At 43.6% G+C, this 108,466-nt stretch carries 95 protein-coding genes, 1 tRNA gene, 3 pseudogenes and 2 riboswitches; of the genes and pseudogenes, 19 read left to right on the top strand and 80 right to left on the bottom strand.

Annotated features, from left to right (window positions below; translation table 11 throughout):
* On the bottom strand, positions 1–56 hold a 56-nt coding region (locus AB5618_RS13010), incomplete at its 3' end, for a DUF6783 domain-containing protein (protein WP_368366829.1).
* On the opposite strand from AB5618_RS13010, the gene AB5618_RS13005 reads away from it, so the two are divergent.
* Positions 42–149 carry a DUF6783 domain-containing protein gene (locus AB5618_RS13005; protein WP_368366828.1) on the top strand — a complete coding sequence of 36 codons (108 nt, stop codon included), beginning with the start codon at positions 42–44 and terminating at the stop codon, positions 147–149. The genes AB5618_RS13010 and AB5618_RS13005 overlap by 15 nt on opposite strands.
* A gap of 56 nt (positions 150–205) precedes the next feature.
* Here AB5618_RS13005 and AB5618_RS13000 read toward each other — a convergent pair whose 3' ends face one another.
* The 5 genes from AB5618_RS13000 to ftsH all read right to left on the bottom strand — a co-directional run bounded on the left by AB5618_RS13000 (position 206) and on the right by ftsH (position 6,773).
* Positions 206–1,003: an MBL fold metallo-hydrolase gene (locus AB5618_RS13000; RefSeq protein WP_118580030.1), complete on the bottom strand. Its 798-nt coding sequence runs from the start codon at positions 1,001–1,003 to the stop codon at positions 206–208.
* Positions 990–1,589, bottom strand: coding sequence for a dephospho-CoA kinase (gene coaE / locus AB5618_RS12995; protein WP_195409274.1), 600 nt, complete (start codon positions 1,587–1,589; stop codon positions 990–992). Before coaE ends, AB5618_RS13000 begins: the two co-directional genes overlap by 14 nt.
* Positions 1,590–1,681: 92 nt before the next feature.
* Positions 1,682–4,321 carry a DNA polymerase I gene (gene polA, locus AB5618_RS12990; protein WP_368366826.1) on the bottom strand — a complete coding sequence of 880 codons (2,640 nt, stop codon included), beginning with the start codon at positions 4,319–4,321 and terminating at the stop codon, positions 1,682–1,684.
* A 23-nt stretch (positions 4,322–4,344) separates the two neighbouring features.
* Positions 4,345–4,683: an anti-sigma factor gene (locus AB5618_RS12985; RefSeq protein ID WP_173718131.1), complete on the bottom strand. Its 339-nt coding sequence runs from the start codon at positions 4,681–4,683 to the stop codon at positions 4,345–4,347.
* A gap of 230 nt (positions 4,684–4,913) precedes the next feature.
* Positions 4,914–6,773 carry an ATP-dependent zinc metalloprotease FtsH gene (ftsH, locus tag AB5618_RS12980; RefSeq protein WP_215661079.1) on the bottom strand — a complete coding sequence of 620 codons (1,860 nt, stop codon included), beginning with the start codon at positions 6,771–6,773 and terminating at the stop codon, positions 4,914–4,916.
* A gap of 148 nt (positions 6,774–6,921) precedes the next feature.
* Between ftsH and AB5618_RS12975 the strand changes: the two genes are divergently transcribed.
* Positions 6,922–7,004: transfer RNA gene (locus AB5618_RS12975), tRNA-Leu, on the top strand.
* Between the two features lie 277 nt (positions 7,005–7,281).
* Here AB5618_RS12975 and AB5618_RS12970 read toward each other — a convergent pair.
* The 4 genes from AB5618_RS12970 to AB5618_RS12955 form a co-directional block, all read right to left on the bottom strand.
* The gene (locus AB5618_RS12970) at positions 7,282–8,568 is read right to left on the bottom strand and encodes a diaminopimelate decarboxylase (RefSeq protein WP_173769726.1); all 1,287 of its coding nucleotides are present in this window, start codon (positions 8,566–8,568) and stop codon (positions 7,282–7,284) included.
* An 88-nt stretch (positions 8,569–8,656) separates the two neighbouring features.
* Positions 8,657–10,090 carry a pyruvate kinase gene (gene pyk / locus AB5618_RS12965; protein ID WP_148462834.1) on the bottom strand — a complete coding sequence of 478 codons (1,434 nt, stop codon included), beginning with the start codon at positions 10,088–10,090 and terminating at the stop codon, positions 8,657–8,659.
* Between the two features lie 98 nt (positions 10,091–10,188).
* Complete coding sequence (locus AB5618_RS12960) at positions 10,189–11,046, bottom strand: rhomboid family intramembrane serine protease (protein WP_148462835.1); 858 nt, start codon at positions 11,044–11,046, stop codon at positions 10,189–10,191.
* 13 nt (positions 11,047–11,059) lie between these two features.
* Positions 11,060–12,001 carry a magnesium transporter CorA family protein gene (locus AB5618_RS12955; RefSeq protein ID WP_148462836.1) on the bottom strand — a complete coding sequence of 314 codons (942 nt, stop codon included), beginning with the start codon at positions 11,999–12,001 and terminating at the stop codon, positions 11,060–11,062.
* A 263-nt stretch (positions 12,002–12,264) separates the two neighbouring features.
* On the opposite strand from AB5618_RS12955, the gene aroC reads away from it, so the two are divergent.
* The 3 genes from aroC (at position 12,265) to AB5618_RS12940 (ending at position 16,948) form a co-directional block, all read left to right on the top strand.
* The gene (gene aroC, locus AB5618_RS12950; RefSeq protein ID WP_173735324.1) at positions 12,265–13,356 is read left to right on the top strand and encodes a chorismate synthase; all 1,092 of its coding nucleotides are present in this window, start codon (positions 12,265–12,267) and stop codon (positions 13,354–13,356) included.
* Between the two features lie 101 nt (positions 13,357–13,457).
* A complete protein-coding gene (locus tag AB5618_RS12945) occupies positions 13,458–15,470 on the top strand; it encodes a nitrogenase component 1 (protein ID WP_368366825.1) in 2,013 nt (670 codons plus the stop codon).
* Between the two features lie 116 nt (positions 15,471–15,586).
* Complete coding sequence (locus AB5618_RS12940; RefSeq protein WP_173772430.1) at positions 15,587–16,948, top strand: nitrogenase component 1; 1,362 nt, start codon at positions 15,587–15,589, stop codon at positions 16,946–16,948.
* A 66-nt stretch (positions 16,949–17,014) separates the two neighbouring features.
* Here AB5618_RS12940 and AB5618_RS12935 read toward each other — a convergent pair whose 3' ends face one another.
* From AB5618_RS12935 to xerA, 20 genes are all read right to left on the bottom strand, one after another.
* Positions 17,015–17,971, bottom strand: a complete 957-nt coding sequence (locus AB5618_RS12935) for an ABC transporter ATP-binding protein (protein WP_173774241.1) — start codon at positions 17,969–17,971, stop codon at positions 17,015–17,017.
* Positions 17,961–18,755, bottom strand: coding sequence for an ABC transporter ATP-binding protein (locus AB5618_RS12930; RefSeq protein WP_118579997.1), 795 nt, complete (start codon positions 18,753–18,755; stop codon positions 17,961–17,963). The genes AB5618_RS12935 and AB5618_RS12930 overlap by 11 nt, the downstream gene beginning before the upstream one ends.
* 2 nt (positions 18,756–18,757) lie before the next feature.
* Positions 18,758–20,287, bottom strand: coding sequence for an ABC transporter substrate-binding protein (locus tag AB5618_RS12925; protein WP_173774240.1), 1,530 nt, complete (start codon positions 20,285–20,287; stop codon positions 18,758–18,760).
* 69 nt (positions 20,288–20,356) lie between these two features.
* The gene (gene nikC / locus AB5618_RS12920) at positions 20,357–21,178 is read right to left on the bottom strand and encodes a nickel transporter permease (protein WP_118579994.1); all 822 of its coding nucleotides are present in this window, start codon (positions 21,176–21,178) and stop codon (positions 20,357–20,359) included.
* The gene (nikB, locus tag AB5618_RS12915) at positions 21,168–22,115 is read right to left on the bottom strand and encodes a nickel ABC transporter permease (protein ID WP_368366824.1); all 948 of its coding nucleotides are present in this window, start codon (positions 22,113–22,115) and stop codon (positions 21,168–21,170) included. Before nikB ends, nikC begins: the two co-directional genes overlap by 11 nt.
* A gap of 4 nt (positions 22,116–22,119) precedes the next feature.
* Complete coding sequence (locus AB5618_RS12910; protein WP_118579988.1) at positions 22,120–22,845, bottom strand: class I SAM-dependent methyltransferase; 726 nt, start codon at positions 22,843–22,845, stop codon at positions 22,120–22,122.
* A 145-nt stretch (positions 22,846–22,990) separates the two neighbouring features.
* Positions 22,991–23,189: riboswitch (cobalamin riboswitch) on the bottom strand.
* A gap of 61 nt (positions 23,190–23,250) precedes the next feature.
* Entirely contained in the window at positions 23,251–24,339 is a 1,089-nt protein-coding gene (locus tag AB5618_RS12905; protein ID WP_368366823.1) for a lactonase family protein, read from the bottom strand.
* 223 nt (positions 24,340–24,562) lie between these two features.
* Positions 24,563–25,834 (bottom strand): glutamate-1-semialdehyde 2,1-aminomutase, encoded by a 1,272-nt coding sequence (hemL, locus tag AB5618_RS12900; protein WP_368366822.1) that lies wholly within the window; start codon positions 25,832–25,834, stop codon positions 24,563–24,565.
* A complete protein-coding gene (gene hemB / locus AB5618_RS12895; protein ID WP_148462844.1) occupies positions 25,834–26,817 on the bottom strand; it encodes a porphobilinogen synthase in 984 nt (327 codons plus the stop codon). The genes hemL and hemB overlap by 1 nt, the downstream gene beginning before the upstream one ends.
* Positions 26,808–29,246, bottom strand: a complete 2,439-nt coding sequence (cobA, locus tag AB5618_RS12890) for a uroporphyrinogen-III C-methyltransferase (RefSeq protein WP_368366821.1) — start codon at positions 29,244–29,246, stop codon at positions 26,808–26,810. Before cobA ends, hemB begins: the two co-directional genes overlap by 10 nt.
* Positions 29,239–29,724, bottom strand: coding sequence for a bifunctional precorrin-2 dehydrogenase/sirohydrochlorin ferrochelatase (locus AB5618_RS12885; protein ID WP_148462846.1), 486 nt, complete (start codon positions 29,722–29,724; stop codon positions 29,239–29,241). The genes cobA and AB5618_RS12885 overlap by 8 nt, the downstream gene beginning before the upstream one ends.
* The gene (gene hemA, locus AB5618_RS12880) at positions 29,714–30,943 is read right to left on the bottom strand and encodes a glutamyl-tRNA reductase (protein ID WP_195409284.1); all 1,230 of its coding nucleotides are present in this window, start codon (positions 30,941–30,943) and stop codon (positions 29,714–29,716) included. The genes AB5618_RS12885 and hemA overlap by 11 nt, the downstream gene beginning before the upstream one ends.
* 167 nt (positions 30,944–31,110) lie before the next feature.
* On the bottom strand, positions 31,111–31,449 hold the full coding sequence (locus AB5618_RS12875) for a CGGC domain-containing protein (protein WP_368366827.1): 339 nt from the start codon (positions 31,447–31,449) through the stop codon (positions 31,111–31,113).
* Between the two features lie 14 nt (positions 31,450–31,463).
* Entirely contained in the window at positions 31,464–32,252 is a 789-nt protein-coding gene (locus AB5618_RS12870) for a sirohydrochlorin cobaltochelatase (RefSeq protein ID WP_368366820.1), read from the bottom strand.
* Between the two features lie 22 nt (positions 32,253–32,274).
* On the bottom strand, positions 32,275–33,048 hold the full coding sequence (locus AB5618_RS12865; protein ID WP_019161065.1) for an ABC transporter ATP-binding protein: 774 nt from the start codon (positions 33,046–33,048) through the stop codon (positions 32,275–32,277).
* A complete protein-coding gene (locus AB5618_RS12860) occupies positions 33,045–34,130 on the bottom strand; it encodes an iron ABC transporter permease (RefSeq protein ID WP_173716563.1) in 1,086 nt (361 codons plus the stop codon). Before AB5618_RS12860 ends, AB5618_RS12865 begins: the two co-directional genes overlap by 4 nt.
* A gap of 1 nt (position 34,131) precedes the next feature.
* Complete coding sequence (locus AB5618_RS12855; protein WP_368366819.1) at positions 34,132–35,124, bottom strand: ABC transporter substrate-binding protein; 993 nt, start codon at positions 35,122–35,124, stop codon at positions 34,132–34,134.
* 117 nt (positions 35,125–35,241) lie between these two features.
* A riboswitch (cobalamin riboswitch) is annotated at positions 35,242–35,439 on the bottom strand.
* A gap of 105 nt (positions 35,440–35,544) precedes the next feature.
* The gene (locus tag AB5618_RS12850; protein WP_195409288.1) at positions 35,545–38,673 is read right to left on the bottom strand and encodes a type I restriction endonuclease subunit R; all 3,129 of its coding nucleotides are present in this window, start codon (positions 38,671–38,673) and stop codon (positions 35,545–35,547) included.
* A gap of 56 nt (positions 38,674–38,729) precedes the next feature.
* On the bottom strand, positions 38,730–39,857 hold the full coding sequence (locus AB5618_RS12845; RefSeq protein WP_173716566.1) for a restriction endonuclease subunit S: 1,128 nt from the start codon (positions 39,855–39,857) through the stop codon (positions 38,730–38,732).
* A 15-nt stretch (positions 39,858–39,872) separates the two neighbouring features.
* On the bottom strand, positions 39,873–40,859 hold the full coding sequence (xerA, locus tag AB5618_RS12840) for a site-specific tyrosine recombinase/integron integrase (RefSeq protein ID WP_148462853.1): 987 nt from the start codon (positions 40,857–40,859) through the stop codon (positions 39,873–39,875).
* A gap of 72 nt (positions 40,860–40,931) precedes the next feature.
* Between xerA and AB5618_RS12835 the strand changes: the two genes are divergently transcribed.
* Positions 40,932–41,618, top strand: a complete 687-nt coding sequence (locus tag AB5618_RS12835; protein ID WP_173716567.1) for a restriction endonuclease subunit S — start codon at positions 40,932–40,934, stop codon at positions 41,616–41,618.
* Here the strand turns inward: AB5618_RS12835 and AB5618_RS12830 are convergent.
* The gene (locus tag AB5618_RS12830) at positions 41,615–42,163 is read right to left on the bottom strand and encodes a restriction endonuclease subunit S (protein ID WP_368366818.1); all 549 of its coding nucleotides are present in this window, start codon (positions 42,161–42,163) and stop codon (positions 41,615–41,617) included. The genes AB5618_RS12835 and AB5618_RS12830 overlap by 4 nt on opposite strands.
* Positions 42,153–43,661: a class I SAM-dependent DNA methyltransferase gene (locus AB5618_RS12825; protein ID WP_270431542.1), complete on the bottom strand. Its 1,509-nt coding sequence runs from the start codon at positions 43,659–43,661 to the stop codon at positions 42,153–42,155. Before AB5618_RS12825 ends, AB5618_RS12830 begins: the two co-directional genes overlap by 11 nt.
* 873 nt (positions 43,662–44,534) lie before the next feature.
* On the opposite strand from AB5618_RS12825, the gene AB5618_RS12820 reads away from it, so the two are divergent.
* Together AB5618_RS12820 and AB5618_RS12815 are read left to right on the top strand one after the other, a co-directional pair.
* A complete protein-coding gene (locus tag AB5618_RS12820) occupies positions 44,535–45,437 on the top strand; it encodes an Abi family protein (protein WP_195699730.1) in 903 nt (300 codons plus the stop codon).
* Positions 45,438–45,932: 495 nt separating this feature from the next.
* Entirely contained in the window at positions 45,933–46,703 is a 771-nt protein-coding gene (locus tag AB5618_RS12815; protein ID WP_368366817.1) for an inositol monophosphatase, read from the top strand.
* A gap of 225 nt (positions 46,704–46,928) precedes the next feature.
* Here the strand turns inward: AB5618_RS12815 and AB5618_RS12810 are convergent, their stop codons facing one another.
* The gene (locus AB5618_RS12810) at positions 46,929–47,570 is read right to left on the bottom strand and encodes a TIGR04100 family radical SAM protein (protein WP_173718114.1); all 642 of its coding nucleotides are present in this window, start codon (positions 47,568–47,570) and stop codon (positions 46,929–46,931) included.
* A 151-nt stretch (positions 47,571–47,721) separates the two neighbouring features.
* Positions 47,722–48,693, bottom strand: a complete 972-nt coding sequence (locus AB5618_RS12805; RefSeq protein WP_368366816.1) for a bifunctional hydroxymethylpyrimidine kinase/phosphomethylpyrimidine kinase — start codon at positions 48,691–48,693, stop codon at positions 47,722–47,724.
* Between the two features lie 109 nt (positions 48,694–48,802).
* On the opposite strand from AB5618_RS12805, the gene AB5618_RS12800 reads away from it, so the two are divergent.
* Positions 48,803–50,131 (top strand): PLP-dependent aminotransferase family protein, encoded by a 1,329-nt coding sequence (locus AB5618_RS12800; RefSeq protein ID WP_227200782.1) that lies wholly within the window; start codon positions 48,803–48,805, stop codon positions 50,129–50,131.
* 148 nt (positions 50,132–50,279) lie between these two features.
* Here AB5618_RS12800 and AB5618_RS12795 read toward each other — a convergent pair whose 3' ends face one another.
* The 12 genes from AB5618_RS12795 to AB5618_RS12740 all read right to left on the bottom strand — a co-directional run bounded on the left by AB5618_RS12795 (position 50,280) and on the right by AB5618_RS12740 (position 64,600).
* Complete coding sequence (locus AB5618_RS12795) at positions 50,280–50,921, bottom strand: precorrin-8X methylmutase (protein WP_195478507.1); 642 nt, start codon at positions 50,919–50,921, stop codon at positions 50,280–50,282.
* The gene (locus AB5618_RS12790; protein WP_173716576.1) at positions 50,918–52,432 is read right to left on the bottom strand and encodes a cobyric acid synthase; all 1,515 of its coding nucleotides are present in this window, start codon (positions 52,430–52,432) and stop codon (positions 50,918–50,920) included. The genes AB5618_RS12795 and AB5618_RS12790 overlap by 4 nt, the downstream gene beginning before the upstream one ends.
* A gap of 47 nt (positions 52,433–52,479) precedes the next feature.
* Positions 52,480–53,532 carry a histidinol-phosphate transaminase gene (locus AB5618_RS12785; protein WP_368366815.1) on the bottom strand — a complete coding sequence of 351 codons (1,053 nt, stop codon included), beginning with the start codon at positions 53,530–53,532 and terminating at the stop codon, positions 52,480–52,482.
* A gap of 99 nt (positions 53,533–53,631) precedes the next feature.
* Complete coding sequence (cbiB, locus tag AB5618_RS12780) at positions 53,632–54,597, bottom strand: adenosylcobinamide-phosphate synthase CbiB (RefSeq protein ID WP_368366814.1); 966 nt, start codon at positions 54,595–54,597, stop codon at positions 53,632–53,634.
* A complete protein-coding gene (locus AB5618_RS12775; protein ID WP_368366813.1) occupies positions 54,594–56,096 on the bottom strand; it encodes a cobyrinate a,c-diamide synthase in 1,503 nt (500 codons plus the stop codon). Before AB5618_RS12775 ends, cbiB begins: the two co-directional genes overlap by 4 nt.
* Positions 56,097–56,160: 64 nt before the next feature.
* Positions 56,161–58,206 carry a precorrin-6A reductase gene (gene cobK / locus AB5618_RS12770; protein ID WP_368366812.1) on the bottom strand — a complete coding sequence of 682 codons (2,046 nt, stop codon included), beginning with the start codon at positions 58,204–58,206 and terminating at the stop codon, positions 56,161–56,163.
* On the bottom strand, positions 58,199–58,939 hold the full coding sequence (gene cobJ / locus AB5618_RS12765) for a precorrin-3B C(17)-methyltransferase (RefSeq protein WP_368366811.1): 741 nt from the start codon (positions 58,937–58,939) through the stop codon (positions 58,199–58,201). The genes cobK and cobJ overlap by 8 nt, the downstream gene beginning before the upstream one ends.
* On the bottom strand, positions 58,932–60,038 hold the full coding sequence (locus AB5618_RS12760) for a cobalt-precorrin 5A hydrolase (protein WP_244095569.1): 1,107 nt from the start codon (positions 60,036–60,038) through the stop codon (positions 58,932–58,934). Before AB5618_RS12760 ends, cobJ begins: the two co-directional genes overlap by 8 nt.
* A gap of 46 nt (positions 60,039–60,084) precedes the next feature.
* On the bottom strand, positions 60,085–60,843 hold the full coding sequence (gene cobM, locus AB5618_RS12755) for a precorrin-4 C(11)-methyltransferase (RefSeq protein WP_118579928.1): 759 nt from the start codon (positions 60,841–60,843) through the stop codon (positions 60,085–60,087).
* Positions 60,844–60,950: 107 nt separating this feature from the next.
* Positions 60,951–61,634, bottom strand: a complete 684-nt coding sequence (gene cobI / locus AB5618_RS12750; RefSeq protein ID WP_368366810.1) for a precorrin-2 C(20)-methyltransferase — start codon at positions 61,632–61,634, stop codon at positions 60,951–60,953.
* A gap of 142 nt (positions 61,635–61,776) precedes the next feature.
* Positions 61,777–62,952, bottom strand: a complete 1,176-nt coding sequence (gene cbiD / locus AB5618_RS12745) for a cobalt-precorrin-5B (C(1))-methyltransferase CbiD (RefSeq protein WP_368366809.1) — start codon at positions 62,950–62,952, stop codon at positions 61,777–61,779.
* Between the two features lie 304 nt (positions 62,953–63,256).
* The gene (locus AB5618_RS12740) at positions 63,257–64,600 is read right to left on the bottom strand and encodes an MATE family efflux transporter (protein WP_295260785.1); all 1,344 of its coding nucleotides are present in this window, start codon (positions 64,598–64,600) and stop codon (positions 63,257–63,259) included.
* Positions 64,601–64,793: 193 nt separating this feature from the next.
* Between AB5618_RS12740 and AB5618_RS12735 the strand changes: the two genes are divergently transcribed.
* On the top strand, positions 64,794–65,684 hold the full coding sequence (locus AB5618_RS12735) for an RluA family pseudouridine synthase (RefSeq protein ID WP_173716585.1): 891 nt from the start codon (positions 64,794–64,796) through the stop codon (positions 65,682–65,684).
* A gap of 82 nt (positions 65,685–65,766) precedes the next feature.
* Here the strand turns inward: AB5618_RS12735 and AB5618_RS12730 are convergent, their stop codons facing one another.
* The 3 genes from AB5618_RS12730 to coaBC form a co-directional block, all read right to left on the bottom strand.
* On the bottom strand, positions 65,767–66,540 hold the full coding sequence (locus AB5618_RS12730) for a type III pantothenate kinase (protein WP_173716586.1): 774 nt from the start codon (positions 66,538–66,540) through the stop codon (positions 65,767–65,769).
* A 93-nt stretch (positions 66,541–66,633) separates the two neighbouring features.
* Positions 66,634–67,284 (bottom strand): ECF transporter S component, encoded by a 651-nt coding sequence (locus AB5618_RS12725; protein ID WP_173716587.1) that lies wholly within the window; start codon positions 67,282–67,284, stop codon positions 66,634–66,636.
* 228 nt (positions 67,285–67,512) lie between these two features.
* On the bottom strand, positions 67,513–68,712 hold the full coding sequence (gene coaBC / locus AB5618_RS12720) for a bifunctional phosphopantothenoylcysteine decarboxylase/phosphopantothenate--cysteine ligase CoaBC (RefSeq protein ID WP_173716588.1): 1,200 nt from the start codon (positions 68,710–68,712) through the stop codon (positions 67,513–67,515).
* A gap of 322 nt (positions 68,713–69,034) precedes the next feature.
* Between coaBC and AB5618_RS12715 the strand changes: the two genes are divergently transcribed.
* Complete coding sequence (locus tag AB5618_RS12715; protein WP_179962554.1) at positions 69,035–69,595, top strand: class I SAM-dependent methyltransferase; 561 nt, start codon at positions 69,035–69,037, stop codon at positions 69,593–69,595.
* Positions 69,596–69,720: 125 nt separating this feature from the next.
* Here the strand turns inward: AB5618_RS12715 and AB5618_RS12710 are convergent, their stop codons facing one another.
* Positions 69,721–70,521, bottom strand: coding sequence for a peptidylprolyl isomerase (locus AB5618_RS12710; protein WP_173771985.1), 801 nt, complete (start codon positions 70,519–70,521; stop codon positions 69,721–69,723).
* Between the two features lie 166 nt (positions 70,522–70,687).
* Between AB5618_RS12710 and AB5618_RS12705 the strand changes: the two genes are divergently transcribed.
* On the top strand, positions 70,688–71,167 hold the full coding sequence (locus AB5618_RS12705) for an S-ribosylhomocysteine lyase (RefSeq protein WP_173769671.1): 480 nt from the start codon (positions 70,688–70,690) through the stop codon (positions 71,165–71,167).
* Positions 71,168–71,318: 151 nt separating this feature from the next.
* Here AB5618_RS12705 and AB5618_RS12700 read toward each other — a convergent pair whose 3' ends face one another.
* The 4 genes from AB5618_RS12700 to AB5618_RS12685 form a co-directional block, all read right to left on the bottom strand.
* Positions 71,319–71,816, bottom strand: a complete 498-nt coding sequence (locus tag AB5618_RS12700; RefSeq protein ID WP_173716590.1) for an SH3 domain-containing protein — start codon at positions 71,814–71,816, stop codon at positions 71,319–71,321.
* Between the two features lie 163 nt (positions 71,817–71,979).
* On the bottom strand, positions 71,980–74,046 hold the full coding sequence (locus AB5618_RS12695) for a hypothetical protein (protein WP_173771984.1): 2,067 nt from the start codon (positions 74,044–74,046) through the stop codon (positions 71,980–71,982).
* Between the two features lie 25 nt (positions 74,047–74,071).
* Positions 74,072–74,446: a response regulator gene (locus AB5618_RS12690; protein ID WP_173771983.1), complete on the bottom strand. Its 375-nt coding sequence runs from the start codon at positions 74,444–74,446 to the stop codon at positions 74,072–74,074.
* A gap of 327 nt (positions 74,447–74,773) precedes the next feature.
* Complete coding sequence (locus AB5618_RS12685; protein WP_173771982.1) at positions 74,774–75,823, bottom strand: XdhC/CoxI family protein; 1,050 nt, start codon at positions 75,821–75,823, stop codon at positions 74,774–74,776.
* Positions 75,824–76,141: 318 nt separating this feature from the next.
* Between AB5618_RS12685 and AB5618_RS12680 the strand changes: the two genes are divergently transcribed.
* Positions 76,142–77,347, top strand: a complete 1,206-nt coding sequence (locus tag AB5618_RS12680) for a cation:dicarboxylase symporter family transporter (protein WP_173771981.1) — start codon at positions 76,142–76,144, stop codon at positions 77,345–77,347.
* On the opposite strand, the gene hydA is transcribed toward AB5618_RS12680, so the two are convergent.
* On the bottom strand, positions 77,344–78,723 hold the full coding sequence (gene hydA / locus AB5618_RS12675) for a dihydropyrimidinase (protein ID WP_195391945.1): 1,380 nt from the start codon (positions 78,721–78,723) through the stop codon (positions 77,344–77,346). The two genes, AB5618_RS12680 and hydA, sit on opposite strands and share 4 nt — an antisense overlap.
* A gap of 544 nt (positions 78,724–79,267) precedes the next feature.
* Between hydA and AB5618_RS12670 the strand changes: the two genes are divergently transcribed.
* Positions 79,268–79,906 (top strand): transcriptional regulator, encoded by a 639-nt coding sequence (locus tag AB5618_RS12670; protein ID WP_148463365.1) that lies wholly within the window; start codon positions 79,268–79,270, stop codon positions 79,904–79,906.
* Between the two features lie 213 nt (positions 79,907–80,119).
* Here the strand turns inward: AB5618_RS12670 and AB5618_RS12665 are convergent, their stop codons facing one another.
* The 3 genes and pseudogenes from AB5618_RS12665 to AB5618_RS12655 form a co-directional block, all read right to left on the bottom strand.
* On the bottom strand, positions 80,120–80,311 hold the full coding sequence (locus AB5618_RS12665) for a hypothetical protein (protein ID WP_118583384.1): 192 nt from the start codon (positions 80,309–80,311) through the stop codon (positions 80,120–80,122).
* A 4-nt stretch (positions 80,312–80,315) separates the two neighbouring features.
* Complete coding sequence (locus AB5618_RS12660; RefSeq protein ID WP_368366808.1) at positions 80,316–81,563, bottom strand: DUF1015 domain-containing protein; 1,248 nt, start codon at positions 81,561–81,563, stop codon at positions 80,316–80,318.
* Positions 81,541–81,624 (bottom strand): annotated as a pseudogene (locus tag AB5618_RS12655) (DUF6783 domain-containing protein); the annotation flags it as partial. The pseudogene AB5618_RS12655 and the gene AB5618_RS12660, both read right to left, overlap by 23 nt.
* Positions 81,625–81,862: 238 nt before the next feature.
* Between AB5618_RS12655 and dpaL the strand changes: the two are divergent.
* The 4 genes from dpaL (at position 81,863) to arcC (ending at position 87,239) form a co-directional block, all read left to right on the top strand.
* Positions 81,863–83,092, top strand: coding sequence for a diaminopropionate ammonia-lyase (gene dpaL / locus AB5618_RS12650; protein ID WP_368366807.1), 1,230 nt, complete (start codon positions 81,863–81,865; stop codon positions 83,090–83,092).
* Between the two features lie 50 nt (positions 83,093–83,142).
* Complete coding sequence (locus AB5618_RS12645) at positions 83,143–84,453, top strand: YgeY family selenium metabolism-linked hydrolase (RefSeq protein ID WP_368366806.1); 1,311 nt, start codon at positions 83,143–83,145, stop codon at positions 84,451–84,453.
* A 356-nt stretch (positions 84,454–84,809) separates the two neighbouring features.
* Entirely contained in the window at positions 84,810–86,003 is a 1,194-nt protein-coding gene (gene ygeW / locus AB5618_RS12640; RefSeq protein ID WP_118583376.1) for a knotted carbamoyltransferase YgeW, read from the top strand.
* A gap of 288 nt (positions 86,004–86,291) precedes the next feature.
* A complete protein-coding gene (arcC, locus tag AB5618_RS12635; protein WP_179988296.1) occupies positions 86,292–87,239 on the top strand; it encodes a carbamate kinase in 948 nt (315 codons plus the stop codon).
* 122 nt (positions 87,240–87,361) lie between these two features.
* Here arcC and AB5618_RS12630 read toward each other — a convergent pair whose 3' ends face one another.
* The 17 genes and pseudogenes from AB5618_RS12630 to AB5618_RS12550 all read right to left on the bottom strand — a co-directional run.
* On the bottom strand, positions 87,362–87,649 hold the full coding sequence (locus AB5618_RS12630; RefSeq protein WP_148463361.1) for a BMC domain-containing protein: 288 nt from the start codon (positions 87,647–87,649) through the stop codon (positions 87,362–87,364).
* Between the two features lie 23 nt (positions 87,650–87,672).
* Positions 87,673–87,972, bottom strand: a complete 300-nt coding sequence (locus AB5618_RS12625) for a BMC domain-containing protein (protein WP_118583374.1) — start codon at positions 87,970–87,972, stop codon at positions 87,673–87,675.
* Positions 87,973–88,289: 317 nt separating this feature from the next.
* Positions 88,290–89,000 (bottom strand): NTP transferase domain-containing protein, encoded by a 711-nt coding sequence (locus AB5618_RS12620; protein WP_148463360.1) that lies wholly within the window; start codon positions 88,998–89,000, stop codon positions 88,290–88,292.
* Entirely contained in the window at positions 88,997–89,722 is a 726-nt protein-coding gene (gene yqeC, locus AB5618_RS12615; RefSeq protein WP_148463359.1) for a selenium cofactor biosynthesis protein YqeC, read from the bottom strand. The genes AB5618_RS12620 and yqeC overlap by 4 nt, the downstream gene beginning before the upstream one ends.
* A 148-nt stretch (positions 89,723–89,870) precedes the next feature.
* The gene (gene yqeB / locus AB5618_RS12610; protein WP_148463358.1) at positions 89,871–90,692 is read right to left on the bottom strand and encodes a selenium-dependent molybdenum cofactor biosynthesis protein YqeB; all 822 of its coding nucleotides are present in this window, start codon (positions 90,690–90,692) and stop codon (positions 89,871–89,873) included.
* 375 nt (positions 90,693–91,067) lie between these two features.
* Positions 91,068–91,559, bottom strand: coding sequence for a xanthine dehydrogenase subunit XdhC (xdhC, locus tag AB5618_RS12605; RefSeq protein WP_148463357.1), 492 nt, complete (start codon positions 91,557–91,559; stop codon positions 91,068–91,070).
* The gene (xdhB, locus tag AB5618_RS12600; RefSeq protein ID WP_148463356.1) at positions 91,556–92,542 is read right to left on the bottom strand and encodes a xanthine dehydrogenase subunit XdhB; all 987 of its coding nucleotides are present in this window, start codon (positions 92,540–92,542) and stop codon (positions 91,556–91,558) included. Before xdhB ends, xdhC begins: the two co-directional genes overlap by 4 nt.
* 17 nt (positions 92,543–92,559) lie before the next feature.
* Complete coding sequence (gene xdhA, locus AB5618_RS12595; RefSeq protein WP_173716600.1) at positions 92,560–94,833, bottom strand: xanthine dehydrogenase subunit XdhA; 2,274 nt, start codon at positions 94,831–94,833, stop codon at positions 92,560–92,562.
* Between the two features lie 230 nt (positions 94,834–95,063).
* Positions 95,064–95,216, bottom strand: a complete 153-nt coding sequence (locus tag AB5618_RS12590; RefSeq protein ID WP_368366805.1) for a DUF6783 domain-containing protein — start codon at positions 95,214–95,216, stop codon at positions 95,064–95,066.
* A gap of 10 nt (positions 95,217–95,226) precedes the next feature.
* Entirely contained in the window at positions 95,227–95,718 is a 492-nt protein-coding gene (locus AB5618_RS12585; protein WP_187565904.1) for a 4Fe-4S binding protein, read from the bottom strand.
* 3 nt (positions 95,719–95,721) lie between these two features.
* Complete coding sequence (xdh, locus tag AB5618_RS12580) at positions 95,722–98,304, bottom strand: selenium-dependent xanthine dehydrogenase (protein ID WP_227201059.1); 2,583 nt, start codon at positions 98,302–98,304, stop codon at positions 95,722–95,724.
* 220 nt (positions 98,305–98,524) lie between these two features.
* Positions 98,525–101,524 (bottom strand): putative selenate reductase subunit YgfK, encoded by a 3,000-nt coding sequence (gene ygfK, locus AB5618_RS12575; RefSeq protein ID WP_368366804.1) that lies wholly within the window; start codon positions 101,522–101,524, stop codon positions 98,525–98,527.
* 2 nt (positions 101,525–101,526) lie between these two features.
* Complete coding sequence (gene ssnA, locus AB5618_RS12570; protein ID WP_173718088.1) at positions 101,527–102,864, bottom strand: putative aminohydrolase SsnA; 1,338 nt, start codon at positions 102,862–102,864, stop codon at positions 101,527–101,529.
* Positions 102,865–102,912: 48 nt separating this feature from the next.
* Complete coding sequence (locus AB5618_RS12565) at positions 102,913–103,137, bottom strand: DUF6783 domain-containing protein (RefSeq protein WP_368366803.1); 225 nt, start codon at positions 103,135–103,137, stop codon at positions 102,913–102,915.
* Between the two features lie 108 nt (positions 103,138–103,245).
* Positions 103,246–103,839 (bottom strand): histidine phosphatase family protein, encoded by a 594-nt coding sequence (locus AB5618_RS12560; RefSeq protein ID WP_173716604.1) that lies wholly within the window; start codon positions 103,837–103,839, stop codon positions 103,246–103,248.
* Positions 103,832–104,212, bottom strand: coding sequence for a bifunctional adenosylcobinamide kinase/adenosylcobinamide-phosphate guanylyltransferase (locus AB5618_RS12555; RefSeq protein ID WP_148463350.1), 381 nt, complete (start codon positions 104,210–104,212; stop codon positions 103,832–103,834). Before AB5618_RS12555 ends, AB5618_RS12560 begins: the two co-directional genes overlap by 8 nt.
* Positions 104,148–104,335: pseudogene (locus AB5618_RS12550) on the bottom strand (DUF6783 domain-containing protein); the annotation flags it as partial. The gene AB5618_RS12555 and the pseudogene AB5618_RS12550, both read right to left, overlap by 65 nt.
* Between AB5618_RS12550 and AB5618_RS12545 the strand changes: the two are divergent.
* Positions 104,318–104,365 (top strand): annotated as a pseudogene (locus tag AB5618_RS12545) (DUF6783 domain-containing protein); the annotation flags it as partial. The pseudogenes AB5618_RS12550 and AB5618_RS12545 overlap by 18 nt on opposite strands.
* Before the next feature lie 36 nt (positions 104,366–104,401).
* On the opposite strand, the gene cobS reads toward AB5618_RS12545, so the two are convergent.
* Genes cobS through AB5618_RS12520 form a run of 5 tightly spaced genes read right to left on the bottom strand, consistent with a single transcriptional unit; the run spans position 104,402 to position 108,108 of the window.
* Positions 104,402–105,166: an adenosylcobinamide-GDP ribazoletransferase gene (gene cobS, locus AB5618_RS12540; protein WP_330590186.1), complete on the bottom strand. Its 765-nt coding sequence runs from the start codon at positions 105,164–105,166 to the stop codon at positions 104,402–104,404.
* Entirely contained in the window at positions 105,153–105,695 is a 543-nt protein-coding gene (locus tag AB5618_RS12535; protein WP_148463349.1) for a bifunctional adenosylcobinamide kinase/adenosylcobinamide-phosphate guanylyltransferase, read from the bottom strand. Before AB5618_RS12535 ends, cobS begins: the two co-directional genes overlap by 14 nt.
* Before the next feature lies 1 nt (position 105,696).
* Complete coding sequence (cobT, locus tag AB5618_RS12530) at positions 105,697–106,749, bottom strand: nicotinate-nucleotide--dimethylbenzimidazole phosphoribosyltransferase (RefSeq protein ID WP_173771962.1); 1,053 nt, start codon at positions 106,747–106,749, stop codon at positions 105,697–105,699.
* Positions 106,746–107,162: a GtrA family protein gene (locus tag AB5618_RS12525; RefSeq protein WP_173771960.1), complete on the bottom strand. Its 417-nt coding sequence runs from the start codon at positions 107,160–107,162 to the stop codon at positions 106,746–106,748. Before AB5618_RS12525 ends, cobT begins: the two co-directional genes overlap by 4 nt.
* Complete coding sequence (locus AB5618_RS12520) at positions 107,146–108,108, bottom strand: glycosyltransferase family 2 protein (RefSeq protein ID WP_118583340.1); 963 nt, start codon at positions 108,106–108,108, stop codon at positions 107,146–107,148. The genes AB5618_RS12525 and AB5618_RS12520 overlap by 17 nt, the downstream gene beginning before the upstream one ends.
* Between the last annotated feature and the right edge of the window lie 358 nt (positions 108,109–108,466).

Raw genomic sequence — 108,466 nt, 5'->3', positions numbered from 1 at the left:
TTTGTCTGGATTCGGTTGCCGTAGCGGGCTACGACAACCGAATCCGGGCAAAATATACCGCAAAGTGGGGCGTGCAGATTGCGGGAATGATTTTTCAAACAGGCTCTAGGGAAAATACAGCTTTCATCGTTGCATTTCTAACGCCATAATTTCTCCTGCTTTGTATATAAAAACTGAACTTATATTCCAAATATAGTTTTCTCTTCTACAATACAACCACATCTGAAATACTGTCCCGTTTCGCAACCTGAATCTGAAAATCTTTTGATCTATATGGATTATCTCCAAGGGTTACCTCTGAGCAAACGGTCTCATAGGCAAGCGCCTCATAGTTGTTTTCTTTACTTAAATGTCCAAGAAAAACAGCCTTCATGTCATCATGTAAAAGCCTGCAAAGCAGCTTTCCTGCATTTTCATTGGAAAGATGTCCCCGATCTCCCAGGATACGCTGTTTCAGATAATAGGGATAACTTCCCACCTGAAGCATACGGATATCATGATTTGCCTCCAGCAAAAGAGCATCCAGATTTTGTAAATTATCTACTATGTAATCGTTATATTTTCCAAGGTCTGTGGCGATCCCAACTGCCTTGTCTTCACACTCAACCCGGTATCCTACCGGCTGTGCCGCGTCATGTGGAATGGAAAAAGGATGAATAGTCAGATCCCTGATATGAAAATCCTGATCCTCCACAATCTCATGAAAAGTGTCTTCCGGAAGGTTCTTCATATTCTTCATTCTGCTGATCGCATCTGCAGTTCCACCTGTAGTATAAACCGGAATGTGGTATCTGCGTGCCATCACTCCCAGACCGCTGATATGATCAGAATGCTCATGAGTGACCAGAATCGCGTCAATGTCCCTGCCAGTAAGCTCCAGCTGGTTCAGTCCCTGCTCGATCCTTTTGCCGCTTATTCCTGTATCTACAAGAACATGGGTCTCTTCTGATCCCACATAAATACAGTTTCCGCTGCTTCCACTGGCAATGCTACAAAGTCTCATTTCTTCTTACTCCTTCATCTATCTGCTTCCAGGTTTTTTCCACATTTCCGTTATTTTCTACAACAAAATCTGTATGGGCTCGAAAATATTCTTCGCTGGCCTGATTTCCGATAATTCCAAGAGATTTCTCTCTGGTATAGCCTCGATTTTTCATCAGGCGCTGAATGCGGATTTCCTCATCTGTATGGACATACCATACTTCATCACAAAAATCCTGATAATGTTCTTCCAGAAAAAGTGCAGCTTCCACAACGCATAGCTTCCGGCCCTCCTTCTTCTGTTCCTCCAGGCTTTTCAGGATATATCTTTTTACAGCCGGATGAATTATCCCATTTAGACGGCTCAAAAAATCCGGTTGCTCAAATACTACATCGGAAACCCTCTTCCGGTCAATAGTTTTATCGTTTTTTATCACATCTTTCCCAAACAGATCGATCACTGGCTGATAACATTCCTGTCCCGGAGCCATCACAATATGTCCCACTTCGTCAGCCTGTATAACAAAAGCATTATATTTTTCCTCAAGATAAGCAAGCACCGTGCTCTTTCCGGCACCAACTCCTCCTGTAATACCAATTGTCTTCATTTGTCCTATTCCTTACTGCTTCGATTTCACCTGGTAATTATGAGGTACAAACTATTTTCTTCCTCAATCTTATTCCAGACATAGCTCTGCTTCTACTTTGCCTCGTACCAGTTATTCCCCTGATGCATATCTACTTCCAGCTCCACTGCCAAATTGGCTGCACCCTTCATTTCCTCTTCCAGAATTCTTGATACCTGAGGGATTTCATCTTTCCAGGTCTCGATCAGCAATTCATCGTGGACCTGAAGCACCAGTCTAGATCTCAGTTTCTCATCCAAAAGACGTTTATACACACGATTCATGGCAATTTTGATTATATCTGCAGCAGTTCCCTGAATTGGCGAGTTCATGGCAACACGCTCGCCAAAGGATCTCTGCATAAAATTGCTGGATTTCAGTTCCGGAACCGGTCTTCTTCTGCCAAACATAGTGGAAACATAGCCTTTTTCTTTTCCCTGCTCCACAAGTCCATCCAGAAATCCCTTTATGCTTGGATAGGTCTCAAAATATTTCTGGATATAAGCGGCAGCCTCTTTTCTTGTAATACTAAGATCCTGGCTAAGACCAAAAGAGCTGATGCCATATACAATGCCAAAATTCACCGCCTTGGCATTTCGTCTTTGCAGAGGAGTGACCTCCTCAAGCGGAATATGGAAGACCTGAGACGCTGTCAGTCGATGAATATCTTCCGCCTCTCTGTAAGCCTTGATCAGCTTCTCATCCCCGGACATGTGAGCAAGAACACGCAGCTCAATCTGTGAGTAATCAGCATCCAGGAAGACAAATCCAGCTTCCGGTACAAACACTTTGCGGATCAGTCTTCCAAGTTCCATGCGGACCGGAATATTCTGAAGGTTTGGCTCTGTACTGCTGATTCTGCCAGTGGCAGTTATGGTCTGGTTAAAAGTGGAATGGATCCTTCCATCCTTCTCGATCACGGCTCCAAGGCCGTCTGCATAAGTGGATTTCAACTTTGTAAGCTGACGATATTCCAAAATATCATTTACGATTGGATTCTCTGATGCCAGTTTCTCTAATATATCTGCGGATGTAGAGTAGCCGGTCTTCGTTTTCTTTCCTCCTGGAATCGCCATTTTTTCAAAAAGGATCACACCCAGCTGTTTCGGAGAATTGATATTAAATTCTTCTCCTGCCTGCTGCCAGATCAGCTTTTCCAGTTCATGAATGCGGACAGTCAGCTTTTCACCATAATTTTTCAATTCTTCTCCTTTTACTTCGATTCCCCATTTTTCCATGGAATCTAATGTAAATACAAGAGGAAGTTCAATCTCTGTATATACCTTCCACATACCTGTTTCCTGAAGCTTCGCTTTCAGGGGGGCTCTGGTGGCAAAAGCGGTATACGCCGTATAACATGCCAGATGTTCCAGTTCCGGCATATCCTCCTCCCAGGCCTTTTTCAGGGATATTTTTCCCAGAAGCTCTTCTTTTCCCGGAAGAAGCTTCCCATCCAGATAATCTTTTGCAAGCTCTTCATAAGTATAAGTACTTTTCAAAGGATTCAGAAGATAAGCTGCAATGCCACAGTCAAATACGTTTGCATCGGGTGTTAGATCAGCACGCTTGAGCATGGTTTTTACGTCCATGGAACAAACTGTGGTAGACTTTCCCAGTCTCCCGATCTTATCACTTAAATAAGCTGCTGTTACCATTCCCTCCACAGGAACATAATACATTTCATTTTCCCCTAATGCCAGACCAGCTCCATAGACACCTTCTTTATCCCAGAGAAGCGCTATTCCCACAGCTTCTGCCTGTCCCGCTTTTTCAAAAAGTGCCTCACAGCCCTCCAGATCATTGCAGATGAAAAAATCCTGTTCTATTGTATTTTCATTCACTTCAGCCGGATCAAATTTCATCAGAAAATTCCGAAAATCCAATTTTCTGCATAGCTCGTAGGCTTCCTTTGTAAAAATATTTCCTAACTGGAATTTCTCCTGTTCAAATTCTATGGGGCTGTTTGTACAAATAGTTGCAAGCTCCTTACTCAGCTGGGCCATCTGGTAATTTTCCCTCAAAGATTCTCTGGCCCGCTTTTGTGAAATCTCTTCCACATGGGAAAAAGCATTTTCTATGGAGCCATATTCTGCAAGCAGCCTGGTGGCTGTCTTCTCTCCGACACCTGGAATTCCAGGAATATTGTCGGCAGCATCACCCATAAGAGCCTTTAATTCTATAACCTGGGCAGGAGTAACCAGATACCGCTCCTGCACCTGGTCTTCCTTATAGTCTTCTATAACAGTCTGCCCTTTTGCAGTCCTTGGCAGACGGATCATGGTTTTCTTAGTCGCCAGCTGTAAAAGATCACGGTCACCGGAAAGAATGATTACATCCATACCTTTTTCTTCACCTTTTTTCGCCAGCGTACCAAGAATATCGTCTGCTTCAAAGCCTGCAAGGGAAACTGTGGCGATTTCCATCTTTTCAAGCATCTCTTTCAAGAGCGGAATCTGTTCCTTTAGTTCCTGAGGCATGGGCTTACGTGTACCTTTGTATTCTGGGTATTTCGCATGGCGAAAAGTCGGCTCACTTCTGTCAAATGCCACTGCCAGATATTCCGGTTTCTCTTCTCCCAGCACTTTAAACAGGATATTTAAAAAGCCATAGACAGCACCTGTATGCAGACCTTCTGAATTAGTCAGATCCGGAAGTCCGTAAAATGCCCTGTTTAAAATACTGTGACCATCTATCAGTAAAATTTTCTCACACATATAAGCCTCCTGTACCGTGTTTCCTATAATACCTGCATAATAATATAAATCAAAAATCCACCCAGTCCGGCAATCAACGCGCAGAATCCCATTCCACTCAGCGCGCGGCGGAATCTCATCTTCAGTATATAATGCTTGGATCTACGAATATCTTCTTCCAGAAGCTCCCGGAGATCCAATGTGGAATCTCTGCTCTCCTCATCCAGCTGCTGCATGGCAGCATGAACAATAAAATAAGTTTCCAGCTCGTCGTAACAGGACGGACAATTCTCCACATGTTCCAGAAAATCCTCCAGTTCATCTACAGATAAATCATGCTCAATGTATCGGTTTACCATACTCTCTGCTGTCTGACAATTCATGGAAACACTCCTCCCTTTTGCTGCCCATATTTGTTATTATATCCGAATCTCCCGCAAAACACAAGAGACAGCAGATGTTTGACCAGATACTCTTTAAGCAGACAAGGGAAATAACCAAAATCTGTTCAAAGGACATCTGATCTTTTTCTGCTGTCCCTTATTTTATATATCCGGCAATGCGGTTCTCTTTATTGCCGCAGAATCCAGTCAAATAATACAAAAATTCTTTTTTACTCTGCACTGGCCGTAAGAGACTTCGGCGGATCATTTAAAATCTTCATAAATTCCTCGCCTGTGATTGTTTCATGCTCATACAGATATTTTGCCAGTTCATGAAGCTTGTCAATATTATCCTCAAGAATCTTATAGGCCTTCTCATGCTGTCTTCGTACCAGCTCTACTACCTTTTTATCCAGAAGTGTCTGTGTTTCAAAGGAGCAGCTAAGACTTGAATCACCGCCCAGATACTGATTGTTCATACTTTCCATCGCAACCATATCGAACTCATTGCTCATGCCATAGCGTGAAATCATGCCTCTGGCAATTTTGGTAGCCTGCTCGATATCATTCGACGCGCCAGTTGTAATACTGTGGAAAATCAGTTCTTCAGCAGCACGTCCCCCAGTAAATGTAGCAATCTTATTCTCCAGTTCTTCCTTTGACATCAGGAAGTGCTCCTGCTCATCCACCTGCATGGTGTATCCAAGAGCGCCTGAGGTACGGGGAATAATGGTAATCTTATGAACCGGAGCAGAATCCGTCTGTTTCGCCGCCACAAGTGCATGTCCCACCTCATGATAGGATACGATCAGCTTCTCCTTATTGGAAAGCACCCGGTTTTTCTTCTGGTAACCAGCGATAACTACCTCAATACTCTCCTCAAAATCAGCCTGCGTAGCAAACTTCCTACCGTCACGGACAGCACGAAGAGCTGCCTCATTTACAATATTGGCAAGCTCTGCACCGGAAGCGCCGGCTGCTGCCTTGGCAATTTCATCGAAACGGACACTGTCTGCGATTTTGATCTTTCTGGCATGGACTTTCAGGATTTCCTCACGTCCTTTCAGATCCGGAAGTTCTACCGGAATACGTCTGTCAAAACGACCTGGACGCAGAAGGGCCGGATCCAGGGAATCCGGACGGTTGGTAGCAGCCAGGATCACAACTCCCTTGGAGCCGTCAAATCCATCCATCTCTGTAAGCAGCTGGTTTAATGTCTGCTCACGTTCATCGTTTCCACCTGTGAAGCTTCCGCTGTCACGTTTCTTACCAATGGTATCAATCTCATCAATAAATACAATACAAGGTGCCTTCTCATTTGCCTGTTTAAACAGATCACGAACCTTGGCAGCACCCATGCCCACAAACATTTCCACAAATTCCGAACCGGAAATAGAGAAAAACGGTACTTCTGCTTCTCCTGCAACTGCCTTGGCGAGCAATGTCTTACCTGTACCAGGAGGTCCTACAAGAAGGGCGCCTTTGGGCATAGATGCTCCAATCTCCGTGTATTTCTGTGGATTGTGAAGATAATCTACAATTTCCGTAAGAAGCTCTTTTGCCTCGTCCTCACCTGCCACATCTGTAAATTTAATTCCTGTAGAAGACTTCACATATACTTTGGCATTGCTTTTTCCAAAGGACATTGCTCCGCCAGGGCCTCCGCCCATAGAGCTCATCATCTTTTTACTCAGCCATCTCCCAAGGAAAACAAAGATTACGATTGGAATCACATATCCGATCACCAGACTGAGAAAGATGGACTGCTTCTGAGGCTCCACTGCTTCCATACTGGTTCCGGCTTCATAAAGGCGGCTTACAAGGTCTGGATCATCCATACGTACAGTCTTGCACACCACGTCCTCGCCGTTCTTTCTGACTACATAATAGATATAATCGTCCTGCACCTCTGCCTTGGATACATTTCCACGCTCTACATTGCTGAGGAATGTACTATAGTCGGTCTTCTCCACAGAGCGTTCCTGCATGGCAGGAATGGCAAATATGTTCAGGAAAAGGATCACCCCAACCGCTATCAGTGCAAAAATGTACAATGGCCGGTTCTCTGGTTTTTTATGGTCAATATTCATTGGCATTTCCTCCATTTTCTGTCAACTGTTAAATACTTTAGCATTTCCATGTATGAATATCAATATTCTGCCTCAAAAATTTATAAACTTTTCATAATTTCATCTTTACTTTATTTTTATAATGTGCTATTATATCAATTGTTCAACCGCCGGCATGTCGGAATGGCAGACGAGGCAGACTCAAAATCTGTTGTAGGCAACTACGTGTGGGTTCAAGTCCCACTGCCGGCACTTTTTCATATTTCATATGTTATATAAATCCTGTCAAATCCTTGATTTTACGGGATTTTTTATTGTTCAGAATTTCAAAAAATGGCAAGGGTTGTCAAAAATCTGCCCCGCATTTACCTCGCGGGTTCATACTTTTGATCATCTATCCCAAACTGTTCCAAAGAAATTTTTTCTATATAGCAAAAGAGGATCCGCCAGCATCTCAGCGGTTCCTCTTTTCATTTACACAGTCTGCAAGCCAAACGCATCAAACTGTTTTTATCTTACTCATAAGTAATTACGCCCGGTCTTCATCCTCCAGCATTTTCTCATAAATCGGGAAGCAGTCGAAAGTTGCAAAGTAATCTCTTGGAGTCTCGGCGCGACGGATCATATCGAAGCTTCCATCTTCGTGAAGAAGGATCTCCGCAGATTTCAATTTGCCATTGTAATTATATCCCATGGAAAAACCATGTGCGCCAGTATCATGAATCACCAGATAATCTCCCATATCAATCTTCGGAAGATAACGGTCAATTGCAAACTTATCATTATTCTCGCAAAGAGATCCTGTGATATCATACAGGTGATCGCAAACCTGATCCTCTTTTCCAAGAACAGTAATATGATGATAAGCACCGTACATAGCCGGCCGCATAAGGTTTACTGCGCAGGAGTCCACACCGATATACTCTTTGTGAGTGTGCTTCTCATGAATCGCTTTTGTTACCAGGCAGCCATAAGGTCCCATCATGAATCGTCCAAGCTCTGTATAAATAGCTACATCTCCCATTCCTTCCGGAACCAGAACTTCTTCATATACCTTGCGTACACCTTCTCCAATTGCACGAATATCGTTTGGAGTCTGCTCCGGGCGATAAGGAATACCAATACCACCGGAAAGATTGATGAATTTAATATGCGCCCCAGTCTCCTTCTGAAGCTTCACAGCAAGTTCAAACATAACCTTCGCAAGCATCGGGTAGTAATCGTTCGTCACTGTATTGCTGGCAAGAAATGCATGAATTCCAAATTCCCTGGTGCCTTTACTCTTCAGGATGCGGAATGCATCAAAAATCTGCTCTGTAGTCATGCCATATTTGGCATCCCCAGGATTATCCATAATATCATTGCTGATCTTGAACACTCCACCAGGATTATAACGGCAGCTAATGATCTCCGGAATCTTTCCAACAGCTTTCTCTACACTCTCAATATGAGTGATGTCATCAAGATTGATAATTCCACCGATCTCATCTGCATATTTAAACTCTTTATCCGGAGTGTCATTAGAGGAAAACATAATGTCTCCCTTCTTGCATCCGATAGCTTTGGAAAGCATCAGTTCTGTCATGGATGAGCAGTCACATCCGCAGCCATATTCCTGCAGAATCTTGATCAGAAACGGGTTCGGGGTTGCCTTTACTGCAAAAAACTCCTTAAAGCCCTTGTTCCATGCAAAAGCTTCCTTTAAAGCCTGTGCATTTTCCCGGATGCCCTTCTCATCATAAAGATGAAATGGGGTAGGATATTTTCCGGCAATTTCCTGTACCTTCTCCAGTGTTACAAAAGGTGTCTTTTTCATAATAGTTTCTCCTCGTTTGTAAAATACAGCACTCGCTGCTCTTAAAAAGTAATTTTTCTATTGCAACAAATCAGATCATGTGACAGCTTTATTTGGCTTCAATCACATGCAGCATATTTGTTACAGCACCTTCCCGGGTCATATTGGTAGCAGGATCTCCAACCGTAAATACGATCAGGTCTCCTTTCTTTGCGAGCCGCTTTCTGCGGACAACGCTCATGGCCTGGGAAATAATGTGCTCTGTAGAATCCTTCTCGTATCCTTTCAGCGGTGTAACGCCCCATACAAGCTGAAGTCTATGCAGAATCGTATCATTGGGAGTGACAGCATAAATAGGAGCTTCCGGCCGGAAATTGGAAATCAGTCTGGCTGTTCTTCCTCCAAAGGTAGGAGTCACAATGGCCTTGGCCTTCAGATCTCTTGCAGTCTGCACTGCAGCCAGTCCCACAGCACTGGACACTCTGCTCTCACCACACATATTGCGGTTATGGGTATAATCCTCATAATTCAGGTGAGGCTCTGTGGTCTGTGCAATCTCCACCATCATCTTCAGTGCTTCCAGCGGATATTTACCAGCTGCAGTTTCACCGGAAAGCATGATCGCATCTGTACCGTCGTAAATAGCATTGGCAACGTCTGCCACCTCAGCTCTTGTAGGACGTGGATTACGGATCATGGAATCCAGCATCTGGGTAGCAGTAATAACCGGAACATAGTTCTCATTGCACTTGCGGATGATCATTTTCTGGATATAAGGAACCTCACTTGGAGGAATCTCCACGCCAAGATCGCCTCTGGCAACCATAATACCATCTGCGGCCTTGATGATCTCATCAATATTTTCAACACCTTCGGCATTCTCGATTTTGGCAATGATTCCAATATCATGTCCGCCATTTTCATCTAAAAGCTGACGGATTTCTTTAATCGCTTTTGCGTCACGTACAAAAGAAGCTGCAATATAATCAAACTCCTGTGTAATTCCAAACAGAATATCCTCTTTGTCCTGCTCTGTAATTCCCGGAAGCTTCACTTTCACATAAGGGACGTTGATTCCTTTGCGCTCTCCAAGCTCGCCGCCGTTTAAGACACGACAGACAATATCCCCATTCTTAATATTCTCAATCTCCAGTTCGATCAGACCATCATCAATCAGGATTTTACCGCCTTTTTTCACATCTTTGTAAAGATTTTCATATGTGATGGCGACTCTGGTCTCATCTCCCTCTATATCACCGGTAGTAAGTGTAAATTCGCTTCCAGCCTCCAATGTAATCTTCTTATGATCCTTAAGAAGCTTGGTACGGATCTCCGGTCCCTTTGTATCAAGAAGCAGGGCAACCGGAATATTCAGTTCTTCCCGTAGGTTTTTGACCATGTCTACTCTTCCCCTGTGTTCTTCATGAGAACCATGGGAAAAATTAAAACGTGCAATATCCATTCCGGCACGCATCATAGCTCTTAAAGTATTTTTCTTACTGGATGCTGGTCCCATAGTACAGATAATTTTTGTTCTCTTCATAAGCAGTCTTTCCCTCTGTCTTTTCAGTCATTTGCTGGCTGCTGCCCACATCGTTCACAGCAGCCATGCAATGTTACCGGTTAACAATTACATTAATTTCATTTCACATGTGTATGTGTAAAAAGATGGTCCTGGCAATACTCATAATTTCCATTGCATCTGGAACAAAAACGAAATTCCAGATTAGGATCATCAAGCTCAGTACGTCCGCAAATCGCGCATTTGTGCTTGGTCACACTGCCGCTGCCTGATTTCATACGTCCCTGGGGTTCCATTGCTCTGCGGAATTCATTTCTTCTGTGGACCTCCTTCGGGTTATACCGGCTGAAATCCTTTGTTCCAAAGTAAAAAATAATGAAATTCAACAGAGAAGCCACAATCGGGATCACCAAATACCATGCACCTGCCATAATGTACTGAATCATTTCATATACAACGATCACCACATAAAAAATTGCCATCCACTTCATCTTCACCGGAATGATAAACATAAGCAGAACCTGCATATCCGGATAACACATTGCATATGCAAGGAATGTGGACAGACTGATATAGTAAGTAGAAAATACGTTTCCTACCAGAACATTTCCTCCGAGAAGGAAATACAGAATGAACGCTCCCAAAATTGTAAATATCACGCCCGAAAGAATATACAACGTATATTTAAAAGTTCCAATCGTCCGCTCCAGAGAAGTTCCAATTGGATAATAAAAGAACAGAACTGCAATTGCAAACCATAATACTCCGGAAGTGCTCGGTGGATACAGTACCCAGGTCACTAGTCTCCATACCTGTCCCCGCAGAATATACGCTGGTTCCAGGCTCAGCCAGTTCAGTATGCCTGGATTCACGATCATCAGTGCATAACCGATCACATAGCATACAATCATGTAAATTGTGAGATTGGGAATACCAAATCTTCCAAATTTTCGTTCCAGCTTATCAATAAATTTCATGTAATCCTCCTATTCAGAAAAATTTCTTCTTGGACAGAATCACAGCTGCCACAATACTCACCAGTATGGACAGCAATATCACCACTAAAAATCCCCATTTGTCAGCAGAAAACGGCATTCCCGAAGGGCTCAGGTTCATTCCATATGCACTGAACACAATAGTGGGAATACTCATTACAATCGTGATAACGGACAAAACCTTCATAACCACATTCAGGTTATTGGAAATAACCGAGGCAAAAGTCCCCATCATGCTGCTTAAGATACCGCTGTATATATTGGCCATCTCGATTGCCTGTTTATTCTCAATGATAACATCTTCCAGAAGATCCGTATCCTCCGGGTACTGCTTAATGCTCTCTACCTTCAGAAGCTTCTCCAGTACTACCTCGTTCGACCGAAGAGATGTAGTAAAATAAACCAGGGATTTCTCCAGTTCCAACAGTTCCATTAGTTCCTGATTACGGGTGGACATGTGGAGCTTCTCCTCCACCTGTTCACTTTTCTTATCTATAATACGCAGATAATGCAGGTACATAGTGGCATTGCGGTACAGGATCTGCAAAATGAATCTGGTTTTCATATAGGTAAAGAAATTACGTACTCTTCCCTCCATAAACCGGGTAAGCACCTGGGTATCCTCCAGACATACGGTAAAAATCATCTTCTTGGTAACAATAATACCAAGAGGGATAGTGCCATACCAGTCCTTGTCATTGCGTTCCTCGATCATAGGAACATCTACCAGGATCAGTGTATAATTATCTTCCACTTCAATACGAGAACGCTCTTCCTCATCCAGAGGAGCGCGAAGATCATCTACTTCGATTCCGAATCTTTCGGACATCTCAAAGATCTCAGTTGCAGTGGGATTGGTCATTGCAATCCAGCAATCCTCCTGTGGTTCCTGAATCTCATGGATCGCACCCTCTATTGTCTTAAAAATCCTTACCACAAGCTGCACTCCTTCCAATCTCTTGCTTCTGTATAAAAACCAGCTGTCCCACTTTTCTGTCAGACAGGGCTCCTATCCTCAAAAATACACGCTTAATTATAATTTCTACAGGAAATTTTGTCAATTCTAATAGATTCGGTTTACAAATTTTTTGCATTTCGCTATAATGTCTTTAACATCACATTCATACTTTAATTCGGCACAGCAGTTTTCCCTCCACAACTGGCGATTGCTGCAGTCCGAAGAAGAAAGGATTTATGCCTATGAGTCAGTCAACATTTGGAAAAAAATTTACAGTAACTACCTGGGGAGAGTCCCACGGCAAGGCACTGGGCACCGTTGTAGATGGCGTTCCAGCAGGACTTTTCCTTACGGAGGCAGATATACAGACTTATCTGGACAGAAGGAAGCCTGGCCAAAGCCGTTACACCACTGCCCGAAATGAAGGAGATGAAGTCGAAATCCTTTCCGGAATCTTTGAGGGACAGACCACTGGCACCCCCATTTCCATGATCGTGCGGAACAAAGACCAGCGTTCCCGGGATTACGGAAATATCGCGCAGACCTATCGCCCTGGACATGCAGATTTTGGTTTTGACAGTAAATATGGTTTTCGCGACTACAGAGGCGGCGGACGTTCCTCTGGACGTGAGACCATCGGCCGAGTTGCCGCCGGAGCCATTGCAGCCAGGATTCTGAAAGAACTTGGTATTACCCTGCAGGCCTACACCAGTTCCATCGGACCAGTCTCATGCCAAAGCTACCACCCTGAAATAATACCGGAAAACTCTTTCTATATGCCAGATATGGTTGCCGCAGAAAAAGCAGCCAAGTATCTGGAGAAATGCATGAAAGAGGAGGACAGTGCAGGCGGTGTTGTCGAGTGCCGTATAAGCGGCGTTCCTGCTGGCATTGGAGATCCTGTATTTGGAAAACTAGATGCAGCTTTTGCCCAGGCACTGATGTCTATTGGCGCCGTAAAAGCAGTGGAAATCGGCGATGGTGTAAAGGTTTCCACCATGAAGGGTTCCGAAAACAATGATGGCTTCCACATGGAAAATGGCAGAATTGTAAAGACCACCAACCACTCTGGAGGCATTTTAGGCGGAATCAGTGACGGCGGTGAAATTCTCCTCCGCGCCCACATCAAACCAACCCCATCCATTGCACAGCCTCAGCAGACTGTTACCACTACCGGCGAGAACACCTCCATCGAAATCAAAGGCCGCCATGATCCGGTAATCGTCCCCCGTGCCGTTGTAGTAGTAGAATCCATGGCCGCCATCACACTGGTAGATGCTATGTTTTCTAATATGAGCGCACGGATGGATTATGTGAAGGATTTTTATCTGTAGATTACGAAAAAAACGTCGTTAAAAATTTTTCCAGCAAGTAATAACAGTCTCCAATGCCATTATCAAAGGTAATTTGGAATTTCATAATGAGGAGGACCAATATGCAAATTGCAGTTTATGGAAAGGGAGGGATTGGGAAATCCACAATAAGTGCGAATCTGACCGCAGCCTTAGCAGTCTGCAACAGTAAAGTACTTCAAATAGGATGTGATCCCAAGCACGACTCAACCCGTCTTCTACACCATGGGCAAAAAATCACAACTATCCTCGATTATCTTCTAAACACTCCTGAAGATGAACAAAACCTGGCAGATGTATTAATACCAGGTTTTCTTGACACTGGTTGCATAGAAGCAGGCGGTCCCAGACCAGGAATGGGCTGTGCAGGCCGGGGAATTCTGACTGCATTTGATTTTTTAAACAAATACCACGCCATAGAAAAATATGACCAGGTCATATATGATGTATTAGGAGATGTTGTCTGTGGCGGTTTTGCGGTTCCTGTCCGCAAACAATATGCCGATGCAGTAGTTCTTGTAACAAGTGGGGAATCTATGTCTATTTATGCTGCAAATAACATTCTGTGCGGAATAAAGAATCTTAATCCCCAGGGCAGACAGATTGCCGGGATCATCTATAACAGCCGCGGAGTCGGTGATGATCGCAAATATGTAGAAGACTTTACCAATGCTGTCAATCTTCCAATTCTTGCAGAAATTCCCAGAAGTAATCTTTTTACCCAGGCAGAAAAAGAAGCAATGACTCTGGTTGAAAAATCCCCCAAAAGTGCCGAAGCTAATATTTTTCTGGAGCTTGCACAAAAATTACAAACGCAGCCTGTTCTTTATGCCGCTGCCCCTTTATCTGAAGAGCAGATGGAGCTTTTTATGCGTGGGGAAAGACTATCCCACACTACCACTACAATTTCCAAACATACATCTGCTCCCGTGATTACTGCTGTTCCCGCACAACCTTCTGCCACGAAAAAGAGAGCTTTATCTGATCCTTTTAGCAGAGTTCCGCTATATGGCTGTGCTTATCGTGGTGCTATCGATCTGGCGGTTCATATCAAAGATGCCGCAATTCTCGGACATGCTCCCAAAAGCTGCACCTGGTATGCCATTAACGGTTTTACCAGCTACGGACGAAGAGGATTGTATGAACGCGGAATCCTTTACCCAGCCTTTGTTCCAAGACAGTTTGAGAATACTGATATCACCATAAACGAAGCCGTATACGGTGGTGTAGAACAGACACGGCGTAAAGCTTTTCAAATGGTGAAACGCGGAATCCGCAATATTATCACTGTCACTTCCTGTATTCCAGGCATGAGTGGCGATGACCTGGTTCCACTTCAAAAAGAATTAAAAAGTCTTGGTGTCGATATGTATATTATTCATACTGACGGAATCGAAGCCGGTGACTATAACGAAGGAATGGCACTTTGCTACAAAACGCTTGCTCTTCAAGCTGTTGATCCGAACGTAAAGCCAGAACCTGATTGCATCAATCTTGTCTATGAACATACAATTTCTTCTCAGACAGATCGTACTTTTATGAATCTGCAGGAAATATTTAAAAGAATAGGAATCCGAATCAACTGTCGCTTTATCTGCGCAGAATCAATGGAGAACATCCATAATTTTTTAAAAGCGCCTTATTCGATCATGGCACGCTATGATAAACTAGGACATGAACTGCAAAAAATATTTGAAGAAAAATATGGTTGCCGTTTTCTTTGCAACGAGCTTCCCAGGGGATTTTCCCAAACAGCCTCCTGGCTTCGCAAAATAGGAAAACTTTATGGAAAAGAAAAAGAAACAGAACAGGTAATTTTAGAAAACCGCATTCAATACACCCAAACTATTAACAACCTCAAACTTTTGTATAAAGGGAAAAAAGTGATTTTATTCTTAAAGAACAATAGCATTGATTGGATTCTTGAATTGGCTCATGATCTGGATTTGGATGTATTGGATTCTATCCTTATCGGAAGTAAAGAAGACAGCGTTGCAGATTGGAAGCATCAATTCTCAGCGGACTGGGAAAATGCACAAAATACATTATTTACTTCTATTGCAAAACAATTTTATGGGACAGACTTTCATACTTGATGAAATCTGCACCGTAAATCTTGCACGGGATATCAGCACAGGTTTCTTTACTGGAACAGATTGTGCTGCAAAATGGATCCGTTTATTTGAAAACACTTTGGAAGGACGATGGAAAAATGACAAATCATTATTTGAGAAACGCTGTCCCTGATCACATTGCGGGTGTTATCTCTGCATGCGAAGGGATCCAAAACAACCTGGTTCTCCTAAATGGTCCTATTGGCTGTAAAACCTACTATACCTTTAGTGGTGTTGATTCTTTGATTCGAAGATCCAATCTATGGACTCTTGGTGATGAGCTTCGACTGGAAGATGCTATGGATGACCGGTTGCTTCGCAGCCAGTTTTGCATCGGCAGTCCTCGCATACCAGCTACCAATCTCCGCTATTCTGATTACATTTTCGGGACCGCCGAACAACTTCATCGCGCATTAAACGATCTGTTTTCAGAAAGAAGTTATGACTTATTCACAGTAATCCAGACTCCCGGTACTTCTCTCCTCGGCGAAGCACTGGAGCCGGAACTGGATGCCATCAGCAAAGAATTTGGAATTCCACACCTTTTTATCGAATCCCCTGGCTTATCAGAAAATTCTATGATCGGATACGACGAAGCAACCGTTCGCCTGATGGAATTGTTATGTGATAAACCTTGCACCAATAAAAAAGCCTCCAAAATTCCATCTATTAACCTTTTTGGTTTTGATGCACATGAGAAATTCCCGGAAGGCGGTTTAAAGGAAATCACCAAATTACTGAAGCTTTGCGGAATCTCTGTTCATGTAGCAGCTGGTATGAATTGTCCCATAACTGATTTTCGTACAATTGCTCAGGCAGACGCCAATATTATACTCTGCCCGGAGCGTTGTAAAAAAACAGCCGAATATCTCCGCAGCCATTTTCCCATACCAGTTTACGAGACCGGAGGAATGCCAATCGGTTTTGACCTCACCGAAGAATTTGTCCGGGGGATTTCCTCTTTGCTCGGAACAAATTGTGAACCTGCATTAGATTATATTGAAGAAAGCCGTTCGCGCGCTTTCTATTTCATTGCACATAATATGGGAAATAAAGGCTTCCCAAAGGATCTTCGCTATGCCGCAGAAGGCGAACCATCCGTTCTAAGAGGATATGTGGATTATCTTTCCGGTTATTTAGGCATTAAGCCCAAAGTCATCCATCCACTTTATTTACAATGCCACACGGAAAATCTGATTCAGGAAAAGCTTCATGAGCTTCATTGTGAAGACGCACTGGAACAGGATATTGCCTCTGTAAATAATGTTATCCTTCTTGCTGGTGCAAACACAATCGTAGAATTGAACACTTACAGCGACAACATTTTTGGCATTGAAACTGCCAATCCAGGTTCCGGATATATCCATGTCATTCCCAAAACTTACGTTGGATGTACAGGTGCTCTATATCTTCTGGAACAAATCTTAAATGGTACAAAACTGCTTCGAGCATGGAATTAACTTTATTCCACCTCAAAAAAGCTGCCTGGCATCTACCAGACAGCTTTTACTGCTCAGAGCAGTATTTTATTTCATAAATTGAAAACAGGCAACCTTATGTCCTGGCTCAATCTCCTGCAAAAGAGGCAGTTCTTCTTTACATTTCTCCCTGCACCAGTTGCAGCGCCCGGCAAAAGCACAGCCCTTTTGCACTTCAAGAGGACTTGGAGGCTCTCCCTTTGCAGCTGCAATTTTCTCATTCTGATCGCAATATACATCAAAAACAGAACCAAGCAGCATTTTCGTATATGGATGTACTGCTTTTGCAGCAAGCGTCTCACTCTCCAGAATTTCCACAATTCTTCCCAGATACATAACTGCGATTCTCTGACTTACACTCCTTACCAGTGCCAGGTCATGCCCAATAAACAGACAGCTGATCTGCTTTTCTTCCACCAGCTTTACCAGCAGCTTCGCAATCTGGTTCTGTATGGAAACATCCAGTGCACCTGTCGCTTCATCACAGATCAGTAGTTTAGGCTGAATAGAAATGGCCCTGGCAATAGCCACACGCTGCAGCTGACCACCCGAAAGCTCATGTGGATAACGATTCACAAAATCTTCCGGAAGACCTACTTCCAGAAGCAGTTTGCGCGCTTCCTTAAGACCATTTTCTTTACTGATCCCATCAAAGTTTCTCCTGGATTCCATAAGATAAGTGCCAACTTTCATTCTTGGACTGAATGAACTTAAAGGATCCTGGAAAACCATCTGAATGTTTCGGCGGAAACGTCTTTTTTCACTGCCCTTCAGGTTCATGTAAGCTTCCCCTTCCAGCAGTACTTCTCCACCCGAAACAGGTATGATACCGGCAATCATTCTCGCCACTGTACTTTTCCCGCATCCACTTTCACCCACAATCCCCAGGCATTCACCTTTTTTGAGGGAAAAACTAACATCACTTACTGCATATAATTTTTCTTTTTTCACTGGAAATGTCTTATTCAGATTTTTAATTTCCAGGAGAATCGTATCATTTTGCAAATCGTTTTCCCTCCAGCCTTGGCACTGCCGCCAGAAGTTTTTTGGTATATTCGTGCTTCGGATGAAAGATCACATCATCTCTTTTTCCAAATTCCACCAGCTCACCCTTGCACATCACACCGATCTTATCTGAAATGTAAGAAGCAACTCCCATGTTATGTGTCACAAGAATAATTGCAGTTTCATACTGCTCCCGAAGCTTCTTCATTTCTCGTACCACTTCTGCCTGAATTGTCACATCCAATGCAGAAGTAGGCTCATCTGCAAGAAGAAGTCTTGGTCTTGCAGTCATTGACATTGCAATTCCAACACGCTGTTTCATCCCGCCGGAAAGCTCAAAAGGATAAGATACCATTACACGTTCCGGATCTGTCAGATGCATTTTTGCCAGCATTTCTTTTTCCAGTGACCGACAGTCAGCCTTTGCCATTTTCCTGTGCGCCAGAATAGATTCCCGATATTGAGACTCTACAATCCGTATGGGATCCAATGATGCTCCAACATCCTGAAAGATCATTGCAATTTCCGTTCCCCGGAGCTTTTGTAAAGACGTCTCATCTAATTCCAAAATATTTTTTCCCTGAAATAAGATTTTCCCCTCTGTCACTGTCCCGCCAGGAGGTAAAATTCCGAGAATAGCACGAATTAAAGTTGTTTTTCCACTTCCACTTTCACCTACGATACTGACGATTTCCTGCTCTCCTACAGAAAGAGAAACATGCTCTACTGCCGCTTCCTGCTCCTGATAGCGAATCGTACAGTTCTCAATATTCAGAATATCCATAATTATTCAGCTAATGTCCACTTGTTTGTTACAAGATAATAGTCAATTGGGAATACTGTTACATTCTCAAGTTTACTGTTTACAAGAGTCACGTTATCATTTGCATACATCCAGATTGCCGGGGCATCATCTGCCAGGATCTGCTGGGCTTCTACAAATGCGCTTACACGGTCCTCCTGAGTAAATGCAGCATCCAGTTTATCCAGAACAGACTGGAATTCATCACTGTGATATCCGCTGTAATTGTCACTTCCTCCATCAGACCAGCGGTTCATAAGATATTTCTGACCATCACCAGCATTTACAGTCTGCCAGTTTGGAGATACCAGCATATCGAAATCACCAGAAGCACGTTTGTCACTTACATTCTCCAGCATTTCAATCTGTACATCAACTCCGATCTGCTTCCACATATCCTGTAAAGTCTCACTTACTGCTGTTGAAGAACCATTGGCAATAGAAATTGTAAGGGACAGATTCTCTCCATCCTTATCCACAATTCCATCTCCGTCAGAATCGCTGTAGCCTGCTGCCTCAAGGCATTCTTTTGCCTTATCCAGATCATAAACCTGTCCGTTTACATCTTCAGAATCGTATCCTACAGATGGCGGGAATGCTGTGCTGATTGGAGAAGAATAACCATTTCCTGCTACCTGTGCTACAACATCACGATCTACTGCATAGGACAGTGCAAGACGAAGGTTCTTATCAGAAAGGGGATTTCCCTCGCGGCAGTTTAATTCGAAATCATTCTCTCTTGTTCCGGTTACTTTTACAATGTTTATATCGTCATTATTTTCCACACGATTAAGAGCTGTTGCATCCGGTCCCTGTGCAAGGTCAATATCTCCGGAAAGCATTGCATCTACCTTTGTATCACTTCCGATATTCTTTACAGTAATGCTCTTGATTTCCGGTGCTCCATCCCAGTAGTTCTCATTTGCCACAAGCTCAATCTTCTCTTCAGATACATACTCAGACACTGCATAAGGTCCTGTACAGATTGGCATAGTATCATAATTGCTTGTATCAGCTGTGGTGTCTACAATAACTGTCATCGGCTCTGTAAGCTGTGAAACAAAAGCACTGTATGCACCATCTGTAGTAAATACTACATTCTCTCCATCTACTTCGATGTTTGCAATTTTAAGATCTCCTCCACGAGAGTTATTATCAATAGATCTCTGGATAGAATCCTTTACGATCTCTGGTGTCAGCTCGGTACCATTGCTGAATTTTACTCCCTGGCGGATATGAAAACGATAAGTTGTATCATCAACCTGCTCCCACTCATCAGCTAACTGTCCTACAATTTCCATATTTTCATTTACAGTCACAAGAGTTTCTCCTACACCACAGCGTGTAAGATTCCATCCGCACCAGTCTGTTGCAGGATCCATGCCTTCGATGTAGGTGAAAAGTGCCAGATTAATGTGACTGTCATTTTCGGCTGCAAATGTAGTAACACCGCTTCCTATTACGCTGCATGCCATAATTCCTGCAAACAATAAAGATACTAACCGTTTTCTCATTTTTTATTTCTCCTCCTGTTGTTAAACTATAATCTATGTTCAACTCTTTATTTTAAAGAGTAAACATTCTTAATTTTTTCTTTTCGGATTCATCAGATCCTGAATACTGTCTCCAAGTAAATTAAATATGATTACATTTATTAAAATAACAATACCAGGTGCCATAAGCATCCAGGGTGCCGAATACATATAGTCTTTTCCCTCAGACAGCATATATCCCCACTCCGGTGTAGGTGGCTGGGAACCAAGCCCCAGCAGGGAAAGACCTGCAATGGTCAAAAGTTTACTTCCAATATCCTGCGTAATATTTACTAACAGCGAAGGCATGACATTTGGAATAATATAACCTGTCATAATCCGGAAATTATTAGCGCCTCCCAGTCTTGCCTGCTCTATATATGTATTATTTTTTATGGAAAGCACTAATGACCGGCTAATTCTTGCATAATAAGTCCATCCTGTTATGGTCATTGCCAAAATCAGATTTGGAAGTCCTGTACCAAGAAAGCTTACAAGTGCAATTGTAAAAATGGAACCAGGAAAGGCCATCAGCATGTCAGATAAACGCATTAAAACAGCATCAAAAGCGCCTCCCCAGAAGCCTGCTATTGTCCCGATAAGAATTCCTACAACGGAAATAATCGCTGTCACAACAAATGCGATCAAAAGTGATGTTTTTCCTCCGTAAAGAATTCTCGAAAATATATCCCTTCCCATCTGATCAGTTCCCATGAGATACTGTTTGCATGGCGCTTTCAGAAGGTCTGTATAGTGTGTTTCCAACGGATCATAAGGTGCAAATTTTCCCGCGAACAATGCAAATAATAAGAAAAGCACTGCAAATGCCATTATAATCACAAAACGAATCCATAATTTTTTCTTACTCTTCATGTTGCAGGGCTCCTCTTCTAATTCTTGGATCAAGCCACTGGTAAGATATATCTACCAAAAGATTCACCAGTACATAAATACATCCCATCCACATAACATATCCCTGGATCAGCTGGTAATCTCTGCCGGAAATCGCAGCCACTGCTGCGCTGCCGATTCCATTCCAGCTAAAGACCGTTTCAACGATCATTGTTCCACCAAGTAATCCTCCAAATGACATGCCGAGCATTGTCACTACAGTAAGCAGGGAATTTGGCAGCACATGAAAGAAAATTGTACGAAACCTTCCAATTCCCCTTGCTTGACAGCCATTTATATATTCCTCATTCATCTGCTCGACCATTACCGCCCTGATCCGTCTTATGTAGTACGCACTCATGCTTAACGAAAGTGTTACAGACGGCATGATCAGACTTTTAAAAGAATCTGATCCCCCCACAGGCAGCCAGTGCACCTTAACTGCAAAAAAATAGATCATCATCATACCAACCCAGAAGCTAGGCAGTGAAATTCCAATAAAAGACATAAACCGAATAATATAATCAGCCTTTTTATCCTTATATACTGCTGATAAAATTCCTAACGGAAAAGAAATTAATATCATCAGAATAAACGATGCAACTGCCAGTTTAACCGTATTGGGGAGTTTTCTTCCTAATACCTGGGAAACGGGCTGTGCATATTTTACCGACATTCCGAAATCGCCATGTAACGCACCCTTCAGCCAGTTCACATACTGCTCTCCAAAAGATTTGTCTAATCCGTATTTTTCTTCAATCTTTGCGATTACCTCCCGGTCATGACCTGCACCCATAGATTCTGCCAGCTGTTCAGCTGGATTTGACGGCAAAATATATGTAAGTCCAAAGGTCATCAGAGACAGCCCAAACAAAATAATCACAAGTGAAATCAGTCGTTTTATAATCTCTCTTTTCACTTTTTCAGCCTTTCTGTGCTACAATACAAAAACTCATCGGTAAAGGGCTGCCAGCTATTTCCACCTGTATTTTATGAAATCCTGTTTCTACAAGTTTATTAAAATCCCAGGCAGGTCGATCTACCTGACTCATTGGCAATTTCTTTGCAATTTCATCCATAATGGAAAAATCTACATTTTCTTTATTATGTCGCGCATGGCACCCTTGTTCTTCTTTTTCATGTCCCCGCTGAAACTCATCATAGGCTTTCTGATACTTATCACTAAAAAAACGGCGATAATAATTTCCATCTTCCAGAATTAGAATTCCATCTTTTTTTAGAACCCTGTACGCTTCCTCATAAGCTTTATCTGCATGCTCCAGGTTCCAGAATACGTTTCTTGATACCACTGCGTCGAAGGAATTATCAGCAAATTCTAAGCTTTGCACATCCATCTGATGAAGTTCTGCTTTAAGTCCTTCTGTCTCCAGATTTCTTCTGACTTCTTCCAGCATTTTTGTGCTATAATCTACCGCAGTCACCTGAAATCCCATCGAAGCAAGCAAAGTGGTAAAAAAGCCAGCGCCACACCCATCATCTAATACATGGCATCCCGTTTTAAGAGAATTTTTGAAAATATTTTCCCATCTCTCTCCAGGTTCTGTTTTTCTTTCTTCCATACTGGCATCTGAAAATCCTCCAGCTCTCATATCCCAATATGACTGAATATTCTTTAACAATTCTGCCATTTGTGTTTATCCTTTCCAATAGCATAAACTTCTGCCAAATCAGGGAATTCATGTAATAAAAGCGTGAAAAAGCCGCTGCTAACGCAGCGGCTTAATGACATAATAATCCTGTTATATAAAACCAACCCCTATACCGTGCCCCGCAGCAAAAGTTCTTCATTCTGGCCGGTATTCTGGCTCCAGTGTCATCATAATGCTTTCCCTTCCCGATAAAAATTCAGTGGTTTCGAAAGCTTACTCAACTGTTACAGCTACGGCATAGCACAGGATTTTCACCTGTTTCCCGTTTGACCTGCTAGAATTTATTTTAATTTCCACCAGGCACCAAAATGGTCGTTTTATTCAATTCTCAACACAACATCGCAAAGTATAATACAGCATTTCCTGTTTGTCAATCAGAATTTATCAGGCCTCTATATCCTCAATATCCTCTCCATCCGGTACCGGCCAGATATTGATACAGTTCGGAGTCTCGATCTTACGCGGCTTGCCTTTCATCATAATGATGTTCTTCTCATAGTCAACCTTGAAGGTGGTAATGCTGTTGCTGGAATGGTTGGCAACGGCAATGTGCTGGTTATCCGGGAAGATTACGAGGTCTTTCGGATAGTCACCACTTACCGGAAGGACAAACTTACGCTCCAGAAGTCCTGTCTCAGCGTCTACTTCAAACATACCAACTGTATTCTCACCGGCTGTGGTACAGAACAGATGCTTTCCGTCTGGTGCAAGTGCAAGTCCGGATGCTGCATTGTGAGATACATTTCCATCCTCCTTCTTCGCCAGGGTAGAAACGCTCTGAAGCAGTTCAAATTCTGGAACATCTCCATTTCCGTTATAGCTATAAACCTTAATCTCATTGCTCAGCTCAAAAAGCACATATGCGAAACGTCCATCTGCACTGAAACGGATAATACGCGGTCCACTCTCTCTCGGGCATCTTACAATATCCACCAGCTCCAGCTTATCTGTCCGCTTATTGATACAGTAGACCTTGATCTGGTCAATTCCATTATCTACTGCGCAGAGATATTTATTATCCGGAGTAGGACGTACACAGTTTACATGAGGACGGAAGTTACGCTCTGCAACACTTCCAAGACCAGTGTGGAAAACACCGTCCATAACACTTCCAAGACGTCCATCCTTATGAGTGTGTACAACGGTTACCTTTCCATCATGATAACCTGCTACGTAAAGATATTTGCCATCTACGTCTGTAGCAAGGAAACAGCCTCTCATGCCATCAATATCCACGCTGTTGATACGTGCCAAATCGCCATTATGATCACGCTTGAATACCGCAACACCCTCATCCTCGATAGAATAAAGGTATTTTCCATTCTTGGATACTGCGGTATAAGACGCATTACTAACTTCCACTTCACTTCTCTCTGTGAGAGTACCTTCTTCCAGGTTCACGTCATAAACCTGAATTCCCTTGCTGGTTCCGTGAGTATAGGTTCCTACATAAGCCACATATTTCTTACCCATTTGTCTAGCCTCCTACAGTCTCTTTCTGGAAACCGTCCGTTCACGCTGTTCTTCCGATCTTTTTTACAGCGTAGCGGGTCACTGTGCAGCTCTGAATATTACTGCATTCTCTATATCAGTAAATCCTCTGCCACGGTTCATTTATTACAGCCGCATTTTATTACAGCAACTCGTATTCTGGTTTCTTTTATGTAATTGTGTCTAAATTATACCACACACATTTTCAAAGAACAAGCTTTACTGCATCCAGAGTTTCCATAATAATTTCATCTGTATGAGCCGCTGACAGGAACATGGCTTCAAACTGGGACGGAGCCATATGAATTCCCATATTCAGCATTTTTTTGAAATATTCTGCAAATGCCACTGTGTCAGAAGATTTTGCAGAAACATAATCTACAACAGGCTGTCCCGTAAAGAACAGGCTTCCAAGAGAGCCCACATGATTCATCTGGTAATTCAGACCTTTTTCTTTCACGATTTTTCCCATTCCACCGTAGAGAAGCTCTCCCTTTTTCTCCAGTTCCGTGTAAATTTCCTGATGGTCATACAAATATTTCAGCTGGGTAAGCCCGGCAGCCATAGCTACCGGATTTCCGCTTAAAGTACCTGCCTGATATACTTTTCCTGCCGGAGCAACCAATTCCATCACATCTCTTCTTCCGCCATATGCACCTACCGGCATTCCGGCACCAATGATTTTTCCATAAGTAACCAGATCCGGTGTTACACCAAAATACTGTGCTGCGCCGCCAAATGCAAGTCGGAATCCGGTAATCACCTCATCAAAAATAAGAAGGGCATGGTATTGGTCGCAAAGAGCGCGAAGTCCCTGCAGAAATCCTTCCCTTGGCGGAACTACACCCATGTTGGCTCCAACTGCTTCCACGATCACTGCTGCCACCTGGCCATCTGCCTGCTGAAAAAGAGTCTCCACACTGCCAAGATCGTTGTAAGCTGCCAGCATAGTATCCTCTGTACAGCCTTTTGGAACACCGGCACTGTCCGGCACACCACTTGTCATCACACCGGAACCTGCGCTTACCAGCATGGCATCACTGTGTCCATGATAGCAGCCTGCAAATTTGATGATCTTATTTTTCCCCGTATAACCTCTTGCCACACGGATTGCACTCATAACAGCCTCTGTACCAGAATTGACCATTCGGATCATATCCACATGCGAGATTCTGTCACAGATAAATTCAGCCATTTCCACTTCAATCTCTGTAGCGCATCCAAAACTCAGGCCTTTTTCACATGCCTTCAGAACGCTTTCCCGTATTGCAGGAAAATTGTGTCCCAGGATCATTGGTCCCCAGGAATCTATGTAATCAATATAACGATTGCCATCTACATCATAAATATAGCAGCCATCTGCACGTTCAATAAATCTCGGTGCTTCTCCAATAGCGCCATATGCACGCACCGGACTGTTTACACCGCCAGGGATTCTTTTTACCGCTCTCTCAAAAAGCTTCTCAGACTTTGTCATTATCCGATTCTCCCTTCCTCCATCATTTTTGCAATTTCTTCTGCAAAATAGGTGATATAAATCTGTGCACCTGCACGATAAGCTCCCACCGCCATTTCTCCAACGATCCGCTCTTCATCGATCCAGCCCATCTTTGCTGCAGCCTTCACCATGGCATACTCACCGCTTACACTATAGGCAGCTACCGGAACATTCACAGCCTTGGAGATCTCAGATACCATATCAAGATAGGACATGGCAGGCTTCACCATAATAATATCAGCGCCTTCTTCAATATCCATAAGAGCTTCTTTCATTCCCTCTCTTCTGTTGTGGAAATCCATCTGATAGCTCTTGCGGTCTCCAAAAGCAGGAGCACTTCCGGCTGCATCGCGGAATGGACCATAGAACGCAGAAGCATATTTCACCGCATAAGACATGATCGGAATATTGGTATAACCGCCCAGATCCAGTTCTTTACGGATAGCAGCCACACGCCCGTCCATCATATCGGAAGGAGCGATCATATCAGAGCCAGCCTGCGCATGAGACAGAGCTGTTTTTGCCAGAAGCTCCAATGTCTTGTCATTGTCAACATCATGGCCGCAAAGAACGCCGCAGTGACCGTGGGAAGTATATTCACACATGCACACATCTGTCACATAATACATCTCTGGAAATCTGCTCTTTGCTTCCCGAAGTGCCTTCTGTACAATACCATCCTGAGCGTAAGCGCCGCTTCCGACTTCATCCTTATGATCCGGGATTCCAAAAAGCATAATGCTGTTTACTCCTGCTTTTTCCAACTGCTCCAGCTTATAGGGAAGACGGTCCAGGCTGTAACGGTACTGCCCTTCCATGGAAGGGATCTCTTCCTGGATTCCATTTCCTTCCATTACAAACAGCGGATAGATAAGAGAAGATTTGTCCATTCTGGTCTCTCTCACCATTTTACGCAAATTCGCACCGCCCCTTAATCTTCTAGGTCTCTTAATCAGTTCCATTTTTCTTCTCTCCTCTTCAGTGTCTCAACCAGTTCGATCAGACTGTCGATGGTTGCTTTTTCTGACATATATGTCTGCATTCCATAAGAATCCGCCGCTGCACGAGTCTGTTTTCCAATGCATGCAGCACGAACCCTGGAATAATCAAGTCCTTTGGTGCTCTCCACAAAGCCTTTCACTGTGGAAGCACTGGTAAATACAGCCAGGTCAATAGTGCCCTCTTCAAATTTTTTCTTCTCATTAATAAGAGGACTGCTTACATATCCAGTCTCATAGGTCGGAACATCATCCACCTGTGCACCTGTTTTTTTCAGTTCTTCTGCCAGTTCCTTGTTTCCAAGGGAGGCTCTTGGAATCAGAATCTTTTCTGTTCCATTTAAAAGAGCGCCAAGCTCTTTTCCAAGGGTATTTCCATCATAAACAGAAGGCATGAAATCCGGATAGATTCCTCTTTCCAGAAATTTCTTCTTTGTGCCCTCACCGATCACCGCGATTTTTGCATTTCCAAGAGAACGCAGGTCGATCTTCTTTTTCTCCATTTGCCTGAAGAAAACTTCCACGCCTGCAGGACTTGTAAATACCAGCCAGTCATAGCTGCGGATATGAGAAAAGGCCTGGTACAGTCTGCTCTGATCCTCCAGAGGGATAATACTGATGGATGGAAGTTCCAGTACTTCTGCACCTTTCTCCCGAAGAAGGGCCGCAGTTCTGGAAATATTCTCCTTTGGCCGGGTGACAAGGATCTTCCAGCCTGCCAGAGGTAATTTCTCATACCAGGCAAAATCATCTGCCAGAGTGCAGACCTTTCCTACCACAATAATGGCCGGTGTCTGGATCTTCGCCTGATCAGCCGCAGCTTTCAGGGTACCAACAGTAGCTACCACTCGTTTCTGGCCTGCTGTGGTTCCTTTGGACAAAACAGCGGCAGGCATATCCGGTTCCATACCAGCTTTCATAAGGCCATTGCAGATATCCTCCATGGCAGTGATTCCCATAAGAAAAACAAGAGTTCCCTTTGTATGCACCAGTGCCCCAAAATCAATGTCGTACTCCATACCCTTGCGTTTATGTCCGGTGATAACATGGACAGAGGAACAGAAATCCCGGTGTGTCACAGGAATCCCATTGTATGCAGGTACGGAAATCGGGGAGGTCACACCAGGAACTATTTCATAAGGAATACCCTCCTTTGTAAGAAGCTCCAGTTCCTCTCCTCCTCGTCCAAAAAGGAAAGGATCGCCGCCTTTCAGGCGTACTACCCGGTTGCCCTTTTTTGCCTCATCCGCAAGAACCTGGTTGATCTTCTCCTGGGACATGGTATGGTGGCCGGCTCGTTTTCCCACGTTAATCAATTTTGCAGAAGCAGGAATTCTGGTCAGGATTCCCTGTCCTACCAGGCTGTCATAAACAACCACATCTGCCTGTTCCAGCACCTGGGCACCTTTCATTGTAAAAAGTCCCACATCTCCAGGGCCAGCTCCCACCAGCCAGACTTTTCCCGGTTCTTTTTTGTTGTCTTCCTGCAAGCCGGACTCTTTGTATTCCACTTTGCAGCGCTCCTGCAGTTCTTTTGCAAGAGAAGTTCCCAGTTTTTCTGCATCTGAAGGATTTCCGGTTTTATATCCTTTCAGGTAATGTCCGGTTTCTTCCTCGTAATAAAGGCCGGTAAGTTTCAACTGACCATCTTTGATTTCTCCATAGGCTGCCACAGGAGAAGTACAGCCTCCGTTTAAATATTTCACAAAGGCACGCTCCGCTGCTGCCGCCTGGTGTGCCTGCAGATCGTCATATCCTTCCAGATATTCATAATCCAGCCCTTTTCTTCCCTGGACAGCCAGGATTCCCTGACCTGCTGCCGGAACCATTTCTTCTGTATCAAAATACCGGCTGATTCTTTTTTCAAGTCCCAGACGCTTCAACCCTGCGGCTGCAAGAACTAACCCAGCATAATCTCCGTTATCCAGCTTCTCCAGTCTTGTCTGAAGATTTCCACGAATGCTTTTCACATTCATATCCGGATAAATTTCTTTCAGCTGCAGTTTTCTTCGAAGACTGGAACATCCGATGGGTTTGGATGGATCCAAAGTATAGCAGCCTTCTGGAAGAACCAGTACATCCCTTGCATCTTCACGTCTGGAAAAAGCAAGTATGGGAAGTTCCTCTGAGATTTCCATTGGCATATCTTTCAGACTATGAACCGACAACTGGCTTCTTCCTTCCAGAAGCGCCCGGTCCAGTTCTTTTACAAACAGACCTTTTCCTCCGATTTTATCAAGCGTACGGTCCAGAATTTTGTCACCTGTGGTCTTCATGGTAAGAATTTCCACATCTGTTTCCGGGTGCTTGCAGACAATATAGTCCCTCACCATCTGGCTTTGCAGTACGGCAAGCTTGCTTTCCCTGCTTCCGATCACAACTTTTTTATTCATAACTATCCTCATCTTTTTCCAGTTCTTCCAGAAGTGCCTGCATTTTTTCTCTTACTGCCTTAGCCTTTTTGTGATTGACACCGCTGGCCGTGATTCCCACTACAATATCATCCTTCAGACAAATTCCGGGAAAGTAAAAATCGCACAAATTCTTATCACTTGCAACATTTACATAAATTCCCTCTTCTTTACAGATACGGTAAATTTCCTCATTTAACTCACTGTTATTCGTAACAGCCAGCACCATATAAGCCATAGAGAAATCTGATTTTTTCACAGGGCGGGGCTGGATCTGAATTTTTCCCAGCTTGCCCAGTTCCCAGAGATCTGCTGTCATCTTCGGCGCAATTACTGTAATATTCCTGGTAAATAATAATAATGCTTTCACTCTTCTTGTGGCAATGGTTCCCCCACCCACTACCACAATGTTCTTATCCGATAGATCCACATACAGTGGGAAATAGCGCTTATTTTTCATATGTTTTCTCCAATCCTGCTACACATTCCAGAAATGCTTTCTCATTCACACTGTCTCTCAATGCAAACAGCATTTTATTTATAACCTTCCCCATTGCAGTATCCACTGCATTTATCAACTTCTCTTTTTCCTGCTCATCCATCTGTGTGTTTTTCAATGGCTTCATGATCCGCAGGTTAAAGTCATTCACTGCATTCTCTTTGATTTCCTGAATTCTTGGTATCAGTTCCTTACCATCTAACCATTTAAAAAATTCATCCATCTGATCTCTCACGATCAGTCCTGCCGCCTCAAGATTTTCCTGAAGCTCATCCGGAGTTTCTTCCATGCGGAAGCTATCCATATCAAACAAGGTTATCCCTTCGAATTTTCCAACCTCCGGTTCAATATCCCTTGGAACTGCCAGATCAATGAGAACAATACTTTTTTCCAGTTCCAGATTTTCAAACAGTTCCTCACGCAAAGTAAAATTCGGACTTGCCGTAGCACTGACTACAAGATCACACTTAGGCAGATAGTCCATTCTTTCGCCATAATTAATTCGTTTACATCCAAATGGAATATTCACCATTCCGCTGCGATACTGACGCACGGTTACAGTCACATCTGCACCGGCTTCCATAAGAGCCTGGGCTGCAACCTTTCCCATTTCCCCATTTCCGATCACCATGCAGACCTTATCCTGTACGCAATAGCCCTGTCTGTCAAGCATTTCTATCGCCTGATGGATCACAGACGGATTTCCATGAGAAAATGGCACCTCAGTTTTAATCTTTTTTCCTGCTGTTACAGCCATTCGGAAAAGCACTTCAAGGGCTCCATCTGTTGTAAAATGCTCTCTGGCAATTCCCAGTGCATCTTTTACCTGAGTAAGAATCTGATCTTCTCCAAGTATCTGGGATTTCAGACCTGATGCAAGGTAAAACAGATGTTCCACAGCAGCATGGCCTTCACGCTTTGTAAAATATATCTCGTACTGATCATCATTAATGTTTTTCAGTTTACAAAGCTCTTTGTATAAAGAAAGCTCTGCCGTATCATCTACACTTGCCCATACCTCCAGGCGATTGCATGTAGAAAGAATAATACAGCCGTCTATTCCCGGCTGTTCCTTTAATTTTTCCATAGCCTCCCCTGCATTTTTTCTGGTAAATGCAAACAAGGCTCGTATATCTACGGGAGCCATACTATGGTCTATTCCAATCATAGAAATACTCATCTTATGTAATTCTCCTTAAATATCATTTTCTGCCACCGCTCATTTTACTAATTCCTGCGTATATTGTCAATAAAGCCAGGCAAAACACAGCAATAAAAAAGCTTCCAGACAGACTATTTTCCACAATCTGCCTGGAAGTTTCCCCTATACGATTTCTCTATCCTGTTTCAGGATTCTCTGTGAGTTCCTCTTACCACCTGGATTCCCCTGGATTCTATCATCTCACAGATTTTGGCAATTCGTGGGCACTCTTTTTTCTCCCTGTCCAGACGACAGGCTCCCACATGCATCACCTTAATTTCTTCGCTGACCAGCCTGTCTATTTTTTCCAGAATTCCCTCATCTACATCCGGTTCTTTGGGGTTTGCACTTTTGCATCCATTACAGGTCATCATTGCTCCCAGAAGTGTGTCCGGAGAATATCCATCAAAAAAGTCACTGCGATTCTGAAAGGCCTTCAGGCATCCCACTCTGGCACATACATTATTGGAGTGAAGGCAGGTCAGTGTCCCAATTTAAATCATACCGCTTCCCTCGCATGTTCCACAAAGAGTTTTCGAATACTTTCATATTCCCCCAGTCCTTTCAGAACTGTCTGCACTTCATAACCAGCTTTGCTGATGATATTTTTCCAGGAGTCTTCTTCCTCTCCTGCCATGTCATTTTTCGCATGGTCACCAGCAACGATCATAAACGGTGCGATTACCACTTTTTTTACCCTGCATTTTCCAAGCTGTTTCAGGACCTGGTCAATTTCAGGATAACCTTCCACAGTTCCTACGATCACATTTTCATATCCCATATCCTCGAACCTGTAATCCAGTGCGGCATAAACGGCATTTGCGTAGTGCTCGGTTCCATGCCCCATAAGCACAAGTGCCGTCTCCTTATCTTTAATTACAGGGAACTCATCTGCAATCGCTTTCACCACATACTTATTGTCTTCTTCTGTTGTAAGCAGAGGAGCTCCGAATTTCACAGATTGGAAATGATCCGCACACGCCAGAACATCCTTTTTCATAAGGTCATTTTCCACACCGTTCATTACATGCGTAGGCTGGACGATCACCTCTGTGATTCCATCTGTTCTCATACGCTCCATTGCTTCTGTCACATTGTCATAGTGAATATGATCTCTCTTTGCAATTCTGGCAAGGATCATCTTGCTTGTCCATGCGCGATAAACTTTACAATCTGTAAAAGCAGCTCCAATTTCTTTTTCAATTGCATCAATGGTCACTGCTCTGGTGTCCTCGTGACTGGTGCCAAAGCTGACTACAAGGATCCCTTTTTTTGCTGTATCGCTCATTCAGATTTCCTCCACTTTTCCTTTATTTTTTCACATGCAAAGGATGGTATGTAACATTCAGCATGCCGTATTCATCCTTTTTTACAGTTGCATCTACTTCATATAACATATGTATAAAATCTTCTGTAATGACTTCTTCCGGAGTTCCGCAAGCCACCAGACGACCGTTCTTCATGGCATAGATCCGGTCGCAGTATGCTGCTGCAATATTCAGATCATGCAAAGCACCGATCACAGTGACCCCAAGACTTTTTACAATATCCAGAAGCTGGAGCTGGTATTTGATGTCAAGATGGTTGGTAGGCTCATCCAAGATCAGACAGTCAGTTTTCTGCGCCAGAGCTCTTGCCAGAATGATTCGCTGCTGCTCACCGCCAGACAGACTGGAAAAAACACGGTGCCGATAGGGAAGCATTCCCACTTTTTCCAGACACTCTTCCACGATCTTATAATCCTCGGCATTATCCCGTTCCATGGTTTTCTTATGAGGAGCCCTTCCCATCATTACAATTTCCTGTACGGAAAATTCAAAATTATAGTAATTGTGCTGGGACACCACTGCCAGTGCTTTTGCAGAATCCTTTACCTTATATTCGTTCAGCGGTTTTCCATCCAGCATGATCACGCCGGTATCTGGCTTAAGTACACGGTAAATACATTTCAGCAATGTACTTTTTCCACTTCCGTTTGGTCCTATAATTCCTACAAATTCCTTTTCCTTTATGGCTGCGTCAATTCCCTTAAGAATCTCATTTCCGCCAAGCTCCACATGGATATCAGAAGCTGTCAGTTTCATGATTTCTCACCTCCGAATCCATAAGATCTGCGTACCAGCAGATAAATAAAGCAAGGTGCTCCGATCATGGATACCAGGATTCCGATTGGGACTTCACTCTTGGGAATAATGATCCTGGAAGCAACATCTGCCCAGATCAAGAAAATGGAACCGCTAAGTGCTGACAGTGGAAGCATTTTCTTGTGATCGGTTCCAAAGAACATTCGTACCACATGAGGAATAATGAGTCCTACAAATCCAATGATACCTGCGGAATATACCACAAAACCGATCAACAGTGCTGTCACTACAAGATACACCTGACGATATCTGTGCAGGTCAGTTCCTAATGTGATGGATACCTCATCTCCAAGCAGCATCATATTGAGAATACGGCTCTGGGTGCAGAAAAACAGGGTTGCTATAAAAACGCAGGGAATAATCACAGCCAGATTTTCCCATTTCGCGCCTGCCAGACTTCCCATCAGCCAGAAAGTAACTGTCTGGATTCCATCTCTGTCGCCCGCAATATAGACAACAAAGTTTGAAAATGCACTGCACACACTTCCAAGTGCTGTACCTGCAAGCAGAAGTCGGACCGAATTTGCCCGGCCTCCTATATTTGCAGTGATCTGTACCAGTACAGAAATAAGGAAAGCTCCGATAAATGCGCAGATTCCAATAGAGTTGGAGCCAAATACGGCTCCAACTCCAAGAAAGATTGCCACTGTTGCACCAAGAGATGCACCAGAGGAAATACCCAGAATATACGGATCTGCAATCGGATTTTTCACAATGGCCTGCATTACCACACCTGCAACTGCCAGACCCATGCCAACGGCTGTTGCAAGAAGAATACGGGGAAGGCGGATAAACCACACAATATCAGACATGGCTCCTACACCATAAACCTCCGGATCCCCGATTCCAAACACTTTATACAAAATTACACTATACACATCTTTCACAGAAAGATCTACAGAACCAATGGTAACTGCAGTCAGAATGGATATCACCAGAAGCACAGTCAGTAATATCACCGCCAGCACATAGATCGGCTTTCCATGAAAAATTCCATTTTTAAAATCCGGTTTTCTTTTCATTTTATTCGTACAGATCCGGATATAATGCTTTTGCAAATGTCATAATTCCATCATAGGTTCTGACACCGCTGCAGTATACCTCGTTCAGGTTTACAGAGAATACTTTGTTGTTCTTAACTGCAGAAAGGCTCGCATATGCAGGGTTATCTGTAATATCAGCGATTGCCTCATCAGCTGTCATAAATCCATCATAGTTGATCATGAATAATACATCCGGATCAGCTGCAATCAGATCCTCTGCACCAACGTTTTCAGAGTTCTCTGCACCAAGCTTCAGCTCTGCACCAAGTGTCTCCGGAATATTTCCGCCAAGTGTCTCTGTTCCATATACACGGAAGGAATCTCCCTCATCCTCAAGAACGGCTACGGATAACGGGTCTGTTCCTTCCACATGCTCTTTTACTTTATCAATCTCACCCTTCATCTGATCAACGATTTCCTCTGCCTTGTCTTCGCAATCAAAGATCTTGCCAAGGTTCAGGATATCCTCATATTCGTCTTCAATTGTACGTGGGAACTCAGAAGCCGGTCCCTTTGCAGAACTGTTCAGGGACATGTATGTATTTACATCTCTCTCCTGCCAGAAGCTTACATCAGAAAGCCAGTCATCACTGAAAGAAGAATACCATGCCGCAATAAAATCAGGCTCCATTGCAACAACTTCCTCTTTGGATGGCTTGGTATCCATATACTGAATCTTGTCAAATTCATCTTTTAAATCCTCACGCACATCACCGTCCAGGCCGCAGGCTGCTACGATCTTATCACCGAGACCAAGTGCCAGAAGCTCTTCTACGTTAGAGTTTGCATAGGCAAATACTTTCTCCGGAGCTTTCTCAAAAGTCATTTCAACTGGCTCATTCTCGTAATTGTAGGTTGTGATCGTTACGGGATAATGGCTGTCTCCATCCTCCGCAAATACAGTTGTTCCCATTCCCAGGCTGAGAATTCCTGCCAGACATAACATTCCTGCTGCTGTTTTCATGTTTTTCATGCTTTTTCTCCTCACTTTTTCTTTTGAATTTCTGTTTTTAAAAGAAAAAAAGTCCGCTTCCATGAAAAGCGGGCATCACAAAAAAACATGATACGAAAGACAGCACTTTACACGGAAGTTTCTTTCTATGAACCAAGCAGGTTTCCTGGCTTACAGCTTAAATCCCCATTCCCTTCTCACATAAAAATGCAATGGATATGAATGTGGCATAACTGAATACAGTGACCGGATCGTTCAGGATTCTCACCTGATTCCCTCTTCTGAAAATAGTATAAATTTTATATATTTTTCAGCACTTGGCACATTTATTCTTTTAAGCATTGCTATTATAACTTGCCTCTTAAATAAAGTAAAGATATTTCTTTAACAATGTTTTTGATTTTGAATATAATATAGGCATCCCCTTACTTACTTATACATCTATTTCCCATACGGTGCCGTGTCTTCAGCAACCATACCCAATTCCGTTTTCGGAGAATAGGTATACACCTTGCTATTCTCAGCGTAATTCTCCATATCATTATTATCTGTCCATAGCTCACACTGTGTCATCACGGTCTGCACTGCATCATCCATTCCTTCCGGCGGATAGCGATGCTTTTTGAGCAACCGCTTAATCATCATACGCATTTTCGCTCTGGCAGAATCCCGTTTCTGCCAATCTATTGTTCTGTTCTTACGCAGTGTATCTGCCAGTTCCTTTGTAATGGCAATCAGTTCTTCGTTTTCATAGAAATCCTTAATGGCCTCCGGCTTTGTCAGCGCATCATAAAATGCCAGTTCATCAGCAGTCAGTCCAAGCTTGTCTCCCTCTTTATGAGCTGTCGCAATCTGTTTTGCCAGATTCAGCAATTCTTCAATAACCTGTTCATTGGTCAACATTCCATTCAAATACGTATTCATAGCACGCTGTATAATTTCACTGAATTTCTGCGATTTTACCACATTTGTATGACGGTAAATCTGCACCTGTTCCGCAATCAGCCTTTTTAACAGCTCTACAGCAAGGTTTTTCTCCTTCATTTTAGAGATTTCCTCAAGGAACTTTGGATCAAAGAGCGAAAATTCCTGATTTATATCTGAGAAAAGGTTAATGACGCCTTCGCTCTGAACACTGGCTTTCAGAAGCTCGTTAATGCGAGCATTCATTTCTGGCAGAGAAATTTTCTTCCCCTCTCCCTGATTCATCAATCTTGTAACAAGCACACGAACGGATTCAAAGAATGCCGCTTCCACACGCAGCTCTTTTTCTACCAGAGAGGAACACAGCGACAATGCTTGCCTGAGCAGCAATGCCTCTTTCAGGAAATTCTCTCGTTCCTGTTCTTTATTCACAGCGACAATAAAGTTGACCGCACCGCTGATTGCCTTGGAACGCTCCAAATCCGTACCTGTCATAAACTTGGAATAATCATAACCGTGGAACAAATCCCGACAGATAGACAGTTTCTCAAGGAACTTCGGATATGCAACCTTGGCAACATCGGTATCACCGTAATTCTTCCTATCGCGAGTAGTGTAGTCATTCATTGCCTGCTTCAATGCAGAAGCAATGCCAACATAATCGACAATCAGACCGCCTTCCTTATCTCCAAATACACGGTTTACTCTGGCAATAGCCTGCATCAGATTATACCCCTGCATCGGCTTGTACACATACATGGTTGCAAGAGATGGCACATCAAATCCTGTAAGCCACATATCCACGACAATGGCAATCTTCAGCGGACTATCATTATCCTTAAACTCCTTTGCCAGCTCATCCTTATGGTGTTTATTGCCGATGATTTTATTCCATTCTTCTGGATCTTTGTTACTACCTGTCATAACAACAGCAACTTTATCCGTCCATCCGGGACGAAGTTGCAAGATACGCTCATATATCTTCATGGCAATAGGGCGTGAGTATGCTACGATCATTGCCTTACCTGTGAGCAGATTCGCACGATAATTTTCATAATGATTCAAAATATCGTCCACAAGGGAGTTGATAGTTTTCTCATTGCCAAGAATGGCTTCCATCTTCCCCAGTTCTTTTTTGCTCCTTTCGATAACCTCTGAATCAGCATTTTTTGCCATAATGTCATATTCTTGGTCAATGAGCTTCAAAGTCTGCTCATCCAGTTTCAGCTTGATAACACGGCTTTCATAATATACCGGACGGGTAGCACCATCCTCAACCGCCTGTGTCATGTCATAAATATCTATGTAGTCACCGAACACTTCACGAGTGTTGCGGTCTTTCATAGAAATCGGCGTTCCGGTGAAGCCAATAAATGTAGCATTCGGCAGTGCATTTCGGATAATGCGGGCAGAACCGATCTTAATTTCGCCTGTTTTCGCATCGACCTTTTCCTTTAGACCGTACTGTCCACGGTGAGCTTCATCTGCCATAACCACAATATTTCTGCGTTCGGAAAGACAATCAAAGGATTCCTCAAATTTTTGCATCGTAGTAAAAATAATACCATTTGCTTTTCTACCGTCCAGAAGTTCTTTCAAATGCGCTCGGCTTTCTGCATGAACAGGCTCCTGACGCAGAAAATCCTTACACTTGGCAAACTGTCCGTATAGTTGATCGTCTAAGTCGTTACGGTCTGTGATAACTACAATGGTCGGACTGTCCAGAGCATCTTGAAGACGATGAGCATAAAATACCATCGACAGCGATTTACCGCTGCCTTGTGTATGCCAGAATACACCACCCTTGCCGTCCGTCTCCGTTGCGTGTTTCGTGGAAAGTACTGCCTTATTGACAGCAAAATACTGGTGATAACCTGCTAATATCTTGAACTGTTTGGTTCCTTCATTGGAGAAACAGATAAAGTTCTTGATAATATCCAGTAAACGTTCTTTTTCAAAAATACCCTCAAAAAATGTATCGAACTGAGCATACTGTGTATTTTCATAGCCGCCGTCCTTCGTTTTCCATTCCATGAAGCGATCTTCGCCAGAAGTGATTGTACCAGCTTTCGATGTCATAAGGTCACTCATAACACAGATACAGTTATAAATAAACATGGAAGGAATCTCATGCATATAGTTGCGAATCTGTGTGTATGCTTCGGATGCATCCGTTTCCTCACGAGAGGGAGATTTCAGTTCCACCAGGACTACCGGCATACCATTCAAAAATAGCAGTACGTCAGGGCGTTTGGTGCTGTTCTCAATAAATGTCCACTGGTTCGCCACAATAAAGGAGTTGTTGTCCGGATTCTTGTAATCAACAAGATATACCAAGCCGGAGCGTTCCTCACCCTTGACAAAATAACGCACTTCTACACCGTGCTGAATGTAATCCATAAAAAGAGCGTTTTTCTGCACAATTTCCGCATTTTCAAAATTTCTCAGCTTATACAAAGCATCGTGAATTGCGTCCTCCGGCATATCCGGATTCAAACGATGCAGTGTTTCGTCTAATTTATCTTCATACAGGGGGCTTTTGAAGTCCCGCTCCAAATCAGGAGCATAGACATGCCGATACCCCATATTCTGAAATAGCTCTATAACAGAATTTTCATAGTCTGCTTCGGTATAAAAGCCAGCCATAGGTTAATCACTCCTTTTTTCGTTACATTTTTCGTGGTAAACAAGAATTTAGCGGCTTAAAGATCGATGTCAGAGACATCAAGCTCGCCGGGCATAAGTTTTGGCAGAAGTGCATCACGAGTATTGGCAAGAATCTTGGATTCTTTTGTGTTTTCCTGCATTGCACTATACATTGGCGAAACTATATTCTCAAACTTTTCTAATGTTTTTTCGTCAGGAATATATAGTTGCATTGCGTTAAGAATATTGGTTGTCATGCTCGGTACAGCAGAGCCAGCATTCAGTGAAGCCAGATCTTTGCTTTTTACAAAATGGTATACAAATTTTGCAATATTAGGACGCAGCATCTCGGTATAGAACATGGTGTCTACCGACCAGAACGCTTCATTGACATACATGACATTGTTAAGAGTTCCTTTACGGGGAATTAGAACAGATTCGCCAGTATAGAGAGGCTTTTCTACATATCGCATTATTCCGCCTGATCCATATACTGGATAGTTTCCGTCAGCCAGTTTTTTATGATCTTTTCCATACTTAACTGAGATTAAGTCAGACAGCTGCCCTGTGCTCCAACTTTCTTGTCGGTGCTCAATAAACATACGGCTGTAAATTGCCTGAGCTTGTTGCTCTAAATTCTTGTTTAACTTCTCATTTGTTTTTCTTTTTTTATCCAAAACTGCAATAATTGATACTATACGGTCTTGTATGCACCGTTCTGGCAAGTCTATCTCTATTTTCGACAAAATGCCTTGATTTAAGGATGCCATTGTCGTTCCATGTGAGCACATGCTTATCATGAAAGCTTTATGCTTAGGCGTAAGAAAATAATATGATAAATATCGTGGATTGATTTTGTTTGTTTTTACTCTTAATCTGATACAATCTGATCCCTGCATCCATCCCGCTTCATTTGCTCCTATGTAGGCATGACGATCAACAGCCCCCTTTCTTCCAAATACAATATCTCCCTCTTTAAGTATGTGCATAGATAACCGTTCAAGTGTCTTCTCACCAACATAATCTACTTTTGTTGTTACAACTGTTGAATATCCTAAATTTTTCACATTTAGAACTGGAGTTCCACTTTCAACATATTCTGCCGCTTTTAGTTGGGTGCCAAATGGTCCTGTTTTTATTTCAATTTCTCCATTCTTAACAAGTTCCTCTAATTCAATAATCACAATACCTTTTCTCCTCTAGCCTATATATTTCTTATGAGCCAACTTAACATTGCTCTGCTTAACCATTGCATACTGTAAGGTCGTATCTATTCTTTTATGTCCCAAGAGTTTCTGTAACTGCTCAATAGGCATTCCTTTGTCAATTGCCATCGTTGCAAGCGTCCTTCGGAACTTATGCGGATGAACTTTGGGAATATCCAGCTGTTTTCCCATTTCACGCAGGCGGGATTCTATGCCGCCGATCTTGATTCTCTCATGCGGAGAACGCAGAGTAACAAACAATGCCGGATTATCATCCATTCTGCTATCAATGTAGTTTTGCAGATGAATCTTCGTCCGAGCATCAAAGTATACAATGCGTTCCTTATCGCCTTTACCGAAAACGACACATTCACGCTCATTAAAATTGATGTCCGCTTTATTCAGCAAAACCATTTCACCGATACGCATTCCGGTAGAGGCCAGCATATCAATCATTGCCAAATCACGAAGTTCTGTGCAGTTGTCGCGCATTTTTTCCAAGTCCTCATCTGTGTAGGTTTCTTTGATGTTGGTTGCCGTTTTCACCTTATGGATGCGGCGAACAGGGCTTTTCAAAATATAGTCCTCATCCTCCAACCAAGAGAAAAAACTGGACAGAATTCTGCGGATATTATCTATCGTCACACGGCTGGACTGGTTCTTGCTCTGATAATCCGTCAGATAGGAACGCAAATCCTCCGTCTGTATATGGCGAATACCTTTATCTGTCGAAGCTACCATCATTTCAATGGTTGTGCGGTAATATTTCAGCGTTTTCTCTGAACAGCCTTCAATTCGTTTTGCCGAAACAAAAGCGTCTATCAGCTTTTGGTTATCGTTCATATCTTTCTTTTCTGTCTGTGCTGTAATTTCACAGCCAAACAGTGTGTTTTCAAGCACTTTTTGCAACTGCTGCATTTGTGCGTTGTCGAGGTGTGGCAGCATTTGCTGCACCACCTCTGAAATAATCTGTTGTTTCATAGGTCATTCTCCTTCAAATTTATTTTCCAGAGAACGACTCAACGGCAGTTCCATTGGCTTTAGCTCCTGCCGTTGGTAGGAGTATTTAGGTTAAACAAGAATTTAGAGCAGCAAGCAGAAGCTCTTTTTCACTCATTATTTGTTGAAAATGCTAATCCAACATGGAAAGATGGTATGCTTTCGGACCTTGGAACTGTTGTTGCAGGTGGAACCCCATCCAAAACAAAGCCAGAATATTACTCCGAGCAAGGCATAGCATGGATCACTCCAAAGGATTTATCTCTTAATAAGTCAAAATTTATCTCTCACGGTGAAATTGATATTTCAGAATTAGGATTTTACAAGAGCAGTGCAACCAAAATGCCAACCGGAACAGTTCTGTTTAGTTCCAGAGCACCTATTGGATACATTGCCATTGCTGCCAATGAAATAACAACTAATCAGGGATTCAAATCGGTAGTTCCAAATGAAAATGTTGGTACATCCTTTATGTATTATCTTCTGAAATTTTTATTGCCGACCATCGAGGGGATGGCTTCGGGTTCAACTTTTAAGGAAATATCAGGTGCAGGTATGAAATCTGTCCCTGTTGTAATTCCTGATAACGAAACTATCGAAAAGTTCAATGCCTTTTGCACTCCAATTTTCCAACAGCAGGAAGTGCTTGAAGCAGAAAACTCACGACTTTCTGATATCAGAGATGCATTGTTACCTATGTTGATGTCTGGCGAATTGGATGTCTCAGACATTAACCTTTAAGTCGCTAAATTCTTGTTTATCTTTTTATTTAACTCAATTTTATCGTCTATCATCCATAGAATACTGGCGATCTTATTCTGTGCATCCAGAGATGGGACTCTTATTGGAATCTCTCCCATAAATTTCGTATTAATAGATGGCATCGTTGCACCGGTAGCAATATTACGAACAAACTGTTTTGTTTTTTCCAATAAAAAGAAATAATACAAATATTCTGGATTCAATTTTTCACAAGGTCGTACTCTAAGGCATCGCCCCGAAAACATCCATCCTTCATATTCTGCACTAACATATGAGCAACGATCAACTGATCCTACGCGGCTGAAAACAATATCTCCTGTTTTCAGTACGTATTTTTCTAGCCTTTCTTTATCCTTGTCTGAAACACAAGGAAGATTTTGTTCTGTAAACTTTCTGCTTCCGAGATGTTCTACTGTAACGATAGGCGTTCCATGAACTACGTAATCCTCCTTGTGTAGTTGGCTACCGAATGGTCCTGTCTGAATTGCTGCAAGTTCAGATAATTTTATTGTATCAAATTTCATACCCAATCGCCCCCAGCTTCTTTCTGATTTCATCCTCCAGTTCATGGGATTTTGCGAACATCTCCGACAACTCAGAAGTCAGACGATTCATTTTATCCTCAAACGGTTCTCCGTCATCTTCCGGTTCTTCAATGCCGACGTATCGTCCAGGAGTCAGAATATAATCCTGCTTTGCAATGTCCACAAGTGTTGCCTCCCTGCAGAATCCCTGAACATCTTCCAATGTGCCATTCTGAAATGCTTCAAAGGTATCTGCAAGTTTCTGAATATCTTCATCTGTAAAATCACGATGTTTACGGTCAACCATATGTCCCATCTTGCGGGCATCAATGAACAGCGTTTTGCCGGGCTGTTTCTTACCTTTTGTAATGAACCACAGAGTAACAGGAATTGTCACGCTATAAAAAAGCTGGGTAGGCATTGCGATAATGCCTTCAATCAGATCATCCTCGATGATTTTCTTTCGGATTTCACCTTCGCCGCTGCTCTGCGTAGACAACGCACCATTCGCCAGTACCAGACCGATTTTCCCATTCGGAGCAAGGTGATGAATCATATGTTGAATCCATGCGTAGTTGGCATTACCTGCAGGCGGCAGACCGTATTTCCAACGCTTGTCTTCTTTCAGTTTTTCCTGTCCCCACGGATGATAATTGAATGGGGGATTAGCGAGAATAAAGTCTGCTTTCAGTGTCGGATGCAAGTCACTTGTAAATGTATCCGCATTGTATGGTCCCAGATCAGCATCAATACCTCGGATTGCCATATTCATTTTCGCCATCTTCCAAGTATCCGGGTTTGCTTCCTGCCCATACACTGAAATTGCTCCACGCTTATGACCATGTGCTTCAATGAACTTTTCACTCTGTACAAACATACCGCCGGAACCGCAGCAGCAATCGTACACTCGGCAGTTATCAAACGGACGCAGAATGGAAACCAGAGTTTTTACCACGCTGGACGGTGTATAAAATTCACCGCCGCCAACACCTTCTTTTTCTGCAAACTGTGCAATACAGTATTCATAAGTACGACCGAGCAAGTCTTCACTTGCAGTCGTATCGCTCATGTCGATGTTATTTGTAAAAATATCTACCACATCACCCAAGATTCGCTTATCTAAGTCTGGACTCGCATAATTCTTCGGCAGTACATTTTTCAGCTTTTTGTTTTCTGCTTCAATGGCTCTCATTGCATTATCAATGATTGTGCCGATTTCCGGTGTGTGTGCCTTGGATGCAATGTTGCTCCAGCGAGCTTCCTCCGGAACGAAAAATACATTGTCCATCTCGTAAGCATCACGGTCATCCTCGAAACCGTCACCTTCTGCTATAAGTTCCTGATACCGTTTATCAAACGCAGCAGAAATGTACCGCAGGAAAATCAATCCAATAATAACCTTTCTATATTCCGCCGCCGGGATATGCCCCCACAATACACAAGCTGCATCCCACAACTGTTTTTCAAAGCCAATGTTGGCATTTGTTTTACCCGCCATTTGTTTTCCTCCATCTATTGATTGATGATTGTTATTTTTATAAATCAGTCGTATTTTCTTCCAGTGCTGATAGTCGGAAGCGTTTCAAATTGGTCAGACTGTGTCTGACTAATTGGGGTATTTTCATAAGCAAGGTAGAATTTTCACATCTACATCAGATTTGTTGAGGAAAATCACTTTCCAAATAAGCCTGTTAAATATATAGAAAGATTTCTTTTCAGCTCTACATTCGTTTCCATCTGTTTATTTATCTTCTTTTCTGCATCTTCAGAAATACCCCATGAATATCCTACTTTTTAGCATCGGGAACTCCCTCTGTCGAACACAGTGTTTGAATTTTTCATGTTAAATTGCTCTCTAAGTAGGACACAAATAATCAAATTTATCATACGCTAAAGTGCAAATAAAATCAATCTGTGTAGCAAAAGATTTTTGCAGTTTACCGCAGAAAACTGAATATCCAAGACAACTTCTACTTTCTGCAGTGTTTCCACCATATCAATCTGCTCCTTATTCAGATATGACCAGATGGTTTTTCTCTTTTCAATACCGTTGACAAGCCTGAACTACTTTGCCGACATTCCAATCTCAATGCGTTTTAGCATATCGCACTCATTGCTTTAAGTCCGGATGTAGGCTCAGTGATTTTTGCAATATTCTGCAAAGTAACTCTGACTTTAAGAGCCAATATTTAATCTTTTTTTAATTCGCATTCTATATAGTAGTCCCAAAAATATCTTAGCAAACCTATCTCAAAGTATTGACAGATTGGTTCGTTCCAAGTAAAATATGTGTAACAGAACCCGCCACGCTTAGTCTTGTTTCGGCAAGAATGCGCAACCCGGCGGGACTTTTTATATCCAGAGGTGAGCCATGTATACATATCCTAAGAATTTTTTATCCATTACACAATTAATTCAGAAACTCAAAGACACTGGAATGACTATCGATTCGAATGACACCGCTGAAATAGCGTTAACAACAATTGGATATTACCGTTTAAAAGGTTATAGTTTTCATCTTATTGATCCTTCCACCAAAAAGTACATAGAAGGAACATCCTTATCAAATATTTTAAGACTGTACCGCTTTGATTCAGAGCTGTCAGACCTGCTGTTTAGCTATTTATCACAAATTGAAGTTGCATTAAAGTCACAACTTGTCAATGCATTCCAGATTACTCACGATGCACTTGTTTTAAATGATCCTTCCGTATTTAAAGATAAAAAAACATTCTGGAAGAATCAGAGCACCATTGCATCTGAAATCAGCCGTTCCAATGATGTTTTTATAGAACATAACTTTGATAATCACGATGGAGCCATTCCTATATGGGCTGCTGTCGAGGTTATGTCTTTCGGCACTATATCAAAAACTATTAAAAATATGAAAACCGGCAGCAACACTGCTTTTTCTGAGCTGATTAAAAATTATAAGTTTAAAAACAGCAATGGACGTGATATCAATCCATCAAAAGATATGTTTACATCCTGGATTCAGGCTGTTTCCATCATGAGAAATATTTGTGCTCACAACAGCCGTATTTATAATCGCAGCATCAGTACAAGACCACAGCTTATTTATTCAGATGTCATCCATCCGCATCCTCGGTACAATGGGCTATATCAGATTATGCTTTCAATGAAATATCTTCGTCCAACCGAAGATTCGTGGACGGCTTTTATAACTGATTTCAAACAGCTTCTGAATAACTATTCTGATGTATGTGATATTCGCAGACTTAATTTCCCATCCGATTGGGAAAGCCACTTTTAATGCAATTCATAGTTTTCAGATATCCGCATATACTATAAATGATAGAACCAATCCAGCCTCTCTTCGATGCTCAAATCGATTGGACATTCAGGAGAGACATTTCGTCTCTCCATTTTTATTTAGTCCTTTTTATAAAATTTGTACTTCTCAGTTTCATTTTTTCTTATATCTTCTTCCCATAGCAGATTATGTAGCTATCGGCATACTTAACCAACGATAGACAACTAGTTACTGTTCACTCCGTTCACAGTAACACGCTTCGCGATGCACAGAAATCATGCTTTGCATGATTTCGCGCCGCAACTCTCGGGTTTTCTGTGAACTTTGTTCACAAAAAACACCTCGCGGAATGTTACCAGTGAACAGTAACAACAACTATTCTTCGTTTTTTACAGCTTAATTTTTCATTTGCCCTTTCTTTCCGTTTATGGTAAATTTTCTCTAGACCATACAAATTGTTGAAATTTTTTGACATACGTTAGGAGGTATATTGATATGAATAAGGAAAACCAAGCCAAAATCATAGAGTTGGTAAAACAAGCCAAGCCCTTGATTCTCCAAGAAATGACCCACGAAAAGGTTACCGAAAAAGGGGCTGCCGATTACGTTACCAACGTAGATGTTGCCGTACAAAATTACCTGAAGGAAGCCCTTGAAAAAGAATTTCCTGAAATCCGGTTGATTGCCGAAGAGAAAGAGAACCTTGGACTGAATTCCCGGAAATCTTACTGGATTCTGGATCCCATTGACGGAACCACCAATTTAATCCGGGATTATCATTTAAGCGCAGTTTCTCTGGGGCTTTATGAAAATGGGGAAATCACTTTCGGAGTGGTCTATAATCCCTTTACAGAGGAACTCTTCTACGGTGCCAAAGGAGAAGGTGCCTATCTGAACGGAACTCCTATCCATGTGTCCAACCAGCCGGAATTCAAAGATGCTGTAGTGTCTTTCGGCTCCTCTCCTTATGAAAAAAACAGGGCAAAGGAACTGTTCCCGGTATTTTACAATATTTTTATGAACTGTGCAGATTTCAGGCGCACCGGCTCTGCTGCCCTTGACCTTTGCTATGTAGCCTGCGGCAGACAGCACGCTTATCTGGAACAAAATCTGAAGCCCTGGGATTACAGCGGGGCTACCGTTATTTTAAGAGAAGCTGGCGGTGTCATCACGGACTGGGAAAATAAAGAGCCACCTTATCTTGAGAATTCGGATATACTGGCCTGTGTACCCCAGTTCCGGGAAATTTTGCGACGCCTAATATAAAACAGGTCTGGCATGTAAAGCGGACATTCCAGGTCCGCTTCGCTACTTGCTTATCTGCGTTCAAATGCTTTGCAAATGCAAAAAAATAACCTACAGATATCAAAAGACACCAATGCAGATTTTTCCATTTTTCATAAAATCTCATAGATAAATCCAGCGCACATTTGAAAGTGTCTCCAACTGATTTTATGATGCATCTGCATTGATGTCTTTTTTTCCTCAATTTTATTCCGCCGTATACTCCCGTACTCTCAGCGGAATTCCAAGCTTCTCTGCCACTTTACGGCTTTTCTCAACGTTTTCTTCCCCGATACAGTCTACAACCGTGAATTTCACATTTTCTGTATATTTTTTGCAATCCTGCGCAAATTTCAGCATGGCATCAAAGGCTTTCTCGCCGTAAGCCGGGCGTACCACTTCGTTGTAGGACTTGGCATCTGGCATATTTAAACTGATGGAAACAATATCAACTGCCTGACAGACCTCTTTCGCTATAGAGCGCTTATTGATCAGATCTCCAAGACCGTTGGTGTTCAGACGAAGCTTGATTCCCGGACAGGGCTTCCCATCGCGGTCCAAATGTGCCGGATATTTGCTTCTCATATACTCACTGACGGCGATCAGCTTATCCAGCGCCATAGTCGGCTCTCCATAGCCACAGAAAACCGCTTCCTTGTATCCTGAAAAATCAAAAGCATCAATTGCTTTATAAATCTCCTCCATTGTGGGTTCCTTGTCAAACCATAAAGTTTTTGCCTCTCCTACCGAATTCCCATTGTTGCGGATGCAAAAGGTACAGTTGCAAGGACACTTATTTGTCAGATTAAAATATACCTCATCATTATAACAATATACGATATCTGCCATTATTACACTCTCCTTCTCATCTATATTGCGGTTCGCAGACATTACTTTGCGGCACTATAACTTTCTTTTCCGAAATCATTCGCTATCTCAAAGCACCTTGCGTAACATTGCCAGTGGATATTATCCTTTTACAGCAATTGTTATTCTCTTATCAACTTTTACATAATTCCCCAAGATACGCCTCGAAGCAGACTCCGTCATTCCGGTCTGTTCCTTCCTGTACCGTCTGGGCAATTGCCTTGGACAGAAAATTCACCGCCAGTTCTACGCAGTGCATCATGGACATCTCTTTCACCAGACCGGCACTAAGCACCGAGGCAAACAGGTCTCCTGTTCCAGAATAACTGCCGCCTATTTTTGGGGCAAAACACCAGGACAAATGACCATTTTCCACCACAAGGTTTCCCATCTGCGGCAGACTTGTTTCCTTTGAATTTGGTTTTCCTGCCAGATTTTCTGTCTGCTCAGAAGTTCTACTTAACTTCTGAGTTGAAATTACAGATACCTCTTGAAGAACTGCCAAAACATTCCTCTTGGATTCCACGCCTGTAATCACAGCTGCCTGTAAGCCATATTCTTTTTTCAGCTGCTCCCCAATCTTTCCGATCTGTTCCAGCCTTTTCCTTCCATCCAGTTCCAAAAGGCTGGCATATCTTTTTTCCATCCCTTCTTTCCCATATAAAAGAAGCAGAGCTTCCGTAAGATTGGGCGTAATCACATGGGCGTTTCCCACCAGCTGAAGCATCTTTTCCCGCAGACCTTCTGTATAAATTCCATAAGCCCTGCCATTGTCTCCCATAACCGGATCCACCAGCACCATTGTGTTCTCCGTTCGGAATCTTTGAAAAAAATCCAGAATCTTATCTGCCTGTTCTTCGTCAGCCAGAAAGCCCGTATAAATTCCATCAGGGGAAAACTTCCGTTTCTCCCATTCTGTCATGATCTGTTCCATGTGCTCTGTATAATCATCACAGTAATAGGAAGGATAACCAGTCTGGTTGCTGAGTACTGCTGTTGGCAGCGGTACCGCCTGCACACCCATCACCGAGATCACCGGAATTGCCGCTGTCAGGGAACATTTTCCAAGCCCTGACAGATCCTGGATTACCGCTATTTTTTTCAAATATATCACTCCTGATTTTTATTGTAAATTTTTCGTTTATATTATAAAATATCACCTAAGTGTATGTACAGAAATATCCAAATTCAACTTTTTTAGAGGGGACAGTTTTATGTTAGACATTGAAAAAAATCAGAACCGCACTACGCATCTTTATATGGAAGTTTACGAATACTACCGCAAACTGATCCTGGATGGGAAAATGGCCCCCGGAAGCAAAATGCCTTCTCTTCGCAAGTGCTCCCAGGAGCTGAAGCTTTCCCGGACTACTATTGAAACTGCCTATCTTCAGCTTGCCGCAGACGGCTACATTATGGCAAAAGCCCAAAGCGGCTACTATGTCACAGAAATTGCCTCCCACCAGCATATAAACAACCAGCCGGGTACTCACAAAGAAACTCATTACCGCTATGACCTGGCATCTTCAGGTGTGGATAAAGAAAGCTTTCGTTTTGACCTGTGGAGCCGCTACATGAAAAGCGCCCTCCGGCAGAATGAACGCATGCTGACCTACGGCGAACCCCAGGGGGAGGCGGATTTCCGGGAAACTTTGTCAGATTATATCCGTGAGAGGCGAAACATTCTTTGTTCTCCGGATGACATTGTAGTAGGTGCCAGTTTCCAAAGCCTGCTGCAGATTCTCTGTCCTCTTATCCATGAAGTATATCCGGAATTTCACCGGGTATCCTTTCCAACCCCTTCTTTTGTTCACGGAAGCACAGTTTTCGGAGACTATGGATATGAGATCTGTTACCGGGACAAAGACTGTGATGTGGTCTATGTTTCCCCTGCACACATGACAAAGTGGGGCGAGATCATGCCGGTAAAGCGCCGTCTGGAGCTTTTGAAATATGCAGATGAACGCCATCATCTGGTAATCGAAGATGATTTCGAAAACGAATTTGTCTATTTCCAGAAGCCTACCCCCTCCCTTTTCGGACTTTCCGGAGGACAGGGCGTAGTTTACATCGGTTCATTTTCCAGATTGCTGCTGCCTTCTATCCGTATCAGCTTTATGATCCTGCCTCCTGAGCTTCTCAATGCTTATAAAAAGAAAGCCGGATTTTACAACCAGACCGCTTCCAAGGCAGAACAGATTGCCCTGTGTCAATTTATCCGGGACGGTCATCTTGCTGCACAGACCAGAAAGCTGAAACGACTTTATTCTTCCAAATTAAAACAGCTTCGCAGCTCAGTCCGTCAGGTATTTGGCAGTGGCTGTCAGATTCAGGTGGGCGCAGCCGGTACCAGTCTGGCTCTTACTTTGCCTTATGAAAAAAGCGGGGATGAATTAAAAAAACAGGCCTCTGAAAAAAGCCTGCATTTACAAATTTTAAAAGAAAGTGAAAAAGATGTGACGGTACTTATGTCCTGCTCTTCCATGCCAGTACAGGATTTCATCCCGGCCTGCGAACTGCTAAAGTCTGTAGTTTTAGATTAAACGGATATGTCGCCTATTCAGCAACATCACCATATATGAAAGTCAGCTGTTCTGCGCCTATGGCGCTCCCACAGCTGCCGTCCGGGACTTTTATAGTAAAAGCAGCGTATACTTTGCCATTTGCCACAGACAGAGTATACGCTGTTTTTTATCCCCGGTTGTTGTCAATCATATACAGCAGGGCATTACAGATGCACGCTGCGATATTTGATCCGCCCTTACGTCCACGGGCTACAATGTACGGTACATTTGTATGCATGATCAGTTCCTTGGACTGCACCACATTCACAAACCCCACAGGCACACCGATGATCAGCTTGGGATCCAGCTTTTTCTCCTCGATCAGCTCATAAAGCCGAACCAGTGCTGTAGGTGCATTTCCAATAGCAAAGATCAGCTTTTTATCCAATCCGGCCGCCTTGTCCATGCTGGCTGTGGCACGGGTTGAACCATTTTCTTTCGCAATCTTCGCCACATCCTCATCTGACATAAAACAGTAAACCTCACCGCCATACCTTGCAAGAGCGCGCTTGTTGATTCCCGCTTTTGCCATCTGGGTGTCGGTTACAATACAGGCGCCATCTTTAATTGCCTGAATCGCTTTTTCCACTGCGTTTTCGGAAAAGCAAAGATTTTTCGCATAATCGAAATCAGCGCTTGTATGAATACATCTCTTTACCACCAGCTCTGTTCCCGGAATCAGAGGGGTATCGCCAAGCTCCTCTGTGATGATCTCAAAGCTTCTTTTCTCTATGTCCATTGGTTTTACATTTTCCAGTTCTACTTTCATATTTGTACCCCCTCTTCCAGGATTTCATATATCTTCTTCATATCCAGATGTTTCCGGAGCTCTGCTGCCAGAATATCATACTGGGTTTCCTTAAACGCCTGGAAATCCATACCAGTCATTCCAGATACATCCAAACCTTTCTTTTCTCCAATGATCTGTACGATTGCCTCAGCTACTGCCTCTTTATCAAAAACACCATGTACATAGGTTCCGCACACATTGTCAAGATAAGCACCATCCGCCTTTCTCTCTCCGGTTACGCTATCCTGAATACTGGTAGATGGCTTTGCATCTCCTTTCAAGGCAGTCTCACCCATATGGATCTCATATCCTTCCAGAGCAGTATCACTAAGCTTTGCAAACGCACCAGTCAGCTGGCCAAAAGAGCCTTCCACTCTGGTTCTGGTCTTTTTCTTTGCAAAAACGGTATCCATTGGAAGAAGACCCATACCTTTAATCGTTCCGCCAGCTTCCACTCCATGAGGATCGCTTAAAGTCTCGCCCATCATCTGATAGCCGCCGCAGATTCCAAAAATCAGCTTTCCTTTCGCAGCCTCCTTCAGGATCAACGCTTCCAGGCCATTTTCTCTCATCCACAGAAGATCTTCCATTGTATTTTTGGTTCCCGGCAAAATGATCATATCCGGATTTCCAAGCTCTGATGGATTTTTTACATAGCGAAGGGAAACTCCCTGAATACTCTCCAGCGGATTAAAATCTGTGAAATTAGAAATTCTGGGCACTCGGATCACCGCAATGTCAATCATGTCTACTGTCCGTTTTGTCTCAAAACGTTCCGTCAGGCTGTCCTCATCCTCCACCTGAATATTCAGATAAGGAGCTACGCCTACAACCGGAATGCCGCTTCTCTCCTCCAGCATTTCCACCCCAGGATCCAGAATGGTTTTGTCTCCACGGAATTTATTGATGATCAGACCTTTTACCATCTCCTTTTCATCTTCTTCCAGAAGCATGACAGTTCCGATCAGCTGGGCAAAAACACCGCCACGGTCAATATCTCCCACCAGAAGAACCGGAGCCTTTGCCATTTTCGCCATACCCATATTTACGATATCATCACTTTTCAGATTGATTTCCGCCGGACTTCCGGCTCCCTCTATAACAATAATATCATTTTCTGCTGCAAGAGCATTGTAAGCCTTCATAATATCCGGCACCAGTTTTTTCTTATATTTGAAATAATCTCTGGCGCTCATGTTTCCCAGAACCTCACCGTTTACGATCACCTGGGAGCCTACATCGTTTGTAGGCTTTAAAAGAACAGGATTCATCAGAACAGAAGGAGCAATTCCGGCTGCTTCTGCCTGCATCACCTGGGCACGTCCCATTTCCAGACCTTCTTTTGTGATAAAAGAATTCAACGCCATATTCTGGGACTTGAAAGGTGCCACACGGTAACCGTCCTGTTTAAAAATTCTGCAAAGGCCTGCTGCCAGAAGGCTTTTTCCGGCATTGGACATTGTCCCCTGCACCATGATTGCTTTTGCCAAAATGTGTTCCTCCTTTTATAAAATCACATTTTCAACTTTGGTTCTATCTATTTCTTTCTATTTCTTTCTATTTCTTTCAATGCCCTGACAAGCTGCTGATTTTCTTCATGTTCCTTCACCGCAACCCTGTAATATCCTTTGGAAAGTCCGGTATAATTGCTGCAATCGCGTATCAGGATCTTCTTCTGCTCCAGCTTCTCATACAAATCCGCCGGACCTGTAAAAAACACGTAATTCGCCTGAGAAGGATAAACCGGATAGCCAAGCGCCGTCAGTTCTTCTTTCAGATATGCCAGTTCCTGAAAGGTCACCTGTCTTCCCTTTTCTACATATTCTCTTTCCTGCAAAGCCGCCAGACCTGCTGCCTGTGCCATGGAAGAGACATTCCAGGGCTGACATACACCTTCTATTTTTTCCAGAAGTCCTTTATTTCCGCAAAGACCATAGCCAAGTCTCACACCTGCCATAGCATAGCGCTTTGTAAAAGCTTTCAGAAGAAACAGATTGTCATAGGTTTCCAGATATTCTTTTAGCGTATATTTTTCTGGTGATGGAACGAAATCCAGGAAACATTCATCCACCGCCATAAGAATATTAAGCTCCTGACAACGCTTCAGAATTTTTTCCAGCAATGGTTTTTCCACCAGAAGCCCGGTTGGATTATTGGGATTACACAGGAAAATAATGTCAATCTCTTCTGTCAATGCCTGTAAGAAGTTTTCCTCCAGCACAAACCTCTTTTTCCCATCCAGGAGAAAAAACTCTACCTGGCAATCCACACTATATAATGCCTGCTGGTATTCTGCAAAAGTCGGAGCCGGCACCAGAGCCCGTCTTGGATTCACCGCCCGGCAAAGGGAAAAGATCACCTCTGCAGCGCCGTTTCCGCAGATCACCTGATCCGGCTTCGTATTCTCATATTCTGCAATGGCTTTTTTTAAGGGAGTGCAGCCTACCTGGGGGTAGTCATTTATATGCTCCAGACTTTCAATGATCGCTTTTTTGATTCCCTCCGGGGTACCAAGAGGATTGCAGTTTGCTGAAAAGTCAATGCACCCCTGATGATGATACACATCACCGCCATGTATGTGTTTTTCCATTGTTGTCTCCATTCAAGTAATTGCACGCTCTAGATGTGCATCACAATTTTAAAACATACTTTAATCTTTTATTTGTTGCTGTTTTTTCAGCAAAATCCGCTATAACACAGTTTTCAGAAGAACACTCAGCCCGAAGAATAAAATTGCTCCCACAATACAGGTTGCATAAAGCAGTTTATTCGCTCTTGGAATATCCTCGATTTCAACCGGGCGGATCGGATCCCCGATCGTCGGTTTTTCATATAGCTTACCAAAATAATAAGCATTTCCTGCCAGCTGAACATCCAGTGCTCCTGCCATAGCCGCTTCTGTCTGGGCAGAATTGGGGCTTGCATGATTACGGCGGTCTCTTCTGTATATTTTCACTGCATTTTTGGTATCCATTCCAACAAATATTGTGGACAATGCCATCAGCCAGCCGGAAATTCTGGCTGGAATATAATTCGCCACATCGTCAAGTCTGGCTGCACATCTTCCAAAATGCAGATATTTATCGTTTTTATATCCAAGCATAGAATCCATAGTGTTGATGCCCTTGTACAAAAACATCAGGGGAATTCCACCGATTGCCATATAAAACATAGGGGCAATAATTCCGTCAGAGGAATTTTCCGCAACCGTTTCCACAGCTGCCTTCGTCACTCCGATTTCTGAAAGTGCCTGTGTATCACGTCCCACGATCATGGAAACGGCATAACGCGCTTCCTCAATGGTTCCGTTTTTCAGGCGGTCATATACTTTCATACTTTCCACTTTCAATGATTTTGTTGCAAGCAGCTGTCCGCACCAGAAAGTCTCTAGTGCAAAGCCCAACCAGAAATTCCATTTATAAAACAGATGGATTACAACGTAAGGAATAAAAAAGGTAATAAAACAGACAAGGACAACTTCCAGAATGCCTCCTGCCCGCTCACCCTTATCTGTTTTCGGAAACACCTTTCGTATTCCTTTTTCCAGTATGCTGATCAGATTTCCTATAAGACATACCGGATGATATAGCCATCTTGGATCTCCCATAAGCAGGTCAAGAATAAAACCTGCCGGAAGAGTTAATAATCGTATCATTTTTGTAACTCCTTATACTCCAGACACTTTTTTAAAAATGCCTGTGGGATTTTCGGATTTGCGTAATAATATAAATGAGGAAAGCCAGCTAACAAATGATCAGAACCTTGCATGCAGTCCCACCCGCGTTTGCTTTCCGGTTTGGAAGCATGAAATGCAGTTCCACAATTATCCGAATCAAAATAATGAAATTCATGGGCCGGACTTACTCCAAGATCTGACTCCCCAAGAATTACAGTTTCCTGTTTTCCATGGGAAATCCCCTGATTCTGCTTCAAAGTAATATAGCCAAACCGGGTCAGTCTGGGTGTGCGCCATACCTTACCCGGAATAATGCCTGCCATTTCATAGAATTTCCCATCCATTCCCTCCATGCTTTCGTGGAGATACATGAACCCACCGCATTCTGCAAGACAGGGCATTCCATCCTTTATGGCTGCCGCAATTTCCTGCCGCATGGAAAGATTCTCCTCCAATGCTTTTCCATTTAATTCCGGATATCCACCATAGAGAAGAAGTCCGTCCAGATTATCTGGTAAATGTCCGTCATGTACAGGCGAAAAAGCCACCAACTCGGCACCCATGGAACGAAGAAGATCCAGATTATCCTCATAAAAGAAGCAGAATGCCTCATCTTTCGCAAGACCGATCCGAAGCTTCTTTGGGCTTTTCCAGGTATACACCTGACTCATTTCAGTCAATGCATCCACTTCTCTTTTCACCTTTTCAGCTATTGCACTGGTTCCAGCTGGCTGACATAGGGATCTCTCATCTGTCTTTTCCAACAATGGATATTCCAACACTGGTGCCTCATTGGCCAGTTTTAATATCTCTTCTATTTCCAGACTGTTCTCCAGCACTTCTGCCAGCTTCAAAAGCCGTCCCTTCAGTTCCGGGATTTCTTCTGGCAAAATCAGTCCCAGGTGTCGGCTCTCGATCACACAATCTTCCACCCTTGGCACATAGCCCAGTACTTTGATGCCAAGCTCCTCTTCCACCAGTTTCTTCATTCTGGGATAGAGCATAGGGGACATCTGGTTAAAAATCACGCCTTTTATGCGGCTGTCTTTTTTGTATTCCAGAAAGCCTTTTATGTAGGCAGCAAGAGAGACACTCATTCCCTTGCTGTTCACGATCAGAATAACCGGCGTATCCGTAACTCGCGCCAGATCATAAGCACTTGCCAAAGTAGTGGTTCCTGCCACTCCATCGTAAAAACCCATAACGCCTTCCATCACTGCAATTTCACAGTCAGCACTGTTTTTTGCAAGAAGAGATCGGGTAATATCCTCTCCTGTAAAAAAAGTGTCCAGATTTCGGGATTTTGTACCAATTACCTGGGTATGGAACATGGGATCAATATAATCCGGTCCGCATTTAAAGGAGACTGTCTTTATCCCTCTGTTTACCAGTACCTGCAGCAGACCACAGGTGAGAAGTGTTTTTCCGCTTCCGCTGGCTCCTGCTGCAAGCAAGATCCTGGGTATTCTTTTTTTCATGATAGTCCTCCTCTTCTTTCCGCGCCAACAGCCTTTTTCTGCACTCTTAAGAAAACCACACCTGTCATATCCGCGTCCGGGGGCTCTGGCAGGTGATAATATAAATAGGATTCTCTCCCATCATTAGGTGGTATCTTCCAATCTCCTTTGATCTGGAGGCTGTAAGCTGCACTGCTTCCTGATCTGCGAAATCGTATTCTTTCAATATCTCCAGTGCCTCACTGATCGTCTCCAGCGTAATGCAGTTAATCACGATCCGCACATCTCGGTTCTTTTCTAAAAGCAGGGCAACGATTTCTTTCAGATTTCCTGATGAACCACCGATAAACGCATGAGTAGGAACCGGCAGTTCTTTTAGTGCTTCCGGTGCCTCGCCCTTTATAATTTCCAGATTATCCGTTGCAAACCGCTGTTTGTTTTCGTAAAGAAGAGCCACCGCGTCATCCTTTTTCTCAACAGCGAAAACCTGTCCCTGATCTGCGCGAAGAGCCATTTCCACAGAAACAGAACCTGTTCCGGCACCTACATCATAACAGATGGAATCTTCCTGAAGACGAAGCTTAGAAAGGGAAACACATCTCACCTCTTCTTTTGTCATAGGTGCTTTTCCACGGATAAATTTCTCATCTGGAATTCCATGAGTGGAAAATGCCGGTCTGGCTTTTTCATTGTAAGCACAGACAACGCTCAATGCCTGACCCTCATAGGAAGTCAGTTCACTGGCGTTCGCCTGGAATATTTTTTCATCTGGATAGGAAAGGTTTTCTCCAACATAAAGAACCACATCTCCCATCTCATATTCCACCAGTTTCTGTGCAAGTTCTGCAACCGCACTTTTTGTTCCCAGAATGGAAAAAACCTTCTGATTCTGCTTGATCATGGAAACCAAATTGCAATTTTTGCCGTGGGCGCTAGTGATCTTCGCATCATCCCAGGATAAACCGATCTGGGACATAAAATAAACCACAGAAGAAATTCCGCAGATAATCTCAATGGAGACACAGCCATTTCCTTTTTCACTGTCCTCCTGCCCTTTAAAATCATCTGCTAAAACACCCTCTGGTTTCCTTCCATTCAACACATCCAGCAGCTTCTTCGCTCCGCTGTAGAATCCCACATCCCCGGACAAAGCTATAACAATATTCTCATATTCCGGATGGTTCTTAATATAAGCTCCAATCACATCACTGCGGTATTCATACACCACCGGCTGTCCCGGCTCCCGGATGGAATCTGCCATGCGCCTGGCCCCAATGATCAGATCAGCTCTTTGAACTGCCCTTTTTCCCTGCATTGTGAGGGTTTTCTCACTTCCCATACCAATTCCCAGAAGTGTAACGTGAGGTTTTAGAGTAAGTCCAAAATGTTCTGTGAGCATATGTTTGCATTCTGCCACAGAAAGACCCTCTTCCTGCAGCGGTCTTCCAATTATAACAGGAATCACATCGCACATAAGTGCAGCATCAATTTTCTCCTGGAAACCACCTGCTTTTCCTGTATCCTTTGTCACAAGGTATCTGCAGTCATACTGACGAAGCATGGCTGCGTTTAATTCCATAGAAAAGGGTCCCTGCATACCGATCAGATGTTTGCCCTCAAAGCCATACCCTTTGCAGGTTTCCATCACAGATGGCAAAGACAGAACACGGGCATAAATGCGTTCTCCTGCATCAGATAAAGCTGTAAATTTTCCAAGCTCTTTGCTGCCTGTAGTTAGCAGGATATTCCCCTTAGTGTCTTCCAAAAACCTCACTGCTGCCTCCGTGTCTTCCACATATACAGCTTTATCCTGATACGCGCCCTTTTCACGAAGTACTCTCTCATAGGAAAGCCCTGTATTTTTGCAGGCTGTCCGAATATTCTCCGTTACCTCGGCAGCATACGGATGGGTAGCATCCAGCACCAGTCCGGGACTGAGTTCTTTCAGAAGATTTTCCATCTCCGCCCCATTCAGGCGGCCAGCGTGGATTTTCAGATATTCGTCCTCTTTTAATGATTTGCTTCCGTAATCGGTAGCGACACATGCAAGCACACTTACTTTATTTTTTGCCAGAAAGCTGCAGATTTCATAGCCTTCTGTGGTGCCTGCAAAAACAACAACATCAGACATTTTTATATCCTCTTGGTGTTACCATTTTTCCATCGATATTTCTGGTCTGTGAATTTCCGATAAATACAGTGGTAAACATATCTACCTGTGTTTCTTTCAATTCAGCCAGAGTCATAACCCTGGCAGTTTCACCCTCGCGGTTAATGTTCTGCACAGTACCGCATACTGTTTCCGGAGATTTGTGTTGAAGCATAAGTTCGCAGGCTTTTTTCAGATAATCGTGTCTCTTGTGACTGGACGGATTGTAAAGAACAATCACAAAATCAGCTTCCGAAGCCAGAAGAAGACGCTTCTCGATCTTTTCCCATGGTGTGAGCAGATCACTGAGACTGATCAGACAGAAATCGTGGATCAATGGAGCACCAAGCACTGCTGCTCCTCCGGTTGCTGCTGTAACACCTGCAACTACTTCCAGCTCCACCTCCGGATAGTTTGCGCCGATTTCATACATAAGACCAGCCATTCCGTAAACTCCCGCATCACCACTGCAGATCATGGAAACTGTCTGGTCTTTCATAGCCTCATCAAAAGCCATTACACAGCGGTCTACTTCCTTTCTCATAGGTGTGGTGAGAAAAGATTTTCCCGGAAAATGGTCTTTTACAAGATCAATATAAACAGTGTATCCAACGATCACATCACTTTTTTCAAGAGCTGTAACTGCAGCTCCTGTCATTCCTTCATAAGAACCTGGTCCGATTCCTACCACATAAATTTTCTTTTCTTTACTCAAAACGTATCCTCCAATCTCCAAGGACAAGAGCCGTTGTCACGCCCTCTGCGCCCCGTTTTCTCTGTATAAAATGAATGCCAGTATGATTCTCTGCGGCTTTCACCGCGCTTCGCTCACACACATTATCCACACCTACTGTCTTACTCACAAAAGTGGATGAGGTGAATTCCCCCTGCACAGACAGAAGTTCCTCACTGGAAAATGTTTTGAAGGGAACTCCCAGCTTTTCCGACAGAGCCAGAAGCCCGGGTTCTTCTTTTTTTACATCGATGCTTGCAAGAGCTGCAACTGCCTCCGGATAAATGTCATTTTCTTTCAGGCAGCTGAATGCTGCTTTTTCCACAGCTTCTGATTCTTTATTTTTCCGGCAGCCCATTCCAAGCGCCGCAGCTGGTGGAACTATGTGCGTTGTTGAGGCAAAGGGATGACAGCTTTTATGCACGGTCACGGCAATTCCCACCTCTGGAAGTGGTGTGCCATCCACAGTTTCATACTGTATTTCAGAAAGTGATATGCCAGCTTTTTGACACCAGATCAGTCCCTCTGGCAGTTCTCCCTCCCAGAGGAATTCGCTATAAAATCCAACCTTCTCACCTGCCAGCAGCGCGGCAGAAACCTCTTTCGCCTCTTTCATTCGAAAAATGTGACAGTTATTTTTCTTTGCAAACACATCCACAGCAAATTTTCCTTCAAGATCTGTGGCAGTTGTGACTACAGGGATTGCCTGTAAAATGTCTGCAGCCAGACAGGCAAGTTCATTTGCCCCTCCAAGATGTCCAGACAGCAAGGATATCACGAATTTGCCCAATTCATCTACCACCAGCACAGCCGGGTCTTTCTTTTTGCTCTGTATAAAGGGAGCGATGCTGCGCACTGCGATTCCGGCTGCTCCAATGAAAATGATACTGTCTGCAGTTTCGAACTGTTCTCCCGTCCATTTCCCACAGCTTTCCTTTATAGAGTCTGGAATGTATTTGCTCTTTGTGAAAAGAGAAACTATATTTCCTTCTTTTTCCAGTCCCTTTTTTAGTTTCTCTCCTGTCTGCTGCCCTGTCAGGGTGTAGCATATCATGGAAATTTTCATCCGTTTTCCTTTCATCTGGAACAGGCTCTAACCTAAGCTGCCATATCAAATAACCATATTGTTATTTCGTTGCTTCACGGAACTCTGTTGTAAATCCTGGATCATATAACTTGGAACGGTCATAATGAGCGGCATTTACACAGTCTCCAATGATCATAAGTGCAGTCTTCGTAATATGATTCTCTTTCGCAGTCTGCGCCAGGGTTCCTACTGTGCACACAAATTTCTTCTCATCCTCCCAGGTTGCCTTATACACAATCGCAGCAGGAGTATCTGCCGTATAACCGCCTTCGATCAGTCTTCTGCTCAGTTCTTCCAGCATTCCTGTACTGAGAAAAACAACCATAGTTGCCTGATGGGCAGCAAAGGACTGAATGCTTTCCTTTGGCGGAACCGGAGTTCTCCCTTCCATACGGGTGATGATCACGCTCTGGGAAATATCCGGCAGCGTATATTCCAGATTTAAAGCACTTGCCGCACCGCAGAATGCACTGACACCAGGACAGTAATCATAAGCAATTCCCTTCTCATCCAGCACATCCATCTGCTCACGGATGGCACCATAAATACAGGGATCACCTGTGTGAAGTCTTACTGTTGTCTTGCCTGCCGCTTCTGCCTTTTCCATAACAGAAAGCACCTCTTCCAGTGTCATCTTTGCGCTGTTATAAATGGTACAAATATCCTTTGTGTACTCCAGAAGTTTTGGATTTACCAGAGATCCTGCATAAATAACTACGTCTGCTTCTTCCAGATATTTCTTTCCTCTTACGGTGATCAGATCCGGTGCTCCGGAACCTGCTCCTACGAAATGAATCATGGCTTTCTCTCCTTTTTCACTATAATTTTTATTGTGCGGCAAAGTTTTATAATTCTTACTTTAATAAATTTTCACTTTGCCTACATTGGTTTTTTATTTACATTATCTTATTTTTCCTTCACAATGATCAACGAATAATAACCTGCATCATCTGGAATTTCTTCCACACTTCTATAAATTTTTTCATCTGGCATTCCGCAATTTTCAATCATCTCGGCCTTATTACTAGATGCTTTGATCTGCGCTTTTACTTCCTGCATTTTTTTGCCGGTTTTCATCAGAACTTTCGTTCCGGGAAGCTTCAATGCTTCTTCTATCTGATAGGAGGCAGGGATTACATGAAGCTGCTGGGATTTTTCCACCAGTCCTTCATTAAATCTGGCACTGACTGCACAAAAGGATGTAATGCCGCTAACGATTTCTGTGGCATATCCCAGCTGTTCCACACGTTTGTGTACATAAATATATGTAGAATATACGGTCGGGTCTCCCAGGGTGAGAAATACTACATTTTTTCCTTTCTCAAGCCATTCTGCAATTATTTTTGCTCCTTCATCATGAACACGTTTCAGTTCATCTCTATCTTTGATCATGGGCATTGGCAGGGAAATCATCTGTTTGCTGTCAATTTCCGGGTACGCTCCTTTCATGATCCTGTATGCCACAGATTCTTTTGGGTTTTCCCCTGGAAAAGCCAGTATATCTGCTTCCTTTGTAAGTCTTAAGGCCTTTAAAGTGATCAGCTCCGGATCCCCTGGGCCAACTCCTACGCCATATAATTTTCCTGTCATAGATCTCTCTTTCTGAAATAGTTTTTAAGCATAACTACTCTGTTTTTACTTTTTGCTCTCATAAACTGAACATATCTTTATTCGTAAAAATGCCCTGCAACATACTGTCCATGCCTGCAATCTGCACACTCTATCATCCCGCTTACATTTGAAGTTTAAGCATTTCATCCTGCTTCTGAATTTCCTGAATCAGTTCACCGGCATCTCTTGTTTTTCCCAGATATCCATATACATTGTTAAAAACAACCGCACCAAGCTTAATTTGTTCATAAGAACGGTGATCCAGATAAAACTGGATTCTTTCCATAATTTCTTGCATTGCAGGCTCTAAAAGACCTTTTTTGTGCAAAACATCAAGGGCATCATCTGTGGTATTGCAATTCAGGATAGCTCTTGCAGTATCTCCATCCGCTCCCACTCTGAGGGCATTGGCTGCAAGCACTTCCATACGGGCATCTGCACTGTGGGAATGGGTGTTCATAATTCCTGCTGCTACCTTTACAAACTTGCCAATATGGGCGACAAACAGGATTCCTTTCACGCCCATATCCACAGCCATATCAATGGTTTCTCCCACATAATTGCTGCACTTGATATTTCGTTCAAAAGGTAAGGTCATGTGCTCACGCAGATAATCTGCCCCATAATTTCCAGGTGTCACAAGAAGATACTTCTCACCTTGGGTAAAATGCTGCTTCATTTCCACATGGATGCTCTCCACAAGGGCTTTTTCGCTCATCGGCTCCACGATTCCGGAAGTTCCAAGGATGGAGATTCCTCCTGTGATTCCCAGCCTGGGATTAAAGGTCTTTTTCCCAATCTCCACTCCTTCCGGAACGGAGATTACAACCTTTAGGCCACCCTCATAATCATGGGAAACTGCTGCTTCTTCTGCTTCCCGAAGGATCATTGCACGAGGAACAGGATTGATCGCCGCTTCTCCCACTTTCTGGGAGAGCCCGGGTCTTGTAACTCTGCCTACGCCCACTCCGCCATCTATAACGATTCCGGCAGTATCCGTCTTCCACACTGTAGCATACACAAGAATGCCATTTGTTGTGTCCGGATCATCTCCAGCATCTTTTTTCACTGCACAGGTAACCTGATTTTCACTGATCTGAATGTCATGCAGCTCCAGATCAAGGAGGATTCCCTTAGGAGTCATAAGCGGTACAGATGTTAACTTTTCTTTTCCCAGAAGCATCAGGCAGGCGCCCTTACAGGCTGCTGCCGCACAGGAACCTGTGGTATAGCCAAAACGCATTTTCTTCTGTCCGCGGATCACATAATAATCTTCCAATCCTGTTTTATGTTCCATGTTTCTTGCCTCCAAAGCTATGAGGAACCCGCCCCATCTGTTACGTAAATAAAAGAAGCCCTGTCCTGACAACAAAGCTTCTTTCCTATCAGTCTTATCCCGGTTGCCGCAGGAAATCCTGTTTCTGAAAAAGCGACCAGTATCTGACTGTACAGTAACGGACTTGTGCAGGAATTACACCTGGCTTCCTGATCATGCTTTTCCCTGTTTTTATCCGTTACATTATATAATTTTGCCATTTAAAAGTCAATAAAAGGGGATAGCTTTCCTTATCTTTTACAGTTGCTCCTTGACCAGTAACCTTTTACACAACTTTATGTTCCATCCATTTTCCACTCTTAAACCGCAGACCAAACACGATCGCACGTACCGTCCAGTCTGTGAACATTCCGATCCAGACAGCCATCGGTCCCATGCCACAGACCCGGATCAGATAAACGCACAGGCAAAAGCGGAAAGTCCACATAGTAATGCAGGAAGTAATCATGGAAAACTTCACATCTCCTGCCGCACGCATGCCGTAAGCCGGAATAAACGCAAACATCCATACGATTGGTTTCACAATGGTGATCCAGAACATCATATCAAGACACATTTCAGCGCTTTTAGCTTCCATTCCACCAATCATGGTAATCGGCCGTGCAAGGACATATACCACTGCACAGCAGGCGATGAGAAAGACTTCGGAAAAGATCATCAGTTTCTTCATGTAATAAACTGCCTCGTCTTTTCTTCCGGCTCCAAGACTCTGTCCCACTACTGTCATAAGTCCGATTCCAACACCAATTACAGCTGTTCCATTTAACATCTCCAGCATATTGGTCATAGCCTGGGCTGCAATTGCAGTGGTTCCAAGCGTAGAGACTGTAGACTGGATTGCCAGCTTTCCAAGCTGGAACATGCTGTTCTCTATACCAGAAGGAATACCAAGAGCAAGAATCCTGCCAATCATTTTTCCATCCGGACGGATTTTCAGATAATCACGTACCACAATTGGCTGCCTGTCTTTTCTAAGCTGATAAAGCACTACCACTGCACAAAAAATTCTGGATACCAGTGTAGAAATGGCGGCTCCGGCAACTCCCATATGAAATACCCAGATCAGGATTCCATTTCCCACAATATTCATCACATTGGAAATAATGGAGATTACCATCGGTCCTCTGGTGTTTTCCTGTGCACGGAAAATGGATGCTCCGGCATCATAAAGCGCAATAAAAGGATAGGACAGCACAGTATAAAAGAAATATACCATGGAATTCTTCATAACATCCGCGTCTACTTTTCCGAAAATAAAGCTAAGAAGCGGTGCACGGAAAGCAAGTCCAAGCACAACGATGAAAACAGAAATAGCCGTTATAATAAAAAGTGCCTGCCTGGCTGATTTGTTTGCCATCTCGTGATTCTTCTGGCCAAGATACTGGGTACAGATAATGGTACCTCCTGCTGCCAGTGCAGAAAAGGCCTGAATGATCAATACATTGATGGAGTCCACAAGAGAAACGGCGGAAATGGCCGCAGAACCTACATTGCTGACCATCATAGTATCTACCGTACCCATCAAGGCATTTAATAGCTGTTCCATAATAATAGGAACAAGAAGCGCCCGGAGCATTTTGTTTGTAAAAAGATGTTGCTGTTGTTTCATATGTTTTCTCTTTTTCCTTAAATATATAAATAGTTCCTGTCGCATGGATGTATATCTCATAAAACTGCTTCAGATACTTCCATGCAAATATTTTCTGTGCTATTATACACCTTGAGCGAAAAAAATACAGTATTTAATTACGCACAATCCTTATGTTTCAACATAATTTTAATACAATTTCAGGAGGAACACCTTGGACAGAATTCTTACATACACGATACAGCCAGAGCAGGAAGGAATGCAGCTTCTTGATTTTCTCAGGAACAAGGGCTTTTCCCGGGGAATTTTATCTTCCATGAAGGCAGATAAAAATGCGATTCAGCTAAATGGTGAGCGGGGATTTGGGAAATCAGTTCTTCAGGTCGGAGATTCTCTTCACATACATATTCCGGAAGCGGACAACACTGAGAATATCCTGCCTGTGAGAATGGACCTTTCTATTCTATATGAAGATGAAGATATTTTAGTCATAAATAAGGCGGCAGACATGCCTGTGCACCCTTCCATTGGAAATTATGATAATACACTGGCGAATGGAGTTGCCTGGTATTTTAAAGAAAAAGGACAGCATTTCGTCTACCGCTGCATCAACCGTCTGGACAGAGACACCACAGGAGCCCTGATCCTGGCGAAAAATCCTTATAGTGCAGCAGTTCTCTCTGCCCAGATGAAACAGCGTCAGATCCGGCGTACCTATCTGGCAATTGTACAGGGAATCGCACCAGAGCAAGGAACTATTGATGCGCCTATCGGGCGCGCAGCAGATTCCACCATCGAAAGACAGGTGGATTTCGCAAATGGGGAAAGTGCGGTCACACATTATGAGCGATTAGACACCTATCATTCCTACTCTCTCATCGAGCTCCATCTGGAAACCGGACGCACTCATCAGATCCGTGTGCATATGAAGTACATTGGACATCCGCTGCCAGGAGACTTTCTCTACAATCCAGATTACAGAATTATAAAAAGACAGCCCCTGCACTCCTTTCAGCTGGAATTTGCTCACCCTGTTACAGGAGAAAACATGTGTATGACTGCCCCTGTCCCAGAAGATTTTGCAGATGCCTTTCATCGTTCCTAACGGCAACCGAATTCGGGCAAAACAGGTCAGAACCTCATAACCGTGAAGTTCTGACCTGTCTCATTTTTCATTCTCAGAAAGCTTATAATTCTTTTCTGTTCTTCTCATATATAATGAGCAAACCTTTTAACAAAAGATCCTCATCCAGCAAAATCTTCCGCTTGCAATGTGGGATAATCTTACGGGCAAGACCACCAGTTGCAACAACTGTAATTTTCTGACCAAGCTCTTCTTCAATTCTGTCAACAATTCCGTCAAGGGCTGCTGCATTGCTGTAAATCACACCGCTTTTCATGCATTCAATGGTATTTTTTCCAATGATGCGCTTCGGTGCTTCAATACTGATTCCGCTAAGCTGAGAAGCACGGGCAGTAAGGGCATCCAGGGACACTCCCATTCCGGGAAAAATCATGCCTCCCACATAATGCTTCTTCTCATCTACTACGCTTACCGTACTTGCAGTTCCCATATCAATAATTGCCAGTGGAAGAGAATATTCATGAATTCCTGCAACTGCATTTGCTACAAGATCTGCTCCAAGCTGTCCGGGATTATCCATCAGGATATTCAGTCCTGTTTTTACACCTGGTCCCAATACCATAGGTTCTTTTTTCAGAACCTTTTCAGCTGCAAGCTTCACGGCATTGGTAATCTGCGGTACTACAGAGGAAATAATGCAGCCTTCAATATCAATCCGCTTAATATGATATAAATCCAAAACTGTCTTCAGGTCAACTGCGTATTCCAGTTCTGTTTTTGTACGGACAGTGGAAAGTCTCTCAATGAAATAGGTTTGCTTTGAATCAATGCAGCCAACCACAATATTTGTGTTTCCAATATCAATTGCTAAAATCATTTTTTCCTCCATGATTTCTCTATCATCAGCCAGACTGCTTTCAGCCGCAATCAGCGGCCATTTTTGCAAACAGTCTGTCTGTTTTCAATTTTCTTAAACTTCTGCTGTTTTTACCACTTTCTCAGATTTCTTCTCTGTTTCCGGAAGAAGCCTTGCCTTGTAAAGGGCTGCACCTACAGCGCCTGTGATAACGGTAGCGGAAAGCATTTCACATACTGCGTTGATTCCTACAAATGTACAGATGAACAGAATCACGTTTTTTCCACCCATAAGTCCCTGTACATACTCGGTATTTCCAAAAAGGCAAACCAATAACCCCATAAAAAACAGAGTATTTAAAAATGCGGAAAGAAATCCTGTTACAGCACAGGAAAGATAAATATTTTTTGATTTCCTGCGGACTCCCCGGAAAATATATCCAAGAAGAAGTCCGTCAACCAGTCTTGGAATAAATCTCTGAACAAACGCCAGGAATGGATTGATTCCGAATAAGGTAACACCCATAAGGCTGGTACCTCCAATGCCGATACACTGACCAAAGCTGGTAAGTCCGAATACGGCTCCCGCGATGGCTCCGCCTACAGGTCCCATTGTAATTGCGCTGACGGCAACCGGAATAATATTAAAGGTGATTGCAAGAGGCCCGATATTCAGGTATCCAAGAGGTGTGTAAGCCATAAGAAGCAGAATTGCGATCATAAGGCCCAGTAAGGTGATTTGAGATGTTGTAAATTTTTTGTTCATATTGTCCTCCTTGTTATCGTTCCCTATATTAGAGCCTGTTCAGACCCAGGGATACAATACGGTATGGAACAGCGGGCATGTTTTTTTGGTATTTACCCGCCACTCTGAAAAATGTGTTATCCTCTGTCCAGATTTACAAAATACAATCTGCGAATATAACACCAGTGCCACTGCCTGCGGCTTCGCAAAAGATTTATAAATGCTATCAAAATGACAGCCTGTAAATAACTATCTGCGAACTCTCTCAAGCAGTATTTTATCCAGGATCTTACCGGCTGCATCCTCCTTGCTCATTAGCGGGAGTGATACTTCCTCATCCTGTGTAATCAGAGTCAGAACATTGGTGTCCCCCTGGAATCCGGCACCTGCCATTTTTACATTGTTGGCAGCTACCATATCCAGATTTTTCCTGGTAAGTTTGACTCTGGAATTACCGATCATATTCTCTGTTTCCATGGAAAAGCCACAGAGAAACTGTCCATCCGGTTTGTGCTCTCCAAGATATTTCAGAATGTCATCTGTTCTCTCAAGGGCAATGGACATGTCATCGTCTTTCTTTTTGATTTTCTCATCGCTCACACTGGCCGGACGATAGTCTGCCACTGCTGCTGCTTTAATGATAATATCCTGTTCCTGACTGACAGAGGTTACAGCTTCATACATATCTCTGGCTGTTACCACCGGAACCACTCTTACAAATGGCGGCGGTGTAAGTGCAGTACGTCCACTCACCAGTGTGACATCTGCTCCGCGCAGCATAGCCATTTTTGCAATGGCATAGCCCATCTTGCCGGAAGAATGGTTGGTAATATAACGGACAGGATCAATTGCTTCCTGGGTAGGACCGGCGGTAACCAGCACCTTCAGCCCTTTCATATCCTTCTCACAGGCACACTCTCTCAAAATATAGTTTAAAAGAGTCTCCGGCTCCGGCATTTTTCCTGCTCCGGTATCGCCACATGCAAGATAGCCCACAGCAGGATCGATCACTTCGTATCCATAATGCTCCAGGATTTTTAGATTATCCTGAACAATGGGGTTCTCAAACATATTGGTGTTCATCGCCGGAGAAATAAATTTCTTGCATCTGCATGCCATAATGGTGGTTGTAAGCATGTCGTCTGCAATTCCATGAGCCAGCTTGCCTATCACATTGGCACTTGCCGGTGCGATCATCACAACGTCAGCCTTTTTCGCAATGGACACATGCTCTACCTGGAACTGAAAATTCCGGTCAAAGGTATCCACAAGGCATTTATTCCCGGTAAGTGTCTCAAAAGTAATGGGATTAATAAAATTAGTGGCATTTCTGGTCATTAGCACATGAACGTCTGCCTGCTGTTTCTTCAGCATACTTGCAAGATATGCGATCTTATATGCTGCAATACTTCCAGTAACTCCCAGAAGAACTGTCTTTCCCTCTAACATTATCTTCCCTCATCTCTCTTTGAAATCTTTTGGACAAAATTCATCTGTTATTTTATACCTTTTGTCCGTACCGCTTATTATAATGCAAAGAGACGTATGAATGCAATGTATTTTTTATATGTTCAGCTTTTCATACATAATTTACCTTTATATGCATCTTTTCTTTGTTTTATTATCTGTTATAATAGCCTTGGACTTTTAACAGCCATTCCAGAGCATGTAAAAAAATCCTTCCCGTAACGTGCACACCCCACTTTGCGGGAAATTTTGCCATCTGTTTTCGTCTTTGATAATAAGGATACTACAAAAGAAAGGAACCATTATGAACTACCAGATCACACAGTGGTGCGCCCACTTTATCTCAGAGCATGTAAAAGAGGGAGAGCTTTGCATTGATGCCACCATGGGTAACGGAAATGACACTCTGCTTCTTTCCCGTCTTTGTGGGGAAAAAGGGCATGTACTCGCTTTCGATATTCAGGAAATGGCACTTGCCAATACAAGAGAGCGGCTTGAAAAAGAAAATGCCCCTCACAATTATGAACTGTTTCTGGATTCCCACGTAAATATGGGAAAATACGCAGAGCCTGTGAGTGTAAGCTGCATTGTATTCAATTTCGGCTATCTGCCGAAGGGCGATCATACTCTTGCCACAAGGGCAGAATCCAGTATTCAGGCACTTACCGTATCCCTGTCCCTTTTGAAAAAGGGCGGGATCCTGATGCTGTGTATCTACAGCGGCGGAGATTCCGGGTTTGAGGAACGGGATGCACTGCTGAAATGGCTGAAGGTGCTGGATTCCAGGAAATTTCTGGTTATTAAAACAGAATATTACAACCGGCCTAATCATCCGCCTATGCCCGTACTTGTAGTCAAACTGTAACTTGTATACAAAAAGCAACAACTTTTTCCCATGTATTTACTCAAAAAACACCCCTTAGACAGACTACAATTATTTGTGTCTGCCAAAGGGGTGTTTTATCTTCGGTATTCTCAAACTGTACTTTATCAATCTATAATGGTAACGCTTGTCATCACCGGCTGCTCATCTGCAGAAATAGTTCCATTGTTATCTGTAGGCTTTGCAGCCTTGCAGATCTGGTCAACAATGTCCATGCCTTCTGTCACATGTCCGAAAGCGGCATACTGTCCATCCAGATAGGTACTGTCAGACTGTACGATAAAGAACTGGGAGCTTGCACTGTCCGGGTCTGAGGATCTTGCCATGGAGATCACACCTCTCTCATGGGAAATATCGTTCTTTACGCCATTCTCAGAAAACTCGCCCTTAATAGTCTCATCAGAGCCTCCTCTTCCGGTTCCTTCCGGATCTCCGCCCTGGATCATAAATCCATCAATAATACGGTGGAAAGTAAGTCCGTCATAGAAATGCTCCTGTGCCAGTTTCACAAAGTTGGTTACACTGATAGGTGCTGTGTCCGCATCCAGTTCCACCTTAATGGTGCCGTAGTCCTTCACCTCAATCTCTGCATGATGAAGACCGGTAAGAGGCTCTGAAGTATCCAGAACAGTGCTGGTATCGTCTGCTGTATCTGTATCTTCTCCATCCCCGGAACCGTCTGTAAAGCCGGAAACTTCTTCCTCCGTTCCTTCTGACTGGTCAGCACTTTCCTCTGTACTTTCCTCTTTTGTTTCTTCTGTGTCTTTATTTTCTTCTGTATTCTCCTTAGTATCTGCTGCTTCTGTGCTCTTGCTTTCCTCTTTCGTATCATCTGAACCACAGCCTGCCAGCATTCCTGCGGAAAGAGCTGCCACCATCAGCATTGCCAGAATTTTTCTTTTTTTCATGATTTTATGCCTCCAATTCTTGATGCCATCTTTTTCTATTATAACGAAAATCACGTAAAAAACAATTGTTTTCACAGATTGTTCAATTTCTTTTTCTTTGTCTTGCCACAGCTTGTATTGTCTGCTAAAATCAAGAAAGAATTTATCAGAAAGCGAGGTCTTTTTTATGGAAAAGATTACCAGTTTCACAATAGATCACATCAAACTTCAGCCAGGCGTTTACGTTTCCCGCAAGGATCCGGTTGGAAATAGTGTGATCACCACTTTTGACATCCGTATGACTTCCCCAAATGAGGAGCCTGTTATGAACACAGCAGAGCTTCACACCATTGAGCATCTTGCTGCTACTTTTCTTCGCAACCACAAGGAATTCGGACCGAAGATGATCTACTGGGGACCAATGGGCTGCCGTACCGGCAATTATCTGCTGCTGAACGGAGATTATGAATCTAAGGATATTGTTCCGCTTATGGTTGAAACCTTTGAGTTTATCCGTGATTTCGAGGGCGAGGTTCCTGGTGCTTCCCCGAAAGATTGTGGAAATTATCTGGATATGAACCTTGGAATGGCGAAATATCTGGCTAAGAAGTTCCTGGATGAAGTGCTGTATGATATCAAACCAGACAGACTGGTTTATCCGAAATAATTTGATTTGATATATTCAGAAATCTCCCTCTTACCATTTCATGGCAGGAGGGAATTTCTTTAGTACTCAAAAAACGCTATGCAAACGATAATATCATCCATTTACATAGCGTCTTTCATCTCATCATTTCATCGCTTAAATTTCCAGCCTGTCAGCCTGCGACAGCCTCATCAGCTGCAGCATCTGCGCTTCCTTCTGTAGCTGCCTGATCAGCAGTTCCATCTGCGGCTGCACCGTCAGCTGCCACTGCACTTACATAATCACCGGATACATAAGCAGTCTGTCCCTCATAGGAAACCTCAATCCAGCCATTGTCGCATACACCTGTACTTGTAAGCTGTGTACCGCTTGTTACACCTGCGATCCAGGTAGCATCTGCACTTGCATCTGCACGAAGGTTAATATCTGCATTCGCAACATATGTACCATCCTGCTTAGTTACATTCACACCGCTTGCAGTCTGCTCTACAACTGGTTCTGGAGTAGGCGTAACTTCTGGTGTAGGAGTTGCCTCAGGGGTTGGTGTTGGAATAGGGGTCGGGGTTGCCTGTATAACTGTAACGCTTGCTCCTGCACCTTCCTCAAATCCACATCCAGGGATGCAAAGCGCTGCGCCCAGAAGCAAAACGGCCAAACCTGCTTTTTTCATAATATAGTTCCTCCTTTACAAAGCAATGGTGCTTTGAATTGATTCATCTTCTTTTAAATAATATTACAAAAACAGACTCATTTCGCGAATCGTTACAATTAATATACAGTATTATTACAAATTATGCAACCCCTAAGTGTATCTTTGCAATAAAGCATATCCTTCAGATTCCCAGAACAGCAGATATCTTAATCTCCTTTTCCGTTTCACTGAGATCAAAGTCGCCGCCATCTTCCACAGTCATGTGTACCTCATACAGTACATCTTCGGATAATGTATCCGGTATTTCACCATCTTCTGTCTGGATATGCCATTTCTCTGCCGGAACTTCTTTCAAGGTACCATCTGTGCCATATGCATACAGCTTCAGAGAACCTGTTTCCCCAGAGATTCCTTTCATACGTATTGCAACGGTTGTATTCGGATGCACATTCTCAATTGTGATCGTATTCAGCCATCCTTCCACATCTCCCAGGCCACCATCTGCCGCAAATTTCTCCTGGCTTAACACATTGCGCATTGCCTGATCCAGATCAACCTTACGATAAGGCATTTCCGGCAGATAAACGAATCTGTCCTGAAGTCTCAGAAGTTCCAGATAACCGGTAGGACAATAAAGTGAATTTCCGCTGTTTCCGGCATACATTCCGATAGCCATGTTGTTGTACATAGGCTTGCTGGCAACATCCATGGAAAAAACAGTTTCACCGGTCTCAAAATCAAGTATAATATACTGCCACATACCGGTTTCCAGATTCTGTACATATCCGTAGATATATCCGGTTGCCGTAGATAATTTCATCATGGAAGTATCTGACAGATCACTTCTGCACCAGATACTCTTCATTTCGTATCCATCCTCAGTCTTAATCGTATCTACGCGTTCCACACCCGGCGTGATCATTTTATTTCCCTGTTTCAACCAATTTTCATCATAAATATTGGTATAACTCTGAATAGAAGAATCACTGTCCTCTTTTCCCAGGTTGGCACTTCCTGCACCAAACCAGTTACATACGATGGTACTTACGGTTCCTGCACCGTTATCATATACGATCGCAGAATTTTCAACAGCTACCTGGCTGCCCTCCGGAAGTTCATCGATCACAGGGAGATTTGCGACAACTTCTCCTGTTTTCATATCCAGGGCAAGAAGATTTACGGTCTCCTGATTATCGGTAAACATCACCAGATCTTTTGTAAGGGATGGAGAGCATCCGCTGCCCCAGGCAAGACCTCCGCCAGTTGTTTCATCCCCTTCTTTGCTTTCTTTCGCGCCAGCACTCTCGTAAGGAGTTTCCCAGATTTTCTTCACCCCATTGTCCGCCTGCAGCAGATAACAGTTCTGATTCGTCAGGATCACTGCTCCATCCTTGGATGCTGCAATTCCATTCTCTGCACCCTCTCCCGGAGCCAGCTCATATACGAAGACGGCATCTGACAGATCAGTTTCCTCTCCATTTAAAATGGCATCAATAGCTGTACGGGAAATATAGCCCATAGCACCCTGCTGTTTCCTGTCAGGGTAAATGCGGAATCCTCCGGTTGCAAACCAGAGATTTCCTTCATAGTCAAACACTACCGCAAGAAGATTCTGATCCAGTGTTTTTCCAAGTGCTGCCTCTGCCGCTGCTTTAATATCAATATCCAGCACTTTCTCAAATTCCGGAAGTACGTTTCCGTCTTCATCTGTTGCCTTCAGCATCAGCACATGGTTATTATTGGTCGGACACACCAGACGGTTACTCTCATCTACAAAGGAATAGGAGCTCTGGATCAGATATTCTCCATTGTCATGCTGTTTTGGAGAAAAATATCCCAGTGTCTGTGTTTCCTCTGCATTGATATCACGAATTGCCAGTCCACCAAGCAACGGAACCACTGCATGTCCATAAGAATCGAAAAAGATAGCAGGAGACGCATTTGCATTGGTTTTTTCATAAGAAACATTAATTTCTGAATAAATGCCTACCGGTAATACCTCGTCTGTGGAATCTGTATTGTAGCAGTCATGATGAATATTGGAATCACTTGCTGCCATATAAGGATTCTCGTCAATAACCTTCTGTGTAAGTGTCTTTATGGGCAGTTCTGATGTCTGACCTGTATTTTCCTCTGTCTGTATTTCTTCTGCCTGTGTTTCCTCTGCACGTACCATATTTATTGATGGTTCAGATGTTGCAGCAGCTATAAAAGTAATCATTGCAAGAATTAAAGCTCTTTTCTTCATATTGTTTTCCTCCAAAGTGTTTTTGTCATATTACATTGCTGCGTTCAAACCAAATGGAAAGTCCTTCTTTTATTTTTTGCTCTTCCACAGGTTTCATAAAAAAATATTCTATCCGCATCCTGAACGCATGAAGCGAAAAATCAAGATCACTGCACCAGATGATCCCACATTTGGGATATAAGGAACGAAGATGTTCTGCAGCATTCAGCCCGGACACACCAGGTAATGCAAGAAGCACCACTGCAGGTACTGTTTTTCGTGTCCACTCAAAAAATTGTTCCTGATCCTGATAAATTTCAATCAATGGAAAAACTTTCTTTTCTGTACAGTAATTCCTGATATATTCCGAACATTTCTGTCCTTCCTGTTTCTGATCAGTCAATATAGCAATACAATACACGACATCCCTCCTTTTCCATCTGATGTCTCCCATTTGTTATTCTCATTATAAAAAAGTCGAAAATTATTTCAATAATTCTGTCACGAAACGACAGAAAATGACACGAATTGTAAATCTATGGTATTTAGATAATTTTAAGTTTGGGGAATTGTCTGTCGGAGCGGACAGGGATTAATTTCTTTTTTTAGCAGTGGCATCACATCTATATTTTATATACTCAAAGAAAACAGACTGATCCACATATCTTCTGTAGAAGCCAGCCTGTTTTCTTATTGTTTTACAATGTGATCTTGTACGTGTTACAGGAACATTTTCCCATTCCATAACTTATACCCGCTCAAATACCACCGTCACCTGCCCGCCGCAGATCATTCCAAGACTGTCCTGGCCGTCTGCTGTTAAGGCATAGTGTTTTACTTCTTTTTCTTTTACTTCTTTACAATGACTGATGGCTTCGTACTCTACTTTGCCGCCGCCAATGCTGCCTGTAATGTGTCCGGACGGTTCTACGAACATTTTGCTTCCTACTCCTCTTGGAGAAGAGCCGGATTTCTCTGCGATGGTGACCATGACACCATGACGACCTTCCAGAACTGCTGTCTCTACTTTTTCATCACAGTAGGCGGAATAATGCTGATTTTTTACCTTAATGATCTCTGCCATAATGCTCACTGCAATTTCCTCCGGAAGCTGCCCGCCAAGAGGAATTCCAATCGGTGCATGGACTTCATCCAACTGCTTTTTTGTATAGCCTTCTTTCAAAAGATTTTCCCTGGTGATCCGTACTTTGTTTTTGCTGCCGATCATGCCAAGATATTCATAGGGACGATGGAGAAGCCTGCGAAGGCAGTCAGCATCACCAATGTGGCCTCTGGTAAGTATTACATAGTAGGCATTTTCATAAGGAGTAATATATTTGTCCAGTTCTTTGAAATCACCATAGACCAGCTGGTCTGCTTCCGGGAATCGCTCCTTTGTCACGAAATCTTCTCTGTCATCCATGATCGTTACATGAAAGCCAAGCATTTTTCCCAGATGGGCAGTTGGCTGTGATACGTGACCGCCGCCAAAGATCACAAGCCGCGGGTTCTTGCGGTAGTCTTCTACGAAAAGCCGGTGACCGTCTGCTTCTATTACTTTTGTCTCTTTCGTCTCACTCAGAATATTCAGATAATTATCCCATATGGAAGCATCTTCCGTTTTCTCGGGGATCAGCTGTACACCTGATTTTTTTTCAGCAACTTCACCACAGTTTTCTTCTCTAATAACCGTTTCCGGTTTCAAAATGCACTTCTTTCCCATATATGGTCCATCCAGAAAAATTCCAGTTTTTGCCCTGCCTTTTTCATCAAGAATCTGATAAATTTTATTATACATGATTTTTCACTCCATCCTGTCATATCAACTACCCAGCCCTTCCTGCCATCATTACCAGGCATTCTTTAATCAATCCCTTTTATTGTTACTGTTCACTCCGTGACCAGTAACACGCTTCGCGATGCACAGAAATCATGCATTCGCATGATTTCGCGCTGAGATTCTCGGGTTTTCTGTGAACTTTGTTCACAAAAAACACCTCGCGGAATGTTACCAGTGAACAATAACCTTTTATTAGCAAGAGGATGATGCAGCGGTTAAAATTTCATTGCACCTTTCATTCCTATATATTATAATACATCCGGAGGAATTTTCACAATGAAGAAAAAAAGAATTATGGCCAGTTTTCCCATTCGGATTCTGGCAGTCAGTATACCCGGCCTCCTTGCAGGCCTGTTTTTAAATGCCACAAGAACTATGGGGCTGACCTCCGGGGCTTTGAATCTGGTGGTTACAGCCCGTTATGTGCTAAGTCAGATAATCACCTTTCTGGCACCGCTGATCATTATCGGTCTTGTGGCATCTTCCATTATTTCCGTAAAAAAAGCTCCCACACCAGCCACCGCGCCAGTTGTCCGGATCACTTATTTTTCCATGCTTGGAGCCGCAGCTTTCGCATCCGTTCTTGGATATCTGATCATTCCAAGACTTCCGGTATCCACAGACAGTTTATCTTTCCGCTTCCTGCCGGATACCTTGTTTGAGCTTCCCATTCCAGCACCGGTTTCTGCACTGAGCGCGTTAGTACTTGCTATTTTGCTTGCCCTTGGTGCCTGCTGGACCAATGCAGTGCGAACCAAAGAGCTTTTGCAGGAGTTTCGGGGAATTACCCTTTCCCTGATGTCCAGAATTCTTCTTCCACTGTTACCTGCTTATATCGGGCTTTCTCTTTGTACACTGGCTTATCAGGGATATTTCATCAAGTATCTGCCACTGTTGCTTCTGGCACTTATTATTATAATTCCGGCTTATATGGTCTGGGTGTTGGTTCTGTATCATATTGCAGGATCTTATGCCGGAGAAAAGGCATGGGGAATTCTGAAAAATTATATACCGGTCTGTAAAATGGCTTTAAGAACCCATTCTTCCACAGCTGTGGAAAAATATTCACAGAAAGCAGCTGACAAATGTGTGCCGCTTGATTCCGAGCTTATCAAAGAGGCAATTCCTCTTTTTACCCAGATTCATCACTGTGGTTCTGTGCTTGCAGAGGTATTCTTCGCTATGATGATCTCCCGTATTCTGTACGGCTCTGTTCCTGCACCGGGAACTATGTTGATCTTCAGTATTTTGCTTGCCACCTGTTCCATTGGTACACCCGGGCTTCCATGGGGAACCGTAATGGTATCCCTGGGAACCCTGACCGGAATCCTGAAATTCGGAGATTCCGGTATGGCGCTGATGTTCGCTGTTTTTGCACTGAATGATGCTTTTGCAGCAGCATGTAATGCCACATGTGACGGAGCCGCTGCACTGTTTCTGACAGGATATGTAAAAAGACATGATTTTTCAAACAGGCTCTAGGCCAGCGGCTGTCTCAGCCCTCTCTTAATATAAGCTCCAAGTTTCTCCTGCACCAGTTTTCCTTCATCCACAGCAAGGTTTCCGCGAAGGAATACTTTATCAATATCTCCATGGACTTCAAAACCCTCATAGGGGTTGTTATCTGTATTATAGGCATGTGTTTTCGCAGAGATCACGTTCTCTTTTTCCGGATCAAATACTACAATGTCTGCGTCGCTGCCTTCGGCGATAGCTCCTTTGTTTGGATATACACCGTACAACTTAGCTGGATTTTCACACAGAAGCTGGCACATTTTCTCTATCGTAATTTTTCCGGCGCGCACGCCGTAAGTGTAGAGAAGAGTTCCCCTTGTCTGAACTCCCGGCAGGCCACCTGGAATCTTGGTAAAATCCGCTTTTCCCATTGCTTTCTGGGCAAGGGTAAAGCTGCACTGGTCTGTAGCTACAGTCTGGATATCTCCATCTGCCAGGGCTTTCCACAGGCATTCCTGATCCGCTTTCTTGCGGATTGGCGGAGCGCACACATATTTGGCACCTTCGAAATCAGGTTTGGAATAAACACTGTCGTCCAGAAGAAGATACTGAGGACAGGTCTCTGCAAATACGGTCTGGCCATTTTCCCGAGCGCGGATGATTTCTTCGTATGCCTTGCGGTTGGTCAAATGCACCACCATGACCGGAGCTCCTGCTTCCTTCGCAATTACAAGAAGACGGTGTACTGCCTCGGCTTCCATGGTATCCGGACGTACAAGAGGATGATTCTCCGGACCCAGTTTTCCCTGTGCTTTCGCTTCCTGGGTCAATGCGTCGATCACGCCTGCATTTTCACAATGTACGCCTGCGAAACAGCCTTTTTCATTTAAGGCCTTTATGATCTTATAAAGATCCTCGTCGTCTACGATCATTGCCGGGTAAGTCATATATAGCTTGAAGCTGGTAATGCCCTCATTAATCATATCCTGAATTTCTTTCTTTGTCTCCTCATTCCATTCCACAATGGACATGTGAAAAGAATAGTCACAGGAGCATTTGCCGTCAGCCTTTTTGTTCCACTTCTCAAGGCCCTCTTTCAGGGTATGTCCACCTTTATCCTGTGAAGCAAAATCAATAACCAGAGTGGTTCCGCCAAGGATTGCCGCTCTTGTTCCTGTCTCGAAATCATCTGCTGTTACAGTACCTGCGACCTCCAGGTCAAAATGGGTATGTCCGTCAATAAATCCCGGGAAAAGGAGCTTACCGGATACATCCACCACCTTGGCATCTGGCTGTGAAAGCTCCTCTCCTACTTTTATGATTTTTTCGCCTTCCACCAACACATCCTGTTTCCTTGTGCCTGCACCTGATATTACGGTTCCGTTTTTCAAAAGATATTTCATACAACAGATCCTCCCTTCACATTTCTATGGTTATCTGCAATTTCCAAACCAGTCCTGTATTTATTTTTCTTCCACATTGACTTGCATTTATACAAAATAACCAATTTTATTTACCTCATATCTTATTTTAATGTAAATATACCACATGTATTTTCCATCTTCAACAAAATAAATACGAATTTTTTTAAGCCTTCAATAATTTTTTTGTAAAATTGTCTTTTTATTTTTTTTCTGACATGCTATTATAAATATAGTAAGTCATTCGTTACTATCTGCAACATACGAATACAGGTTACTGTTCACTACGTTCACAGCGACCCGCTTCGCGATGCACAGAAATCATGCCTTGCATGATTTCGCGCCGACATTCTCGGGTTTTCTGTGAACTCTGTTCACAAAAAACACCTCGCGGAACGCTCCCAGTGAACAGTAATAAATACAGACAGGATGCCCGGATTCTATGCGGAGATTCCAGGCATCGACCCATGGCAGGATTTTCCTGCTTTTAATAAAAAAATCAAATCCAAAACAGGAGGGAACAAATATGGGAAGATTAACTGTCTTAGAGCAGATTGCGCAGGATATCGCAGCAGAATTCGGGACCGACTGCGAGGTCGTCATCCATGATCTGAAGACAAAAGAACCGGAACATTCCATTATCTATATTGTAAACGGACACGTAACCGGACGAAATGTAGGTGACGGTCCATCGGACGCAGTTTTCGACGGCATCCGCCAGAAAGGACGGGGAAGTGACTATGCTCCAGCCGACCACAATGGTTACCTGATGAAAACAGCAGACGGCAAGATTTTGAAGTGCAGTACTTCATATATAAAGGACGATGACGGCAGCCTTCACTATGTATTCGGCATCAACTACGACATCACCAAGCTGACCCTGATCAACAGTGCTCTTGATGATCTGATCACCCCGAAGAACAAAGAAGAGAAGCCGAAGCAGATCACTCACAGTGTCAACGATCTTCTGGATCGTCTCATCGAGGAATCCGTGAAGCTTGTAGGCAAGCCGGTAGCTCTCATGAATAAAGAGGATAAGGTAACTGCGATCCAGTTTCTTAATGATTCCGGAGCTTTCCTTATTACAAAGTCCGGAGATAAAGTAGCGAATTATTTTGGAATCTCTAAATATACGCTTTATAGTTATATTGATGTAAACAAGTAATATTATAATTATTTTTTTATATTTTATAACAAAAATAACATATTGGAAACATGTTATAAAAAAGCCATATAATACCGTCTCCTCATTACAGGATTTGGTTATTATATGGCTTATTTTATAAAACCAGTCAGAACACCCTCTGCCAGTTTTACCTGCTGTTCGTTAGAGCGTGTTTAAAAAGGCTTTCTGCAGTCTGCTACCTGCAGGCTGCGGCTACTCTTCCTCGCTTCCCAACTGGTGCGCTTCTTTATAAATTTCACAGGCGCCCTGATTTACACATCTTTTATAGGCACAGTCCATAAAGGTAAGTATCCTTTTCCCATCTTTTTCTTCATATTCACAGCACACTGTCTGACTGCCGTTACAGGTTCTGCAAAAACCTGAGATAAATTCTTCTGTTTCCATTTTATCATCCTCTCAGCTTATGCACAAAGATCCCGCTTCGCAGCTTCGGCTCAAACCAGGTGGATTTCGGCGGCATAAGCTTACTCTCATCTGCAATCTGCATCAGATCTTCCATAGAAGTAGGATAAAGCGCAAACGCAACGCCTCTGGTCTCATCTGCCATACCCTGAAGCTCTCTTAACTTATGACTTCCGCCTACAAACTTAATACGCTTGTCAGTCCTTGGATCACCAATGCCAAGAACCGGACCTAAAACCACATCCTGAAGAATCTGGGAATCCAGCTGACCAACCACATCTTTTCCCTCATAAAGCTCCGGCTTCGCTTTCAGAAGATACCAGAAACCATCAAGATACATACCAAAGCAATGCTTCTCCACTGGCTTTGCAGGAAAACCCGGAACAATCGTCATGTCAAAGTTTTCTTTAATTTTCTCAAGGACATCTTCCACGCTCTGCCCATTCAGGTCCCTCACCACACGATTATATGCCAGAATGGTAAGCTGGTCATATGGAAAAACAACGGAAAGAAAATAGTTAAACGCTTCTTCCCCTGTATAATCCGGATTCTCCTGGCGTCGCTTCAGCCCCACTTTCACAGCAGAGGCTGCTCTGTGATGTCCGTCTGCAATATAAAGTGCAGGGATCTTCTCAATCTCATCCTGGATCTGGCTAATCGCCTCATCCCCATCGATCACCCACACACGGTGTGTGATCTCGTCCTCTTCTGTAAAATCATAGGCGGCTTTGTGCTCTTTTTTCCACTGCTCAAGAAGAGCATTCAGCGCATCTGTATAACGGCAGGCAAGATAAATGGGGCCTGTGTTAGCATCACATACATCCACATGATTGATTCGGTCCAGCTCTTTATCTGATCGGGTAAGTTCATGCTTTTTCACCACATTATTCAGATAATCATCAATAGAAGCGCAGCCTGCAATTCCAGTCTGAACCTTCCCCTTGCGTACCAGTTCATATATGTAGTAGCATGGCTTATGGTCCTGAACCAGAACGCCAGTCTCCTCCATCTTATGCAAGTTCTCTTTCGCTTTCTGATAAACCTTCGCATCATAAAGGTCCGTCTCTGCCGGCAGATCCATCTCTGCTCTGTCTACATGGAGAAAAGAATCCGGATTCTCTTTCCCAATGGCTGCTGCCTCTTCTCTATTCACTACATCATAGGGAAGGGCAGCTACTGCTGCTGCCTTTCCCTCTGTAGGTCTAAGTGCTTTAAATGCACGAAATACTGCCATAAAATCTTGCTCCTTTCCCGTAGCGTGTTTGAAAAATCATTTCAGCAATCTGCACGCTCCATACATCCGGTTCAAAAGTATTTTCATTATTTTTCTTCGGCTTTTTTCAAATGCCATACCCTATATTTTACCACAATCAGAAGGCTCTTGCAATTAGACTAAATATTTTTTGAGAAAGCTAAATTTTTTTGTATTTTTCTATTGCAAATTGATTTATTTATGTTATTATACTTATAAGGAAAACAAAAATGTAGTTAAGATGTACTCTAATAACTAAAACCACGAAGGAGGTTTTCACCATGACAGACGGACTGAAATGGACGGTCAATCATGTTCCGGGATCTGATGATAAATTCCTGGACCTGATGTCCGAAGAAAACGTAACCAAAGCAAATGAATTCCACAAAAGTTTCCCCCAGTACTCCGTAACACCACTGCAGAAGCTTTCCGCTCTTGCTTCCTATCTTGGAGTAAAGGGCATCTACTGCAAAGATGAATCCTATCGTTTCGGATTAAACGCCTTTAAGGTTCTTGGAGGCTCTTATGCAATGGGACGTTACATAGCGAAGGAACTCGGCCGCGATATCAGCCAGCTTCCTTACAATGTTCTCTCTTCTGATAAATTAAGAGAAGAATTCGGACAGGCTACTTTCTTCACTGCTACAGATGGAAACCACGGTCGCGGCGTTGCATGGGCTGCTAAACGCCTTGGACAAAAAGCCGTAGTCAGAATGCCTAAAGGAACCACTAAGACACGTTTTGACAACATCGCCAAGGAAGGCGCCGAAGTAACCATCGAAGAAGTAAATTATGATGACTGCGTAAGAATGGCTGCCGCAGAAGCAGCTAAGACAGAACATGGCATCATCGTTCAGGATACTGCATGGGCCGGCTATGAGGAGATTCCATCCTGGATCATGCAGGGATACGGCACTCTGGTACTGGAAGCCGATAAACAGCTTAAGGAGAACGGTGTTGACCGCCCGACACACGTATTTGTACAGGCAGGTGTTGGTTCTCTGGCAGGTGCAGTTGTAGGGTATTTTGCCCACAAATATAAAGAAAATCCTCCGGTAATGGTTGTCTGCGAAGCAAGTGCTGCCGACTGCCTCTATCGCTCTGCTGTTCAGGCCGACGGCAATCTGGTAAATGTAACCGGTGATCTTCAGACCATTATGGCAGGTCTTGCATGCGGCGAGGGAAATACCATCGGATGGGACATCCTAAAGAATCATGTAACCGTCTTCGCATCCTGCCCAGACTGGATGAGTGCCAAGGCAACACGTATTTATGCCAATCCTCTTGAAAACGATCCACACATCATATCTGGTGAATCCGGTTCTGTTCCGCTGGGGCTTGCATATACAGCGCTTCATGACGAAGATGCCAAAGATCTGAAAGAGGCCCTGAAGCTGGATGAGAATTCCAACATTCTGGTAATCTCCACAGAAGGTGATACAGATCCTGTTCGTTACCGTGAGATCGTATGGGATGGCTTATACGGAACAAACGAATCATTAAGCGAATAATTTTTTATAACAATATGATACTTTTTTACAAAAAACGGAGGTAAAAAGTTATGGATTATAACAAAATCAAAGAAGCTGCACAGAATTATGAAGCAGATATGACCAAATTTCTTCGTGAACTGGTTCATTTTCCAGGCGAGAGCTGCGGCGAAAAAGATCATGTAATGCGTATTAAAGAAGAGATGGAGAAGCTTGGTTTTGATAAAGTCGTAGTGGATCCTATGGGAAATATTCTTGGTTACATGGGAACCGGAAGCACTCTGATTGGCTTTGATGCACATATTGATACTGTTGGTATCGGAAACAGAGACAACTGGGAATTTGATCCATACGAAGGTTTCGAAACTGAGACAGAGATCGGCGGACGTGGAACTTCTGATCAGATGGGTGGTATCGTATCTGCTGTTTACGGTGCTAAGATCATGAAAGATCTTGGTCTTCTTAATGACAAATATCAGGTTGTTGTTACAGGAACTGTTCAGGAAGAGGACTGCGATGGTCTTTGCTGGCAGTACATCATCAACGAAGATAAGGTTCGTCCGGAATTTGTTGTTTCCACAGAGCCTACAGATGGCGGCATCTATCGTGGACAGCGCGGACGTATGGAGATCCGTATTGATGTAAAAGGTGTTTCCTGCCATGGTTCCGCTCCTGAGCGTGGCGACAACGCGATCTATAAGATGGCTGACATCCTTCAGGATGTTCGTGCATTAAATGAAAATGATGCTGCAGATGAGACCGAGATCAAAGGTCTTGTAAAAATGCTGGATAAGAAATACAACCCGGAATGGGAAGAAGCAAACTTCCTTGGAAGAGGTACTGTTACTACTTCTGAGATTTTCTTCACATCCCCAAGCCGTTGTGCAGTTGCTGACTCCTGTGCCGTTTCCCTTGACCGTCGTATGACAGCAGGAGAGACCTGGGAGAGCTGCCTGGATGAGATCCGCGCACTTCCATCTGTCAAGAAGTATGGAGATGATGTTAAGGTTTCCATGTATGAGTACTCCCGTCCATCCTGGACAGAGCTGGTATATCCAATCGAGTGCTATTTCCCAACATGGGTAATCCCGAAGGATCACAAGGTTACTTCTGCTCTTGAGGAAGCTTACCACAATCTGTATGGCACAGAGCGTATGGGCAATGCTGAGACAGAAGCCATGAGAAAAGTCCGTCCTCTTACCGACAAGTGGACATTCTCTACCAACGGTGTTTCCATTATGGGACGTAACGGAATCCCATGTATCGGATTTGGACCTGGCGCAGAGGCACAGGCTCACGCTCCAAACGAGAAAACATGGAAAGATGATCTGGTAAGATGTGCAGCTGTTTACGCAGCGCTTCCTACTGCTTACTGTAAATAATCCGGAAATACCTGTTTATCAGAACTACAGAAACTGCAACTGTTCCGCACGTTCAGAGCTACACACCTTGCGTAACAGTACCTGTGAATCGTTATCAGAAATTATAAACTGCCATGAGGTTATACGTGTGCCCCAAACGCTTTTCCGCAAGCTGCACACCCTTGGAGCAGACAGCTGTTACAATGTGTCTGCTCCATACCTCCACTTTACACATAGTACTTTTCACAATTAACCAGTACAGCGAAAATTAAGTATCTGCGATATTGACCCAGTATTGAAAAATCAGACCAATCAATATAACGGTTCCTTAATATTCTCTGTACCAGATAAATTTTATTTATATAAGGAGAAAATTCATGAAAACATTACAGGATTACATCGACAAGCTTAACAGCCTTAACTTCAAAGAAATGTACAACAACGACTTCTTCTGGACATGGGATAAAACAGATGAGGAACTGGAGGCTGTTTTCACAGTTGCTGACGCTCTCCGCTTCATGAGAGAGCACAATATCTCCACGAAAGTATTCGAGAGTGGTCTTGGAATCTCCATTTTCCGTGACAACTCCACACGTACCCGTTTCTCCTTCGCTTCTGCCTGCAACCTTCTTGGACTTGAGGTACAGGATCTGGACGAGAAGAAATCCCAGATTGCACACGGTGAGACCGTTCGTGAGACAGCCAACATGGTATCTTTCATGGCTGATGTAATCGGTATCCGTGATGATATGTACATCGGTAAGGGACATACTTATCAGAAAGATTTTATGGATGCTGTAACAGAAGGAAATAAAGATGGCATTCTTGAGCAGAGACCTACTCTTGTAAACCTTCAGTGTGACGTTGATCATCCTACTCAGTGTATGGCAGATATGCTTCACATCATCCACGAATTCGGCGGTGTCGAGAATCTGAAAGGCAAAAAGCTTGCTATGACATGGGCTTACTCTCCTTCCTATGGTAAACCACTCTCCGTTCCACAGGGTGTCATCGGACTTATGACACGTTTCGGTATGGACGTTGTTCTGGCGCATCCGGAAGGATACGATGTAATGCCAGAGGTTGAGGAAATTGCTAAGAAAAATGCTGAGAAGTCCGGCGGTTCTTTCACAAAGACAAACAGCATGGAAGAAGCATTCAAAGATGCTGATATCGTTTATCCAAAGAGCTGGGCTCCATTTGCAGCAATGGAAAAACGTACCAATCTCTATGGTGAAGGCGACTTCGACGGAATCGATAAACTGGAGAAAGAGCTTCTTGCTCAGAACGCAGAGCACAAAGACTGGGCTTGCACAGAAGAACTTATGAAGACTACCAAGGACGGAAAAGCGCTTTACCTGCACTGTCTGCCAGCTGATATTACAGGCGTAAGCTGTGAGACCGGTGAGGTTGATGCAAGCGTATTTGACCGTTACCGTATCCCGCTTTATAAAGAAGCAAGCTTCAAACCATATGTAATTGCAGCAATGATCATGCTCTCCAAATTTGAAAACCCACAGGATATCCTGAAAAAACTGGAAGTAAAGGCTGCTCCGAGAATTATGGAATAATGCTTTTCAGGGGGCTGTAGGAATACAGCCCTTTTTTGTTCTCATTTTTGATGGTATTTCTTATACTTGATATATTTTTAGTATATCAAATGTTACTGTTCACTCCGCGACCAGTAACTATCAAATTGCTATTTTATAGATTGTTTACGATAATATTTATAGAAGTGGTTATATTAGAGTATCGCCCACACAGGCTTTCTGCGGAATATTAATCGCAATTCGCAGGAATGATTTTTTTTAACAAACTCTGGTTTACTCCTTCCTAAATATTTATCAGAGGAGGTTTTTATGATATATAAAAGAAAACGTATCGTGGTTGCCCTTGGCGGCAACGCACTTGGAAATACACTTCCAGAACAGATGATAGCAGTAAAATCTACTGCAAAGGCGCTCTGCGACCTTATTGAGGAAGGTCACCAGGTAGTTGTGGTTCACGGAAACGGACCACAGGTAGGTATGATCAACAACGCCATGACTGCGCTTACCCACGAAGATCAGGCACAGCCAAACACTCCGCTCTCTGTCTGTGTAGCTATGAGCCAGGCTTACATTGGCTATGACCTTCAGAACGCGCTCCGTGAAGAGCTTCGCAAACGTGGCTTCATGCGTACACCGGTTGTCACCGTTGTCACACAGGTTCGTGTAGATCCTGAGGATCCTGCATTTGAAAATCCAAGCAAACCAATTGGTAAATTCCTTACCAAGGAAGAAGCTGATTTCCAGGCAAAAGCCTACGGGCATGTTATGAAAGAAGACGCAGGCCGCGGCTACCGCCGTGTGGTTGCTTCTCCAAAGCCAGTGGAAATCGTAGAGCAGGATGCCATCAACAGCCTTGTAGATGCCAACAAGATCGTCATCTGCTGTGGCGGGGGCGGAATCCCGGTAACCTTAGAAGGCCACCATCTAAAAGGTGCTTCCGCAGTCATTGACAAAGATTTCGCAAGCTGCCTGCTTGCAAAGCAGCTGGATGCAGATATGCTGATCATTCTGACGGCTGTGGAAAAAGTTGCCGTTAATTTTGGCAAAGAAAATGAGAAATGGCTGGACGATCTTACTGTTTCCCAGGCCAGAAAATACATTGAAGAAGGCCAGTTTGCCGCTGGATCTATGCTGCCGAAGGTTCAGGCCTGCGTAGACTTTGCAAGCTCCGGCACCGGCCGTACAGCTATGATCACCCTGTTGGAAAAAGCCAAAGATGGTATTATGGGAAAGACGGGGACACAGATTCATTTGTAAGAAGTGTTTGGGACTGATAGAGTCACCAATAATAGAAATTTGACCTCAAAGTTCACTTAGATTATTTAGCAGGGTATGGTTTACACCATACCCTTTTTATACGCCAGAGCGTGTTTGAAAAATCATTTATGATGTTTCTCTTCCTCTTCTTCCACCAGTCGCGATGTTTCTTCTGATGGTGCTGAAATCACGGCTGCTGCCACGATTTCACAAGGCGGATTCTCTTTCACCGCATCTACCGCAGCCTTCACTGCGGCTACATCACCGCTTAAAAATACAGTTGCATGACCTCCGCACTTGGTATGCCAGGTACGGAATTCTACATCTGATGTTTTCAGCATCTGGTCAAGGACAACTACTGCATTGCAGCTTCCCAGAACCTCTACCAATCCTAATGCTCCATAAGACATCTTCTATTTCCTCCTGACATGTTCTATTTGTTAATGGTCATCTTAAGTGCTGTTTCCGTGTCTGCTGTGGGGGATGCAATTACCGTATGGGAAACGATTTTACCAAGGGGCTTCGCAGTCTCCAATGCCACTTCCATAGCTGCATTTACATCGGAAACACTGCCGCGCATTTTTACACAGGCTCCACTTTTCAGTCGGTTTCTCTCTACGCTCTGGATCTTTACATTTGCAGCCTTGGATGCTGCATCAAGAGCCACAAAGCAGGCTACCAGGTTATCCAGTTCAAACACCCCAACTGCCATGCCATCATAGTTATCTGCCATTTTATCCTCCTTGTAAGACGGGAAAATGGGGTACTGCTCACTCTGTTCACGTAAAACACCCACGGAACTCTTCTTGCAAGCAGAAATAAAAACACTTCTCCCGACTGCTTTCTTTTCCATTAGTATACCTTGTTTTTATCATAATTACAAGTAATTTCTGGCTGGAATCTCACACAAATTCACAAAATACAACAAAATCCCACATTTTATATTCAAATATCGTTTTCAACTGCTTCCGTGTATAAAAGATTCCATACTTTTGCTCATTTTTTCTGAAATGTCATATATTAGACAATAGCTTTTAAAGAGAGCGTTCTTTACAATTTAACATCCATATCAGTAAGTTCCTTCACATCATTCACCTTCAAAACAACCGTATCATCTCTATGTGCAGTTATCACAGCTTTACCACCTTTATCTCCGTTAATGGAGAGCAGGGAGTCGTAATATTTTTTTGTAAAAATGCAGGGGTTTCCAAGTTTTCCTTCGCAGGAGACACAGGCGATTCCTTTGCCTGATGTTTTTAGGAGGGTGATGAGCTGGCGAATTGTGGCGATGGTGAGCCAGGGCTGGTCGGAAACGGTAAAAAGGCAGGCATCAACGTCTAAGTTGGCTTTTAAGCCGATTTTCAGGGAGGAGGAGATTCCCTCGTCCGGATGAGGGTTGATGTATACGTTTACACCCAGGGATCTTGCGGCCTGCTCTATTTCTTCGTACTGGGTGACTACTGTTATTCTTTTATAACACTCTCTCTGTTTAAATAATTTCCCCTTTATTTCACCAAGAGGTGCAATTACTTTATTGCATTCTATATGTTCTTCTTTATAGCCTTCCTCATTCTGCTTTTCCAAATGTTCACCGCATTCCACTTTTTCAATACACTCTGTTTCTTCAAGCCATTCTGCCACGATCAGCAGTTTCTCCAGAATATGCCGGTACATAGGCTTCCCTTCGATCTCATATAAAAGCTTATTTCTTCCAAACCGACGGCTGTTTCCAGCTGCCAGCATAATCAATGCAATCTTCATAATTTTTCTGCCTCTCTTAAACTGCCATATGCGGCTATTGTGCCTTGCTTCGCCAGGTCTTCTACTATATGCTCTGCCGGAGAAGAATCGTGCAATACGTCTGCTTTATTTAAATATACACGGTAAACTTTATGGTCTACATTTTTATACAAACCGTGAACAGAGGTTGCTATTTTTTCTATGTCTTCTTCGGTAACAGGTGCTTCCAGATTTTTTTCAAGAAAAGAGCTGGTGTATTCGGCACGGTGGGCGGTCTCACAGATGGGTTTGCCAAGACAGTCCAGACCGATCACACTTACTACTACGTCTGCAAAATCAGGAATTGCCGGTTCCCAGTCAGCAGGAACCTTCAAGGGTTTTCGTTTCGCTCCGTCTGCTTCGATCAGCATAACATCACAAAAAGGAACCAGTTTCTTCAATGCTGTTTCCTCTATGGCACACATTTTTCCAGAAGTTTCTTCAATATCGGCAACTGCTGCAAAACCGTGTTCTTTCAATATTTCCGAGACTTGCTCAAGATCAGTACTCTTTACCAGAGGCAGCATGGGATCATATGCCATATGGGTAGTTGTGGAAATAATCACTTTTTTACCCAAAGCCTGTAATTCTTCATTCAGACGGTAAATCAGACTTGTCTTTCCACCACCACCGACTACAGCGATCACTGGGTATTTCTCTATATCAAGTTTTAATAAGTCCAGAAAATAACCGTATCTTTTCATCCTGACCTCCTTCACGCCAATTATTTTCATGCAATGATTCTTTGCCTGACTTCGTAACCTTAAAAAACAATTCTATAAAAAGTACATAGGCTTCATAACATTCCCCAAGCCAAAACATGTTAATAAATGCAATGTGACCAAACAGGATCTAGAGCGTATTTGGCAATACACCCTCACTGAGCAAAATCTCCACCACACTTCCAGCAATACATCTGGCCTTATCCGAAATGGTAAAGCAGTTCTTCTTCTCCTCTTTTCTGGGATCAATATCGGCGATTTTCATTCCAACAGGAACATTGTAGCCTTCCTTTATAATTCCCCTTAATACGCCTGTTATAGAGGCTTCTACAGGGGTTTCTCCCACGTAGGCAAGAATCTGTCCTTTCTCTACAATATCGGCAATATGGGCCATATTATGGATTCTGCCGACACCCGGGGAGTGGATCACACGTTCTTTACTGACACCGCCTACCATTCCGGGGACACCCGTATTTGGAATTGCCGGACCCTCAGTAATGATTCTGGCAAGATCGTGACCTCGCATGGTTTCCACAACGTAATCCACGTCTTCCCCGGCAAAAAAGCCTGGTCCCAGACCAATGGTAAGAGGTGCCATATTTCTTGAAGTTCCAAGATTTCTCTTTGCAAGAATTGCATCTACCAGAGCAGCTACCTTGCCTTGCGCAGAAAGTTCAATCATACAATCGCCTGCCGGATCGACCATAAGTGGAATTTCCCCTGCTTGCCAGACTTGCTCGCATTCTTCCAGAGAATCTATTCTTCTGCAAAGAATCCCTTCTACTGCTGCTGTCCCATCATACACAGCTTCGCAAAACGCTACCTTTCTGCGGATCGCACTTGGTTTTTCACATTCTAAGATCAGTACACGATAGCCACAGCGATGCAGTCTGTGGATCACGCCGCTTGCCAGGTCTCCGCCGCCGCGGACTATTATACACTTGTCACTCATATTTTTTTCCTGCCCATTTTTAATATTTTAGAAAAGGCGGGGAAGTCCCCGCCCTCTGATATTTTTGTATTATAACAATATTGCTACATGCTAATCGTTTTTTCATTTGATTTAATCAATTTCATAACAATATTGTGTTGCAATTAATATTATAACACTTTTCCCATTTACAGTATAGTATAAAATACATTTTTAATATAGAACCCACAAACAGTAGATTACTGTTCACTCCGTTCACAGCAACATGCTTCACGATGCACAGAAATCATGCATTCGCATGATTTCTGTGCCGCACTTCTCGGGTTTTCTGTGAACTACGTTCACAAAAAACAGCACGCGGAATGCCACCAGTAAACAGTAACAACAGCACTTAAATTATTTACCCTCAGCTGTCATATTCTCCTTATTCACCTTCTCCACTGCATTCACAATATTCTCATACCCTGTACAGCGGCAAAGATTTCCTGCCATATGCTTGCGGATGGCATCTCTCGTAAGCTTCTCGCCCCGCTCAAGAAGCACTGTGGCAGACATAACAAAGCCTGGTGTGCAGAATCCGCACTGGATAGCGCCTTCCTCAATAAAAGCTTCCTGAATCCTGGTAAGTTCGCCGTTTTTCTCAAGACCTTCCAGGGTGCGGATATTCTTTCCCTCAGCCCAGACTGCCAGATAAATACAGGAGTCAATGGTCTCGCCGTCAATGATCACAGTGCAGGCACCGCATTCACCTACTTCACAGCCTTTCTTCACAGAGGTAAGCCCAAGGCGGTTTCGCAGCATGTCAAGAAGGGATTCTCTCACATCCACATACTCAGCTACCTCTTTTCCGTTTACGATACACTGTACCAGCCGCATATCCTTTTTCATGACTGCTCACCTCCTGTTACATTCTCCGCATCAGATGAAGGATAAATTTTTCCATTTGAACTTATATTTTCGCCTGAAGTTGTCCGGACATCCGGCACTACAACTCCCGTCACCATTCCCCTGCGAACACTCTCCTTCAGCGCGCGTTTCGCGATTTCTCCGCCAATCTGCAGTCGGAACGCCTTAGAAGCACGCCAGGAATCTCTGGGATTGATTTCTTCCCTTACCAGCTCTTCCACCTTCTGGTAAAGCTCCTCGCCAATTTTCATGCCCCTCAGCGCCTCTTCCGTCTTCTCACACCGATACGGCACGGGTGCAGCTACACCAAAGGTGATCCTTACATCCTCTAGAACCTTTTTCAGAGGATTGATTCTGCTGACTACACTACAGCTCAGGGTCGCAATATCCATTGCATTTCGCATGGAATACTTAATATAAAATCCATGATATCCCTGATAATCCTTCCCAGGGATCACAATGTGGGTGAGCACATCTCCCTGATGCAGATCCACCTTACCAGGTCCCAGATAAAAATCCCTGATGGGAACCATCCGTCCACCAGTTCCATCTGCGATCCGCAACATGGCATTCAGTGAAAAAAGTGTAGGTGCACTGTCCGCACTGACCGCACCATTACAGACATTTCCGCCAATAGTACCAATATTGCGGACTTGGGGTCCACCAACCTGATCTACTGCTTCCCCCAGAACCGGAATCAGCTTCTGAATCACCGGATCATTGGTCACATGGGAAAAAGTAGTTCCTGCACCAATATAAATATCACCAGAATCCATCAGCCGGATTCCCTTGATTTCCTTAATATCACGAATGCTCACTAATGATGTACCGGCCATTTTGCCCTCACGGATCTTGATCAGCACATCACTTCCCCCGGAAATCACCCTTGCATCCGGATGCTCCTTCAGAAGAGTTACCGCTTCCTTAATGGTCTCTGCATTATAATAATTTTCAATATCGTACATTCCTCATGCCCCCTTTCTCAGATCAGTCCGGCCTTTGTAAAACCGTCTATCAGTCTTTGCGGTGTCAGAGGAATCTCAGAAAAGCCGATGCCAGTTGCATGAAGCACAGCATTCCGGATGGCCGGTGCACTTGGAATTGCAGGAGGCTCGCCAAGGGCTTTATTTCCATATGGTCCCATTGGATCGTTCAGTTCTACAAACTCAGCGGTCAGATCCGGAGTATCCATCATTGTCATCATTTTATAATCCAGCAAAGTCCCATTTAATGGTCTTCCTGTTTTCTCATCAATAAGAAGCTGCTCAGAAACTCCATAACCGATTCCCATAAACATGCCGCCATGAACCTGCATTGCTGCAAGCTGCGGATTCAAAAGGGTTCCACTGTCATGAACATTCACAATATCCAGAACCTTGATCTTGCCAAGTTTCATATCTACTTCTACTTCCGCAAAACAACAGCCGCTGGCAACTGTATTCTTCTTCACCTGTCTGGAAACCTCTGCTGTAAGGACAGAAGAATTACTCAGACTGTAATAGCTCTCCATAGCCAGATCCTCAAGGGAAATCGCAGGCTTGCCATCTGCCAGAATATAGCCATCCTCCAGTTCCAGCCGGTCCACATTACCTGGGACCAGTGTTCTGGCATATTCTAAGATCTTCTGCTTCAGCTGCTGCGCACATTCCTTCACAGCTGTACCGGTGACAAAGGACTGTCTGGAAGCATACGCACCTGTATCAAAAGGCGTCACATCTGTATCCTGCTGGGTTACAATATGTACCCTGGAAATATCCATATGTAAGGTCTCTGCTGCCATCTGGGAAAATACAGTATCCGCGCCCTGTCCAATCTCTGTAGCACCAACCTGCAGCTGTACACTTCCATCCTGATTCAGAGACAGCCTTGCACCTGCAATCTCCAGAGAAATTGGCCATACACCAGTCTTATAGGAAAACAGTGCCATACCAACTCCACGCCGGATATCGCCAGTCTGGTTCTGATATGCTTTCCGTTTCTCATCCCAGTGAATATACTCTGCTCCTTTTTCCAGGCACTCAAAAATACCGTTGGTATTCGCTGCGATTGGCTTCAGATAGGCATCTTCATAATAGCCATGGATCAGATTTTTTCTGCGGAATTCCAGCGGATCCATACCGATTTCATAAGCAATATCATCCATAAAGCTCTCCGTAGCAAAGCAAACCTGAGGAATACCATATCCTCTCATCGCCCCTGCTGTAGGACAGTTGGTATAGACGGTATAAGCTTCCCCTCGGATATTTGGGCATGCATACTGAAGTCTGCTGGCCGTCAGACCATTGGCTGCTATGGCATGTCCATGGGATGCATAAGCTCCCTGATTGGAATAGGTAGTCATCTCTTTTGCAAGAAGATGTCCTTCTTCATCCACGCCTGCTTCCATGTCATATTCAATGGAGTGACGGGTTCTGGTATTGGTAAAGGTCTCCTCGCGTGTAAGCTCAATCTTCACAGGACGACCGCCCACCTGCATGGTGAGAAATGCATTCAGAGGTTCATAAAGCACCTCCTGCTTGTTGCCGAAACCACCGCCTACATAAGGCTTGATCACACGTACCTGCCCCCAGGGGATTCCAAGTGCCTGGCCAACAATACGGCGAACAATATGGGGAATCTGTGTGGAAGAAACCACCACGACCCTGCCCTTTTCCATATAGGCGTAAGAAATATTATTCTCAATATGGCAGTGCTGGACAATAGGTGTCTTATAGCTTCTTTTCAGCTTCACGGCAGCCTTCTCCATTGCGCTGTCCACATCTCCGATCGCAAAGCTGGATCTTGCCAGAATGTTATCTTTCTTGTCAAGATGAATGGGATGCTCCGTTCCACGCATGGAAATCTTCGGGCTCACGACCACCGGATATTCCTCATATTCTACTTTGATCAGCTTCAATGCCCTGGAAGCTGTCACTTCATCCTCAGCTACTACAGCTGCAATATCATCGCCATAATACCGTACTCGTCCGGTGAGCAGATTACGATCTGCCACATCCTGATGAGCAAGCTCCACGGACCAGGGATGTCCTGGGGTGGGATAACAATGATTCGGTACGTCCTTAAAGGTAACTACCTTTACTACGCCGTCCAGAGCCTCTGCTTCGCTGGTATCAATGGATTTTACCACGCCGTTTCCGATCTTTGCATGATAAACCCTGGCTACCAGACACTTATTCAGAATCAGGTCATCTGTAAATTTCGCACGTCCTGTCACTTTCTCATAAGCGTCTACTCTTGGAACACTCTTTCCAATCATATGCTTCACCTTCTTTATATTTTTTGCAGCGGATGCCTCCAATCCGCCCTTTACCCCCTCATAAAGGAATGGCCGACGCCGTTCAAAAAACAAGTTTACGGTTCTTCTTTGAACTGATCGTCGGCCCCTTATGCTTCTTCTCTTTCCGTCTCAACCTAAAAAATATTGTACAAAATATTCTTTCAATGCAAAATTATTGTATCATATTTCACCGATGTTTTGCAATAATTTTATAAATAATTTAGTTGTTTTATCTGTATAATTTTGAAATTTCTGCAAATTCGAAGTTCTATCAGCCTGGAGCATATCTGGAAAATCATTCCCGCAATCTTCATTCCCTGCTTTGCGGTATATTTCGCCATGGAATATTGCGTAACTGCCATAATCGCTTCTCTAATTTTTCGCAGTATAAATCCCCCGCAGATCGTAAATCGCATGTCTTGGACACTTCACTGCGCACATTCCACAGCTTAGGCAGACAGACTCTTCTATCACTGCACAGTTATCTGTAACCCGGATTGCCCCGGCCGTACAGGTCTTCTCGCAGATTCCACAGCCAATACAGCTGACTTCACACTGTTTTTTTGCCTCTGCCCCTTTACTCTTATTTGAGCATTTTACTACGATCCAATTGGCACATTCATGGACATGAATAATCTGCTGTGGACATACCTTCCCACATGACCCGCAGCCGATGCATTTTTCTTCATCTATTTCCGCCACTCCATACTCATTCAGGGAAATGGCGCCAAATTTACATTTCTCCACACAGGCTCCACAGCCAATACATCCATCTTTGCATCCATTGTCCCCTGCTGTAACCCTGCACCCCCCATTACATGCCACAACAGCTGACCGATACGGAAATTTCTTCTTTACTGCCATCTCTCATCCCTTCCTTTCATATGGTGTTTCGCTAAGAGGAAGGCTGTAACGCCTTACACCATCTCTTCGGAAATAGGCATCTGCTATTGCGGGTGCTGTGGGAATGGATGTAATTTCTCCAATACCAATAGCACCGCAGGCAACCTTAAGGCCTGGCTTGTCGATAACAATGGCATCGATCTTCGGAATCTCATGTGCACGGAAAAGGCCTAAAGAACCATACTTGGAAATAGGTTTACAGTTCTCATCAATGGGATATTTTTCCCGCAGGGCAAATCCTATGGACATTACCACACCACCCTCGATCTGCCCCTCACAGGACAAAGGATTTACCGCTTTTCCCACATCATGAGCAGCAACTATCTCTTCTATCTTGCCTGTCTTGGAATCCAAAATACAAACCTGGGTAGCATATCCATAAGCAACATGGGAAACCGGATTGGGCACATTTGCACCAAGAGGATCGGTCTTCGCAAGATATTCTGCATAATAAACCTTACCGATCATATCTTCTACGCTTAATCCTGCTTTTTTATCCTCCATCAATTTCTCACAGGCTCTTCTGCAGGCCTCACCGGTGATCAATGTCTGTCTGGAACCGGATGTAGTTCCGGAATCTGGTGAAATCCAGGTATTGCTGCGCTCGTAAATGATATCCTCTCTTTTTATATCTGTATTACTTACGATCATCTGGGTCAGTACTGTGCCAAGCCCTTGTCCAATGCAGGAAGCTCCTGAGTAGATGTGAAGCTTCTTATCCTCTTCATAAATCAGTTTCACGCGGCCAGTGTCTGGAATTCCAACACCAACCCCTGCATTCTTCATGGCGCAGCCAATGCCCACCGCTTTTCCTGCTGCCAACGCAGCTTCATATTTCGGCTGTACCGCTTCTAAGGTCTCCACAAGACCTGTAGAATCGTCAACAATCTGACCATTTGGAAGCGTCTCCCAGGGCCGGATCGCATTGCGGTAACGAATTTCCCAGGGAGTGATTCCCACCTTATCTGCCATCATATTTAGAAGTGTCTCTGTAGCAAAACAGGTCTGGGTAACTCCAAATCCGCGAAATGCTCCTGCCGGCGGATTATTGGTATAGTAAGCCGTTCCCTCAATTTCAAAGTTTTCGTAGTGATAAGGACCTGCTGCATGGGTACATGCGCGCTCCAGAACCGGACCGCCAAGAGATGCGAATGCACCTGTATCCGCGGCAACCTTTGCCTTTACTCCCATGATATTTCCATTTTCATCACAGCCCATGGTCATATCCATATAAAAAGGATGGCGCTTAGGATGAACCAGCAGGGATTCTGCTCTTGTAAGCTTCATCTTAACCGGTTTCTTCGTCACATAAGTAAGAAGCGCACTTAAATGCTGCACAGTCATGTCTTCCTTACCGCCAAATCCGCCGCCTACCAGCGCATTTTGTACCTTTACTTTGTCTGTACCAAGAACTAAGCTGCATTCGTGCAGAGTCTGATGTGCTGACTGGTCTGTGGAATATACAAAAACATCTCCGTCTTCATCATAAAAAGACACAGCACATTCCGGTTCCAGAAATGCGTGTTCCGTCCATGGTGTCTCAAAATGATGGGAAATCACATATTTGGAATTTTTTATAGCCTCTGCTGCATTTCCCCGGCTGATATGTTTATATGCACAGATATTGTTCTCTTCCTCATCAAATACCTTTGGTGCATCTGGTTTCGCTGCCTCTTCAATCGTATGAATGTGAGGAAGCACCTTATACTCAACCTGGATCAGCTTCGCTGCCTTATCCGCAGTCTCTTTATCCCGGGCTGCCACAAGTGCAATGGCATCTCCCAGATAATGGGTAATCCCTCCTATGGGAATCAGGGTATACTGATCATGCTTTAAATGTCCGATTTTATTCTCTCCTGGAATGTCTTCTGCCGTAACAACCGCCTCTACCCCAGGAAGTGCCAGCGCTTTGGTCTTATCAATGGAAAGCACTCTTGCACGCGGATATTTACTTCTCAGAGCTGATCCATAAAGCATACCATCCAGATAAAAATCGTCTGGATATTTTCCGGTACCAAGAACCTTTTCCCCAACATCGATTCTTGCTACGCGGGAGCCAATATGCCAGTCGTTGTTAATTTCTTCCGGAAGTGTCCCCTCCTGCATAACTTTAGCCGCGATCCGTACTGCATCTATAATTTTTACATACCCGGTGCAACGGCAATAATTGTTACGCAAGGCATATTTGATTTCTTCATCAGTGGGCTCTTTATTCACATCCAGAAGAGCTTTCGTGCACATTACCATGCCAGGAATGCAAAAGCCGCACTGTACGGCACCAGCCTTTCCGTATGCATACGTATATACCTTTTCTTCCCATTCTGTCAGACCTTCTACTGTAATGATATTTCTGCCATCCAGCAGATCTGTATCCGGCACACAGGCCTTACAGGTTCTGCCATCGATAATCACTGTACAGGCTCCACAGGCACCCTCACTACAACCATCTTTTACAGAAGTCAGATGTAACTCATCACGGAGAAATCTGAGCAGCTTTTGATTTTTTTTCGTCTCTACCCTCTGGCCATTGACTGTAAATACTGCCATGTTGGACTCTCCTTTCTACTACCCCCCATGAAAGTCAGATGCTTTTAACTGCGCTCCTAAACTTTCACAGTGAACTATAAGAAACACATTCTGAAAGTTTCCCAAATTATCGCAGCAGTCACCAAGATCTTATGCATGAACATACTTCGGCTCGCTGCCTGTCAAAATATAGACACTGTCCACAGCCCTAAAAAAGCTGTGGACAGTATTTTCTATTACCTTATTTAGTTATCAGATATCCATAATCATCGATCACTGCACAGATCAGCTTCTTCAAACCGTCATACAGTTTGTCTGCCGGATCGTCTGCCTTGCAGTCTGTAATCTGGCCTACAAATCTGACCTTACAGGTCTTATTCTCTTTATCCAGAACAACAAAACCATCGTTCTTACTGTCTGCCATGTCTTTCTCATTTGCAAACAGAGTAAATTTATCCTTGTATGGTGCACTTGCGTATGGGCAGAAGCTCTTACAGTTACCGCACTCATTACACATATAATCTACGTGGATGACCTGATTCATAGCCATTCCAGGAACCTTGATGGAAATATTGGCACGGTTCGGGCATACATCTACACAGTTCTCACAGACTTTGTTACAGGTAAGACATCTCTCTTCCTCTGTCTTCGCTTCTTTACTGTGCTTCAGGATACCTTTCTTTTCGAAACAGTCTTTCACATCACCTGTCACAGCTGCATCTCTGGTAATCTCTTTGCCAAGAATATCTTTCACTGCCAGCTGTGCATCCCGGATTCCCTCTACGATGGTTGCTGCGCCTCTGGCGCCGTCTCCGGCAACATAGACACCACTCACGCTGGTTTCAAGAGTCTTATCGTTGACCTTTGCTTTTCCTCTTTCATCTACTGCGATCTGGTTGGCAGTGTAGAAATCGGTATCAATCTTTTCTCCAACAGCTACGATCACGGTGTCAGCCGGAACCTCTACCACATCTGCAGTCTCGGTTACACCTGCACGTCCGGAAGCATCCATCTGGCCAAGCTTCATCTTCTTGCAGAGCAGTCTGCCGCCATCAAGACTTACCGGAGAAAGAAGTTCCTTAAACTCAACGCCCTCCTCCAGAACTTCCAGAAGCTCATCCTCTGCAGCTGGCATATAGCGTTTGGTTCTTCTGTATACAAGATAAACATGCTCTACGCCTTCTGTGCGTTTCGCAGCTCTTGCAGTGTCCATAGCAGTGTTTCCGCCGCCGATTACAACTACATTTTTGCCAATATTCAGCTTACCATCATTTGCCTTGAAATCACGAAGGAACTTCAGAGCGTTAACGGTCTCACCTTTTTCCAGTTTCAAAGTGCCAGGCTTGCCAGCTCCGATTGCCAGGATCACAGCATCATAACCCTGTGCTTTCAGATCTGCCACAGAAGTGATCTCTGTATTTGTGCGGATCTCTACACCCATCTTCTGGATGAAAGAAATATCTTTGTCAATAGCAGCGTCACCAATACGGAATCCAGGTATCACGTAACGGATCACGCCGCCAGCTTTCTCTTCTTTTTCAAAAATGGTAACTGCTGCGCCCTCTCTTGCAAGGAAGTAAGCAGCTGCAATACCAGCAGGACCGCCACCAACTACGGCGACCTTCTTACCGTTTGGCTCGCCGGCCTTGATCTCACCGATCAGCTGCTCATAGCCATGCTCTGCTGCTGTCAGCTTGGTGCCACGGATATTTACGGATTCTTCGTAGAAATTACGGGTACATTTGGTCATACAGTTGTGTGCACATAAGGTGCCTGTAATAAATGGCAGGGCATTTTTCTCAAGGATCACTTCAAGTGCTTCTTTATATTTCCCCTCACCAGTCAGTGCTACATACTGTGGAATATCCTGATGGATTGGACAACCTTCAGAACATGGTGCATAGAAGCAGTCCAGAAGAGGAACTTCTTTTGTGCTCTTTCTGTTCGGAACCGGCTTAATGTTCTTCACATGATGCCCATCAGTAATAGCATCTGCTGCCAGCTTCTTCAGTGCAACCACATCGATTCCTTCCCATTTCTTCGGGCAGATTCCTTCCACCTTATCTGCCACCTGGGTAAATCTCTGATAGCCTCCTGTCTTCAAAAGGGTGGTAGCCATGGTTACCGGCCAGATGCCGCATCCCACAATTTTGTCAATATTGTAATAATCTGCACCTCCGGAATAGGAAATTCGAAGTTTTCCTGCGAATTCAGCAGAAAGTTTGGCTGCAAGGGAAATGGACAGCGGGAACAAAGCTTTACCGGACATGTACATTTCTTCACTTGGAAGCTCATTTCGGGTAACGTCAACCGGGAAAGTATTGGTAATCTTTACACCAAATTCCAGGCCCAGTCCTTCGGATAATTTCATCAGCCGTGTAAGCATGGGGACTGCATCCTCATACTGCAAGTCGTCTCTGAAATGGAAATCGCCGAATACCATATAATCATATCCCATCTCATCCATGGTCTTTCTTGCAAAATCATAGCCAAGAAGGGTCGGATTGCATTTTACAAAGGTATTCAGATGTTTCTCTGTAAGCAGATAATTTGCAATGCTCTCAATCTCCTGTGGAGGGCATCCATGCAGTGTGGAGATCGTAGCAGAATTACAGACATTGGACGGGATTGCTTCGATGTCTTCTCTGGTAAAATTCTGGAACTTGTCAGCATTGTCCAAAAGCCATTTTCTGCATTCCTGGAAAATAACAGTGTCCTTTGCTTCCATCATTCCGTCAATAAAGGTATTGACCTTGTCTCCCTTAATTCCTGCAAGATCATATCCTACGGAAATATTAAACTGGAACCCATCCTGTGCACCCAGGCCGAATTCTTTTGCAATCACATGAAGGATAAACCATGCCTTGATGTACTCGCCCATCGCGTCCGGAACAGTCAGCTCAGTTGACCATTCGCAGTTATATCCCTCATCATCTGCAAGAATACAAGGTTTATTCACGCATGCAGAAAGCTCTGCGCCATCCATCTTCTGAACTGTCTTCAGCTCAAAGAAACGGGCTCCTGCATAATAAGAAGCAATGATATTCTGTGCCAGCTGGGTGTGGGGACCTGCTGCCGGTCCCACTGGTGTCTCCAGGTTTCTGGTAAAAATAGTCATATCATTCTTCGGATCTGCTGTGTATGGGCGATGTACCCCAAATACAGTGTCCTGCCCTTTTTTCTCCTGAAGGACCCAGTCCATCAGCTGCCCGAAAGGCATACATGTCATAATATCGCTCATATTTATTTTCCTCCGTTAATATCGTCAGCCAGTTCCTGTGCAGACTGACGGCAGTCAGCCATAACCTTATCTACGTCACAAACCAGCACTTCCCTGTCTTTCATAAGAACCTTGCCGTTACATACAGTAGTCACAACGTCATGTCCTGTAGTTCCAAACAGAAGATGTCCGTTTACATTGTCTGCTCTCATAGGTGTAAGCGGGTTGTAATCCATTACGATCACATCGGCAGCTGCCCCCTCTTTCAGAACACCAAGTGGTTTCTTAAAGTAGCGGTTGGCAATGATTGCATTGTTCTCAAAGAGCATCTTGGGAACCTCACCCCATGCAGCATTTGGATCGCAGAGATGATGCTTATGAAGGATATTGGCAACCTTCCAGGATTCCAGCATATCGTGGGTGTATCCATCAGTTCCAAGTCCTGTAACGATTCCCTTATGTACCAATTCCATGGTAGGCGGACATCCGCAGGCATTTCCCATATTGGATTCCGGATTGTGGACAACCATAGTGTCAGTCTCTTTAATTAAATCCATCTCATGCTCGTTAATATAAATACAATGTCCCAAAAGCGTCTTCGGCCCAAGAATATTCCAGTCGTAAAGTCTGTCTACAATTCGTTTACTGTGCTCCTTCAGACACTGATGAAGGTCATAGATGCCCTCTGCAACATGAATATGATAGCCAACACCGTCTGGCTTCAGTTCGTTACACAATTCCATGGTCTCATCGGAAATAGTGAAAGATGCATGCATACCCATCATAGCAGCGATCATGTCGCTGTCATCTGCAAGTGCGTGTTTGATAAAGTTCACATTCTCCATTACAGATTCTCTGGACTTGTCCATGCCGTCACGGTCAGAAATTTCATAGCAAAGGCAGGTACGGACACCAAGCTCCTTAGCTGCTGATTCAATAGCACTGAGGGAACCGGTAATATGTCCAAAGCTTGCGTGGTGATCAAATACAGTCGTTACACCATTCCGGATACTGTCGATGTAAGTAGCCATCGCAGAAAGTCTGGTCTGCTCCAGGGTAAGATGACGGTCAATGGTCCACCACTGTCCATCCAGAATATCCAGAAAGCCCTTGGGATTATATCCTTTAATACTCAGACCTCTGGCAAAAGAGCTGTAGATATGCTCATGGGTATTGATAAATGCAGGCATGATAACTCCGCCTCTGGCATCTACAAATTCTCCATCCGGATATGCCTTCTTCACCTCATCTGTAGTCCCCACCATAACTATGGTGTTACCATCCATTGCAACTGCACCGTTCTCTATAAATGCCTTGGATGCGTCCCGTGTGATCATTCTTCCATTACCAATAATAAGCATATGGCATCCTCCTTTACTTGTTAAAATTGTTGAATCAAATAGCACAATTCAACATTTTTTAGGATATTTTATACAGATAATGTAACACATTCCCATATAAATTTCAATAGGAAATCTAAAAATATTTTTGGCTTTCTCAAAATTTTTGTTTAAACAAACTAACTGATCACAACCAAAACAGGCTCTAGGGCATGTTTGAAAAATGCTTTCTACAAGCTGTACGTCACAATTCGAGGGAGATTTTGCCCGCAGTCTGCATAAACATGAAAACAAGGCAGTCTGTCAATTAAACAAACTGCCTTGTTCTCTCTATTAATGGATTTTTCAAACAAGCTCTATTCCATAGCTGATTTTCCATCTACATTATTCGTATATGTATCTTTATAACTCCCGGATCACATGCAAAAATTTCCGGCCCTTTTTCCATAATTCAGGATCAATTTCCACCTCATAGCCTTTGCCATTCTGCACATGCCAGTCATAAAAAGAGCGGTCTTCGTCTGCATATTCTTCCATAACATTCATGATCGTACCGCCATGTACCACAAGTGCTGCCAAAGAAATCCCATTACGGAGACAACCATTTACAGCTTTCTGGAAGCCGGTCACATTGCGTCTTTTAAATTCCTCTCTGCTCTCTCCTCCCGGAAATGGCAGAAGTCCGCCAGAATCGATCCAGGACTGGTAATGTTCATTTCCGTCCAGTTCCTGATAATTTTTATTTTCAAATTCTCCAAAATCACATTCTGCAAGCTCATCAATAATATTCAGCTTTTTTCCGGGAAAAAGGATTCCTGCTGTCTGGGTACAGCGGATCATAGGACTTGCATAAACTGCCTGTACCTCCGGATAAGCAAGCTGCGCCAGCATATTCCCAGCCTCCGGACAAAGAGGCTCATCCGTCCTTTTTCCTATATATCTTTTTAACTTATTTCCCTGGGTTTCCCCATGACGAACCAGAATAAGTTTAAGCATTTTTGATCACCGTCCCAATTCCACATACTACACGTATTACCTTTTTGCTTTTTGATGCAAGATCCGTACAGACTCTTCCCACTGCTTCCCGGTATTTCCGGTCAAAAGCATCCATGGGGACAACGCCGTATCCTACTTCCTGACTTACCAGAATGATATCCGGATTTTTCTCCCATAATTCTTCTGCCAGTCTGGCCACATCTTTGTCTGCTTTTAATTCTTTTTTGATATACTCCTGAAAATCAAGGACGCCCTCTGCATTCATAAGCTCTTCTTTTTCCAGATCGGCTCCCTTTTTCCAGCAGACATCAGGATGATGTTCTTTTGCATATGTGCTCTTTCCCTGAAAAGCACCTCCAATGATCATTTCCATTGTTACAATTTCTCCTTTTTTCCCAGTTCCCGGAGCGTGTCTGTAAAAGACTTTCTGCAAGATGTACGTCACAATTTGTGGGAGATTTTGCCCGGATGAGGGCGCATAGCAGGCTACGACAACCGAATTCGGGCAAAATATACCGCAAAGTGGGGCGTGCAGATTGCGGGAATGATTTTTCAGACACGTCTAGATAAATACAGAAACAACAGCCAGTACAACAGCCATTCCCACCTCACAAAGGCACAGAAAATATCCTGCCAGGTCACCTGTGATCCCGCCAAAATATTTCATTGCTTTATAATGATAATAAAGGAAAACAAGTACTGCAGTTCCAAATGCCAGAATACCCATCACAGGCTGGATCCATATCATCACCGCCAGCAGAATTCCAAGATAGACGATCAGCACATTTCGCACGATCATATCTTCTGCTTTTCTGGAAAATTCTGCTACAGTTCCATCTTTACGTGCCTTTGGAAACATCATGACACTGATTCCGGACAAACATCTGGAAACCATAAATCCGAGAGCCATAATCAAAAGTGCCCGCCTGTCCGTCCACAACTGGCTGTAAGCTCCATACCATATCAGAAAAAAAGCACAGGCTGTAATAACCGCAAATGCACCGGCATGGGAATCTTTCAGAATTTCAAGACGTCTCTCCCTTTCCTGCCAGGAGCTTAATGCATCCGAAGTATCCAGAAGACCATCTACATGGATTCCACCTGTCACCATTACCGGAACCAGTACAAGAACTGCTGAGACAAAAGACGGATTAAATCCAAATTTTCCGCCTGCCCATCCTACCAGATAAGAAAGCGCTCCAATTACCAGGCCGATAAAAGGAAAAAAACAGAATGTATATTTCATATTCTCCTTGTTCCAGTCTGCCATTGGCATAGGGATTTTTGAATACATGGCAAATGCCACTTTAAAATTATTCCACAGCATTTTCAATGATTTTTCCTCCTTTATACCAGATTGGAATCCCATATACTACTTCAACCACCTCATCAGCCATTTTTCCAATGTTTTGATTGATTATCCCCAGATATTCCTGATAGCGGATGGTATCGCCCTCATAACTGGCTGCTTCGGAAAAAATCTCATTCGTGACAATCACCAGATGACGTACCTGGCTACTCAACTTTTTTATGCCTTCCAAAACGGCTTCCACAGTTTTTTCACCAGCCCCTTTTTCCTCAAACATCTCATTAGCGGCAAGATTGGACATACATTCCAGAAGAACCACAGCATTTTCCGGGAAATCCAGATTCTTCAATCCGGTATAGCATTCAACTGTCTCGAATCCTTTTCCTGCACGCATTTTCCGATGACGTGCCACACGCTTATGACTTTCCTCGTCATATGGATGCATGGTTGCAATATAGATTCTTTTTGCCGGTCCAAAAGATACTATTTTATCTTCTGCAAAAGCAGATTTTCCGCTTCCGCTTCCTCCGGTCACGACTGTCATCATATTAATTCAGCTCCTCGTACTGGTCCACGTGAATATCATCAAATGTACTTAATGTATTGTAAAGAGTAGCTCCCATATCAAGAAACGGACAAAGGGCAATGGCTCCAGTGCCTTCCCCAAGACACATGTCAGCATGAAGCACAGCTTCTTTTCCAAGCTCATCCAGAACAAGATGTGCTGCCGGTTCTTTGGACACATGACTGGCGATCATATAATCCGCTGCCTCCGGGCAAAGTCTGGCTGCTACAAGTGCGGCAACTCCGGAAATAAAACCGTCAATAAGAACCGGAATCTGTAATGCAGCTCCACCAAGATACACACCTGCCATTCCTGCGATATCAAGACCTCCAACTTTTGCAAGCACGTCTATGGAATCTTTTGCATCCGGCTTATTTAAATCAATGGCTTTCTTAATCGCCTGAATCTTGCGGGTAAGCCCATCGCTGGAAAGTCCTGCACCACGGCCAGTCATGGTTTCCACAGGTTGCCCCAGAAGCACAGATGCAACTGCACTGCTGGTTGTGGTATTTCCAATTCCCATCTCACCAGTTGCAAAAAGACGATACCCCTGAGCCTTCAGTTCTTCTACCATAGCAATTCCTGCTTCAATTCCCTTTATGGCTTCGTCTCTTGTCATAGCCGGACCTTTCGTCATATTGCGGGTTCCATACATAACTTTCAGATCTGTACGTGCTGTAGTATCTCTTACCATTCCCACATCTACTGGCTTTACATCCACTCCACACTGGTGGCACATTACACATGCGGTAGTGGTTTCTTTTACAAAATTATCTGCTACAATTGCAGTGACTTCCTGTCCTGTCTGGGTAACCCCCTCTTCTACCACGCCATTGTCTGCACACATGGCAACAAGAGCCTTTTTTCCAAGATCCACTTTCTCATCCCCTGTAATTCCAACGATCTGCGTAATCAGATCTTCCATTTTTCCAAGGGAATGGAGAGGCTTGGCGATGCTATCCCATCGTCTTCTGGCTGTTTTCATTTTTTCCTCATTCAGAGGCTTTATCTGTTTAAGTGTTTCTTCTAATGTCATGATTTCCTCCCGCTGGTAAATACCAGGAATTTACTGAATATGTAATTTAATGCCAGAACTACAAACTGGGTGATAAATTTGCCGGCCATATCATTCATGTGTATGATCTCTGCAAAGAACCATACGCCTGCTACTTCGATCACCATTGTTACACCTCTCGCTCCGACAAATTTGCAGAATGGACGGATATGGTCTTTCAAAGTCTCGCATTTGTCCTGAAAAACAAATTTAGAGTTTACCACATAAGCAAAAAGAATTGCCAGAATAATCGAGATCACATTTGCAAGATCTCTTTGAACTCCTGCCTGGCGCAGAAGAAAAAAGCTCACCAAATTCACCAGTGTAGTACATCCTCCAAAAAACACATAACGTACCACATCACTGGCATACAGTTTCTTAATGAGAGCAGTCATGGTTTACCTCCTGATAGACATCCTCTTTTCCACGAAGAATCTGGGAAATGATATAACGTGGACGCCGTTTTACTTCTTCGTATATTTTTGCAATATAATAGCCGATGATTCCAAGACTGAGCATAATAGCGCTTCCAATAAGCAAAAGAACGATAAGGGTAGTTGTATATCCCTCTACCGCTCTGCCGGCAAAAAATTGTACCAGCGAATAAATAATCAAAATCAGGGAGCATCCAAAGCATGCCCCTCCTACGACCGTTACAAATTGCAACGGTGCTGTAGTAAAAGCCACAATATTGGTAAACGCGTATTTTATCAAGGACCAGGTAGACCACTTAGACTGTCCAGCTTCTCTGTCCCGCACCTCAAATTCCACATAAGTGGTCTTAAATCCCACCCAGGATGAGGTCGCACGGAAAAACATATTTCGTTCTGGCATAGAAAGAATACTATTCACTGCTTTCCTGTCCATCATTTTGAAATCCGAAGCATTCTGCATATTCACACCTGTAGCCTTGGACATGATTCCATAGAAAAAGCCAGCGCTCTCTTTGTGAAGCAGACTTTCCGTTCCTCTTGATTTCTTTACGCCTTCGATTACTTCCCATCCCTGCTCCCAGAGATGGTACATGGAAATCAAAGTTTCCGGCGGGTGCTGCAGATCACAATCCATAACTGCCACCACATCTCCTGTAGCCTGGGCCATTCCTGCATATACTGCTGCTTCTTTTCCGAAATTTCTGGAAAAATGAACGCCAAGAACATTTCCATCTTTTTCTCCGGCTTTGGTGATTTCTTCCCAGGTTTTGTCTTTTGAGCCATCGTCAACAACAACTAGTTCGTAGGAAATGCCGGCTTCTGCTAATACTTCATGAAGAACACGACAGGTTTTTCCTACCATCAGTTCTTCGTTATAAGCTGGCAAAACCACTGATAATCTGCTCATTTTTTCATCCTCTTCTCTGCTGACAGCCTTGTATATTTATGTTTAAAACGTGACAGCAGATCTTATTCTTTTCGATTTTTCAACGTTCCCATTATATTACAAATCCAGTGGGCAGGCAACCTTAATTGATATTCTTCAGAATTTAATAACAAAAAAACGATAACCAACCGGCTACCGTTTCCGTTCTGTACCTTCAAAACTACATACATGTTACATCCTAATGGAATCATTTTACCTCTGCGTGAGTCCGGCAGCTACTTTATAACCGCCTTTCCCATTTCTTGGTCAAGCCCTCACCCTATTAGTAACAGTCAGCTCCGTGCATTACTGCACTTCCACCCCTGCCCTATCTACCTCG

The organism is Ruminococcus sp. J1101004sp1_RTP21198st1_B9_RTP21198_201120 (assembly GCF_040924245.1).
GTDB classification, from domain to species: Bacteria; Bacillota; Clostridia; order Lachnospirales; family Lachnospiraceae; genus Blautia_A; species Blautia_A faecis.
This window is presented reverse-complemented; position numbering and strand designations above follow the sequence as displayed.

What these genes read in the sequence shown, in the direction of transcription:
- AB5618_RS12525 (WP_173771960.1), bottom strand. Translation starts at nt 107,162, where the DNA reads ATGACTGCTCTCATTAAGAAACTGTATGCCAGTGATGTGGTACGTTAT.
- yqeC (WP_148463359.1), bottom strand. Translation starts at nt 89,722, where the DNA reads ATGAAAAGATACGGTTATTTTCTGGACTTATTAAAACTTGATATAGAG.
- AB5618_RS12940 (WP_173772430.1), top strand. Translation starts at nt 15,587, where the DNA reads ATGACAAATCATTATTTGAGAAACGCTGTCCCTGATCACATTGCGGGT.
- ygfK (WP_368366804.1), bottom strand. Translation starts at nt 101,524, where the DNA reads ATGAGCGATATTATGACATGTATGCCTTTCGGGCAGCTGATGGACTGG.
- AB5618_RS12925 (WP_173774240.1), bottom strand. Translation starts at nt 20,287, where the DNA reads ATGAGAAAACGGTTAGTATCTTTATTGTTTGCAGGAATTATGGCATGC.
- AB5618_RS12695 (WP_173771984.1), bottom strand. Translation starts at nt 74,046, where the DNA reads ATGAAGAAAAGAGCTTTAATTCTTGCAATGATTACTTTTATAGCTGCT.
- AB5618_RS12930 (WP_118579997.1), bottom strand. Translation starts at nt 18,755, where the DNA reads ATGGATATTCTGAATATTGAGAACTGTACGATTCGCTATCAGGAGCAG.
- AB5618_RS12905 (WP_368366823.1), bottom strand. Translation starts at nt 24,339, where the DNA reads ATGGGTAAGAAATATGTGGCTTATGTAGGAACCTATACTCACGGAACC.
- cbiD (WP_368366809.1), bottom strand. Translation starts at nt 62,952, where the DNA reads ATGGAACATAAAACAGGATTGGAAGATTATTATGTGATCCGCGGACAG.
- xdhA (WP_173716600.1), bottom strand. Translation starts at nt 94,833, where the DNA reads ATGATTGGAAAGAGTGTTCCAAGAGTAGACGCTTATGAGAAAGTGACA.
- nikC (WP_118579994.1), bottom strand. Translation starts at nt 21,178, where the DNA reads ATGAAGAGTAAGAAAAAATTATGGATTCGTTTTGTGATTATAATGGCA.
- AB5618_RS12625 (WP_118583374.1), bottom strand. Translation starts at nt 87,972, where the DNA reads ATGGCAGATAACTATGATGGCATGGCAGTTGGGGTGTTTGAACTGGAT.
- polA (WP_368366826.1), bottom strand. Translation starts at nt 4,321, where the DNA reads ATGTGTGAGAAAATTTTACTGATAGATGGTCACAGTATTTTAAACAGG.
- AB5618_RS12630 (WP_148463361.1), bottom strand. Translation starts at nt 87,649, where the DNA reads ATGTCTTATGGAGCATTAGGATTGGTAGAGGTTCTGGGAAGCTGCAAT.
- AB5618_RS12820 (WP_195699730.1), top strand. Translation starts at nt 44,535, where the DNA reads ATGTATACATATCCTAAGAATTTTTTATCCATTACACAATTAATTCAG.
- AB5618_RS12725 (WP_173716587.1), bottom strand. Translation starts at nt 67,284, where the DNA reads ATGAACAAAAAATTTACAACATCTCAAATCACCTTACTGGGCCTTATG.
- cbiB (WP_368366814.1), bottom strand. Translation starts at nt 54,597, where the DNA reads ATGATACGATTATTAACTCTTCCGGCAGGTTTTATTCTTGACCTGCTT.
- AB5618_RS12830 (WP_368366818.1), bottom strand. Translation starts at nt 42,163, where the DNA reads ATGAAATTTGATACAATAAAATTATCTGAACTTGCAGCAATTCAGACA.
- AB5618_RS12645 (WP_368366806.1), top strand. Translation starts at nt 83,143, where the DNA reads ATGGATTATAACAAAATCAAAGAAGCTGCACAGAATTATGAAGCAGAT.
- AB5618_RS12620 (WP_148463360.1), bottom strand. Translation starts at nt 89,000, where the DNA reads ATGAAGATTGCATTGATTATGCTGGCAGCTGGAAACAGCCGTCGGTTT.
- hemL (WP_368366822.1), bottom strand. Translation starts at nt 25,834, where the DNA reads ATGACAAAGTCTGAGAAGCTTTTTGAGAGAGCGGTAAAAAGAATCCCT.
- AB5618_RS12870 (WP_368366820.1), bottom strand. Translation starts at nt 32,252, where the DNA reads ATGAGCGATACAGCAAAAAAAGGGATCCTTGTAGTCAGCTTTGGCACC.
- ftsH (WP_215661079.1), bottom strand. Translation starts at nt 6,773, where the DNA reads ATGAATATTGACCATAAAAAACCAGAGAACCGGCCATTGTACATTTTT.
- hemA (WP_195409284.1), bottom strand. Translation starts at nt 30,943, where the DNA reads ATGAGTATTTCTATGATTGGAATAGACCATAGTATGGCTCCCGTAGAT.
- AB5618_RS12795 (WP_195478507.1), bottom strand. Translation starts at nt 50,921, where the DNA reads ATGAAAGTAGAACTGGAAAATGTAAAACCAATGGACATAGAGAAAAGA.
- AB5618_RS12535 (WP_148463349.1), bottom strand. Translation starts at nt 105,695, where the DNA reads ATGATGACAGTCGTGACCGGAGGAAGCGGAAGCGGAAAATCTGCTTTT.
- cobA (WP_368366821.1), bottom strand. Translation starts at nt 29,246, where the DNA reads ATGAATAAAAAAGTTGTGATCGGAAGCAGGGAAAGCAAGCTTGCCGTA.
- AB5618_RS12585 (WP_187565904.1), bottom strand. Translation starts at nt 95,718, where the DNA reads ATGGCAGTAAAGAAGAAATTTCCGTATCGGTCAGCTGTTGTGGCATGT.
- yqeB (WP_148463358.1), bottom strand. Translation starts at nt 90,692, where the DNA reads ATGAGTGACAAGTGTATAATAGTCCGCGGCGGCGGAGACCTGGCAAGC.
- ssnA (WP_173718088.1), bottom strand. Translation starts at nt 102,864, where the DNA reads ATGCTTATTATTGGTAATGGAAGAATGATCACACGGGACGCATCCAAG.
- cobT (WP_173771962.1), bottom strand. Translation starts at nt 106,749, where the DNA reads ATGACATTAGAAGAAACACTTAAACAGATAAAGCCTCTGAATGAGGAA.
- AB5618_RS12960 (WP_148462835.1), bottom strand. Translation starts at nt 11,046, where the DNA reads ATGAAATTTATTGATAAGCTGGAACGAAAATTTGGAAGATTTGGTATT.
- AB5618_RS12715 (WP_179962554.1), top strand. Translation starts at nt 69,035, where the DNA reads ATGAACTACCAGATCACACAGTGGTGCGCCCACTTTATCTCAGAGCAT.
- xdhB (WP_148463356.1), bottom strand. Translation starts at nt 92,542, where the DNA reads ATGTACGATATTGAAAATTATTATAATGCAGAGACCATTAAGGAAGCG.
- AB5618_RS12705 (WP_173769671.1), top strand. Translation starts at nt 70,688, where the DNA reads ATGGAAAAGATTACCAGTTTCACAATAGATCACATCAAACTTCAGCCA.
- AB5618_RS12775 (WP_368366813.1), bottom strand. Translation starts at nt 56,096, where the DNA reads ATGAAAAAAAGAATACCCAGGATCTTGCTTGCAGCAGGAGCCAGCGGA.
- AB5618_RS12865 (WP_019161065.1), bottom strand. Translation starts at nt 33,048, where the DNA reads ATGAAACTGACAGCTTCTGATATCCATGTGGAGCTTGGCGGAAATGAG.
- arcC (WP_179988296.1), top strand. Translation starts at nt 86,292, where the DNA reads ATGATATATAAAAGAAAACGTATCGTGGTTGCCCTTGGCGGCAACGCA.
- AB5618_RS13000 (WP_118580030.1), bottom strand. Translation starts at nt 1,003, where the DNA reads ATGAGACTTTGTAGCATTGCCAGTGGAAGCAGCGGAAACTGTATTTAT.
- AB5618_RS12800 (WP_227200782.1), top strand. Translation starts at nt 48,803, where the DNA reads ATGTTAGACATTGAAAAAAATCAGAACCGCACTACGCATCTTTATATG.
- AB5618_RS12520 (WP_118583340.1), bottom strand. Translation starts at nt 108,108, where the DNA reads ATGAGCAGATTATCAGTGGTTTTGCCAGCTTATAACGAAGAACTGATG.
- AB5618_RS12855 (WP_368366819.1), bottom strand. Translation starts at nt 35,124, where the DNA reads ATGAAAAACATGAAAACAGCAGCAGGAATGTTATGTCTGGCAGGAATT.
- AB5618_RS12560 (WP_173716604.1), bottom strand. Translation starts at nt 103,839, where the DNA reads ATGCTTAAACTTATTCTGGTTCGTCATGGGGAAACCCAGGGAAATAAG.
- coaE (WP_195409274.1), bottom strand. Translation starts at nt 1,589, where the DNA reads ATGAAGACAATTGGTATTACAGGAGGAGTTGGTGCCGGAAAGAGCACG.
- AB5618_RS12850 (WP_195409288.1), bottom strand. Translation starts at nt 38,673, where the DNA reads ATGGCTGGCTTTTATACCGAAGCAGACTATGAAAATTCTGTTATAGAG.
- AB5618_RS12785 (WP_368366815.1), bottom strand. Translation starts at nt 53,532, where the DNA reads ATGGAAAAACACATACATGGCGGTGATGTGTATCATCATCAGGGGTGC.
- AB5618_RS12670 (WP_148463365.1), top strand. Translation starts at nt 79,268, where the DNA reads ATGGGAAGATTAACTGTCTTAGAGCAGATTGCGCAGGATATCGCAGCA.
- xdh (WP_227201059.1), bottom strand. Translation starts at nt 98,304, where the DNA reads ATGGCAGTATTTACAGTCAATGGCCAGAGGGTAGAGACGAAAAAAAAT.
- AB5618_RS12665 (WP_118583384.1), bottom strand. Translation starts at nt 80,311, where the DNA reads ATGGAAACAGAAGAATTTATCTCAGGTTTTTGCAGAACCTGTAACGGC.
- ygeW (WP_118583376.1), top strand. Translation starts at nt 84,810, where the DNA reads ATGAAAACATTACAGGATTACATCGACAAGCTTAACAGCCTTAACTTC.
- hemB (WP_148462844.1), bottom strand. Translation starts at nt 26,817, where the DNA reads ATGGAACTGATTAAGAGACCTAGAAGATTAAGGGGCGGTGCGAATTTG.
- AB5618_RS12985 (WP_173718131.1), bottom strand. Translation starts at nt 4,683, where the DNA reads ATGAATTGTCAGACAGCAGAGAGTATGGTAAACCGATACATTGAGCAT.
- dpaL (WP_368366807.1), top strand. Translation starts at nt 81,863, where the DNA reads ATGACAGACGGACTGAAATGGACGGTCAATCATGTTCCGGGATCTGAT.
- AB5618_RS12730 (WP_173716586.1), bottom strand. Translation starts at nt 66,540, where the DNA reads ATGATTTTAGCAATTGATATTGGAAACACAAATATTGTGGTTGGCTGC.
- pyk (WP_148462834.1), bottom strand. Translation starts at nt 10,090, where the DNA reads ATGAAGAGAACAAAAATTATCTGTACTATGGGACCAGCATCCAGTAAG.
- AB5618_RS12660 (WP_368366808.1), bottom strand. Translation starts at nt 81,563, where the DNA reads ATGGCAGTATTTCGTGCATTTAAAGCACTTAGACCTACAGAGGGAAAG.
- cobK (WP_368366812.1), bottom strand. Translation starts at nt 58,206, where the DNA reads ATGTCTGATGTTGTTGTTTTTGCAGGCACCACAGAAGGCTATGAAATC.
- AB5618_RS12885 (WP_148462846.1), bottom strand. Translation starts at nt 29,724, where the DNA reads ATGAAAAATAAGCGCTATTTCCCACTGTATGTGGATCTATCGGATAAG.
- AB5618_RS12945 (WP_368366825.1), top strand. Translation starts at nt 13,458, where the DNA reads ATGCAAATTGCAGTTTATGGAAAGGGAGGGATTGGGAAATCCACAATA.
- xdhC (WP_148463357.1), bottom strand. Translation starts at nt 91,559, where the DNA reads ATGAAAAAGGATATGCGGCTGGTACAGTGTATCGTAAACGGAAAAGAG.
- xerA (WP_148462853.1), bottom strand. Translation starts at nt 40,859, where the DNA reads ATGAAACAACAGATTATTTCAGAGGTGGTGCAGCAAATGCTGCCACAC.
- AB5618_RS12760 (WP_244095569.1), bottom strand. Translation starts at nt 60,038, where the DNA reads ATGAAAGGAAAACGGATGAAAATTTCCATGATATGCTACACCCTGACA.
- AB5618_RS12685 (WP_173771982.1), bottom strand. Translation starts at nt 75,823, where the DNA reads ATGTATAATAAAATTTATCAGATTCTTGATGAAAAAGGCAGGGCAAAA.
- cobS (WP_330590186.1), bottom strand. Translation starts at nt 105,166, where the DNA reads ATGCTGTGGAATAATTTTAAAGTGGCATTTGCCATGTATTCAAAAATC.
- hydA (WP_195391945.1), bottom strand. Translation starts at nt 78,723, where the DNA reads ATGAAATATCTTTTGAAAAACGGAACCGTAATATCAGGTGCAGGCACA.
- AB5618_RS12970 (WP_173769726.1), bottom strand. Translation starts at nt 8,568, where the DNA reads ATGAAAAAGACACCTTTTGTAACACTGGAGAAGGTACAGGAAATTGCC.
- AB5618_RS12815 (WP_368366817.1), top strand. Translation starts at nt 45,933, where the DNA reads ATGAATAAGGAAAACCAAGCCAAAATCATAGAGTTGGTAAAACAAGCC.
- AB5618_RS12740 (WP_295260785.1), bottom strand. Translation starts at nt 64,600, where the DNA reads ATGAAACAACAGCAACATCTTTTTACAAACAAAATGCTCCGGGCGCTT.
- cobI (WP_368366810.1), bottom strand. Translation starts at nt 61,634, where the DNA reads ATGACAGGAAAATTATATGGCGTAGGAGTTGGCCCAGGGGATCCGGAG.
- coaBC (WP_173716588.1), bottom strand. Translation starts at nt 68,712, where the DNA reads ATGTTAGAGGGAAAGACAGTTCTTCTGGGAGTTACTGGAAGTATTGCA.
- AB5618_RS12860 (WP_173716563.1), bottom strand. Translation starts at nt 34,130, where the DNA reads ATGAAAAGAAAACCGGATTTTAAAAATGGAATTTTTCATGGAAAGCCG.
- AB5618_RS12910 (WP_118579988.1), bottom strand. Translation starts at nt 22,845, where the DNA reads ATGGCAGAATTGTTAAAGAATATTCAGTCATATTGGGATATGAGAGCT.
- cobM (WP_118579928.1), bottom strand. Translation starts at nt 60,843, where the DNA reads ATGATTCATTTCGTAGGAGCAGGTTCCGGAGCACCGGATCTGATCACC.
- AB5618_RS12700 (WP_173716590.1), bottom strand. Translation starts at nt 71,816, where the DNA reads ATGAAAAAAGCAGGTTTGGCCGTTTTGCTTCTGGGCGCAGCGCTTTGC.
- AB5618_RS12590 (WP_368366805.1), bottom strand. Translation starts at nt 95,216, where the DNA reads ATGGCAGTTACGCAATATTCCATGGCGAAATATACCGCAAAGCAGGGA.
- AB5618_RS12825 (WP_270431542.1), bottom strand. Translation starts at nt 43,661, where the DNA reads ATGGCGGGTAAAACAAATGCCAACATTGGCTTTGAAAAACAGTTGTGG.
- AB5618_RS12555 (WP_148463350.1), bottom strand. Translation starts at nt 104,212, where the DNA reads ATGGAAATGATCATTGGAGGTGCTTTTCAGGGAAAGAGCACATATGCA.
- AB5618_RS12710 (WP_173771985.1), bottom strand. Translation starts at nt 70,521, where the DNA reads ATGAAAAAAAGAAAAATTCTGGCAATGCTGATGGTGGCAGCTCTTTCC.
- AB5618_RS12680 (WP_173771981.1), top strand. Translation starts at nt 76,142, where the DNA reads ATGAAGAAAAAAAGAATTATGGCCAGTTTTCCCATTCGGATTCTGGCA.
- AB5618_RS12810 (WP_173718114.1), bottom strand. Translation starts at nt 47,570, where the DNA reads ATGGCAGATATCGTATATTGTTATAATGATGAGGTATATTTTAATCTG.
- aroC (WP_173735324.1), top strand. Translation starts at nt 12,265, where the DNA reads ATGAGTCAGTCAACATTTGGAAAAAAATTTACAGTAACTACCTGGGGA.